The organism is Bradyrhizobium sp. 40 (assembly GCF_023100925.1).
Lineage (GTDB): Bacteria > Pseudomonadota > Alphaproteobacteria > Rhizobiales > Xanthobacteraceae > Bradyrhizobium.
Window position 1 is genome coordinate 5770070 of the sequence record NZ_CP064688.1, and the last position, 115343, is coordinate 5885412.

A 115343-nucleotide genomic window follows, 5' to 3' on the forward strand; every position below is an offset into this window, starting at 1 on the left:
CAAAGCGCAGCCGCGGAGTCGTGCTGACCTCGCTGGCATATCAACCCGACGGGCACGCCCTGCGCACAGTCGTCCCGCTGGTCGACCGAACAATCTATCCGGCTGACCAATATCCGGATGGCCAGTGGGATTACTACCGTTACTACACCACGCACTTCGAGGCGGCAGTCGCCGACCTCGATGCAGACTTGGCAGCATCGCTGGCGTCGATCTTTCGGCCAGGCGACCCCGCCGGCATCGGCAAGGTTTCGCCGAATGCGATGGTCACGCGCAATGGAGGGCGCTTTGGCGCCGCGCACCGCGCTCCGCCGACTGAGCCCGATCCCGCTCTCTGGCCGCCGGCGGATTTCGACGTGCTGGTGCAGACGGTCAAGACTCATGGCTTCCGCCCATCCTGCGCGTGGTACCTGAACGACGACGCCAACATCGCCTATGCGCGCAAAGCACCCAGTGGCGGCCGCCTGTCGCAGCCGGTGCTGTTCGTTAACGGCGACTTTGATCAGATCTGCAGCATCATCGGAAATCGCCAAGGTGACCCGATGCGCGCGGCCTGCCCGGACCTGACCGTGACGAGCATGCCAGCAGGGCATTGGCTGCCGCTGGAGCGCAAGGCAGAACACATCGAGGCCATCCGCACCTGGCTCCAGAGCAAAAACCTCTGATGCCGCCTCCTCGCGCTGGCACTGAGTCAATCAATTGCGTCCCCGTAGCCATTCGTTAGGTCCTCAGCCTAGATCTTTCAGTTGCCCGCACGACACGGCGAGGAGCCGGCCCGCGCGGGTCGGCTCGACAGCGGTTGACATCCGCTGACTGATCGGGCGATGTTACATTATAACATCGCGGAACGCCGAGGGGATTGGCACCTGGCGATGTGGGGTGACGTTTCCAGATGAAGTGGTTCCGGTCGAATATCAGGCACGGCGCCCGGCTCGCGATCTTCGCGATGCTGGTGCAGTTCGCGCTGACGTTCGGCCACAGCCATTGGTTCGCCCAGGCGGCTCCCCTCACTCAGTCCTCGCTTCAGCAGACCGACAGCCCCCAAAGCCTTGCCTCGATCGACCGCGCGGCGGTCGCGAGGCAATCGCCGTTGGCTCCCGACCGGGAGCACCCGGGCGAGGACAATTGCGCGATCTGCGCATTGGTCGCGATGGCCGGCACCGTCATGTTCGCGGCGCCGCCTGTGTTGTTGCTGCCGCAGGCGATCGACCTGCTCTACCGCACCACCGATGCCGAATTCGTCCATCTGAAATCGGCCGGCACGGCATTCCAGCCGCGCGCTCCTCCCGCTTCCTGACTTCCAACAACGCTTGATCATGCTCGGGCTCGCCGCAAATCGGCGCATGCCCGGGAGCAGTTGAAGTCGAATTCCGTCGCCCAGCGACGGCAGGCCGCCTCCGATCAGCAGACGAACATTGCGGACGGCGCCTGACTGGAATCAGGACCATGTCATTCAAATTGCGGCGCGCGCAGCGTCTTGGTGGAGCAAGCCTGCTTCTGCTCGGCGCCGCCACCTCGGCGCTGGCCGAGGATAAATCATCGACCGAGATCCCCGCCGTCACCGTGACGGCCCCGAGTCCCATCGTGCGCAGGGCGGTGGTGCCGACCCGCAACTCGGGCCGACCCACGCGAACCGCGCGGGCACGTAGCCAGCAACGCACGGCGGACGCCACGCCGGCAGCCGCGGCGCCGGCCGCACCTCAGCAGGGCGTGCTGCCCATCGTGACCAACCAGTTCGCGACGGTCACGGTGGTGCCGAACGAAGAGATCCGCCGCGAGGGCGGCGGCCAGCTCGGCGATCTCCTGTTCTCCAAGCCCGGCATCACCGGCTCGAGCTTCGCGCCCGGTGCCTCCAGCCGGCCGATCATCCGGGGGCTCGACGTCAACCGCGTCGGCATCGTCGAGAACGGCACCAATGCCGGCGGCGCCTCCGATCTCGGCGAGGACCACTTCGTCCCGATCGATCCGCTCGCGACCAACCAGGTCGAGGTGGTGCGCGGACCGGCCGCGCTGCGCTACGGCTCGACCTCGATCGGCGGCGTCGTCAGCGCCACCAACAACCGGATTCCGGATGCGCTGCCGAACTGCGGTGCCCAGCCGTTCCAGAGTTTCGGCCTGCCGGTCAAGGCGCCGCTCGCGAGCACCGCGACTTCGCCTTGCATCACCGCCGAGACGCGCAGCGCGTTCAGTTCGGTCGACCGCGGCGTCGAAAGCGGCGTGCTGCTCGACACCGGCGGCGGCAATTTTGCCTTCCATGCCGACGTCTACGGGCGCAACACCACCGACTACAGCATCCCGAGCTACCCATACCTCACCGACCAGACCCGGCCCGTCGCCAACGGACGCCAGCCCAACTCGGCGACACGCTCGGACGGGGCCTCGATCGGCGGCTCCTACTTTTTCCAAGGCGGCTATATCGGTGCGGCGATCACGCAGAACGACGCGCTCTACCACATCCCCGGGATCGACGGCGCTGACCACAACACGCGGATCGACGGCCATCAGACCAAGATCAACGTCAAGGGCGAGTACCATCCCGACGCTGCGGCGATCGATGTCGTTCGCTTCTGGGCCGGCGCGACCGACTACCGGCACAACGAGATCGGGCTTGCCGATCCCGCCGATCCCAATAGCGACGCCGTGCGGCAGACCTTCACCAACAAGGAGCAGGAGATCCGCACCGAGGTGCAGCTGATGCCGTTCAACGCGCGCTTCGCCGAGGTGACGACGGCGTTGGGCTTCCAGGTCGGCCATCAGGAATTGAGCGCACCGAGCTCGGACAATCCGGGCACGCTGTTCAACGGCCTGTGGGACCCGAACAACAGCACGCGCGTCGCCGGTTACGCCTTCAACGAGTTCAAGTTCACGGACGCGACGCGGGCGCAGATCGCCGGGCGCATCGAGCATGTCGAGCTGCACGGCACGACGCCGGATTTTCCCGCGGACTTCCTGCCCGACGGCACACCGCAGGCGGCGATTTCGCGCAATCCGGCGTTCACGCCGAAGAGCGGCAGCGTCGGCCTGTTGCAGGACCTGCCGGGCGGCCTGGTCGGCAGCATCACCGCGCAATATGTCGAGCGCGCGCCTAAGGCGGCGGAGCTGTTCTCGCGCGGTGCGCATGATGCGACCGCGACCTTCGACATCGGAAACCCCAACCTCGGCATCGAGACCGCGAAGTCCGTCGAGATTGGCCTGCGCAAGGCGACCGGACCGTTCCGGTTCGAAGCGACCGTCTACTACACGCACTTCAACAATTTCATCTATCGCCGTCTCACCGGCGTGATGTGCGACGACGATTTTGCCTCGTGCGGCGCACCCGGCGCCGAGGTGAACCAGGCGGTCTATTCGCAGCGGGACGCGAATTTCCGCGGCGGCGAATTCCAGTCGCAGCTCGACGTCGGTGCATTCCGGGGCGGCATCTGGGGCATCGAGAACCAGTTCGACGTGGTCCGTGCCACCTTCACCGACGGCACCAACGTGCCGCGCATTCCGCCGCTGAGACTGGGCGCCGGCGTGTTCTGGCGCGACGACAACTGGCTGATGCGCGTCAATCTGTTGCACGCCTTCGCTCAGAACAACGTCGCCGTGATCGCGGAAACGCCGACATCGGGTTACAACCTCTTGAAGGCCGAGGTCAGCTACAAGACCAAGCTCGACCCAAATGCATTCGGCGCGCGCGAGATGCTGCTCGGCCTCGTCGGCAACAATCTGTTGAACGAAAACATCCGCAACTCGGTGTCCTACACCAAGGACGAGGTGTTGATGCCCGGCATCGGGGTGCGGGCGTTCGCGAACTTCAAGTTCTGAAAGCGCGACAGCTAGCCGGACTTCATCGTGCTGTGGCTGAGGCGGCCGCTTCGGGGGCCCCCTCTGCCGCCTCCCGAAACAGCACGGCAAACAGCAGGGTCCACAATGTCAGGAGAGAAATGGGGATCGTGTAGTATGGGGTCGCAATCGGATAGGTGAAGAAGAAGGCGAGGTTGAGCGCCAGATTGGCCAACGTGAGCAGCGCGACGCGGCGAATGCCGTTCGCCTGCCGCAACAGCCAGATCGAGCCTGCGATTCCGATGACGATCAGCAAGGTCTGGAGCGGATCGGCGAGATAGTCCCGGACCACCGCGAACGAAAAATCCAGCGGCCTGACATCGGGGTTGTTGCCGTAGGTCGACGCGAACGGACTGCCGGCGTTGACGGCGTAAGAGACGATGGTCGGGATCACGCCGGCCAGCAACGCGACGCCGAACACAGCCCCCTGCAAGAACCGGGACAACGTCCGCTCCGCAAGGAACGCGACGAGGAGAAACACGCCATAGCCGGACGCCAGGAAGAGATTGGCCAACCGAAAATCGACGGTTAATCCGAGCAGGAAACCGATGGGCGCCAGCAGCCAGATCCCCGGTTGGGATCGCGGGCCCGCCAGCCATCGCGCCGTGAGACATCCGGCGAGCGCGCACACGACGACGGTCGGGGCCATCGAATAGCTCGCCTTGACCGGATTGACCATCAGGTAGATCGCAAGACAGGCGAACGTCCCGGCCATCAGGACCGACCTCATGCTGCGCGCGAGAGAAAGGGCAAACAGCGCGAAGCCGAGCACGATAATGGTCGCCAGCATGTACATGGGCACGACCTGGTGACCCGGCGGAAACAACGCCAACACGAGGCCGACACCCGGCGGGTATTGAATGACGACCTTCCCCGTGGCCGGCATCAGATTGTGACAGGGCGCAGCGGTCGTATCGTTCCAGTCCGGGTAGCCGATCTCCTTCAGCTTTGCTTTCTGATAGCCATCGTCGTCGCGGGCGAGGTTGGTGTCGAAGCCCTCCACCAGCCCGAACCTCTGGAATAGATGCGCCTGCCTGAGGTAGCAGATGTCGTCATAGACGCCGCGCGCCTCGCTCCATCGCATCATGGTCCAGAAATGGCCGACCAGCACCGCGAGAAACAACACGGCGAAGACGGCTTTGCTGGTGCGGATTTTGTTCATCGGGATCATGCTGCGGGGGAGGCGGCGCTGCGTTAGCGGAATGCGAGATAGAGATTGGACGATAGCGGGCCGAGCGACAAACCGGTGTAGCCCACGGCGGCGGACTTGGGGGTGGAGGACTTGGCGGCGAGCCCCAGCAGCCGTTTTCGCGTCATCAGGATCAGGTTCTGCTCGTCGGTCCATTCCGACTTGCCGGCGACCCTGCAGGCGATCCTGAAAGTGCCATCCAGATAGTGCGCCAAGGGGATGGCGGTGTGGTGCTCGACCGGAAAGAACCTGTTGGGCACCGTGATGAACACCCGCCGCGCAACGCGGCAAAGCTCCTGGACAAGGAGCACCTGATTTCCATGGCTGCCGGCATGCTCGAGCACGGCATTGGACGTCGCGACATCGAACGCATTGTCGTCAAAGGGCAGCCGTGTATTCGGTTCGATCTGCACGTAACGGCAAAGTGGAAAAGCCGTCTTGAACCCTAATCCTTCGCCGAGCCCGCAGGCCGTGATCTTGTGCTGATGCGGGTAGCTTCGTTCCAGCACGTTGGCGCCGTCGTTGATCACGTCGGACACGCCGACATCCAGTATTTCGTCCGAGGCAGACGGCTGCATCCGGGCGAGGAAATCCTGAAAGATGCGGTCGCGCGCCGCGATCAGCAGCTTTTCCGCCGTGCTCCCGGACGCCACTTCCCGGTAATATTGCTGATCGACCGGCACTGCCCTACCTTCATGTGAGCTTCGAAGCGATGACGCGTCAGGTTCGCGTCTTGCTCCAGTCGGGACCGACCGGACCCGATACGCCTTCGAACGCGCCTTCGACCAGCTCGATGACGAGGAGCCGGCTGTAATCGACCGGGCCCGGCATGGTGACGCGTCCCTTGGCGACCTGCTTGAAGCCGACGCGGCTGTAATAGGGCTCGTCGCCGACTAGAAGCACCAGGCGATGGCCCTGCGCCTTCGCATCCTTCAGCGCGCGCTCGAGCAGCAGCCGGCCGACGCCGCGGCTGCGGAACGGAGGCTCGACCGTCAGGGGCCCGAGCAGCAGTGCCGGCGTGTCGCCGACGCAGATCGGCAATTGCCGGACGGATCCGATCAGCAACGTACCGACGCGGGCGGTGAAGGATAGTTCGAGCACATGATCCACATGCTCGCGGATGCGGTACGCGCTGAGCACGAAGCGGCCGGGTCCGAAGGTGCGTTCGTGCAGCCGCTCGATGGCCTGAGCATCGCCGGCGGCTTCCGACCGGATGGTGAGGGAGAGATCGTTCATCGCGTCGGCGGGATATCACCTTGGAGGGCAGCGGTCCATACGATTGCGCCCGGCTCCGGAGGCAATTTCAGGTCCGCCCGAGCGGCGGTTGGGACAGGTAGGCGAGCATCTTCATTTCCCGCCGGCCGCGCGTCACGGTGTCGAGCACGAGCCCCGAAGAAGCCGAAAGCAGCGCCATGATCATCAGGCCCATGGAGAGCACGGCGGTCGGCAGGCGCGGGACGAGGCCGGTTTCGAGGAAGGTGATCACGACGGGCAATCCGAAAGCGATCGACAGCAGCGCGAAGACGATGCCGATCGCCGAAAAGAAGCGCAGCGGCCGCTCCGACCGATTGAGCTTCAACATCGTGTTGAAGATGCGCAACCCGTCCTGCCAGGTATTGAGCTTGGAGAAGGAGCCCTCCGGGCGCGCGTAGTAGGGCGTCTCGACCTCCGCGACCGGCAGCGACAATTCCAGCGCATAGACCGCGAACTCGGTCTCGATCTCGAAACCGCCGGACAGGACCGGGAAGGATTTGACGAAGCGGCGCGAGAACACGCGGTAACCGGACAGGATGTCCTTGAAGGCGTGACCGAAGGTCGATGCCAGGAAACCGGTGAACAGCCGGTTGCCGATGCGATGACCGCGCCGGTAGGCCGCTTGCGATTGATCGACGCGCAGACCGACAACCATATCCAGATGCTCATCGAGGAGCTGGTCGATCATGCGCGACGCGCTCGGCGCGTCGTAGGTCGCGTCGCCATCGACGAGCACGTAGATGTCGGCCTCGATATCCGCGAACATGCGGCGCACAACGTGACCCTTGCCCTGGCGCCGTTCGCTGCGCACGATCGCGCCGGCCTCGCGCGCGACCGCCGCGGTGCGGTCGGTCGAATTGTTGTCGTACACGAAGACCTCGGCCGCGGGCAGTGCCTTGCGGAAATCGGCGACGACCGTCGCGACGGCGGCTTCCTCATTGTAGCAGGGCACCAGCACGGCGACCCGAAACGGCCATGACCTCGTCGATTCAGACAATCTTCATCCCTCGTCCATGCGCCGACACCGCAGGTGCGGCGATTTACTAGCACAGGGAGCCATCATCGCCACGTCGCAATCCGCGGCCTGTCGTGCAGGACTTCCGCGATCCGCAGCCGCGTGCCGGGCGTGGTCCCCTCGGGCAGCGCGGTGACCGCGAAGAATCCGCACTCGGCGATCTCGCGGTTGGGCGCGGGCAGGCGATCCTGCTTGAACTGCCTGACGACGTAGACCGCGACGTGGTCGCGGCGGGAGACGTGGCTGTTGAGGAAGATGCCGTGCAGCACGGCATCGCCGGTGAGATCGATATCCCCCTCCTCCTTGAGCTCGCGCCGCATCGCCTGCTCCATGGTCTCGCCGAGATCGACGCCGCCGCCGGGCAGGTACCAGCCCGTGATGTAGCTGTGCCTGACCAGGAACACCCTGGTGTCGGCATCCAGCACCACGGCGCGGACGCCGAGCGTCATGCCGCGGATCAGCAGAAAATAGGCGTGGAAAATTCGCCGCAACAGCGGCTCGAATCTCCGTCGGACACTGTTCAGACGTTCTCCCATCGGGCTCCCTCGATGCCCCGCTTGCACGTAGCCTGCGACCTTGCCATTACAGCGGGCGAATAGCGAGGCAATCGCCCCCATGGCCCCCTTCACGCTCGCCCATCTGTCCGACCCGCATCTGCCGCCGCTGCCGAAGCCGCGGTTGATCGAGCTCGCCGGCAAGCGCGCGCTTGGCTATGTCAACTGGACGCGCAACCGTCACAAGTACCAGCGCCGCGAGGTGCTCGACGCACTCGTCGCCGACGTGAAGGCGCAAGGTCCCGATCACATCGCGGTCACGGGCGATCTCGTCAATCTGGCGCTGGAGGCGGAGTTCGCGCCGGCGCGCGCCTGGCTCGACGGCGTCGGTCCGCCCGACCGCGTCACCACGATTCCCGGCAATCACGACGCCTATGTCCGCGCCACCTTTCATCGCTTCGGCGAAACCTTCGCGCCCTATCTTGCGGGTGACGATGGCCGTATCGGCTTTCCGAGCCTGCGCCGACGCGGGCCGCTCGCGCTGATCAGCCTGTCCACGGCGGTGCCCACCTTGCCGTTGATGGCGACAGGCACGCTCGGACGCGATCAGCTCGCGTCCCTCGAAGAGGTGCTCCAACGGCTCGCGGCCGAGGACGTCTTTCGCGTGCTGCTGGTGCATCATCCGCTGAAGTCCGGCGCGCGCCACAAGCGGATGACCGACTCCGCCGGGCTCCTGACGCTTTTGAAACGCCGCGGCGTCGAGCTGATCCTGCACGGGCACGACCACATTCATTCGACGATGTGGTTCGAAGGCCCCAACGGCAACATTCCCGCAATCGGCGTGCCCTCGGCCTCCGCGCTCGCGCACGGGCGCACTCCGGCTGCCGCGTACAATCTGTTCACGATCGAGAAGGACAACACCGGCTGGCGTTGCGAGCAGACGGTGCGGAGCCTGGGGGCTGGATTTCAGATCGGGCAGATCAAGCATGTCAGATTGATCTAGTCCCACGCCGTCATTGCGAGCGAAGCGAAGCAATCCAGAGTCCCTCCGCAGAGGCAGCCTGGATTGCTTCGTCGCCAGCGCAAAATTGCTTCGCAATTTTGTCGCGGGCTCCTCGCAATGACGACGCCTCACCAGCTCCGCAGGGCCGCGAGCACGGCAACCCCGAACAGCGCGGCGGCGCCGAGCACGAACCCCAGCACGAATGGCCAGAGGCGCGAGCGGCGCCGCGGCTGCGCGGCCTCGGGCTTCGGCTCGGGCGGGACCACCATCGCATGCTCGCGCTCGATCATGCGGCGGGCGACATAGTCCGTGACGGCCTCGACGATCACAGCGGTGTCGTGCGATTCGGCGAGCACGATGCGGCCGAAGCGAGTGTCCTGCACGAAGCGGTACATCCGCTTGTCGCGCCCCATCGAGATGTGCGCGACGACGTCGATCCAGAGCCTGGGCGTATCGCCCTGGCTGATGCCGCGGTCGAACAGGTCGATCTTGTCAGGCACCTGCGCGAACAGGGGATCGAGCGAATCGTTGAGGATCTCGAGCCGCGCCACCTCGGCATCGCGCAAATCGACGACGACGCCGGTCCGGTCGGCGGCCTCGATCCGCGCGCGCAACAGCGCATCGCGCAGCCGGACCGGGCGCGGCTGGCTGGGATGGATCCCGCTGGTCTCGGGCTCTGACATTGGCGGCCTCGTCCTCACTTGGCCGGATTAACCTATCAGCAACCAAAGTGTCCGCAAAGGCCCTACAATTCCAGTTACTTACGGTGCCCACAGGTCGTTCACCTGTGCCAAAAACAGACGATCCCACCCGGCTTGCGCCGGATGGGACCCTCCGTCCTTGGACGTCTTCTTATTCAGATTGTCATGTTAGTTCACATTGTCAGGCCGAGACCCGCGACGGCTCTTCCACGATCGAGAAGCGGACGCCGGCCTTGTGGCGGTTCTCTTCCGAGACCGAGCGCCAGGCGTCCTCGGCCTCCTTGCGGGTCTTGAACGGACCCTGCACCTGGGCCGAGCCTTCCACGAGCTTGTGGAAGTTCATCGAACCGAACTCGCCGCCGATCACCCAGAAATTGCTGTTGGTCATTGTCAGTCTCCTGTCGATTAGCGTGATGCGTTAGCCGAACTGGTTCATCGTGTTGTGGGCGCCGCCCGCCTTCAGGGCAGCCTCGCCGGCGAAGTACTCCTTGTGGTCGTCGCCGATGTCGGAGCCGGCCATGTTCTGATGCTTGGCGCAGGCGATACCCTGACGGATCTCGGCGCGCTGGACGTTCTTGACGTAGCCGAGCATGCCCTGGTCCCCGAAATATTCCTTTGCCAGATTGTCGGTCGAGAGCGCCGCCGTGTGATAGGTCGGCAACGTGATCAGGTGGTGGAAGATGCCGGCACGCTTGGCCGAATCCGCCTGGAAGGTACGGATGCGCTCGTCGGCTTCCTTCGCCAGCGGCGTATCGTCGTATTCCACCTTCATCAGCTCGGCGCGATTGTACTTGCTGACGTCCTGGCCCGCTTCCTTCATCGCGTCGTAGACCTGCCAACGGAAGTTGAGGGTCCAGTTGAACGAGGGCGAGTTGTTATAGGCCAGCTTCGCGTTCGGAACCACCTTGCGGATCCGGTCGACCATCTTGGCGATCTGCTCGATATGCGGCTTCTCGGTTTCGATCCAGAGCAGGTCGGCGCCGTTCTGCAGCGAGGTGATGCTGTCGAGGACGCAGCGGTCTTCGCCGGTGCCCGGGCGGAACTGATAGAGATTGGAGGGCAGCCGCTTCGGACGCATCATCTTGCCGTTGCGGTTGATGATGACGTCGCCGTTGCGGGCGTTCTCCGCCGTCACTTCCTCGCAATCCAGGAAGCTGTTGTACTGGTCGCCGAGGTCGCCGGGCTTGTGGCTGACCGCGATCTGCTGGGTCAGGCCGGCACCGAGCGAGTCGGTGCGGGTCACGACGACGCCGTCTTCGACGCCGAGTTCGAGGAAGGCGTGGCGGCAGGCCCGGATCTTGGCCAGGAACACCTCGTGCGGCACGGTGACCTTGCCGTCCTGGTGGCCGCACTGCTTCTCGTCCGAAACCTGGTTCTCGATCTGGAGCGCGCAGGCACCCGCCTCGATCATCTTCTTGGCGAGCAGATAGGTCGCCTCCGCATTGCCGAAGCCGGCGTCGATGTCGGCGATGACAGGCACGACATGGGTCTGGAAGTTGTCGATCTTCTCGATCAACTCCTTCTCTCGGGTCTTGTCGCCTTCTTTGCGGGCCTTATCGAGGTTGCGGAAGATGTCGTTCAGCTCGCGCGAGTCGGCCTGACGCAGGAAGGTGTAGAGCTCTTCGATCAGCGCCGGCACCGAGGTCTTCTCGTGCATCGACTGGTCCGGCAGCGGGCCGAACTCGGAGCGCAGCGCCGCGATCATCCAGCCGGACAGGTACAAATAGGTGCGATCGGTCTTGCCAAAGTGCTTCTTGACCGAGATCAGCTTCTGCTGGGCGATGAAGCCGTGCCAGCAGCCCAGGGACTGCGTGTACTTGGTGGGATCGCCGTCATAGGCGGCCATGTCGGCTCGCATCAGCGCCGCAGTATAGCGGGCGATATCCAGGCCGGTCTTGAAGCGATTCTGCAGGCGCATGCGGGCGACGGCCTCGGCCGACACCCCGTTCCAGGTCGGCTGGGTCTCCAGAAGCGACCGGGCCGCCTCGACCTCACTCTGGTACGAGGCGGGGGCTTGGAGGGTGCTGATACCGCGGGGCTGGTAATTCATGTGCCTGATCCTTTCGCTGACGATGGCAACCGCCATCGACATTCTTGACAATGCATTGCGAGATGCGTGCAGAAGCTAAACGCGAGAACGCTCAGCTCGTACAGTAGGCTTGTATTTGAATGGTGATGTCATGTAACATCGGTACTTGTATTAGATGTCACTTTGTAAATCTTGTAAATTAATTAGGTCAATAAGCCTGCCCTTTGATACCCCTCCGGAGACCTGAGAATGCCCGCCGGTTCCAGCAAGAAGCTCTTCGTCGGCCCGCGCTTCCGGCGGATCCGGCAGCAACTGGGGCTGTCGCAGACCCAGATCGCCGAGGGGCTCGGGATCTCGCCGAGCTATGTCAATCTGATCGAGCGTAACCAGCGTCCGGTGACCGCCCAGATCCTGCTGCGGCTGGCCGAAACCTACGACCTCGACCTGCGCGACCTCGCGAGCGCCGACGAGGATCGCTTCTTCGCCGAACTCAACGAGATCTTCTCCGACCCGCTGTTCCGCCAGATCGACGTTCCCAAGCAGGAATTGCGCGATCTCGCGGAGCTTTGCCCCGGCGTCACCCATGCGCTGCAACGGCTCTATGCCGCCTATACCGAGGCCCGCCAGGGCGAGACGCTCGCCGCGGCACAAATGGCCGACCGCGACGTCGGCACCCGCTATGAGGCCAATCCGGTCGAGCGCGTCCGCGAGCTGATCGAGGCCAACCGCAACTACTTTCCGGAACTCGAGCAGGCCGCGGAGACTCTGCGCGACGAGCTGAACGTGCCGGCCGAAGAGCTTTATGCGGCGCTGGCGGCGCGGCTGCGCGAAAAGCATTCGATCCAGACCCGCATCATGCCGGTGGACGTGATGCGCGAGACGCTGAGGCGCTTCGACCGCCACCGGCGCCAGCTCCTGATTTCCGAGCTGGTCGACCCGCCCGGTCGCGCGTTCCAGCTCGCCTTCCAGCTCGGCCTCATTGAATGCGCGCAGCATCTGGAGACCATCATCGGCCGCGCCGGCCCGCTCGACGACACACCGCGCCGCCTGTTCCGCATCACGCTCGGCAACTATTTCGCGGCCGCCGTGATGATGCCCTACCCGGCTTTCCTGGCTGCGGCGGAAGCGTTGAATTACGACATCCATCTGCTCGCGCAGCGCTTCAATTCCGGTTTCGAGCAGGTCTGCCATCGGCTCACCACCCTGCAGCGGCCGAACGCGCGCGGCATCCCGTTCTTCCTGCTTCGTGTCGACAATGCCGGCAACGTCTCGAAGCGATTTTCATCGGGCACGTTCCCGTTCTCGAAATTCGGCGGCACTTGTCCGTTGTGGAACGTGCACTCGACCTTCGACACGCCTGACCGCCTGCTGAAGCAGGTGATCGAGCTCTCCGACGGCACGCGCTATTTCTCGATCGCGCAGATGGTGCGCCGCCCCGTCGCGCCGCACCCGCTGCCGCAGCCACGCTTCGCCATCGGCCTCGGCTGTGAGATCCGTCACGCCGCGCGCCTCGTCTACGCTGCCGGCATCGATCTGGAGAAAACGGAGGGCACACCGATCGGCGTCAACTGCCGTCTCTGCGAGCGCGAAAACTGCGCCCAGCGCGCCGAGCCGCCGATCACGCGCACGCTGATCCTGGACGAGACGACGCGGCGGGTGAGCTCGTTTGCGTTTTCGAATGCAAGGGAATTGTAAAGCACACCGCTGTCATGCCCCGCGAAGGCGGGGCATCCAGTACGCGGCGGCTTATCGGTTCAATCCCTGCCGTCTCGGAGTACTGGATCGCCCGGTCAAGCCGGGCGATGACAGTTGAATGCGCGGCTGCACCCAATCCCTACGCCAGCGTATGCACGATCACCGGTCCCGCGGCGGCGCGCGCGTCACCTGCAAGCAGCGCGCCGAGATCCTTCTCGATCCAGGCGATCGCACGCCGGTTCGCCTCCTCCGCCTGCTCGAACTTGTCGAAGATCGAAATCGCCGTGACCGTGTCGTCGCCGGCATAGACGACGTAATAGGCGCGGAAGCCGTCGACGTCGCTGATGATCGGAACGGCGCCTTCCTTGATACGGCGCGCCAGCTCTTCGGCGCTCCCGCTTTTCGCCTTGGCCTGACGGATGGCGGCATACATGGCATCCTCCCTTCCGGCTATCTGGTTTGAGGGCTTGGTGCCCGGACCGCATGCTACGCCGAAGCGCGCGAGCAATCCACGCTTGGTTAACCCGGCGCTAATTCAGTTCCGCGATCCGCAACCATCGATTAAGCACGCCTCAACATCGCTGCCTTAGTCTCGCCCCACTCACTTTTCGCAAACAACGGCGGCTTATCCTGCCGCGTGAAGTGACATCAGGGGGTTCATCATGCGCATTGCGTTGCTGCTGACCGCGACCATTGTCGGCGCGCTCTTTGCCAATCCGTCCCATGCCGGACCGCTGGATGCGTCCGCCGGCGCAGCGCAGGCGTTACCGCCGGGCTTCCAGAGCTACCGCGGCTACATGTTCGACCTGTCGGAGAATTCCGACCGCAAGGATGTCGACAAGCTCACCGACAATGTGAAGAGCCAGATCGACGTGGTCGAGGCTGCCGGCCTTTCGCCGCGCGTGCTGCGCTTCTTCCGCACCGTCCCGATCATCGCCAGCGAGCTCGCCTGCCTCGACGAGGGCGCCGCGACCGCCTGCTACGGCCGGGTCACGCCCGACATCCAGCGCACCGCTCCCCGCACGCTGACGGTCTGGGACCCCAACAAGCAGCGCTGGAGCAATCCGAACGCCGTCGACCTCGCGGTCGATTCCGGCCTCGGCGTGATCATGCTACGGCCGGACATGATGCGGTACGAAAAGGAAGCCGTGCTGCTGCACGAGCTCCTGCACGCCTACCACGCGCGGCTGTTGCCGGACGGCTACGCCAACAAGGGCGTGATCGGCTACTACGCCTACGCCAAGTCCAAGGATCTCCTGCCCAAGGAATCCTACGCGCTGAAGAATCACATGGAATTCTTTGCCGTGACCGCCAGCATCTTCCTGGCCGGGAAGAGCGAATTCCACGACCCGAAGTCGCGCGAGGCGCTCAAGGAGAAGCTGCCGGACTATTACAAATATCTGGTGGGCGTGTTCGGCTTCGACCCCGATCCGGCAGCGACAAGCGGCCCGGTCGCCTCGCTGAAGTAAGGCAAAAAACGCCAAACCAAGCCAGAGAGCCGCGCGCGTAGCGCGGCTTTTTTGTTTTGGTCACCGGAAGCTGCGGATGACGCGCGGCCGGGAATTGCCAAGGGAGGGCCCGATCTGCATAGTCCGCCCGCATCGATATTGTTTTCGAAGAGGATAGAACAACATGGCGGACGCCGACCTGGATGTCGTGATCCGGCAACTGGCCAGACAGCTGCATACGGGCCTGATGTCCCGCGCCAAGGAGCGGCGGGATCGATTCAACGGCCTTGCGGCCAAGGCCAAGAGCAAGGAGACCGGCGACCGCTTCAAGATGATGGCCAAGGCCACCATGGAGCAGGCCATCGCCGCCGCCAAGCGCCTGCAGATGTCCGCCGACAACGTCGCCGACAGCTACGCGCGGTCGATGCGGATTGCCGCCAGCACACCGGTCGCGGTGAAGGTGGAGAACAAGCCCGCCAAGGAGAAGCCGGTGAAGAAGGCGAAGAAGGCCAAAGCCAAGAAGTAGGCGCGCACTTTCTTCCTTCTCCCCTTGTGGGAGAAGGTGGCGCGAAGCGCCGGATGAGGGGTTGTTTCCGCGAATTCAACTGCAGCAGGCTCACGCGCGGAGAGATACCCCTCACCCGTCTCGCCGCTTCGCGGCGAGCCACCCTCTCCCACAAGGGGAGAGGGTTGCAGCGGCGCACGCAGCTCTAGATATCTCTACCGCAATGGCGCGGCGAGCCGGGTCGGCTCGGCGCTCGCCAGTTCGGCGAGTTTTGCGCGCGCTGCATCGCGGGTACGGGCATCCTTGCCGGCGGGTAGCGCCAGCGCGGCCTCGAAATCGGCGCGCGCCTCATTTGCCTGGCCGCGGGCGAGGAAGGCGAGGCCGCGGTCGAGCCGAGGCTGCGCATCCGAGGGGTCGAGGCGGACCGCCGTGTTGTAGCTCAGAATCGCGCGATCGAGATCGCCGGCGGCCGCGAGCGCGAGACCGCGCTGGTGATAGGGCGCGGCGTGCCTGGGATCATGCGCGATCGCCTCGTCGTAATCCTCGATGGCAAGTTCGAGATCGCCATTCTGCCGGCGCGCCAGTGCCCGATCGCGATAGAGCGAGGCGCGGTTGGGATTGAGGTGGATGGCCTCGTCGAAATCCGCGATCGCCCGCCGCCAGTCGCTGTGGCGCAGCGCGATCCGTCCGCGCCCCTCATAGGCGAAAGCGATCAGCGAGCCGCGCAGCGGCGAGAAGCCGATCACCGCCGAACAGATGTCGGGCTCGTCCTCGTCTCCGCAATTGACGACGGTGTGCGTGGAGAGGCCAATCAGCGCACCCACGACAATCAACAATGGTACTGCAGCTTTGGTCATCTTCGACGGTGGCAGGCGGAGGGCCGGCCACGCATCCCCTTTCGCAGGAACTGTCACGGCAGGGTGTTAACACCGGCCGGGACCGTCCTGTGTGCGACAGGTCACAAAGCGCGCAAATTAGAGCCGCTGCTGCGTCAGCCCCAAGGCCCGCGCGAGGACGAGCGGCCCCACGGGCTCCGCGGCGGATAGTTCTCATTGGCGCCGACCGACGGCGACGCCTGCGCGCCAAGCTCGGCTGCGAGCTGCTGAAGCGCCGCGATGCGATTCTGCGTCGAGGGATGGGTGGCGAACAAATTGCCGACGCCGTGGCCCGACAGCGGGTTGATGATGAACATGTGCGCGGTGGCGGGATTTCGCTCCGCCTCGACATTCGGGACCTGATGCGCAGCGCCTTCGATCTTCACCAGCGCCGATGCCAGCCACATCGGCTGACCGGCGATGCGTGCGCCGAGATTGTCCGCGGCGTATTCGCGCGTGCGACTGATCGCCATCTGCACAAGCATGGCGCCGATCGGGGCGAGGATCATCATCAGGATCGAACCGACGATGCCCGGACCATTGTTGTCGCGGTTGCCTCCGAAGAACATGCCGAACTGCGCCAGCATCGAGATCGCACCCGCAATGGTCGCGGTCACGGTCATCAGCAGCGTGTCGTGGTGCTTGATGTGGGCAAGCTCGTGCGCGATCACGCCGGCGAGCTCCTCGCGGCTGAGCTGGCGCATCAACCCGGTGGTGACCGCGACCGCGGCATTCTCCGGATTGCGCCCGGTGGCAAAGGCGTTGGGCTGCGGCTCGTCCATCAGGAACACGCGCGGCATCGGCAAGTGGGCGCGGCCCGCAAGCTCGGCCACGAGCCCGACCAGCTCCGGCGCGCTGCCGCGGTCGACCTCATGGGCGCCATACATGGACAGCACCATCCGGTCGGAGTTCCAGTAGGTGAAGAGATTGGTCGCCGCGGCAACGATGAGCGCAATCATGGCGCCGCTAGCACCGCCGATCAGATAGCCGACGCCCATGAACAGGGCGGTGAGGCCTGTGAGCAGCATTGCGGTACGAAAATAGTTCATGGCCGTCTCCCGGGGCCGGCCGTGGCCGCTGGAGGGATTGCGGGCCGGCAAGCATGAGGTAGGGATGACCCCGGCCCGCCCGCAAGGTTTCCGGGTGCGTCGCGGAGCCGCGGCACTGGTTTGAAGTCAATCGTTCCATTAAGCTTGGCCAAGAATCCAAGCGTCTCCTCCCCTTGCGGAAACCTCATGCTCCAGACCCGATTTGCGATCGCGGCCGCCGCCCTGCTCACGCTCGCCCTTCCCGCCTCTGCCCAGTTCGCTCCGCCACCCGCAAAGCCGGCGGCCGCCAGGGCCACCGCGCCGTCGCCGCGCGCGGCGTCGTGCCACAACGGGGCGAACTTCGATCGCTTCCTGGCCGACGTGAAACAGCAGGCCGTTGTCGCCGGCGTGTCGCAGCGGACGATCGCGGCGGCCTCGCCTTACCTCGTCTACGACCAGGGCATCGTCAATCGCGACCGCGGCCAGCGCGTGTTCGGCCAGCTCTTCACCGAATTTGCCGGCCGCATGGCCGCGCCCTATCGCATGCAGAACGGCCAGCAGCACATCAAGCAACATGCGGCCGCGTTCGCGCGCGCGGAGAAAGAATACGGCGTGCCGCCGGCGGTGATCGCCGCGTTCTGGGGACTGGAGAGCGACTTCGGCGTCAACATGGGCAATTTGCCGACGCTGAAGTCGCTGGTGTCGCTGGCCTATGATTGCCGCCGCTCGGAGATGTTCGTGAACGAGACCATCGCCGCGCTGAAGATCATCGACCGCGGTGATTTGCATCCCGACGAGATGGTCGGCTCCTGGGCCGGCGAGCTCGGACAGACCCAGTTCCTGCCCGTGCATTACGTCAACTATGCCGTCGACTACGACGGCGACGGACGTCGCGATCTCCTCCGCAGCGAGGACGACGTGATCGGCTCGACCGCGAACTACATTGCCAACGGATTGAAGTGGCGGCGCGGTGAGCCGTGGCTGGAAGAGATCAAGGTGCCGCAAAACCTGCCCTGGGATCAGACCGACCTCACGGTGCAGCTGCCGCGCTCGAAATGGGCGCAGCTCGGGGTGACCTATCCCGACGGGAGGCCGCTGCCGACCGACAATCTTGCGGCGTCGGTGCTGCTGCCGATGGGTCGGAACGGGCCGGCCTTCATGGCGTACCCGAATTTCGCGGCATACACCGAGTGGAATAACTCGCTGATCTATTCGACCACCGCAGGTTATCTCGCCACCCGCATCGCGGGCGCGGCTCCGATGCGAAAGCCGTCCACACCGGTCGCGCAGCTGCCGTTCAACGAGCTCAAGCAATTGCAGCAGCTTCTGGTCCAGGCCGGCTTCAATGTAGGCAAGGTCGACGGCGTGCTGGGCCAGCAGAGCCGCGCCGCAGTGAAGGCGATGCAGATCAAATACGGTCTGCCGGCCGATTCCTGGCCGACCGCGGAGCTTTTGGCCCGGATGCGCGGTGGCACGGCGCAGGCGCAGCCTGCGGCGACGATCCGCTAAGCACTAGAATCGCAGTCATGCCCCGCGAAAGCGGGGCATCCAGTACGCCGCGGCCTATCCATTCAATCACAGCTGCCCCGGAGTACTGGATCGTCCGGTCAAGCCGGACGATGACAGCGAGGTATGGCGCCGACAGCACCACAAGCCCGCTCGGTAGAATTTTCGCACTGCACAAGCCGCTTTTGCAATTGTATTTTTCCATGAGGTTCCCATGTGAGTGGCTCAGGTTTCTCCTGAGATTTCCCACCACAAGAGCGAGCATCACATGTCCTTCCACGACGCCGTCGTTCCCGCCTATTTGCAAATGCTGAACAGCCTGACCGGCCTGCTCACGAAAGCCGAGGCGCATTGTGCGGCCAAGAAGGTCGATCCCGCCGTCCTGCTCGGCTCCCGCTTGTTTCCGGACATGCTGCCGCTTTCGAAGCAGATCCAGCTGGTCACCGATTTCGCAGCCAAAGGGTGCGCCCGGCTGACCCATAGCGACGTGCCGTCCACACCGGACACCGAGACCAGCTTTGCGGAGCTGAAGCAGCGCCTGGCGAAGACCATCGATTATGTGAAATCATTCAAACCGGAGCAGTTCGAGGGCGCCGACACCAAGGACGTCACCTTCCCGGCCGGCCCCGACAAGTCCATCACCATGAAGGGCCAGCAATTCCTGAGCGCGTTCTCGCTGCCGAACTTCTATTTCCACGCCGCGACCGCCCACGGCCTTCTGCGCCACGCCGGCGTCGAGATCGGCAAGCGCGATTTCCTCGGCGCGAACTAGTACCCGATTATTCAGGCGGCCGCGGCGGGAGATCGAATCTGCTGCCGCGGCTGAAATTGCACATGCTTTATGCTGCGCGGCTCCGCTGCGCATCTCGCCTGCAGTTTCGGTATGGCTCCTCCCTTGCGCTGATTGCCGCGATGCACAAGTGTTCCGGATCTCTCACCGCCTGGAAGCATTCTCATGAGCCGTTCGACCAAATTGTTTGAGACCTACAAGCTCGGCCCGATCACGCTGGCCAACCGCCTGGTGATGGCGCCGCTGACGCGCAACCGCGCCGTTCCCGGCACCTTCGTACCGAGCCCGCTTGCGGCGGATTATTACGGCCAGCGCGCTTCCGCGGGCCTTCTGATCACCGAAGCGAGCCAGGTCTCGCAGCAGGGCCAGGGCTACCAGGACACGCCCGGCATCTACTCCAAGGAGCAGGTTGCCGGCTGGCGCAAGGTCACCGATCAGGTGCACCAGCGCGGCGGCAAGATCTTCATCCAGCTCTGGCATGTCGGCCGCATCTCGCATGTCGACCTTCAGGCCAATGGCGCAGCCCCGGTGGCGCCGAGCGCAATCCGCGCCAAGGGCAAGACTTTCGTCAACGGCGGCTTCGCCGACGTCTCCGAGCCCCGTGCGCTCGAACTCTCCGAAATTCCAGGGATCATCGACGATTTCAAGCGCGCCACGAAGAACGCGCTCGAGGCCGGCTTCGACGGCGTCGAGATCCACGGCGCCAACGGCTATCTGCTCGAGCAGTTCGCCAAGGACGGCACCAACAAGCGTACCGACGCCTATGGCGGCTCGCTCGAGAACCGCGCGCGGCTGATGCTGGAAGTCTCCAAGGCTGTCGTCGCCGAGGCCGGCGCCGAGCGCACCGGCATCCGCATCTCGCCCGTGACGCCGGCCAACGACATTTCGGAGTCGAACCCGCAAGCCCTCTACAACCATATCGTCGACGGTCTCGCCGCGCTGAAGCTCGTCTATCTCCACGTCGTCGAAGGCGCCACCGGCGGTCCGCGCGACATCGCGCCATTCGACTATGCGGGCCTGCGCAAGCGCTTCCCCGGCGCCTACATCGCCAACAACGGCTATGATTTCGATCTCGCCAGCAAGGTGCTGGACGCCAACGCGGCCGATCTCATCGCCTTCGGCAAGCCGTTCATCTCCAACCCCGATCTCGTCGAGCGGCTGAAGACGGGCGCGACGCTGAACGACTGGGACAAGAATACCTTCTACGGTGGTGGCGCGAAGGGATACACGGACTACCCCGCGCTGGCGGCCGAACCGGCGGAGTAAGGCGTCGTCGTCGCTCCATCCTCCGTCATTGCGAGGAGCGAAGCGACGAAGCAATCCAGACTACGTCCGTGGAAAGACTCTGGATTGCTTCGCTTCGCTCGCAATGACGGTGGAAGCAAAATCCCCGACAATAAAAAGAAAAAAGGCCGGGATTGCTCCCGGCCTTTCGTCGTTATGTTGATATGCCTTACTGCAGCGAAGCGCGCTTCGGGGGCTGGGCCGGCCACGACTTGATCAGGGTGTCGTAGTCGACCGTCTCGCCCTTCGGCTTCTCGTTGGCGAGCTTGCGCTGGGGAGCAATCGTGCCGTCCTTCTGGGCCTTGGCGAACCAGTACTCGGCCGTCTCCTTCTTGTGCAGCTTCGGACCGCAGGCGCCCTGCACGCCGGACTTCTCCAGACGCTCCATCACGGAGTCCTGAGCAGCGGCGAGCGAGTCCATCGCGGCTTGCGGCGTCTTCGCACCGGACGACGCATCGCCGATGTTCTGCCACCACAGCTGCGCCAGCTTCGGATAGTCGGGCACGTTGTTGCCGGTCGGGGTCCACTGCACGCGCGCGGGCGAGCGGTAGAACTCGATCAGGCCGCCGAGCTTCGGCGCACGCTCCGTGAACGACTTGTCCCAGATGTCGGATTCACGGATGAACGTGAGACCGACATGGCTCTTCTTCAGCGAAACCGTCTTGGAGACGATGAACTGGAGGTAGAGCCAGGCCGCCTTGCGGCGATCCGCCGGGGTCGACTTCAGCAGCGTCACCGAGCCGGCGTCCTGGTAGCCGAGCTTCATGCCTTCCTTCCAGTACGAACCGTGCGGCGAGGGGGCCATACGCCACTTCGGCGTACCGTCCGCGTTCATCACGGCAATGCCCGGCTTCACCATGTCGGCGGTGAAAGCGGTGTACCAGAACATCTGCTGGGCGATGTTGCCCTGCGCCGGCACCGGACCCGACTCGGAGAAGGTCATGCCCTGCGCCTGCGGCGGAGCATACTTCTTCATCCACTCGAGGTACTTGGTGATCGAGTAGACCGCGGCCGGACCGTTGGTGTCGCCGCCACGCTCGACCGATGAGCCGACCGGACGGCAGCCTTCCATGCGGATGCCCCATTCGTCGACCGGCAGACCGTTCGGGATGCCCTTGTCGCCGTTACCGGCCATCGACAGCCAGGCGTCGGTGAAACGCCAACCGAGCGACGGGTCCTTCTTGCCATAGTCCATATGGCCATAGACCTTGACGCCGTTGATCTCCTTGATGTCGTTGGTGAAGAACTCGGCGATGTCTTCATAGGCTGACCAGTTCACGGGCACGCCGAGCTCGTAGCCATACTTGGCCTTGAACTTGGCCTTGTAATCGGCGTTGGTGAACCAGTCGTAGCGGAACCAGTACAGGTTCGCGAACTGCTGGTCGGGCAGCTGATAGAGCTTGCCGTCCGGCGCCGTGCCGAATGACTTGCCGATGAAGTCGTTGACGTCGAGCATGGGGTCGGTGACGTCCTTGCCCTCGCCGGTCATGTAGTCCGACAGCGCGATGGTCTGGCCGTAGCGGAAATGCGTGCCGATCAGGTCGGAATCGTTGATCCAGCCGTCGTACACGTTCTTGCCGGACTGCATCTGGGTCTGCAGCTTCTCGACGACGTCACCTTCCTGGATGATGTCGTGCTTGAGCTTGATGCCGGTGAGCTCGGAGAACGCCTTGGCCAGCGTCTGCGACTCGTATTCGTGGGTCGTGATGGTTTCGGAGACCACGTTGATCTCCATGCCCTTGAAGGGCTCGGCAGCCTTGGCGAACCACTCCAGCTCCTTCTTCTGGTCTTCCTTCGACAGCGTCGAGGGCTGGAATTCCGCGATCCACTTCTGGATCGCGGCGTCGTCGGCGGCGCGCACCGGCGCCGAGACGGCCAGCGACACCGCGACGATGGCGGCGACGCTGGACATCGTCAGAAAGCTATTCTTGGTCAATGGACGTTCCCTTCTCCTAAACTGCCGCATGTTATTCCTCCGTTGCAGCGACAAACTTTTTACAGGCCCGGGTTGGTCCCGGATCTGGCCGTTCCTTCGCGGGCTAGACCGTGCGGAAAATGAGTACGGCCGTGGCCAGCGAAATTCCTGATGCGATCCAAAGGCGCGAAATTTCAAGTCCGTCCTCGCCGATCGGCAGCGTGGCGAGGGCGTCGGTGCCGGCGAAGGCGATCCACAGCAAGTGGATGACCGCTGCCGTGATGAGGGAGATGAACAGGCGGTCGCCGCGCGTGGTGGGGATGCGCAGCACGCCGACGCGCTCGGCTTCGGGATAGGCCACCCCAAGCCAAGTCATCACGGCGAGCGTGCAGGCGAGCGCAACAAAGAAGATTGCCGTCGGCGGCGTCCAGGCCATCCATGCAATAGCTTCCATGCTCTTACTCCTTGCGCATGATCTGGTCCGAAAACCGGTTTCCACTTTTCGGGATCATGCGCATCTCCTAGACCCGACCGAGCGCGAAACCGCTCGCGATGTAATTGCGGACGAACCAGATCACGAGTGCGCCCGGGATGATCGTCAGCACGCCGGCCGCAGCCAGCAGTCCCCAGTCCATGCCCGCGGCCGACACCGTGCGCGTCATGATCGCCGCGATCGGCTTGGCCGAGACCGAGGTCAGCGTGCGCGCGAGCAGCAGCTCGACCCAGGAGAACATGAAGCAGAAGAAGGCGGCGACGCCAATGCCGCTCGCAATCAACGGCACCAGGATCTTGATGAAGAAGCGCGGAAAGGAATAGCCGTCGAGGAAAGCGGTCTCGTCGATCTCGCGCGGCACGCCGGAGACGAAGCCTTCCAGGATCCACACCGCCAGCGGGACGTTGAAGATGCAGTGCGCGAGCGCGACCGCCCAGGGCGTATCGAACAGCCCGATCGCCGAATAGAGGTTGAAGAACGGCAGTGCATAAACCGCGGCCGGCGCCATGCGGTTCGACAGCAGCCAGAAGAACAGATGCTTGTCGCCGAGGAAGCGGTAGCGCGAGAACGCGTAGGCCGCCGGCAGCGCCACCGAGATCGAGATGATGGTGTTGAGGACGACATATTCCAGCGAGTTGATATAGCCGGAATACCAGCTCTCGTCGGTGAAGATGCGCTTGTAATGCTGGAGCGTCGGGGCGTGCGGCCACAGCGTCATCGTCGAGACGATCTCGGCGTTGGTCTTGAAGCTCATGTTGACGAGCCAGTAGATCGGCAACAGCAGGAAGATCAAAAACAGCGCCATGATGAGACGGCGGCCGGGGATCGAATGCATCACACGGCTCCTTCATGCGATTTCCGGTCGGCGCCGGCATTGGTCATGACGGTGTAGAAGATCCAGCAGACGATCAGGATGATGAGATTGTAGACCAGCGACAGCGCGGCGGCCTTGCCGAGGTCGAACTGGCCGAGCGCGATCTTGACCAGCTCGATCGACACGAAGGTCGTCGAGTTGCCGGGCCCGCCGCCCGTCACCACGAACGGCTCGGTGTAGATCATGAAACTGTCCATGAAGCGCAGCAGCACCGCGATCAGCAGCACGCGGTTCATCTTCGGCAGCTGGATCGCCTTGAACACCGCCCAGCGCGAGGCGCCGTCGATCTGCGCCGCCTGGTAATACGCTTCCGGAATCGATTTCAGGCCGGCGTAGCAGAGCAGCGCGACCAGGCTGGTCCAGTGCCAGACGTCCATCACGATGACGGTGACCCAGGCGTCGATGTCGTTGGAGACGTAATTGTAGTCGATGCCGATGGCATTGAGGACATAACCGAGCAGGCCGATGTCGGGCCGGCCGAAGATCTGCCAGATCGTGCCGACCACGTTCCACGGGATCAGCAACGGCAGCGCGAGGATGACGAGGCAGGCTGCAACCGTCCAGCCCTGGCGCGGCATCGACAGCGCGACGACGATGCCGAGCGGTACCTCGATCGCGAGGATCACCAGGGAGAAGAACAGATTGCGGCCGAGCGAAGCGAGGAAGCGGCCGCCGAGGTCGGTGGAAGGATCGAGCAGCTCCTTGAACCAGCCGACACCGTTCCAGAAGAACTGGTTGTTGCCGAAGGTGTCCTGCATCGAATAGTTCACCACCGTCATCAGCGGCAGCACTGCCGAGAAGGCGACGACCAGGAACACCGGCAGCACCAGGAACCAGGCTTTTTGGTTGACGGTCTTGTCCATCAGGCGGCTCCCTCCACCAGAAGGCTGTCGGCATAGACGTGGACGTGCGACGGATCGAATTTCAGGCCGGCCGTGCCGTCCGGGCTGGTGAAGCCGGCCGGTGCGCGGGCCGCGAGTTTTGCATCACCGAGCCGCGCACGCGCGAAGCGAATGCGGCCGAGGTCGTCGACGCGTTCGATCTTCGCACTGAGCAGGCCGGGCGCAGGCGCGACGGCCTCAACGAATTCCGGACGGACGCCGATCTCGATCTTCGCGCCATCAGGCAGCTTGTCGTAGCTGCGGTTGAGCGCGATCACGTGACCGCCGATCCTGGCCTCACGGCCCCTCACCTCGGCCGGCAGAATGTTCATGCCGGGCGAGCCGATGAAATAGCCGACGAAGGTGTGCGCCGGCTTGTCGAACAGCTCGGCCGGCGTGCCGCTCTGCACCACGCGGCCGTCATGCATGACCACCACGGTGTCGGCGAAGGTCAGCGCCTCGGTCTGGTCGTGGGTGACGTAGATCATCGTCAGGTCGAGCTCGCGATGCAGCGCCTTCAGCTTGGAGCGGAGCTGCCATTTCAGCTCGGGGTCGATCACGGTGAGCGGCTCGTCGAACAGCACGGCGGCGACGTCGGAGCGGACGAGGCCGCGGCCGAGCGATATCTTCTGCTTGGCATCGGCCGTGAGCCGCGTCGCCTTGCGGTTCAGATAGGGCTCGAGGTCGAGCAGGCGGCCGATCTCGGCGACGCGCTTGTCGATCTCGGCCTTCGGCACGCCGCGGTTCTTCAGAGGGAACGCCAAATTCTGCCCCACAGTCATGGTGTCGTAGATCACCGGAAACTGGAACACCTGGGCGATGTTGCGCTTCTGGGTTGACAGCGGTGTGATGTCCTCGCCGTCGAACAGGATTTTGCCTCGCGACGGCGTGATAATGCCGGAGATGACGTTGAGCAGCGTGGTCTTGCCGCAGCCGGACGGCCCAAGAAGCGCATAGGCTCCGCCCTGCCGCCAAGTCATGGTGACGGGCTTCAGCGCAAAACTGTCCTGCGGCGCATCATTGCCGCCGTAGGAGTGCGCGAGATCGACGAGGTCAATGCGGGCCATGTCGCATCCCCCTCAGGCTTTTTTCTTTGACGCGTTTTCTTCACGCGAACCGCTCGGCACTTCGCTTGAAAACGCTATGGGACCGGGCGCTGCGACCAGGCGGTCGCCAGCGTCGAACACGAAAACGTCGTTGGGATCGAGCACGGCATCAATGGTCTGGCCGGGCTCGAACTCGTGCACGCCGTGCAGCACCGCCACCCAATTCGATCCGTCGCGGGTCAGATGCACGAAACTCTCCGAACCGGTGATCTCTGTCACCGTTACCGTGGCATGGAAGGCGTGGCGGTCAGTCTCGCCATTGGCAAGTGCGAGCTGATGGGCGCGAAATCCGACGCGATAGGCGCCGTCCGCGAGCGAGGAATAGAGACCGGACGCCGGCGCGGCAATGCCGCCCGCATATTGCACGGAACCGTTCTTCTTCTCGATGCCGACGAGGTTGAGCGGCGGATCGGAGAACACCTGCGCGACGCGCAAGGTCTGCGGGCGGCGGTAGACCTTCGGCGTCTCGCCGATCTGGAGCGCCTCTCCCTGCCACATGCACACCGTGTTGCCGCCAAGCAGCAGCGCCTCGGTCGGCTCGGTGGTGGCATAGACGAAGATCGCGCCGGATGCCTCGAAGATGCGCGGCAGCTCGGTGCGTAGCTCCTCGCGCAGCTTGTAGTCGAGATTGGCGAGCGGCTCGTCGAGCAGCACGAGGTCGGCGCCCTTCACCAGCGCGCGCGCCATCGCGGTTCGCTGCTGCTGGCCGCCGGAAAGCTGGAGCGGCGTGCGCTTCAGGAACGGCTCGAGCCTGAGCAGCCGGGCGGCTTCCGCGACGCGCGCCTCGATCTCGGCGCGCGGCTTGCCCTGCACGCGCAAAGGCGAGGCGATGTTCTCGTAGACCGTGAGCGAAGGATAATTGATGAACTGCTGATAGACCATGGCGACCGAGCGCTGGCGCACGTCGACACCGGTGACGTCCTTGCCATTGACCAGCAGCTTGCCCGATGTCGGCTTGTCCAGGCCTGCGAGCAGCCGCATGATCGAAGTCTTGCCCGACAGCGTCGGCCCGAGCAGCACGTTGAGCGTGCCGCTCTCGAGCGTCAGCGAGACGTCGCGGATATGTGGGATACCGTCGACAGTCCGGGTCACGTGATCGAGTGTGACGGTCATGAGCGTCCTCCGGCTTCCAGCAGGGGACTTTGCTGTACGGCGTGGGTCCTGATCCAGTCGTCCAGCGCCGCGATCTCGTCGGCACTTAGTCGCAGGCCGAGCTTGGAACGGCGCCAGACGACGTCGTCGGCGGTAACGGCCCATTCGTTGGCCATGAGATAGCGGACTTCGCGCTCGGTCAGCGTCGCGCCGAAGGCCTGGCCGAGATCGGCCGCCGATTTCGCATCCCCAAGCAGCTTGATCGCCCTCGTGCCATAGGCGCGCGCAAGGCGCCGCGCATGCTCGTGGCTGAGGAAGGGATAGCCGCGCTGAAGCTCGGCGATCAGGCCGTCGACATCGGAGACGCCCATGTCGCCGCCGGGCAGCGGCCATTTGCCGGTCCAACCTTCGCGCGCTTTCGCACTGCGAAGATAGGGCGCGAGCCGTTCCAGCGCCTCCTCGGCGAGACGGCGGTAGGTCGTGATCTTGCCGCCATAGATCGACAGCAGCGGCACGCCCCCGGGCGTGTCGAGCTCGAACACATAATCGCGCGTCGCGGCCTTGGCTTCGCTGGCGCCGTCGTCGTAGAGCGGACGCACGCCGGAATAGGTCCAGACCACGTCGTCAGGCGTGACAGGCTTGGCCAGATACTCGCTTGCCGCCGTGCAGAGATACTGGATCTCCTCGGCCGTCGCCTTCACCTTGGCGGGATCGCCGTCATAGTCGCGGTCGGTGGTGCCGATCAGCGTAAAATCGTCCTGATAGGGAATGACGAAGATGATGCGGCCGTCGGCATTCTGGAACATGTAGGCGCGGTCGTGGTCGTAGAGCTTCTTGACCACGATGTGCGAGCCTTGCACCAGGCGCACCTTGGCTTTGGCGTTGACGCCGGCGCCGCGGCCGAGCACATCCTCGACCCAGGGACCGCCGGCATTGACCAGCGCACGGGCCTGGATCGACGAACGCGCGCCGATCAGCGTGTCGATCATGCTGACGGTCCAGATGCCGTCGGACTGTTTGATATCCGTTGCGCGCGTACGGGTGCGGATCTCGGCGCCCTTGTCCGCGGCGTCGCGCGCATTGAGCACGACGAGACGGGCGTCATCGACGAAGCAGTCGGAATATTCGAAAGCGCGGCTGTAGCGGTTCGGGATCAGCGGGCGGCCGACCTCGTCACGCCCAAGATCGACCGAGCGGGTCGCCGGCAACAGATGGCGGCCGCCGATGTGGTCGTAGAGAAAGAGGCCGAGCCGCAGCAGCCAGGCCGGCCGCAGGCCCGCATGGTGCGGCAAAACGAAACGCAGGGGGCGAATGATATGGGGCGCGATGCCCCAGAGAATCTCGCGCTCGATCAGCGCCTCGCGGACCAGCCGGAACTCGTAATATTCGAGATAGCGCAGGCCGCCATGCACCAGCTTGGTCGACCAGGACGACGTCCCGCTCGCCAGATCGTTCATTTCGCACAGGAAAACCGTGTTGCCACGGCCCACCGCGTCGCGCGCGATGCCGCAGCCGTTAACACCGCCTCCGATAATGGCGAGGTCGAAAATACGCTCCAACAGACGCATCCCCCGGCGACCGCCCGTTCAATCGAGCGGTTACTTTCGCTTTTGATTAGATCACACCGGAAAACGAAAGCAAGATGAAAGAGAGGAGGAAGGAAATGAAAGCGGAACTTCTAAGCGGGCACAGGGGCGTGGAAATGGTCAGTTCAAGAGAGCATTGGAACAGCATTATTGCTCTTGAATAGTCGTCGCCGGCCATTATTAGTTACAATAGTCATATTGGTCATTATCTGCATGACAGGCCACAGCACTGCACCAGACTCACCAGCGACTGACTCGTGGACGCTTGCCAACGCCAAGGCCCGGCTATCCGAGGTGATCGACCGTGCTCAAGCCGGCCCGCAAATCATCACTCGACACGGCAAGCCCAATGCGGTGATCGTTTCCGCCGAGGAATGGGCGCGCAAGACGGCGCGCAAAGGTACCTTGGCCGAATTCCTGCTGGCTTCGCCGCTGCGCAGCGCCGACCTCGAGCTTGAACGCGTGCACGACGAGCTGCCGTGAATCTACTGCTCGACACCAACGTGTTGTCGGAGGTCCAGAGGCCGGCCCCTTCGCCGAAAGTCCTGTCATGGCTTGATACGATCGACGAGGATCGTGCGTTCATCAGCGTGGCATCGATCGCCGAGCTTCGCCGCGGCATCGCATTGCTGGAGGACGGCCGTCGGCGCGCAGCACTGGCCGCCTGGCTTGCCCACGATCTGCCGGAGCGTTTTGCCGGGCGTACCCTGTCGATCGACCACGCGGTGGCCGAACGCTGGGGTGACCTGATGGCTCAGAGCCGCAGAAGCGGCGTCGCATTGTCTGTCATGGACGGCTTCTTTGCCGCGACCGCTCTCGCGAACAACCTCATGCTCGTCACGCACAATGTGACGGATTTCGCGGTGTTCGGCGTCCCGCTGCTGAACCCGTGGGACGACCCATAGTCCTACCTCAGCCGCACCACCGGCGCGGCCTCGGGCGCTTCTTGTATCTCGCCTTGGGCCTCATCGACATCGGCCCCCTTCGGCATCGCCGCCATCACCTCGATGCCCTTGCCGTGGCAGATGGTGGCGAGGCGCTCGGGCAATTCCTGGTCGGTGACGAAGGTCTGGATCTGGCTGATATGTGCGATGCGCACCGGCGCGCTGCGGCGGAGCTTGGTCGAGTCCGCGACCAGCATGACGCTGCGGGCGTTGGCGATGATGGCCTGCGCCACCTGCACCTCGCGATAGTCGAAGTCGAGCAGCGCGCCCTCCTCGTCGATCGCGGACGCCCCGATGATGGCGTAGTCGACCTTGAACTGGCCGATCAGCTGCGTCGCGGTCGAGCCGACCACCGCACCGTCGGCGCGTCGTACCGTGCCGCCGGCGACCACCACCTCGATGCGGGGATGGCGGTAGAGCAGCATGGCGACGTTCAGATTGTTGGTGATGACGAGGAGGTCCTCGTGCGAGGTCAGCGCGCTCGCGACCTCCTCGGTTGTGGTGCCGATGTTGATGAAGAGCGAGCAGCCGTTCGGGATCAGGGAGGCGGCCGCAGCTCCGATCGCCTTCTTCTCGTCCGCGGCGACGAAGCGCCGCGCCTCATAGGCGAGGTTTTCGACGCCGGAGGCGATGATGGCGCCGCCATGGATACGGGTCAGTGAGCGGCGCTCGCAGAGATCGTTGAGATCCTTGCGGATGGTCTGCGCCGAAACCTCGAACCGGCGCGCCAGCTCATCGACCATGACGCGGCCCGAGGCCCGCGCAATGTTGAGGATTTCGGCTTGGCGATGAGTCAGTCCGGTCACGGCGATGGCCTCAAGTCAGGAAGTTGCATGGTGCGGCGGTTCGCGCGTTCGGTCAATGCGCGCGCCGATCACGGTTAACGGACGAAGGTCCTCACCACGCCATCGCAGCGTCGAGACGCGTCAGCAGGTCCGGATCGTCGAAGGCGCTGGCGGAGGCGATAGCCCCGGCGGCGACGAGATCAGCATGGCTGAGGCTGGTCCGGATGCCGATCGTCGGAATGCCGGCCGCCGCGGCCGACTGCACGCCGGTGCGGGAGTCCTCGAACGCGATCGAGGCCATCGCGCTGGCGCCGGCAAAGCGCAACCCTTCCTGATAAGGCAGCGGATGCGGCTTGCCGTGCAACAGCTCGGCGCCGATCACGAGCGCCTTGAAGCGGTCCGTGATGCCGAGGCCGGACAGCAGCAGCTCCGCATTCAGCCGCGGGGCGTTGGTCACCGCAACCATGGGAATACCGGCCGCATCCGCCCTGTCGAGCAGCGCCATCAGGCCCGGCAGCGGTTCGATCTGCCCGGCGACGAGTTCGCGGAAGACTTTCTCCTTCTCATCGAGGATCAAGGCACGCCGTTCCGGCGCCTCGTCGGGCAGAAAGCGTTCGCCGATCGATACATTCGCGAAGCCCTGCAGCTCCCTGGAGAAGCGCGCGTGATCGAAGACATGGCCGCGAGGGCCGAGCACCTGGTTGAAGGCCTTCAGGTGCAGCGGATCGGTGTTGGCGAGCGTACCGTCGATGTCGAACAGCAACGCCCTGCCGATAGCCTCGATCATGTCCGTACTTTCCCGAATAGATGACGCATCAATACGAAAGCCGTATCAATACAGCGCCAATCGCGCAATGACGCACGTGCATGACCACTACGCGACACTCGACAAAGTCGCGCGCGGCTGCAACACTCCGTGCAAGATCAAAAAGGAGGAAACAATGACGATCAACCGACGCGATCTGGCTCTCTCGACTCTTGCCGTCCCAGCTCTTGCCGTCTCCACGCTTGCAGTTTCAGCGCTCACGACACCGGTGCTGGCGGCCTCGGCGGACGAGGAAGCCGTAGCGAAGAAGGTCGAGGCGTTCCGTCTCGCCCAGATCGCGGCCGATCCCAAGGCGCTCGGCGCACTCTGCGCCGACGAGGTGAGCTACAGCCATTCCAGCGGCAAGGTCGAGGACAAGGCGACCTTCGTCGCCAACGCTACCGACGGCAAATCCAAATTCCTGTCGATCGAATACAAGGAGCCGACCATCAAGGTCGTCGGCCCCGCTGCGATCGTGCGTTTCCACTGGGTGGCGGAACAGGAGATGGCGGCCGATGGGAAAAAAGTGCCGACCAACCTTCACATCCTGATGAACTGGCAGAAGCAAGGCGACGACTGGAAGCTGCTCTCGCGGGCAGCAACGAAGTTGTGATCGCGGCTTATCCCTCTCCCCTTGTGGGAGAGGGTGGCTCGCCGCAGAGCGGCGAGACGGGTGAGGGGTATGCTTCCGCGAGCGCACCTCTCACAATTGAATTCGGCGAAACAACCCCTCATCCGGCGCCAGAGCCGAAGCCTCGCTTCGGCGTCTTCTTAAGAACGACCGCTGGAGGCGGCCTACGCCACCTTCTCCAACAAGGGAAGGAAAGTGCAGGAGCACCAAGGACTGCAAAAAATTCCGACCACGCTTTGCGCGTCAGAAATCGCTCCGCTTGGCGCAATGCAGCGTATTGCGACCTGATGCTCGACAAAATCAAGTGCGGCTGCAACAGTGGACGCAAGATCAAGGACGAAGGATATGACGACATTGAATCGCGATCATGCTGCCACGACAGACCACGAGGCGGTGGCAAAGAACGTCGAGGCATTTCGCCTCGCCCAAATCGCGGCCGATCCGAAGGCGCTCAGCGCGCTGTGCTCGGACGATCTGAGCTACAGCCATTCCAGCGGTTTCCTTGAGGATAAGGCGGCCTTCGTCGCCAACGCTACCGACGACAAAACGGAATTCCTGTCGATTACCTACAAGGATCCGACCATCAAGATCGTCGGCCCCGCCGCGATCGTTCGCTTCCACTGGCTGGCCGAGATGATGACCGGCGGACAGAAAGTAACAAACAGCCTTTACATCCTGATGAACTGGCAGAAGCAGGGCGACGACTGGAAGCTGTTGTCGCGGGCAGCAACCAAGTTGTGATTGCGGCTTATCCCTCTCCCCTTGTAGGAGAGGGTGGCTCGCCGCAGAGCGGCGAGACGGGTGAGGGGTATGCTTCCGCGAGCGCACCTCTCACAATTGAATTCGGCGAAACAACCCCTCATCCGGCGCTTCGCGCCACCTCCTCCCACAAGGGGAGAAGGAAGGACAGTTGTCGGCAAAAGATTCCGACCACGCTTAGCGCGCCCCGAAATGACAGGCGGAAAATTATGCCGCTTCCTTCACATCACCGTTAACCAGCTTGCGCGCGGCGCGCTCGGCTTCGCGGGCGTTGCGGAAGAGCTGGCCTTCGAGACGATTGAAGCGGTTGGATGAGGCGAAAAAGCAGTAGCCTCCCTGGGAACGAACGACGATACCTGCGGTCTGCGAATCGACTTCGATGATGTAGCTGTCCGGCATGGTCCGTGGATTCCTCAGTGCGGGCAAATAACGGCAGTTCCGCCCAAAGGTTCCTGGGCATTTTGACGCCGTTTCCGCCCCGGATCGACACGCGATTGAGTAAGCCGGGACCTCATCCGTTTTATGACTGGTTCTTGGCAAAGCCGCGGCGGCGGGACTCAGTCGCGCCGCGTTTGGCGGCGCCGCACTGAGATGAGGCGCAACGCCGCGTGCGATTACGTCGCGATGGTGGTGTCGGCCGGGCGAACCGGCTGCGGGCGGCCGTGCTCGTCGATCGACACGTAGGTGAAGTTGCCGTCGGTGACGAGGAACGGTTGCTGCTCGCCGCGGCGTAGCGCCCACGCTTCCAGATGCACGGTGATGGACGTGCGCCCGACGCGAACGAGGTGGGCGTGGACCGAAACGAGATCGCCGACATAGACGGCCTTGCGAAAATTCATCGCCTCGATGGCGACGGTCACCGTGCGCGACTTTGCGACCTTTGACGCAAACACGCCGCCGCCGACGTCCATCTGGCTGAGCAGCCAGCCGCCGAAGATGTCGCCGTTTGCGTTGGTGTCGGCAGGCATTGCCAGCGTGCGGATGCAGAGATCGCCGCCCGGCCCGGCATTGGCTTGCTCGTTCATGCCGCGCTCACTTGAAGATTGCTCACTTGAGGATTGCTCACGTGAAATTGTCCCAGCCCGGATCCGGCGCAAAGCGCTCGCCGAATCTCCCGGCCAGTGCGCGCAAGGTGGATACGATATGATCCACGCCACGCGTGCGCGCATAGTTCAACGGACCACCACGGAACGGTGCATAACCGGTGCCGAAGATCATGGCGCCATCGACCATGTCGGCATCATCGACGATCCCCTCGCGAAGCGCCGCAACGCAGACGTTGGACATCGGCAGCACCAGACGGTCGATCATCTGGTCGGTGACGCGCGGACCAGTCTCGGGCAACGGCGCCTTCTCGGCCTTGCCGTCGCGCCAGACGTAAAAGCCCTTGCCGGTCTTGCGGCCGAGCTCGCCCTTGGCGACCTTCTCGCGCAGCCACGCCGGCGTCGGCGGCAGCAGATCGCCGAACTTGCTGCGCAGCATGTCACCGACGTCGAGACAAATGTCGAGCCCGACCTGGTCTGCGAGTTCGATCGGCCCCATCGGCATGCCGAACTGCTCCGCGGCGGCGTCGATCAGGCGCTGGTCGATCTTCTCGTCCAGCATCACCATCGCTTCCAGCATGTAGGGCGTCAGCGCGCGGTTGACGAGGAAGCCCGGCGAGCTCTTCACCGACAACGGCAGCCGATCGATCACGCCGACGAAAGCAAGTGCCTCCTTCAGCACCTGCGTATCGTTACCGTCATGGCTGACGACTTCCACCAGCTGCAACCGCGACACCGGATTGAAGAAGTGGAGGCCGACCAGCCGCTCCGGCCGCGCCAGCGTGGTGCGCAAATCCTGGAGCGGAATGCTCGACGTGTTGGTCGCGAGAATCGCGCCCGGCTTCATCCGCGGCTCGAGCCCGGCATAGACCTTCTGCTTCAGCTCGAGCTTCTCCGGGACCGCCTCGATGATAAGATCCGCGTTGCGGACGCTCTCCCCATCCATGTCGGGGATCAGGCGATCGAGCGCGTCGCGCACCTCGGTCGGCTTGCGAATGATCTTGCCGTAGAGCTCGGCGGCGCGCTTGACCGCGCCCGCGATCGGCTCCGCCTTCATGTCGGCGAGCGAGACGCGCAGCCCCTGCCCCGCGCACCAGGCCGCGATGTCGCCACCCATGGCGCCAGCGCCGATGACGTGGACATGTTTGATCGTGTTGCCGGAGCCTGCCGCCTTCTTCATCTGCTCGCGCAGGAAGAACACGCGGATCAAATTCTGCGCGGTCGGCGTCACCATCAACTTGGCGAACGAGGCCTGCTCTGCCCTGAGCATCGCGGCCTTGCTGCCGCCATGGGTCTCCCAGAGATCGATCAAGGCATAGGGTGCTGGATAATGCTCGCGGGACGCGGCCTTCGCCGCCTCCGATCGCATCCGCCTGGCCATCAGCCCGCGCACCGGGCCGAAATTGGCTGCACGCGTCAGAAAGCCCGGCCGCGCCCGCTTGAGGCGGCCGAACAGCGCATCCTTGACGGCATTGCGAACGTGGCGCTCCTGCGTCACGGTGTCGACGAGGCCGAGCGATTTGGCGCGGCGGGCATCGATGGTGCGGCCGGTCAGCATCAGGGCCATCGACTGGGTCGGATTGACCAGCGCGGTGAAACGCGCGGTGCCGCCGAGCCCGGGATGCAGGCCCAGCATCACCTCCGGGAAGCCGAAGCGCGCGCCGTCGATGGCGATGCGCGATTGGCAGGCGAGCGCGACTTCGAGCCCGCCGCCGAGGCAGAAGCCGTGGATCACCGCGACTGTCGGCAGCTTCAGCGCTTCCAGGTGGTCGACCACCGCGTGGGCGGCGCGGATCCGCGTCTCCACCATCCCGGCATCATCGGCACCGCGAAATTCGTTGACGTCGGCGCCCGCGATGAAGCCGGACGGTTTTGCGGAGCGGATCACGAGGCCGGCCGGACGCTCGGTCTCAATCGCCGCCAACACGGCGTCGAACTCCTCCATCACGTCCGGGGACAGCGTATTGGCGCTGGCGTCAGTGCGATCGAACAGCAGCCAGGCGACGCCGTCGGCGTCGCGCGTCAGCTTGAAGTGCTTGTAGGGACTATCGGCAGCGGGCTTGGGCCCGAGCTCCAGCACGCGGTCGCCGAGCGCGGTCATGATCTTGGAATCCATGTCACACCGCCTCGATCAGCATGGCGCCGCCGAGCCCGCCGCCGATGCATTCGGTGGCAACGCCGCGCCGCGTGCCGAGCCGCTTCATGGTGTTGACGAGATGCAGCACGATGCGGTTTCCGGAGGTGCCGACGGGATGCCCGAGCGAGATAGCGCCGCCATCGACATTGATTTTTTCGCGGTCGATCTCGCCGGCAGCGCCATCGAGTCCCAAAATCTCGCGGCAGAACTTGTCGTCATTCCAGGCGGCGAGGCAGCCGAGCACTTGGGTGGCAAACGCCTCGTTGAGCTCCCAGGTCTGGACGTCCTGGATGGTGAGATCGTTGCGCTTCAGCAGCGGCGTCGCCGACATCACGGGACCGAGACCCATGATGCTTGGATCAAGTGCGGCCCAGTTGCTGTCGACGATGACCGCCTTCGGCGTCAGCCTGTGCTTGGCGACTGCTTCGTCGGACGCCAGGATCACCCAGGACGCGCCGTCGGTGATCTGCGAGGAATTGCCGGCCGTGACCTGGCCCCAGGGACGCTCGAACACCGGCCTCAGCTTGGCAAGCTTCTCGGCCGTCGAGTCCGGACGCACGCCATCATCATGGTCGAAGAATTTTCCGTCGCGGGAGAACGCGGTTTCGACTTCGCCCTTGAGAAAACCTTCCGCCTGCGCATGCGCGAGCCGGCGATGGCTCTCGGCGGCATAGGCATCGGACTGCGCGCGGGTGATGCCGAAGAGATGGCCGACGACTTCGGCCGTCTGGCCCATGTTCAAATCGGTAATGGGATCGGTCAGCCCGCGTTCCAGGCCGATGATCGGCTTGAGATAGCGCGGCCGCAGCTTGAAGGCTGCGGCAAGCTTCGCGGCGACGCCCTTGGCGGTGGCGAGGCCGGCAAACCAGCGCACGCCCGAATTGGGCCAGACCAGCGGCGCGTGGCTCAAAGCCTCGGTGCCGCCGGCGAGGATCATGTCGGCATGGCCCTCGCGGATGTAGCGGTAGGCGGTGTCGATCGACTGCATGCCGGATCCGCAATTGATCTGCACGGTGAAGGCGACCATGTCTTCGCCCATGCCGAGCCGGAGCGCGGCGACGCGCGCCGGGTTCATTTCGTCCGCAATCACGTTGACGCAGCCGAGGATGACCTGGTCGAATGTATCAGGCGAAAACGGCTGGCGCGCCAGCAGCGGCCGGCCGCATTGCACGGCGAGATCGACCGGCGTGAACGGACCGGGCCCCGAACGCGCTTTGAGAAACGGCGTCCGGCTGCCGTCGACGATGAAAACCGGTCGTGCCATCAGCTCGCCGCCCTCTGTTCACCGAGTTCCTGGAAGAACTGATGCACGTCGCCGGTTTTCTTGTAAATCGGCGACAGCGCCTCCGGCGCAAAATCGTCGACCTCTATCACCTTTGCGACCGCTTCGCGGGCCGCAGCCAGCTGCTCGCCCTCGGCTTGCGTGATCACGCCCTTGGCCACCGCATCCTTCCAGTCGCTCATATGAGCCGCGCGCATGCGCCTGGCGATGGCGTCCGTGCCTGCGACCAGGTTGAAAGCGCGCTCCAGCCGGGCGAAGCCGCCATCGTCATCGACATAAGCGAGGTCGGGCGTGAGGCGGTCGCGCGCGGCCGACGGCTCCAGCACGAGGCTTGCGCATTGATGCACCACTCGGTCGGAGGGACCCAGCACGCGGGCGCCGAACGGCTGGACCACGAATTTGAGAATGCTTGCGACGAAACGGTTCGGCAGATTGGCGAGAATCTCGGCAAGCCGGTTCTCGATGGTCCGAAAGCCCGTCGCCATGCACCATTCGAGCGCTGCAAAATCATCCTTCTGCCGCCCCTCGTCCTGCCAGCGTTTCAGCGCGGCAGACAGCAGATACAGCTCGGACAGGATGTCGCCGAAACGCGCCGACAGCATCTCCTTGCGCTTGAGCGCGCCGCCGAGCGTCAGCAGCGCCATATCGGCGCAGAGGGCGAACGCCGCGGAGTAGCGCGAGAGCTGACGATAGAATGGCCTGGCGTCACCCGCGTCGGGTGCAAGCGCGAAGACGCCAAAGCTCCAGCTCCGGCCGAACGCGCGCAACAGTGTCTCGAAGCTGTGGCCGACATGCTTCCAGAACGCCTTGTCGAAGGCGGCGAGCCCACGCTCGCGATCGGTATCCGCGAGCGCATTCATCTCGTCGAGCAGATAAGGATGGGCGCGGATGGCGCCCTGTCCGAACACGATGAGATTGCGGGTGAGGATATTGGCGCCCTCGACGGTGATGCCGACAGGGACGGCGCGGTGGAGATTGCCGAGATAGTTTTGCGGGCCGTCGATCACGGCCTTGCCGCCATGGATGTCCATGGCGTCGTCGACCGCGGTGCGCATCCGCTCGGTCGCGTGCAGCTTCATGATGCCCGAGATGACGGCGGGATGGATCCCGGCATTCAGTGCCGCGCAGGTCAGCCGTCGCGCCGCATCGAGCTGATAAGCGGTCGCGACGATGCGCGCGAGCGGCTCCTCGACACCCTCGAATTTGGAGATGGAGATACCGAACTGCTCGCGGATGCGGGCATAGGCGCCGGTGGTGCGGGCGGCATAGGCGGCGCCGGCGGCGGAGAGCGAGGGCAACGAGATGCCGCGGCCGGCGGCGAGCGCCGTCATCAGCATCTTCCAGCCCTGCCCCAGCCGCGCCTGGCCGCCGATGACGTAGTCGAGCGGAATGAAAACGTCGCGGCCCCAATTCGGGCCGTTCTGGAACACCTGCATCGACGGCAGATGGCGTTTGCCGATTTCGACGCCGGGAAGGTTGGTCGGGATCAGCGCCACGCTGATGCCGAGCTCTTCCTGGCTCCCCACGAGATGATCGGGGTCATAGGCCTTGAAGGCGAGGCCAAGCAGCGTCGCGACGGGACCGAGCGTGATGTAGCGCTTGTGCCAGTTGAGCTTCAGACCCAGCACCTCCTGGCCCTCGAAGCTGCCCTTGCAGATGATGCCGGTGTCGACCATCGAGGCGGCATCGGAGCCGGCCTCGGGGCTGGTGAGGCCGAAGCAGGGAATGTCGCGACCATCGGCAAGACGCGGCAACCAGCGCTCCTGCTGCTCCTTCGTGCCGAAGTGCATCAGGAGCTCGCCGGGGCCCAACGAGTTCGGCACCATCACCGTCACCGCGGCGGCGATCGAGCGGGTCGAGATCTTGCGCACCACTTCCGAATGCGCATAGGGCGAGAAGCCGAGGCCGCCGAACTCCTTCGGAATGATCATGCCGAAGAATTTTTCGCGTTTGATGAAGTGCCAGACATCGGGCGGCAGGTCGCGCCATTCCCAAAAGATCTTCCACTCGTCGAGCATGGCGCAGAGCTCGTCGACGGGGCCGTTGAGGAAGGCCCGCTCCTCGTCGGTCAGCGTTGCCTGCGGGACCTTCAGCAGCTTCGACCAATCGGGGTTGCCGGTGAAGAGATCGGCGTCCCACCAGACGTCGCCGGCCTCCAGCGCCTCGCGCTCGGTGTCCGACATCGCCGGCAGCACGCCACGCGCCCAGGAGAAAATCGGCTTTGTCAAAGTGTCGCGGCGGAAGCTCATGGCGGACCTCATGCATCGGCGCGGGGATCGGGCATTTTAGCGGAAAGTGGCCGGCGGCGGTGAACACTTCGCCTGCGAAAAGACGCGAATTGACGCGGCCGGGCAGCCGCCCAGAGCCATAACGGCCGAGGCGTGGTGGCAGTTCCGGGAGGCGAGCGCTGTGAAAAGCGGTCACTCGGATGGAGCGAAGCGCAATCCGGGCTATGAGAGCGACCAGATCAGTCCGGCCGGACCATCTCGAACATGTTTTCCGGCTTGATCTCGAAATAATCCCCGCTGCGGCCGGCCCGGACGATCGGGCGGGCGGCGGCGGTCTGGTAGACGCCATCCTTGATCATGGCCTTGTCGATATGGACGGCGACGACTTCGCCGAGCGTCAGCCAGGCATTGGCTTCCTTGCCGTCGGCGCCCTTGAGGCGGACGATATCGGACACCTTGCATTCGAAGGCGACCGGACTTTCGCCCACGCGCGGCACGTTGACGAGCCTGCCGGGCACGGCGGTGAGGCCGGCGACCTCGAACTCGTCGACCTCAGGGCCAACATGCGCCGCGGTCGCGTTCATGTGCCTGGCCAGGTCCATGGTGGCGAGATTCCAGACGAATTCGCCGGTCTGCTGGATGTTCTCCACCGTGTCCTTCCAGTTTGTGGAGGAGAAACCGATGATCGGGGGGACATAGCAGAACGCATTGAAGAAGCTATACGGCGCGAGGTTGACATGGCCTTTGGTGTCGCGCGACGAGATCCAGCCGATCGGCCGCGGCGCGACGATGGCGTTGAAGGGATCGTGCTTGAGGCCGTGGCCCTTGGCGGGCTCGTAGAAGTGCAGGTCTTTGTCGGTCACGCGCTTTTCCTTCTCGTCATAGCGAGCGCAGCGAAGCAATCCAGAATCCCTCCGCAGAGACAGTCTGGATTGCTTCGCTACGCTCGCAATGACGGAGTTTGTTGATCCGTCCTTGCCCGCCACCAGCCGTCATGCCGGGGCGGTCGGCCTGCTTATAGGAGGAAATTCGCCGGCCCGTCAGTGCCGCGGGGACAATCCCGCGATGACGAAATCGATCATCTGGTCGATGGTTGGGCCCGGCTTGGTGGCACACTGGGCGATCATCTGGGGGTGGAAAAAGCGCATCATCGCGGTGCAGGCGCAGAGCGCGGCCAGTTGCAGGTCCGGCGCCTCGAACTCTCCGGAGGCCACGCCTTGCGCGATCATCTGGCCGATGACCCCGGCAATGCACTCCATGTGGTTGACGCAGACGTCCCAGTCCTCCTGCATCGCGATCTCGACCATCTCGTGCAGCTTATTGTCGCCGACATAGCGCTCGGTGTTCATGCGATTGATGGTGGTGAGCAGTTCGCGGAAGCGCGGCAGTACCGGACCGGGCCTCGCCACGATCCGCTGCGCTTCCAGCTCGACCTCGCCCATCAGCGAACGGGCCACCGCCTGATGAATCGCCTTTTTCGATTCGAAGAAGCGATAGACGTTGGCGGGGCTCATCTTGAGCTCCTTGGCGATGTCCCCGACCGTGGTCTTGAGATAACCGATCTGGCGGAACAGCCGCTCGGCCACCTCAAGAATACGATCCCGGGTGTCCCCTTCGATATGTTCCGAAACCAGTGTCATCTGTCAGGACTCGTCAATCAGCAGTTCATCTTCACTTATTCAGCCGCCTCAGCAAGCGGAATTGCGTTCTGGTCATCGCTCCCATGCTGCGGCGCGGCAGGCTCCTCGGGCGTACCCGCCTCATCCAGGCTCTTGCGGAACCAGAGGGCGTAGAGGCCCGGCAGGTACAGCAGCGTCAGGAAGGTCGCGACGAACAATCCGCCCATGATGGTGATCGCCATCGGCCCCCAGAACGCCGAGCGCGACAGCGGGATCATAGCAAGGATGGCGGCGAGCGCCGTCAGCACCACCGGACGGGCGCGCCGGACGGTGGCCTCCACAATCGCCTCCCGGCGGGTCAGGCCGTGCGAAACGTCGGTCTCGATCTGATCCACCAGAATGACCGCGTTGCGCATGATCATGCCGGCGAGCGCGATCAGGCCGAGCAGGGCCACGAAGCCGAACGGGGCATTGGCGATGTTGAGTCCGAACGAGGCGCCGACAATGCCGAGCGGCGCGGTCAGGAACACCAGGATCAGGCGCGAGAAGCTCTGCAGCTGGAACATCAGCAGCGTCAGCATCACCATGACCATCAGCGGGAAGAGAATGAAGATCGAGGCGTTGCCCTTGGCGGATTCCTCGAACGCGCCGCCCGCCTCGATGCGGTAGGCCGGCTCGAGATTGTCCTTGATTGCCTTCAGCTTCGGCGCGATCTGGCCGGTGACGTCGGGCGCCTGCACGCCGTCGACGACGTCGGAACGCACGGTAATCGCCATGTCGCGGTTACGCCGCCACATGATCGGCTCCTCGTGGGCATACTCGATCTTGGCGATCTGCTGCAGCGGCACGGCCACGCCGTTGCGCGAGGTGATGGTGAGATCGCCGACTGCGCCGAGGTCGAGCCGTTCGGACGAGACGGCACGCGCGACCACGCCGACCTTTTCGATGCCGTCGCGCACGGTGGTCACCTGTGAGCCCGAGATCAGCATCGACAGCGCCTGCGACACGTCCTGCGGGGTTAGGCCCATGGCGCGGGCGCGATCCTGGTCGACGACGAGCTTGAGGTAAGGCGACTGCTCGTTCCAGTCGAGCTGGACGTCCTTGACGCTCTTGTTCTGCCGCATGACGTCGCGGACCTGGTAGGCGATCTCGCGCACCTTGTTGGCGTCGGGGCCGATGACGCGAAACTGCACGGGAAAACCAACGGGGGGACCGAAATTGAAACGATCGACGCGCACGCGGGCCTCGTTGAGCGCGCCGTCGGCAACGGCGTTTTCAAGCTTGGCCTTGATGCGCTCGCGCGCCTCGACGCCCTTTGCGACGATGACGATTTCGGCAAAAGCCTCGTTCGGAAGCTGCGGATTGAGCCCGAGCCAGAAGCGCGGCGAGCCCTGCCCGACATAGGCCGTGTAGGTCTCGATGTCCTTGTCGTCCTTGAGCATGGTCTCGGCCTTCTTCACCGCCTTTTCCGTGACGTTGAAGGCGGTGCCCTCGGGCAGGCGAAGCTGGAGGAACAGCTCGGGCCGCTCGGACAGCGGGAAGAACTGCTGCTGGACGTGGCCGAATCCGACGATCGAGGCGATGAAGACGCCGACGGTCGCGGCCACCACGGTGATGCGGTGATTGACGCACCACTGCACGATGGCGCGCAGGCCCCGATACATGCGGGTCTCGTAGACCGCGTGCGGATCGTGATTGTGGTGCACCTTGATGTTGGGCAGAAGCATGACGCCGATATAGGGCGTGAAGATCACCGCCACGAACCAGGACGCCACCAGCGCGATCGCCACGATCCAGAAGATGCTGCCGGCATATTCGCCGACCGCGGAATTGGCAAAGCCGATGGGGAGGAAGCCAGCGGCCGTGACCAGCGTTCCCGTGAGCATCGGAAACGCGGTGGATTCCCAGGCAAAGGACGCTGCACGCATGCGGTCCCAGCCCTGCTCCATCTTCACCACCATCATCTCGACCGCGATGATGGCGTCATCCACCAGCAGGCCGAGCGCGATGATCAGCGCACCCAGCGTGATGCGGTGCAGATCGAGCGACATCGTGTTCATGACGACGAAGACGATGCCGAGCACCAGGGGAACCGACAGCGCGACCACGATGCCGGTGCGCCAGCCGAGCGCCAGGAACGACACGAACAGCACGATGACGAGGGCTTCCATGAAGGAGTGCACGAATTCGCTGACGGCGTGCTCGACCACCTTGGGCTGGTCGGCGATCAGCTTGATGTCGACGCCCTGCGGCACCGCCTTCATGAATTCAGCCGTCGCCTTCTCGACCTCCTTGCCGAGATCGAGGATGTTGGCGCCCTTTGCGGTGACGACGCCGATGCCGATCGCGGCCTTGCCTTCCTGGCGCACGATGAAGCTCGGCGGGTCGACGTAACCATGGGTGACGGTGGCGATGTCGCCGAGGCGGAACACGCGGCCGTTGCTCTCGACCGGGGTTTCGGCGACGGCCTTGGCGCCGTCGAGCGCACCGGTGACGCGCAGCGGCACGCGTTGAGAAGAGGTCTCGACCGTGCCGGCCGGCGTCACGTTGTTCTGCTTTGCGAGCGAATCGAACAGCGCCTGCGGCGTGATGCCGAGAGTGGCGAGCTTGGCATGGCTGAACTCGACGAAGATGCGCTCATCCTGGTTGCCGTAGACGTCGACCTTGGTCACGCCCGGCACCTTCAGGAGGCGCTGACGGAAACCCTCCGAGACCTTCTTGAGCTGGGCGTAGTCGGCGCCGTCGCCGGTCATCATGTAGAGGATCGAATCGACGTCGGAGAATTCGTCGTTGACGACGGGTCCCAAAATCCCCGAGGGCAGCTGGCCCTGTACGTCGGCGAGCTTCTTGCGCAGCAGATAAAAGAGATACGGCACATCCTTCGGCGGCGTGGAATCGCGGAAGGTGACCTGGAGCGCGGTAAAGCCGGGCTTGGAATAGGTCTGCACCTTCTCGAAGTAAGGCAGCTCCTGGATCTTCTTCTCGATGGGATCGGCGACCTGCGCCTGCATTTCCTGCGCGGTCGCGCCCGGCCAGAGCACGGAGACGTTGACCACCTTGACCGTGAAGAACGGATCCTCGGCACGGCCGAGCTTCTGATAGGAGAAGAATCCGGCGACGCCGAGAATGAGCATCAGGAACAGGATCAGCGTCGGATGGCTGACGGCCCAGGCCGAAAGATTGAAGCGCTTCATCGCACTCTCCAAAGATGATCCGGTTGCAAAAAAACGACAGCCACCCTGTTCAAGGCGTCGTCGCGAGGCAGCGAAGCAATCCAGGGGGCTGGGCAGGTTCTGGATCGCTTCGCCGCTTCAGCCAAAGCATTTGCGCTCGGGCCGAAACTCACCTCACACGACGTAACTCGTAAGCGAGACTTAAAAGGACAGTGACGAGACGATCCGCACCCTCTGGCCCGGATCGAGCTTCTGCACACCGAGGGCGACGATCTTGGCGCCCTCTTCGACACCGCCGGTGATGACGACGTCGTTGCTCTCGTAGGACTTCACCGCGACCGGCTTCAGCGTGACCGCGCCGTTGTCGTCGACGACGTAGAAGGACGGCTTGCCGCCTTCGTTGAACAGCGCCGACAGCGGCAGCCGCGCGACGCGCTCGGTGGCGGCGTCCGACAGCGTCAGCGTCGCGGTCATGCCGAGCGAAACCTTGTCGTCGGCCTCGGGCAGCGAAAATTTGGCGAGATAGGTGCGCGTAGCGGGATCCGCGGTGGGCGCGATCTCGCGCAGCCTGGCCGTATATTTTTTGCCCGGCTCCGACCAAAGAGTGACGCTGGCGGCGCCCGATTTGGCACGTCCGACCAGCGTCTCAGGGATCGCGACGACCGCTTCCTTTTCGGCAAAGCGGGCGACACGGATCGAGGTCTGGCCTGCGGCAACCACCTGGCCAGGCTCGATCAGCGTTGCGGTGACGACGCCACGGGCGTCGGCGTTGAGCGTCGCGTAGGAAAGGGAATTGTTGGTCAGCTCGACCGAGCGCTCGGCCCGGTTCAGGCGGGCACGCGCCTCGTCGGCGGCGGCGCGGCTCGAATCCAGCTGCGCATCGGTGGTCCAGCCCTTGGCCTTCAAATCCTTGGCGCGCTGCTCGGCCGCGGCGGCCTGGGCCAGGACGCCGGTCGCAGCGGTCTGTTCGGCGACGGCTTGCTCGGCCTGGAGCTTCAGATCGACCTCATCGAGGACCGCGAGCGGCTGGCCGATTTCGACGGTCTGGCCGACTTCGACCAGACGCTTGGCGACCTTGCCGGCGACCCGAAAGCCCAGATCGCTCTCGATCCGCGGCCTGATCGTGCCGACGAAGCTGCGCTCGGGCTTTTCGGCATCGTAGTGCGCGGTGGCGACCAGGACCGGCCGCGGCGGCTCGGCCTTTTCAGCAACGCTATCATTGCACCCAGCGAGGGCGGCAGCCATCAGCGCCAACGAAACACCCGCCAAGAGCTTCGAATAGCTGGATAAAACGGTTCGGACGAACATCGGAGGACACTCCCTCGGCTGCAATGAGAGGAATGTCGACTAATCACTGACGAAAGTCAATATTCGTCAGTCATCAGGAAAGCGTGATCGTTAAGAGGTGGTAACCTCCGCGGTTGCCCTGGCGGAAGTCTGGGCTGTTAGAAGAAAGCGTCGCGCCGCGGGCCCTCCGGAGGGCCAGGCGGAAATGGGCCCTGGCTTTCGCCAAGGCGATATTTCGAGGCTACCGCCCCTGTTCGGCGAACTCGTGCTTGCTGTCGTGGCCGCCGATGAAGACCAGGATGCCGGCGATCAGCGGCAGCACCGCGAGCACGAGCAGTCCGCTCGAGGTCTGGCCGGTGGCTTCCTTGACCCAGCCGATCAGATACGGACCACCGAAGCCGGCGAGATTGCCGATCGAGTTGATCAGGGCGATGGCGCCGGCCGCCGCCGTGCCGGAGAGCCAGGCGGTCGGCAGGGTCCAGAACACGCCGAAGCAGCAGAACACGCCGATCGCGGCGACCGTCAGCACGATCATCGTCAGGGTGGGGTCGGTGAGATAGCTGGAGACGCCGAGCGCGATGGCGGTGAGCAGCAACGGCGCGCCGACATGCATCACGCGCTCGCGCGTGGCATCGGAATGCCGTGCCCACAGGATCATCGCGATGGTGCCGAACAAATAGGGGATCGCGGTGACGAAGCCGGTCTGGGCGTTGGTGAGGCCGAACGCCTTGACGATCTGCGGCAGCCAGAACTGCATGCCGTAGAGCGCGCCGACGAAGCCGAAATAGACCAGGCTCAGCATGATCACCTTCGGTGAGGACAGCGCCTCGCCGAGCGACAAATGCTTCACCGCCTGCTTGGCCGCGATCTCGGCATCGAGCTTGGTCTTGAGCCAGGCCTTCTGCTCGGCCGAGAGCCAATCCGCCTTCTCCGGCCTGTCGGTGAGATAGAACCAGGTGACGATGCCGAGCAGCACCGAAGGGATGCCCTCGATGATGAAAAGCCACTGCCAACCCTTCAGGCCCATCGCGCCGTCGAGCCCGAGCAGCAGGCCCGAGACCGGGGCGCCGATCACGGTGGAGACCGGCACGGCGATGGCGAAGGCCGCAAGGAAGCGGGCGCGATATTCGGCCGGATACCAATAGGTGAGATAGAGGATGATGCCGGGGAAGAAGCCGGCTTCGGCCACGCCGAGCAGGAAGCGCAGCACGTAGAAACTCGTGACGCCGCTCGTGAGCGCCATCAGCGCCGAGATGATGCCCCAGGTCACCATGATCCGGGCGATCCAGCGGCTGGCGCCGAACTTCTCCAGCGCCAGATTGCTCGGCACCTCGAAGATGAAATAGCCGATGAAGAAAATGCCGGCGCCCCAGGAGAAGATCAGCGGCGTGAATTTCAGCTCGGCATTCATGGTCAGCGCGGCGAAACCGAGATTGACGCGGTCGAGATAGGAGAAGAAGTAGGCCAGCACCAGGAACGGGATCAGGCGCCAGGAGATGGCGCGGATCGTCGAGGTCTCGATTTCCGACTTGGCTGCGCCGGTCGAACCGGCATAGGTCGTGGTCTGGCTCATGGCTTCCCCCGGGGTTGTTGCTTTTATGGGCTGATCCGGGGTTTTGAGCATCGCCGCAAAAGAGTCAATGGAGCAAGCAATGCAGCAGGCGCAACCGGTCAAAGCCATTGCGCCGCTTCGGACATCGCTGATCCGCGCCGGTCTGGCGCTGGCGGTTATTGCCTGCGGACTCTCGCTGCGCTGGTACGGCTTTCCGCTCGGCCTGCCCGCCTTCGTGGTGAAGTACGGCGGCTCGCTGCTATCGGCAACGATGGTCTTTCTGCTGGTCGGCGTTTTGCTGCCAAGGCTGTCACGGGCGCGGATCGCGGCCATTGCGATGGCGATCGCGGTCGTGGTCGAGTTCTCCCGGCTGGTACATATGCCTTGGCTCGACGCGTTCCGGCTGACCACGGCCGGGGCGCTGCTGCTCGGACGCATCTTCTCGCTGTGGAATCTGGCGGCTTATGCGATCGGGATTGCGTTCGGCGTTTGGATCGATCGTTTGGCGGGGATGCGTAGGGTGGATTAGCGAAGCGTAATCCATCCTACGATCAGTCGGCCAGTTGAAACCGCTCAAAACGATCGAGCTCCTCCTCGATCTTCCGTTTCAGCTCCTTGCGTCCCGCGGTCTTCTTCCCCTCGCCGACCCAGGTCCATTTCTGCATCAGCAGCTTCTTTGCCTGCCGGTCGGTCTTCAGATCGAGCGCGGCGACGATCTCGTCGCCGACCAGCACGGGCAGCGCGAAATAGCCGAGCTTGCGTTTGGCCTTCGGCACATAGGCCTCGAACAAATGATTGTAGCCGAAGATGAGATTGGTGCGCTTGCGCTGGATGATCAGCGGATCGAACGGCGAGAGGATATGGACGAGATCCGGCGGCGCGCGCTCGCCCGGCTCGAGCGCAGAAGGCAGCGCCCAGTGCTCCTGCTTGCCGGCATTGTCGATGGCGACAGGCACGAGCTCGCCACGGCGGACGCGCGAGGCGATCAGGGCAGCCACCGCCGGCTTGCGCGGCGCGTCGAGATGGCAGACCGAATCGAGGCTCACGACACCTTGCGATCGCAGCGCGCGATCGAGCAGATAGGCCGTAATGTCCTTCGCCGACGCCGGCTTCGGCAGCTTGTCCCAGCCGAAATGGCGCGTCATCAGCTCATAGGTCTTGAGCATGCCCTGGCGCTCGCTGACGGTCACGGCACCGGTATAGAAGGCGAGCTGCAACGCCCGCTTCGAGGGTTTTCGGCTTTGCCAGAGATGTTCCTTCTCGGTGAGCACGTCGTCCTCGATGTCGCGGATCGTCAGCGGACCGGCACGCACCAGCCGCATCACCTTGCGCATGTCGGCAGGCTTCACCGAGGCGAACCATTTGTGCCCCTCGCGGCGGTGCTCGCGCATCGCCGGCAGGAAGAAGCGGAAATCGCCGGCCGGCACGTAGGACAGCGCATGCGTCCAATATTCAAACACGCTCTTGTCGACGCTCTGGGCGTGGCGCAGGTCGGCGCGGCGGTAGGACGGGATCCGGCTGAACAGGATGTGGTGATGGCAGCGCTCGATCACGTTGATGGTGTCGATCTGCACATAGCCGAGATGGGCGACCGCGTCGGAGACGGCTTGCGCGCCGTCACCGAACGGCGCGCGCTCGTCCAGCCGCTGGGCATGAAGCCAGATTTGCCGGGCCTGTGTCGTGGTGAGTGGAATCGGTTTGGGCGCGCGGGACATTGCAGGAGGGAATGTAGCGGGATTCGCGCCGGGAGAAAGAAGCGGACTGGACGCAGCAAAAGAAAAGCCGCGCTGTCATCTGCTGACAGCGCGGCCGCTTGGCGTGGCCGAGGCCCTATTTCATCATCATGGCCTTCTGCGCCTTCATGTAATGCATGCAGCCGCCCTTCATCTTGCCATTGCTCATATCGGTGTTGGCCATAGCCATTTCCTTGTTGGCCGCGACCTTGGCCGGGGTATCGGCCGTGCCCATCATCATGGCTGTCGATTTCATCATGTTATCGCCGGTGCACGCCATCATGGCGGCGGATGCCGGCGAAAGGGAAAGGGTGAGCGCGACAAAAGCGGCGGCTGTGAGCAAGATCTTCATCGAAAAGTCTCCTCCGTAAAACGAAACCGGCGTCATGCCGGCCTTCGCAATACGTATTCTCCGGCGAAGACGTTTCGTAGAGAAGACAATTTTCTTGCTGCGGTGCGAAGACGGAGGGCTCAACGGCCAGCTTTCGGGGCTTTGGACCGGTCGCCAACGCTGCCTGTTGCGACATCGGGTTCGCACGAGGCCTTGCCGCGCTCCTCCGCCTGGCAGCGATAGACACTGCCGGTGAGACGATCGAGCAGCCACATGTTCTCGTCGGTCGGCGCTTGAAGCCCGACATAGCGGGAGGTCAGCCCCGTGATCAGGGTCGACAGCAGGATCGCCACCGCGATCATCGCCGCGCCGACGTAGATGGGCATGGAGCTCAGGGACACGGTCCGATCCGGCGGGCCACTGCGATAGAACTGGTAATCACTCGGCCTCGGCACTGGATGGAACTCGGCTCCCTTCGTTGCGCTTATGGGAGGCTCCACCCTAGGCGTCCATCTGGCCGAAAAATTGTCCGCGGACAGGCCATCGCGCGACGGCTTTGCGACAATCGGTCAGCACAGGTTTCCCCGAGTGAACCGGGCCCCGGCCCCCGAGCGGCACCGGGGCGCGGCGGTCCTCAGTGATGCGGATCACGACAGGACTGCGACGGCTCGAACGCTCGCCGGGCAGCGTGCGACCACTCTCTTCACGCGTTAGCGTCCGTCCTCGGAGTGGACCGCGAGTCGGCCCTCCACGAACCCGAAACCGCTCGAAATTCGCTACCATGGCCCCGGAGGGCCCCGTTTCCAAAGTGACCAAGATCACACCGGGGGTTTTGAACCTGCCCTATGCTTGCAGCATCAAATAGCCATCAGGCGTCACAACGAGGATACGACAATGACCCGTTTCAATAAGTCTTTTGCACTGAAGGCGATTACCCTCTCGGCACTTCTGTCGATGACGGCCGGCTTGGCCATGGCCGGCGACGGCAATGTCTCGACCAACCAGATCCTGGATGCATTGAAGCCGAAGTCGACGACCCGCGGCCTGTCCGCAGGTCCGCAGGTCGATCCGGCGGTGCAGGCCAAGGAATCGACGTTCCTGAACACCGTGCGCAACCGCTCGACGCGGTCGTTGTCGACGGGCGAGCGCGAGCAGATTGCCGAGCTCGCCGCGACCAAGCCGAAGATCGATCTGGAGATCCAGTTCGACTACAACTCGGCCGACATCGCCAAGACGTCGGTGCCGTCGGTGCAGGCGCTCGGCAAGGCGCTGTCCGATCCCTCGCTGAAGGGCTCGACCTTCGTGGTCGCCGGCCACACCGATGCGGTCGGCACGGAGGGATACAATCAGGGGCTCTCCGAGCGGCGAGCCGACACCATCAAGAAATATTTGGTGCAGAACTACGGCCTCACCGGCACCGATCTCGTCACCGTCGGCTACGGCAAGACCAAGCTGAAGGACACCGCCAACGGCGCCGACCCGATCAACCGCCGCGTCCAGGTCGTGAACATGGACACCAAGACCGCGTCGAAGTAATTCCCAGGTCATGGCCCATAAAAACGCCGCCTGCCGTTCCCCCCGGCAGGCGGCGATGTCATATCCAGCTTTGGAAAAGCATCAGCCGGTTGAAGGTCTGCATCGACGTGCCGACGAAGGCCGCCGAGATCGGCAGCATGGCGGCAAAGCCTGCTGCCGCGACCGCGACGTAGGCCCACAACAGCCAGCGTGGCAGACCGTCCCGGCGCAGCACGTAGACCAGCGCGAGCGACGCCACCGTCGCGGCCGGCAGATAGTAATAGATGAAGGCGAGCGTGCGCGGCAGCAACGCCCAGGCGAGCCAGGATCCGAAATAGAAGACCGCGATCAGGAACGCATCCCGGCGACGCGCGACGGCGAAGTCGCGCAGCACGACGGCGAGCGCGAGCAGCGCCGGCCACAGCACCAGGGGGTTACCGAGGAAAACGACCGCGGAGACATTGTCGTCCGCGCCCTTGTCGAACAGGAACCACACCGGGCGCGCGAGCAGCGGCCATGACGGCCACGCGCTCATATAAGTGTGGCCGGCGATGGCAGTGGTGGTGTTGTCGGCGAAGATCCGGCGCTGCGCCTCGACCAGATTCGGCAGCGACGCGCCATAGAGCGGGACGAAGGCCGCAAGATATGTCGCCGCGGGCAGGACGATGAAGCAGAGCACGACGTGATGTAATCTGAAGTCGGGCCAGAGATCGGGCCGGTACCAATCCCCCGGCTTCGCGTCGGCAAACATAGTGTGCCAGCCTTGCATCAGGCGGATCACCGCGACGATGACGATGCAGATTCCGAGCGGAAACAGGCCACTCCATTTGCAGGCCGCAGCGCAGCCGAACAAGCTGCCGGCAGCCGCGAACAATGCGTGAGGCCGGTCCTTTCGAAACCCGTGCATGAAGGCGGCAATCGCGAGCAGGCTGAAGCCGAGTGCAAAAATGTCGAGCATCGCGATGCGCGCCTGCACGTACAGCATCTGGTTGCAGCCGGCGATCAGTGCAGCGGCGATCGCAGGCCCTTGCGCGGCGAACAGTGCGAGGCCGCACAGATAGATCGCGACGATCGCGAGCGCGCCGAACAAGGTCGCCGGATAGCGCCAGCCCAGCGCGGTGTCGCCGAAGACCGCGATCGATAGCGCGATAAGCTCTTTCGCCAATGGTGGATGCATCGGATTGAGCATCGGTTGCGACATCGCTGGCGCCAGCATCTGCCGCGCCGCCGGCACGTAGTGCACTTCGTCGAAGACGAACTTCTCCGGCGTCGTGAGGCCTATCAGCAGTGCGAGATGCGCGACCAGGAAAATCGCGACAGCAATCACTGCGCTCCGCGACACCTTCGGAACCGCCGGCAACTCGAGTCGCATTTGTGGGGATGTTTTGCGTGGCAAATTTGCGTCACCGCGGAGAATAATAGAGATCGCGGTTTTCATTGAACGCATTCTGCCGCAACTGTCACTAAGCATAACGCAGGTCTCGCGCTGCTTGTGATAATTCCGCCACATCACAAGCGCGCCTGATCCGGTACGATCAGGGACACATCGATCGGTTGCGAAATGAATTTGCGTTTCTGGCTTTTCTCCACGCTCTTCTCGACCGCCTTGTGCGTGGCCCCTTGCGCGCAGGCGCAGACGCGCGTCGGTGAAGCCGTCGTGATCCAGAATGAAGTCGTTCGCGTCGCCGCGACAACGATGCCGATCAGCGTCGGCGACAGCATGCTGCGGGACGAGACCGTGCGCACCGGCGCCGGCAGCGCGGCGCGCTTCGTGATGGCCGACAGCACCAATCTGTCGCTCGGTCCGAGCGCGACGCTCAAGCTCGACCGCACCGTCTTCAACGACGAGCACAGCTATCGCGACGTCGCAATCCGCATGACGACTGGCGCATTCCGTTTCGTCACCGGGCATTCCGAGAAGACCGCCTACAAGATCACGACCCCGCTCGCGACCATCGGCGTGCGCGGAACCACACTCGATATCCTGTCCCAGCGCGGCCGCTCGGTCGTCGTGCTGCAGGACGGCGCCGCCAGTGTCTGCACGACGAGCCAACAATGCGTGCAGCTCACCCAGCCCGGCGACACCGCAATCATCACCTCGACCGGCGGCAAGGTCTCTATCAGCAAAACCAACACGCCGCCCTGGACCTTTGCCGCGACCTGCGCCGCGAGCGCGGGACTGTGCGCGGTCAACCAATATGCAGACGCATCGCCGACCATCACGCCCGCCGTCCATGACGACGGCATGCTGTGCGGACGCTGAAGATGGCGATATCCACCAACGTCATGCGCTTCACGCTCGCGAGCGTGCTGACCGCCGTGGCTGCGTTTGCGTTTGTCGCGGTCGATACCCGTCCGGCGGCAGCCGTTACGATTTGCGAATCCGAGTGCGGAGGGCCGACGCCAACCCCGGCGCCGAGCTATTCCCCCTCGCCGACGCCGACCTACAGCCCCTCGCCCTCGCCCAGCCCCTACCCGTCATCGTCGCCGAGCCCGACGCCGACACCGACCGGCGCGGATTCCAGCGGCGGCTCGATCGGCGGCCTTGCCAATCAGCGCTTCAACCAGATGATCACCAACCGGGTGCTCGGCACGGTGCTGCTCGGCGTCAACGAGCAGGTCAATTGCAGCAACTGCGTCAGCGCGTTCGGCTCCGCCGGCTCGTTCTCGGCCGGCATCCACGGCCGCAAGGAGCTGACCAACAATCTGTCGCTGCTCGCCGGCATCGCCTACACGCAATACAGCGAAGGCGGCTACAACATCACCAGCGCGCCGATCGGCGCATTTGCGCTGCGCTATGACTTCACCGACTGGGGCTCGTCGCGCCCGTTCTTCGACGTCGGCACGATCCTGACGCCGTGGGAGAAGGCGCGCTACACCCGCAGCTACAACACCAGCCTCGGCCCGGTGAGCGTCACGAGTTCGACCAACGCCGCGAACTACGCCGTCTACGGCCGCGCCGGCTGGATAAGTCGCGTGTCGCCCCGCGACGAGGTCGCCGCCTCGATCGAGGTCTGGCAGCTCTGGCAGCGCGTCTCGGGCTACACCGACAGCGCAGTGGCGTTCAATCCGTTCGACGCCAGCATCGCGACCGGCACCGACCGCACCAGCCTGGTCAAGATCGGGGGCCAGTGGACGCATCTCTACGGCAGCAACATCGAGGCCAACATCAACGGCGGCTGGGTGCAGTCATTCGCTGCCCATAGCGGCATCGTCGCCACCGTGACCGGCGACGGTGTGGTGGTGCCGACCATGGGCAACCAGGGCTGGTTCGAATATGGCGGCCGGCTCGGCTTCCGCGTGCAGAAGGGCTGGATCGTGGACCTGTTCGCCAACGGCACGCTCGGCCCGCAGCCGGTCGGCAACACCATCCATGGCGGCGTGGGGCTGCGGATCAATTATTAGCGGCGGGCCTTCGCCTCAAATTCCGCTGTCATGCCCCCGCTCGACCGGGGCATGCAGTACGCCGCGGCCTATCGATTGACCAACGGCCGTCTCGGCGTACTGGATCGCCCGGTCAAGCCGGGCGATGACAGTGAGTATGTGGCAAGGGCACGCCCTTCACGCCGCCGACTTGCCCTCGAACGCGCGGCGCAGGGTTTCCACGTCCAGCTTGACCATCTTCATCATGGCCTGCATTGCGCGTGCGGCAGCCGCCTTGTCGGGGCTCGAGAGGAATTCAAACATCACCTTCGGCACGACCTGCCAGGCCACGCCCCAGCGATCCCTGAGCCAGCCGCACTGCTCTTCCTTGCCGCCATGGGCCAGGAACGCATTCCAGACGCTGTCGACCTGGGCCTGATCGTCGCAATGGATCATCAGCGAGATCGCGTGGGTGTATTCCATTTTCATGCCGCCGTTGAGCGCGACCAGGGACTGTCCCGCCACCGAGAACTCGACGACGAGCACGGAGCCTTCCTTGCCGGACGGGCCATCTGAAACGTTGCGCTGAACATGCGTGATCGCCGAATTCGGCACGAGCGAGACGTAGAACTTCGCGGCTTCCTCGGCATCGCCGTTGAACCACATGCAGGGCACGAGCTTGGACATCGTGAATGCTCCTCTTCAGATTCTTGGTGTCGTGGGCTTAGATCAGGCGTTCGCCATGTCGGACTGCGCCGCGAAGGCTGCCATGTCCATCCAGTTCACGCCCCACATGTGGCCGTCCGGATCCTCGAAGCTGCGGCCGTACATGAAACTGTATTCGTCCTTCGGGCTGGGATCGGCGACCCCGCCTGCAGCCCCGGCCCTGCTGACGATATCGTCGACCTCGGTCCGGCTGTCCGCGGACAGGCAGAACAACGCTTGGTTTGAGATCTTTGCATCCGAGATCGGCTTCGGCGTGAACTGACGGAATTTTTCGTGGGTCGTCAGCATCGCGTAGATGGTCTCGGAAAAGACCATGCAGCTCGCCGTGTCGTCGCTGAATTGCGGGTTCCTGGTCGCACCGACCGCCTCGTAAAAGGCAGTGGCGCGCTTGAGGTCGGTCACGGGCAGATTGAGCAAAATCATCCTGGGCATCGGAGCTCCTTGGGCGGGGTTCTGCCCAAGGACGGACGGCCAAGCGGCGATCCGACACGGCTTCCGGATCTTTTTTTGGACCCTTACCTGCGAGGTTCTGTCGCACAGAACCCGCTGGCTTTCAGGCGCTCCTCACTTCTTCTCGTTCGGGTCGCGGTGAATGGGATCGACCCACAGCACGGTCTCGGGCTTCTCGACCGGCTCGATGTCGAGGTTGACCGCGACCGCCTCGCCATCGCTGCGCACCAGGACGCATTCCAACACCTCGTCCGGGCTGGCGTTGATCTCCTGATGCGGCACATAGGGCGGGACGAAAATGAAGTCGCCGGGGCCGGCTTCCGCGGTGAATTGCAGGCTCTCGCCCCAGCGCATCCGCGCCTTGCCCTTCACCACGTAGATGACGCTTTCGAGATGGCCATGGTGATGCGCGCCGGTCTTGGCGTCGGGCTTGATGCTGACCGTGCCCGCCCACAATTTCTGCGCACCGACGCGCGCGAAATTGATCGCGGCCGCGCGGTCCATGCCCGCCGTCGACGGCACATTGGTATCGAGCTGGTTGCCGGGAATGACGCGCACGCCGTCATGTTTCCAGCGATCGTCGTGATCGTGGTCATGGTGGGAATGCGAATGGTCATGGCCGGTCATGAGACTTGCTTTCTGTTGGTTCCGTGTGCGGCAAACTAACCCAAAGCCGCGACATCGAGCCATAACAAAATCGGAACCCTCATAGCCGTCGGACGTTGTCCTAGCGAGCAAAACGCGAGGAGAGTTTCATGGGTAGCACGACCGACAAGATCAAGGGCACCGCAAACGAGGCAATGGGCAAGGCCAAGCAGGGCGTCGGTGAAGCCACCGGGTCCGAGCGCCTGAAAGGTGAAGGTGCGGTCCAGGAAGTGAAGGGCAAGGGCCAGCAGGCCATGGGCGACGCCAAGGATGCCGCGAAGGACGCGGTCGATCGCGCCGCGGCCGCAGCCAAGCGAGCGACGGAATAAGACGAGATGACACCGTCGCATTGAAAGCGAAAAGACCGGCCTCTCGGCCGGTCTTTTTGTTTGCGGGCTTACTTCACCCCGAGCAATTCCACGTCGAACATCAGCGTCGCGTTCGGCGGGATCACGCCGCCTGCGCCGCGGGCGCCATAGCCGAGCTGCGGCGGAATGATCAGCGTGCGCTTGCCGCCGACCTTCATGGAGGCAACGCCCTCGTCCCAGCCGGCGATGACGCGCCCCTTGCCGATCGGAAATTCGAACGGCTCGTTGCGGTCGACTGACGAGTCGAATTTCTTGCCCTTCTGGCCGTTCTCGTAGAGCCAGCCGGTGTAGTGCATCACGCAGATCTGGCCGGGCTTGGGCGAAGCGCCGGTGCCGGCGACGCTGTCGGTGATCTGCAAACCTGAAGCTGTGGTCATGGTCTTCCCTGCGGTCTGGGCCGAGGCCGTGGTGGAAACGAAATCGGACACGCCGGCGATCACGGTGATCGCGAGTGCCGACATGATGGCGAGGAGCACGCGCTGTAAACGCTGCATAAGAGACCTTCCGTTTGAGGCGCAAGGTGTCTAGCGCAACGCCGACGCCGTTTCCACCCCTCACACCTCGATATTTTCGAGCCGCACGGGCAGCTTGCGAATGCGCTGGCCCGTGGCGTGATAGATCGCATTGCAGATCGCCGCATTGGTGCCGACATTGGCGAGCTCGCCGAGGCCCTTCACGCCTGCCGGGTTGATGTGATCGTCCTGCTCGGAGAGCAGAATCACCTCGACACCGGGCACGTCGGCATTCACGGGCACCAGATAGTCGGCAAGATTGTCGTTGACGTAGCGTGCATTGCGCTCGTCGATCTCGGTGGCCTCCAGCAGTGCCGAGGACATGCCCCAGATCAGGCCGCCCATGAGCTGGCTGCGCGCCGTGCGCGGATTCATGATGCGGCCCGCCGCGAACGCTCCGACCAGCCGGGGGCAGCGGATTTCATGGGTAAAGCGGTTGATGCGGACTTCGACGAACTCGGCACCGAAGGCATAGGCGATCTTGTCCTTCATCTGATGGCCACCGACGAGCCGCGCGTGCCCGCTGTGCATCGCCGTGAAGGAATCCAGCGGCGCGCCTTCGGGCTTCCACTCGCCATATTCCTCGACGATACCGACGCCGAGCGCGTCGAAGGCCTTCTCGAGATCGAGTGGACGATCGCTCTGCGCGGCCTGCGTGCTCGGCGCCTGGCTGATACCGACAGTCTCCTTGGCCTTGTCGGCGAGACTGTCGCTCGGCATCACGGCCTTGAACAGCCTTTGGCGAATCCGGTCGCACACCATCATCACCGCCGAGCAGGTGCTGGCAGTCGAGTTCGAACCGCCGGCAACAGGCGCCGGCGGCAGATCGCTGTCACCCAGAAAGACCGCGACCTTCTCCAGGGGTACGCCGAGCCGCTCGGCCGCGGTCTGGGCGATGACGGTATACGCACCGGTGCCGATCTCGTGACCGGCGATCTCGACCCGGGTACGGCCGTCACGCTGGAGGCGAACGCGCGCGGCAGAGGGCGCCATCTGCGTCGGATAGCAGGTGGCGGCACAGCCATAGCCGACCAGCCAGTCGCCGTCCGACATCGATTTCGGCTGCGGCGAACGCTGCGACCAGCCGAACGCCTTCGCGGCCTCGTCGAAGCACGCCATCAATGACCGCGATGTATAGGGCTTGCCGCCGATCGGCTCGACGGTGGTGTCGTTGATGCGGCGGAGCTCGACGGGGTCCATGTTCAGCTTCACCGCGAGCTCGTCCATCGCGCTCTCCAGCGCGAAGAGATACGGCACCTCGGGCGGTGAACGCATGAAGCCCGGCGTGTTGCGGTCGGCGCGCACGATCGAGACCAGACTGGCGACGTTCGGGCAGGCATAGAGCCGCGTCGTGGTCTTGGTGCCGCCGACGCAATAGGCATCCGGACGCGACGAAACCTCCGCGCCGTCGTGCCTCAAGGCCACCAGCTTGCCGTCCCGTCCCGCACCAAGCTTGATCGCATGGCGCGTCTCGGCGCGATGGGTGGCGATGGTGAAACCCTGGTCGCGGGTCGGCACCAGCTTGATCGGCCGGTTCAGGCGTTTGGCAATGCTGGCGATGATGGCGGTCCGCGGCGTCATCGAGCCGCGCGAACCAAAGCCGCCGCCGACATAGGGATTGACGACACGGACCTTGTCGGCGTCGATGCCGAGCTGCTCGGCGACACCGTTCTTCAGGCCATAGACATACTGGCTGCCCTCGTAGATGACGAGCTCGTCGCCCATCCAGGCGCAGCTCGTCGTAAACAGCTCCATCGGATTGTGGTGCTGGGTCGGCGTTTCATAGGAGCCGGTGAGCTTGACCTCGGCCGCGTCGTACGCCTTGGCGAAATCGCCGACCTCCGGGTCTTCCTTGAACTGTGCGTTCTGTCCTTTTGCCGCTGCCGTGGTGGTCCCCGGCGAGTCGAAGCTCGCACTCGGCATTACGGCCGTGTAGCTGACCTTGACGCGATTGGCGGCCTCGCGCGCCGCCTCGTAACTCTCGGCGATGACGACGGCGATGATCTGGCCGTCATGGGCGATGTCGGCCGATTTCAGCGGCTGGATCGTGGTGCCGGCATAGCCGCCATTGCTGAACAGTTTCGATTCCTTCAGCTTCGGGGCGTTCTCGTGCGTGACGATGTCGATCACGCCGCGGATCCACCTGGCATCATCGAGATCGAAACTGTCGATGTGGCCCTTGGCGATGGCGCTCGTGACCAGGAATGCGTAGGCAGGATTGTCGAGCGGCATGTCGGATGCATATGTCGCCCGGCCCGTGACCTTTGCGGCCGCATCGTAGCGCGGCACGGGCCGGCCCATGTTTGCCTTCGGCTCGGGAGCTGCAGCGGTCATGATCAGATCTCCATCGTTACGGCCTGCTGGAGCGCGCGCGCCACCACGCGCTTGCCGAGCGCGATCTTGAAGCTGTTGTGCCGGCGGCCCCTGGCGTCCGCAAACGCGGCATCGGCCACACGCTGCGCCAGACCGTCGTCGAATTTCTGTCCCTTCAGCAGCGCCTCCGCCTCGCGGGCCCGCCACGGCACGGTGGCGACGCCGCCGAGCGCGACACGCGCATCCCTGATCGTGCCGTCCTGCACGTCGAGCGCGACCGCAGCCGACGACAGCGCGAACTCGTAGGACTGCCGGTCGCGCGCCTTGAGATATACCGAGCGCGGCCAGCGGCCGTGAATGGAGAACGCAGAGATCAGCTCACCGGGCCGAAGCGTGGTCTCGATGTCGGGCGTGTTGCCGGGCGCCTTGTGCAAATCTGCGAACGGCAGGCTGCGCGCACCGGACCTGCCGGTGATCTCGACCATCGCATCCAGCGCGATCAACGCCTGGGCGAAATCACCGGGATAGGTCGCGATGCAATGATCGGACGTACCCAGCACCGCATGCATGCGATTGACGCCATCCATGGCGGCACAGCCCGAGCCAGGATTGCGCTTGTTGCAATTCTCATAGGAGACATCACGGAAATAGCTGCAACGCGTTCGCTGCATCACATTGCCGCCGAGGGTCGCCATGTTGCGCAGCTGGGCGCTGGCGGCGAGCTGCAGGGAATTCGCGATCACCGGATAGTGGCGCTGGATCTCGGCATGCGCGGCCACGTCGGACATCTTGGCGAGCGCGCCCAGCCGTAAGCCATCACTGCCGGGCTCGATCGCCGACCAGCCCCGCGCCAGCGGGCTGATATCGACAATCGCCGCGGGCCGCATCACGTCCAGCTTCATCAGGTCGATCAGCGTGGTGCCGCCCGCGAGCGGCTGCGCCGTAGCCTTGGTCAGCGGATTGTTCGCGGCCACGGCAGCGCTGAGCACCTGCACGGCCATGTCGGGGTCTGTTGCCCTTTGATACGAAAACGGTCGCATGCGCCTAGCCTTTCATGATCTCGGGCGCGGCCTGCTTCACGGCGGCGACGATATTGGGGTAGGCGGCGCAGCGGCAGATGTTGCCGCTCATGTATTCGCGGATGTCGGCCTCGCTGCCCGCATGCCCCTCCTTGACGCAGGCCACGGCGGACATGATCTGGCCCGGCGTACAATAGCCGCATTGAAACGCGTCGTTGTCGACGAAGGCCTGCTGCATCGGATGCAGATGATCGTCGGTGGCAAGGCCTTCGATCGTGGTGATCTCCTGCCCCTCGGCCGCCAGCGCGAGCGTCAGGCACGACACCACGCGTCGATCGTCGATCAGGACCGTGCAGGCACCACATTGGCCGTGGTCGCAGCCCTTTTTGCTGCCGGTGAGCTTGAGATGCTCCCGCAGCGCGTCGAGCACCGTCGTGCGCGCGTCGATGTGCAGGCGCTTGTCCTTGCCATTGACCCGCAGCGTGACATCGACAGGAAGCACCGGATCCTGGGCGGTCAACGCGCTCGCATCCTGCGCGGCCGCGCGCGCCGTCATGGGGACCAGCGCAGTGCCGGCGGCGCCGGCCATGAACGCGCGCCGATCGAATCCGGACGGTCCGGAACCTGGTTTTTCCGACATGGGAGGGCCTCCGCCGCTTGGAGCAAAAGCAGCGCACGCCTGCACCGCTCATCGGCCCTTAACCTGAAGCAATGAACTCCGTTCCGAACGAGAAAGGGCGACGCAGCAAATGCCGCGTCGCCCCTGCGTCAACTTTTCCTGATCTTGCGCGGGGAACTGCGTCCCGCGGGGGTCAATATCCGAGCGCGCAACCATCCTTGCGCGGATCGGAACCGCCGGTGAGCGTGCCCTTGTCCCAGTCGATCCAGATCGCCTGCGCGCCGCCGAGCGGACTGACGACGCTGGTGGTCTTGTGGCCGAGCTTCTTCAGGCCTTCGACGATATTGGCCGGCACGCTGTCCTCGAGCTGGTATTGGCCTTCGTAGTGCAGGCCGCGCGGCATATCGATCGCCTCCTGCACGTCGCAGCCATAATCGAGGATGTTGGTCACCACATGGGTCTGGCCAACCGGCTGATACTGTCCGCCCATCACCGCGAACGGCATCACGGAACGGCCGCCCTTGGTGAGTAGGCTCGGCATGATCGTGTGCAGCGGGCGCTTGCCGCCGGCGATGCAATTCGGATGGCCGGGCTGGATGCGGAAGCCGCCCGCGCGGTTCTGGAGCAGAACCCCGGTCTTACTCGAGACGATCGCCGAGCCGAAGGAATGCGCGACCGAGTTGATGAACGAGCAGACGTTGCGGTCCTTGTCCACGACGGTGATGTAGATGGTCGAGGGATTCATCGGCGGCGCGACGTTCGGCAGGTCGAGCATGCCGTCCATGCGGATCTTGTCGATGTGCTCGTTGCAGTATTCCTTGGCGAGGATCTTGGCGACCTCGACCTGCATATGCTCGGGATCGGCGACATGCAGCTCGCGGTGCATGTAGGCGATGCGCGCGGCCTCGGCTTCGAGGTGGAAGCGCTCGATGCTGAGCGGCGCGTATTTCGTCAGGTCGAACCGCGACAGGATGTTCAACATCAGCAGCATGGTGAGGCCGGGTCCGTTCGGCGGGCACTGCCAGACGTCGTAGCCCTTGTACATGGTGCCGATCGGCGTCGTCGTCTCGGTGGTGTGCGCGGCGAAATCGTCGAGCGTGTGCAGGCCGCCGATTCCGCGCAGGGTCTCCACCATGTCTTCCGCGATCGGGCCCTTGTAGAAGGCGTCGCGGCCGACCTTGGCGATCGCCCGCAGCGTCTTGCCGAGCTCGGCCTGGCGGATGACGTCGCCGGCCACCGGCGGCTTGCCGTGCGGCAGCAGATAACGCTCGGTGTTGGTGCCACCCTTCAACTTCTCGAACTGGTTCTTCCAGTCGAAGGCGATGCGAGGGGCGACGACGTAGCCTTCCTCGGCCGCCTTGATCGCGGGCTGCAGCAGCCGGTCGAAGCCGAACTTGCCGTGATCGCGCAAAACGGTCGCAAAGGCGTCTATCACGCCGGGGATCGAGACCGCATGCGCCGAGGTCAGCGGCACGGAGTTGATCTTGCGCTCGAGATACCAGTCGGCGTTCGCCGCCTTCGGCGCGCGCCCCGAGCCGTTATAGGCGATGATCTTGCCCTCGCCGCGCGGCTGGATCAGCGCAAAGCAGTCGCCGCCGATGCCGGTCGATTGCGGCTCGATCACGCCGAGAATGGCCGAACCCGCGACGGCCGCGTCCACCGCCGTGCCGCCCTCGCGCAGCACCTCGATCGCGGCGAGCGACGCCTGCGGATGCGAGGTCGCCACCATCGCGTTGGTGGCGTGGACCGTGGACCTGCCGGGGAAATGGAAGTTTCTCATCGAATTCTTTGCTCTCATTGGGCGGATGGCGCGGATGGCGCGCCGGCTCGGAAAACCGGGCCTACATGACACATTCCGGCCGGCCGGGGCAATGCTGGCATGCCAGGGAAATGGCTGCCATCCGCTGGGAATAGAGCTGCTCGTTGCGGGTTTTCCGGGCTGGCTCCGCCTGCTAAACGGGCGCCATGATTTGCAAGGTCGCCGCCTTCTACCAATTCGCTGCCCTGCCCGATTACCGCGAGCTGCGGGAGCCGCTGCGCGCGTTCTGCGCAGGCCTGGCGCTGAAGGGCAGCGTGCTACTCGCGCAGGAGGGTATCAACGGCACCGTCGCGGGCCCGGGCGAGGCGATCGACGCCCTCGCCCATGAGCTCGCGCACGGCGACATGTTCGGTGGCAGGTTGAACAATCTCGAACTGAAATTCTCGACCGCCGAGACGATGCCGTTCGGCCGGCTCAAGGTGCGGCTGAAAAAGGAGATCGTCACGCTGGGTGACGAAACCGCCGATCCGACGCGGCAGGTCGGCACCTATGTCGATGCGAGCGAATGGAACGCGCTCATCGCGGCGCCCGATACGCTGGTGCTCGACACCAGGAACGCCTTCGAGGTGGCGATGGGGACGTTCGACGGCGCGCTCGACCCGGGCATCAGGAGTTTCGGCCAGTTCAAGGATTTTGCGGCTGAGCAGCTCGATCCCGCCAAACACCGCAAAATCGCGATGTTCTGCACCGGCGGCATCCGCTGCGAGAAGGCGAGCGCGCATCTGCTCGCGCGCGGCTTTGCCGAGGTCTATCACCTCAAGGGCGGCATTCTCAAATATCTGGAAGAGGTGCCGGAGGCCGAGAGCCGCTGGCGCGGCGAATGCTTCGTGTTCGACGAGCGCGTCGCGCTCGGCCATGGTTTGCAGCAACTTGGTTTGCAACAACTTGATTTGCAGGAATGTGGATTACGCGAACGGGACAAGGACGCGGCACGTGACGAATGAGATCAAGACGCTCGGCGAGCGCATCGACACGTTGGAGACGCGCCTCGCCTATCAGGACGACGCGATCGAGACGCTGAACCAGACCATCACCGCGCAGTGGAAGCAGATCGACGCGCTGACGCGGAGGATCGCGGAGCTCGGCGAGCGGCTGCAGGAGGCCGAGGCGAATGCGCCGGGAGCGGCCAATGAGCGTCCGCCGCATTATTGAGCGGGGTTACTGACCGGACGCCTTGAGCAGGAGGTTGCTCACCTCGCCCGACATCATCAGCCGGTTGCGCCCGGCCTCCTTGGCGGCATAGAGCGCCTGGTCGGCGGCCTCGATCAGCGACACTACGCCGGCCGTGCGCTCCAACGCCGGCCGGCAGGCAGCACCGCCGAGCGAAGCGGTGACGCAGCCAGCCACATGGTTGCTGGTGTGAACCAAGCCCGCATCGCGGATCGCCCGTCGAATCCGGTCGCCGATCAGGGCGCAGCCCGCAGCGTCGGTGTTCGGCAGCAGCATGGCGAACTCCTCGCCGCCATAGCGCGCCGCCAGATCGCCGGAACGATGCATCTCGGCGGCGATGATCTGCGCCACCTGCCGGAGGCAGGCATCGCCGGCTGGATGGCCGTATTCGTCGTTGTAAGACTTGAAGTGGTCGACGTCGATCATCAGCAAAGAGAGGCTGGAGCGCTCGCGATAGGCACGCGCCCACTCCTCCTTCAATCGTTCATCGAAGCGGCGGCGATTGGCGAGCCCGGTGAGGCTGTCCTCGATCGCGAGCGTTTCCAGCCGGGTCTCGAGCTTCTTCTGCTCGGTGATGTCGCGCGAGATCGCGACCACGCCGTCCACGCGGCCATTCTCCTTGCGGGTCACCCGCATGGTCGATTCGAGCCAGACTTCGGCGTTCTGCCGGTGCGCGTTGCGATAGGTGACGCGCACCTCCTCCTTCTCGCCGCGTTTCATGGCGTCGACGAGAGCCTGCACCTGCGGCCGGTCGTCCGCGTGAATGCCGGCGAGCGCGAGGGTACCGATCAGCTGATTGGCGCGCCAGCCGACGACGCCAATCGACGATGGCGAGACATAGCGCAACCGCTCGTCGAGGCCGATCCGCGTGACCATGTCGCTGGAGCCTTCGGCAAGAAGTCGGAAATGCGCTTCTTTCTCGACCAGCGCGGCCGCCATGCTCTGGCCCCGTTGCAACTGCCGCACCAGCACCGCACCGATGATCGCGATCAGCATGACCAGCGCGAGCACGTAGAGCATGCGAGAGGTCGCCGCAGAGCGCCAGGGCGCCAGCAGTTCGGCCTTATCGACGGTGGCGAGCAGGACCAGCGGATAGCGGCCAGAGCGCTTGAAGAAGCTGACCCGGTCGGCGCCGTCGAGCGGCGACTTGAAATGATAGGCGCCGCCCGGCCGCTGCAGGCTGGCGTCGCGGAACAGCGGCGTGTCGGCAACGCTGCGACCGACGAACCTGTCGTTGCTCGGGTTGCGCGCGATGATCAGGCCGTCGCCGTGCGTCAACGCCACCGAGCTGTTGCGGCCGATCTCGAACTGTTCGTAGAAATGCGAGAGATATCCCGAGCTGATGGTCGCGAGCACCACGCCACCGAAGCTGCCGTCGGGCTTGTTGAAACGGCGCGACAAGGTGACGACCCATTCGCCGTCGAGCAGGCTCTTCACGGGCCGGCCGACATGGGGCTCCCGTTTCGGCGAGAGCTGGTGATACCGGAAGAACGCGTCGTCGTTGAGGGTCGAGCCGATCGTGCCGGGCGAGGTCAACCAGTTGCCGCGGTCGTCGATGATGGCGAGGCTGTGGATGCGCTCTATCGCCTTCTTGCGCGCCTCCAGCAGGGTTCTGAGCTTGGCGATCGTGGCCGGCTCGGCGCCGTCCATCTCCAGCCGGCTGACGACACCGACGACGCCTGAATCCAGCAGATCGAGGCTGTCCTCGGCATGCTGCGTCAGCGAGCGAGCAACATTCGCCATCTCGGTCTCGGCACCCTTGAGCACCGCGTCGCGCGCCGCCCATTCCCGCCAGCCGCTGACGCCGAGGATGGCCACGCAGGTCAGCGCGACGAACGCAGCTGCCCGCAGCGGCAGGCGGCTCCATCCGGCTCTTTGGGTCACAGCGCTCATGCAGCAGAAATCTCCGATCGCCGGAACTTCTGCCGCTTCTGTTATTGAACTCTGAAACGTCGGGATAAATATGCAGTGATGTCCCCGGTTTTCCGTAGTCGTACGGACGCCGGACTCAGCGCATCGCTAACAAGGCATTAGCAAACCTATCGGAATCCGGCGCACCCGCCGCTAGCTGAAGATGGCCTTAACCTTGTCCCAGAGCGAGGGATTGTCGGCCTCCGCATCGGCCTTCGAGGGCGTCGGCTGGGCGGCGCTCACGGGATCGGATGCCGGGAAGGTATCCTTCAGCCCGGCGTCGAGCTTGGCGTGGCGGTCGGCGGCGAGGGCTTCGTGCAGATCGTCGGCGTGCTTGTCATGCGGCGCGGGGTTGAATGTCTCAGCCATGGTCTCGTCCTCCGTTGGCTGGTCAACGCGGCCCAATTGCGCTTGGTTCCACTGTTCCGCTTCGGGCCGTGGCGGTGTATCAGGAGCCGTAACCATCTTCAGGACCGTTCGTGCCCCAGTCTGCGACAAAACCCTTCATCGACGTCCTCTCCGGCCAGCGGCAGGTCGTTCCGCCGGTCTGGATGATGCGGCAGGCCGGCCGTTACTTGCCGGAATATCGCGAGGTGCGCGCCAGGGCCGGCGGCTTCCTCGACCTCTGCTTCAACCCGGAGCTTGCCGCCGAGGTGACGCTGCAACCGATCCGGAGGTTCGGCTTCGATGCGGCGATCATCTTCTCCGACATCCTGGTGATCCCCTATGCGCTCGGTCGTTCCGTGCGCTTCGAGGTCGGCGAGGGTCCGCGGCTCGAGCCGCTGGATGATCCCGCCAAGGTCGCGACACTGGCGACGCAAGCCGATTTCGGCAAGCTCGCGCCGGTGTTCGAGGCCCTCAAGATCGTGCGCGGCGCGCTCGATCCCAGGATCGCGCTGATCGGCTTCTGCGGCGCCCCGTGGACGGTGGCGACCTACATGGTCGCCGGCCAGGGCACGCCCGACCAGGCGCCGGCGCGGATGATGGCCTACCGGCATCCGGAGGCGTTCGCAGCTATCATCGACGTGCTGGTCGAGAACTCGATCGAATATCTGCTGGCGCAGCTTGCGGCCGGCGCCAACGCCTTGCAGATCTTCGACACCTGGGCCGGCGTGCTGCCACCCGCCGAGTTCGCGCGCTGGTCGATTGAGCCGACCCGGCGCATCGTCGAAGGCGTGCGCGCCAAGATGCCGGACGCGAAGATCATCGGCTTTCCGCGCGGCGCCGGCGCGCAACTGCCCTGTTACGTCGAGGCGACCGGCGTCAACGCGGTCAGCATCGACTGGACCGCGGAGCCGGCCTTCATCCGCGAGCGCGTGCAGAGCAAGGTTGCGGTTCAGGGAAATCTCGATCCGCTGGTGCTGATCACAGGCGGCGCCGCGCTCGACCGCGCGGTCGACAACACGCTGGCGAATTTCGCGCAAGGGCGGTTCATCTTCAATCTCGGCCACGGCATCCAGCCGGAAACACCGATCGCCCATGTCGAGCAGATGCTGAAGCGGGTGCGGGGCTGATTTATTTTGCGCCTGGGGAGCGGGAAAACACAAAAGTGCGAAAACAACCCCATGCACAGTAGAGAGATCACGCCCGATCAATGACTTAGGGCGGACCGAAATCAGATGCTTCGTCATCGCATCAGGTCGCGCCAACATTTGACCCGTCGGGCAAAACAGGCGCATGATGCCATCATCGCAGCGCTGTCCCCCCTCGTCATTGCGAACCTGCGGGAAAACTTACCGCGGCCGGCTGCGCTCGATGATCTCGGCGGCGCCCCTGGCCAGCAGATCCAGTCCCACCGCACGGCCGAGTTCGCGGGGACGATTGGCGGGACCCGAACGCAAGGCTTCGATGATGGTATTGCCGGAGAGATCGAGCACGGACGCGGTGAGCGACATCTGATCGCCCGCAACGGTCGAAAAGCCCGCCACCGGCGAATTGCAATGGCCGTTCAGCACCCACAGCACTTCGCGCTCGGCATCGGCGCAGGCGTGAGCAGCGGGATCGTCGATCGATGCAAGAATGCGACGCGTCTGCCAGTCCTGTGCCGCGCATTCGACCGCGACGATGCCCTGCCCCGCTGCCGGCAGCATTTCCGCCGCGGAGAATTCGTAGCCGATGCGATGGGAAAGGCCGACGCGGTCGAGGCCGGACCGCGCCATGATCAGCGCGTCCGCGGGCCCCACCGCGTCGCCATCCGGCAGGCGCTGCTTCTCGCCATTGTCCAGTTTTCGCACGCGCGTGTCGGCGGCGCCGCGGAAGTGGATGATCTCGACGTCGGGAAACAATCGCCGCGCGTAGGCGGCGCGGCGGACCGCGTTGGTGCCGATCTTGAAACCCTTGCCACGCGACTGGCGCAATGCCTCCAGCGTCACGCCGTTGCGCAGGACCAGCGCGTCATTGGGAGGATCGCGCGAGAGCGTGGCGCCGATCACGAGGCCGGGCGTGTCTTCGTTGCCGGGCATGTCCTTCAGCGAATGCATCGCCGCATGGAGCTCGCCCGACAGCACGGCGGCGCGGATCTGCGCCACGAAGGCACCGCCCTTGCCGCCATGGGGCAGCAGCTTGCTGGTCTGGTCGAGATCGCCCGTGGTGTCGAACTTGACGATCTCGACGTCGAGATCGGGCATGGCAGCGGTCAGGCGGCGCGCGATCTCTTCCGTCTGTGCCAGCGCCATCGCGCTCTTGCGTGTGCCGATCTTGAATCGCGTAGCCAAGCCCAAATCCTCTCAATACGCGAGTTTACCGCGCATCCTCCAATATCATGTCGGAGGCCTTTTCGGCGATCATGATGATCGGCGCGTTGGTGTTCCCCGACACGAGATCGGGCATGATCGAGCCGTCGACGATTCGGAGTCCTTCGAGGCCCCTCACCTTCAGCCGCTGATCGACCACCGCGAGCGCATCATTGCCCATACGACAGGTTGAGGTCGGATGGTAGATGGTGCTGCCCCGCTCACGGCAATAATCCAGCAGCTCGGCATCCGTGGACACCTTCGCTCCGGGATCGTATTCGTCGACCACGAACGGCTTCAGCGCCGGTGCATGCAATATGTTGCGCAGGATCTTCAGGCCTTCCACGTTGGTGGTGCGGTCGGTCTCGGTCGACATATAGTTGATGCGGATCTCCGGCGGCACTGTCGGGTCGGCGCTCTTGATGCGCAAGGACCCGCGGCTTTCGGGACGGAGCTGGCACACCGACGCCGTGAAGCCGGAGAAACCATGAAGCTTCTCACCCATCTTGTCGGTCGAGAACGGCAGGAAATGGACCTGGATGTCCGGCGAGGCCAGCCGCGGACTGGTCTTGAAGAACGCGCCCGCCGTGCCGGCCGCGATCGTCAGCCAGCCTTTGCGGAACAGCGCATAGCGCGCACCGGCCATCGTGCGGCGGAGCGGATGATTGACGGTGTCGTTCAGCGTGATCTTCTGCGAGCAGCGCATCACGATGCGCACCTGCATGTGGTCCTGGAGATCGTGCCCGACGCCCGGCGCGTCCAGCACGACATCGATGCCGTGCTTGCGCAGGAGGTCGCCGGGGCCGACCCCGGAGAGCTGGAGCAGCTGCGGCGAGTTGTAGGCGCCGCTCGACAGCACGACCTCCTTGCGCGCGCGGGCGCGGCGCAAATTGGCGCCCTGACGGTATTCAACGCCGGCCGCGCGGCGGCCCTCGAACAGCACGCGCTGGCCGAGCGCGCCAGTTTCGATCTTGAGATTGCCGCGGGCCTTGGCGGGGCCGAGATAGGCCACCGCCGTCGAGGCGCGGCGGCCATTGCGGGTCGTGGTCTGGAACAGGCCGACACCTTCCTGCGTGGCGCCGTTGAAATCAGGATTGTAGGGCAGGCCGGTCTCGACCGCGGCGTCGATGAAGGCCTTCGACAGCGGATCGGTCACGACCATGTTGGACACCGGCAGCGGGCCGCCGCTGCCGTGATATTGATCGGCGCCGCGCGACTGGTTCTCGGCTTTCTTGAAATAGGGCAGCACGTCGTCATAGCCCCAGCCGGCGTTGCCGCGCTGACGCCATCTGTCGTAATCCTCGTGCTGACCGCGGACATAGAGCAGACCGTTGATCGAGCTCGATCCGCCCAGCGTCTTGCCGCGCGGCTGGAACACCTGGCGGCCCTTCAGCTCGGGCTCCGGCTCGGTCTGGTACATCCAGTTGACGGTCTTTTCCTTGAACAGCTTGCCGTAGCCGAGCGGCACGTGGATCCAGATGTTGGAATCCTTCGGGCCTGCCTCGAGCAGCAGCACGCTGTGCTTGCCGTTCGCCGACAGCCGGTTGGCGAGCACGCAGCCCGCAGAGCCGGCACCGACGATGATGTAGTCGAATTCCGGATCGGAGGGCGTCAGGGAGGAAGTTGCGATCATGCGCTACTGTTCTTTTTGTTGGTGTGGGCGTTTCCAATCATCACTTAGCACGATCATGCAGCGACGCGCAGCGCCTCGAACAGCGACCTGAACGCACGGGCATATTCCGCACCCGCCCTTGCGATATCGGCGCGTCCGGCGCAGGCGACGGCGGCCTCCGTCACCGCGCCGAGCAGCAGCCGGGCCAGCGGCTCGACCGGCTGCCGCGCGATCAGGCCGGCCTCCATCGCCGCCGCGATCGCGCGCGGCAGCTTGCCCCCGAAATGTTTGGCGTCGATCTCGCGCCAGCGCTCCCAGCCGAGCACGGCCGGACCATCGCGCAGGATGATCTGACCGGTCGGGCCCTTGGCGGTCGCGGCGAAATAATGCTGGGTGCCTGCGACCATCGCGGCGAGCACGTCCTTCTCGGCACGGGCCGTGCTGTCGATCTCCACGACGAGGTCGCGCGAGACCTGTTCGAACACCGCTTCGAACACCGCCTCCTTGGTCTTGAAGTGATGATAGACCGCGCCCTTGGCGACGTGGGCGGCTTCGGCGATCTCGTCCATCGTCGTCGCGGCAAAGCCTTGCGTCCCGAACAGGCGGCGCGCCGCCGTCAGGATTGCCTCCGATGTCGCAGCCCGCCGCTCCGCCTGTTTTGCCATGGGTCTGCTGTAGTCGAAATGGACCAGGACAGCCAGTTGACTTTTCGACCGTCGGTCGGTATTTACCGACTAATAGTCGGTTTTACTCCTGAGGTGTGCCATGCCGAGCCGTGATGTCGTCGAAGCTTTCGCCAAACGATTGGTGGACGGGGATTTCGTCGGCGCGATCCTCGACTATTACACGCCGGACGGCGCCACCTATGAAAACCAGGCCGAACCCCTGGTCGGACGCGACAAGCTCGCGGCCAAGGAGCGCGGCGTGCTGGCAGCCTTCAAGGAGGTCAGGGCCGTGCGCATCGGGCCAAGCCTGATCGAAGGCGACCATGTCGCTACGCGCTGGAGATTCAACTTCACCAATGCCGAAGGCATCATCCGAACGTTGGATGAGATCGCATGGCAGACGTGGCGGGGCGATCAGTTGATCGAAGAACGGTTCTATTACGATCCGAAGCAGATGGGGCGGTGATCTGGAAGCCATCGCTGCTGCAGCCTTCCTTGCAGCCATCCTTCGAGACGCCCGCCTTTGGCGGGCTCCTCAGGATGAGGTCTCGTTGCGAGACGACCTCCTAGACCCTCATGGTGAGGAGCGCCGCTGGCGGCGCGTCTCGAACCATGCAGGCCGAGCGCGCCCTCCGTTACAGCCGTAACGCGGGGTGCCGCATTTGTATCGATTTGTTATCGATACAATATCGCGAACACGCAGAAGTGGTCAGAGCAATCATCACAAGCTCGGATAATTCATAGTTCGTCAAAGGTTTGCAGCGAAGTCTCCGGACCGGGCCGGACAAGCGGCCCATGCTGCTAGGCTCTGGAATGCGGACTCAAACGACCAGCTATTTCGCGCGGCTGTTCGCCGGCGATCTGTCGGCCTTTGGCGGTCCCGTAACCGACGAAGCCGTCGCCGGCCATATCCGCGCCGAACAGATGTCGCTGGTGCTCGGCTATTCGGTCGGCATCATGCTGGCCAATGCCTGCAACGCCGGGGTGCTCGTCGTCGCGCTGTGGCATTCGCCGGACTTGAAGCTGGCCTTGATCTGGGCCGCCATCGTGGCGGGCGCCGCGATCGCGTTCGGCCTGCAATCCCATGCCGCGCGCCGCATCACCAAACCGCAATTCGTCTCGCGCCGGGCCATGCATCGGCTGGTGCGCAACGCTTTCATCCTCGGCGCCGCCTGGGGCACCGTTCCGGTCGCATTCTTCGCCAATGCCTCAACCGGCGGGCAGCTCGTCATCACCTGCCTTTGTTCGGGGATGCTGGCGGGGGGCGCGCTGGCCTTCGCCACGATCCCGATCGCCGCGATCGCATTCACGGCCCCGATCTTCGCTGGCATCGCGATCTGCCTCGGCAGGAATGGCGATCCGGCGTTTCTGCTGATCGCCTTCCTGGTGGTGGTCTACGGATCGGTGCTGCTGCGCAGCGTGTTCGTCAATTCGATCTCGTTCGCACGGCGCGTGATGCGGCAGATCGAGGCTGAGCGTACGGTGCGGCAGGACCCGCTGACCCATCTGCCCAATCGCGTCGCCTTCAACGAAACGCTGGATGCAGCCTTGAAGCGGCTCGCTCTGTCCGGCGAGGAATTCGCGGTCCTTTTGCTCGATCTCGATCGTTTCAAGGAGGTCAACGACAAGTTCGGCCATCCCGCCGGTGACGAGTTTCTGGTCCAGATCGCGAGCCGCCTGCAACGCTGCACCCGCGCGGCAGAGCATGTCGCACGCATCGGCGGAGACGAGTTCGCGCTGGTGATGGCCAATCTGGCGCGGCCGGAGGATGCGCTCGAGATCGCCGACCGCTTCGTCGCGGCCTTCAACGAACCGTTCCAGATCGAGGGCCGCCAGATCGTCGGCGCGACCAGCGTCGGCATCGTGCTGGCGCCGCGTGACGGCAGCACGCAACTCGACATCATGAAGAACGCCGACACCGCACTCTACCGCGCCAAGAACGCCGGACCCGGCACGGTGTGTTTCTTCGAGGAAGCCGACGACCGCTCGTCACGCGACCGCAAGGCGCTGCAATCGGATCTGGAAGGCGCCATCGCCAGGGACGAGCTGTTCCTGGTGTTCCAGCCCTTTCTCGACCTCAACGGCAACCGCATCACCGGGTTCGAGGCGCTGCTGCGTTGGCAGCATCCCCAGCGCGGACTGGTGCCGCCGAGCGAGTTCATTCCGATCGCCGAGGAAACCGGGCTGATCCACGAGATCGGCGAATGGGTCGTCCGCCGCGCCTGCGCGACGGTTGCCGAGTGGCCCGAAGAGATCAAGGTCGCCGTGAATTTCTCGGCCGCGCAGTTTCACAACAACGGCCTCCTCCAGATCATCGTGCAGGCACTTGCGGACGCGAAGATCGCCCCGCACCGGCTCGAGATCGAGATCACGGAATCGATGCTGCTGTCGAAATACGCCTCCGCCGCGTCGGTCCTCAACGCGCTGCTGGAGCTCGGCGTCACCGTGGCGCTCGACGATTTCGGCACCGGCTTCTCCTCGCTGACCTATCTGCGCAAGCTCCCGTTCAGCCGCATCAAGATCGACCAGTCCTTCATCCGCGACATGCTGGTGCAGCCGGACTGCGCGGCGATCGTGAAATCGGTGATTGGGCTCGCGCGCGACCTGCGCATCGGCGTGGTCGCGGAAGGCGTCGAGACCGCCGACCAGCTCGAATATCTGCGCCAGATCGGTTGCGACGAAGTTCAGGGTTATCTCATCAGCCGGCCGGTGTCGGCGGATCAGGTTCTGCCGCTGCTGGATCCGAAGAAGCTTCGGGCGACTTACGCGGCGTAGCCTAGACCATCATGTGTGCTTGATGCCTCAGGTGCTCTCGCAGCGCGTGAGCTGCACGGTGCGGCACACCGAATGCGCGCGATCTGCCCTTAACCTATGTGAAAGAGCGCCGCACGAAGCACTCGACATAATCCGCGCAATGCGGAATCAGGAACGATGCGGCATCCTTGAAGTTGATGGGACACCCCTAACCCATTGAGGTCCAAAGTGAACAGAGCGCCGGACGGGAGAGTGGCCCCGAACGACACCCCCCGTCAGGTCGTGATGGTTGTCGAAGACGACATCTGGATACGCCTGATGATCTCCGACGAGCTGCGCGGTGCAGGTTTCGAGGTGATCGAATGCGGCAGTGCCGACGAAGCCATTGACCTGTTGCGCGGTGGAACACGGGTTTCGACTGTTTTCAGCGATATCAGGCTTCCCGGCTCAATCAACGGCCTTGGTTTGGCAAAAACGGTGAGGCAAGAATTTCCCGACTTGCCGATGCTGTTGGCATCCAGCGATCTGCCGCGGGACGACAGCACGCTGCATGATGGCTTCTTTGCGAAGCCCTACGATCCTCGCACCATAGTCGAGGCGATCCGATCTGTCGTCGCCAGGAACGGGTCGGGTGCCAGCCCGTTACCGCTCCATGACCGATTTAAGCAGCGCTCCGGCGACCCGTACGATCCTGCTGGCCGAGGATGAAGTTTTCATCCGAATGCCGATCGCGAAGCATTTGCGCGAATGTGGGTATCGGGTGATTGAAGCCGTGACGGCCCATGAGGCGATCGACGTTCTCGATCACGCAGATTTCGCGATCAATGCCGTGATCACCAATTTAGCATTGGCGGGCGACGGCTTCGGTATCGCGAAGTGGGTCCGAGAGCACAGGCCGGAGCTGACGGTGTTACTTACTGGTACACCCGAGCGATCCGTCGATGTAGCCGCCGGACTTTGCAGAGAGAGCTCAGGACGTGGAGCCGTTGACCCGCAGCTGCTGCTGAGAAGAATTCGCTGGCTGCTCGCCAACCGAAATCGACCCGTGCCGGGCCGAGGCGCACAGCGAGCGGTGTGAATGAGCGCGCATCGACTCTATTCGGCAGCAGCGTTGGGCGATTGTTCGGCGCAGAGCTCGCGGACGTGATCCGAAAGCTTTGCGACGTCGTAAGGTTTCTCCCATCGGGGCACGTGCTCGAAGCGGTGCGGAATGGCGGCGGCCCCATAGCCCGTCGCGAAGACAAAAGGTTTGCCGGCGCGCGTGAGCTTGTCGGCCATCGGATAAGCCGAATCTCCTCGCAGATTGATGTCAATCACCACGACGTCGAAAGCAGGATGCTGAATAGCCATCGCGTCCGGCAGCTCGGAAACGGGACCGATTACCTGGAACCCGAGCGACCGTAGCGACCGCGCCAGATCATCCCCGAGGAAGTACTCATCCTCGACGATGAGAACGCGGCAAACAGTTGGCTGCCCGTGGCTGGTCATTGGCTTCACTCGCGGCACAGAGCCGCGGCGGATCAACACTCATGAGGCAGACGGGTTCCTGCAGTCCCTGTCGGAGATCGTGAACCGGTCAGATCGCATCCGCCCGGAGCAGCGTGTCTACGGTGATGGTGCCGCGGGCGCGCGAAACGCAGGCGCAGATCTTCTGGTTACTTTGCTTCTGATGGTCGCTGAAGAAGACATCGCGATGATCGATCTCGCCATCGACGGCGACCACGTCGATGGCGCACAGGCCGCATTCGCCGCGTTTGCAATCGTACATGACATCGTGGCCGCTGGCGTTGAGCACATCCAGCATCGAGCGCTCGCGCGGGATCTCCAGCTCGACATCTGAGCCCTTCAGACGCACGCGAAAAGTCTCGGTCGGCAACGTGCCGCTCGAACCGAACGTCTCGTAGCGGAGATCGGGGAGCGGATGGCCGGCGCCGATCCAGGCATGGCGCGCAGCATCCAGCATCCGCATCGGGCCGCAGAACAGCGCCAGCGCATCCTTGGGCACCGAGGCGAACAGGGCGTCGAGATCGAGCCGCTTGCCCTCATCGCTGGCGTGAACGACCAGGCGATCACCGAGCGTTGCGGCGAGATCGTCGAGATAGGCGGCCTCGGTGCGCGAGCGCACCGCGTAATGCAGCGTGACATCGGCGCCGCGCCGCGACAGCGCCTGTGCGGCACCGAGGATCGGGGTGATGCCGATGCCGCCGGCGATCAGGCAGTAGTTCTGGCGTGCCCAGTCAACGGCGAGCAGCGACGCCGGCGTCGTGATGTCGAGCCGCGCGCCCGGCTGCAACGACCACATATAACGCGAGCCGCCACGCGAATCCTCAGCACGGCGCACCGCGATCCTTAAACCCCGCGACGAAGCTTCCCCGACCAGCGAATAGGACCGCGTCTCCGGCTGCCCGTCGATGGTGACGCTGATATTGATGTGGCTGCCGACCGGATAGGCGGCGCCCTCGTACTGGTCCGGCCGGATCAGGAATTCGCGGATACCCGGCGCGAGATCGCGCGTCGACACAAGCGTCGCCGGACTCCAGGTTTCGATGAAGCGCATGGCACTCCCCTCTCAATCGGTTGCGGACTTGATCAGCGCGAGCGCCGGCAGCAGGTCGAGATGGGTCCGGTTGCGCAGTGCAAGCCGCAGATTGCGCACCGCGAGCCGCGCATGCTCGCGCATGACCGCTTCGGCGCGAGCGCCTTCGCGGTTCTCGATCGCGTCGATCACGACGCGGTGGTGCTCCTGCCCGATGATCAGGATCTGCTGCGCCTCGGGCAGCGCCGACTGCGCCATCACGAAACCGCTTGGGGATGCAAACGGCAGCGACGAGGCGCGGTCGATCTGCCGGATCAGCGGTGGGCTGCGCGACAATTCCGTGAGCAGCGCGTGGAAGCGCGCGTTCAGCGTGACATAGGACGAGAACGCATCGACCGAGATCGGGACCTGGCGCAACAAGTCGTCGATCGCCGCGAGGCACTCCTTCAGCGGCTCGAGCTCGCGCGCGGAAACGCCGCGCTCGGCGGCAAAGCGCGCGGCGAGCCCTTCCAGCGTGCCGCGCAGCTCGATGGAGTCGGAGATGTCGCGCTCGGAGAACGCCTTCACCATGAAGCCGCCGGAGGGAATCGCCTCGAGCAGGCCCTCCTCCTCCAGCCGCACCAGCGCCATGCGCACCGGGGTGCGCGAGGCGCCGGTGGTCTCCACCGCCTGGAGCTCGGAGATGCGCTCGCCCGGGCGCAACGAGCCCGACAGGAGCTGGTCGCGCAGCGCGAGCTGCGCCTTCACGGTCTGCGAGACGGAGCGGTCGACCTCACGCTCGGCCATGTCGGCTTACTCCGCAGCCTGAAGGTGCTGCGGCGGGTTTTCCTTTGCCACCATCTTGTCGATCAGCTTGCGCGTCCACATCGCGCCGGCGTCGATATTGAGATTGTAGAAGATGCGATCGGGGTTCTCGTCCATCGCGCGCTGCTGCGCCTCGAGGATCAGCTCGTCCTCGTGGAAGATGCCGGAGACGCCCTCGCGGATCTCGGAGGTGATGCGCTGCTCGCCGAGCTGATAATTGCGCACGAAGGCCCAGAAATAGTGGCAGGTCTTCTCGGTCTCCGGCGTGATGGTGTTGAGCACGAAGCCGTTGACGCCCTGCGAGCGGTCGCCTTCGGGCGCGCCGGTGCCGGTCGGCGCCACGCCGACGTCGATGGCAATGGTGCACGGCGCTTCGAAACGGATGATCTGCCAGCGGTCGACGAGACCGGATTTGCCGAGCTGCTTGGCCCAGAAAGGCGGCGCCTCGATGCCGCGCATCCAGCGCGTCACCGTGACAGTCTTCTCACCATGGGTGACGTCGAACGGCGCCTCTGCGACCGCCTCGTTGCCGATGGACGAGCCGTGCACGAACGTCTCGTGTGTGAGGTCCATGAGATTGTCGAGCACGAGGCGATAGTCGCAATTGACGTGGATGGTCTTGCCGTCGCCGGCCCAGGCCGGGTCGTGATTCCAGTGCAGGTCGGGCACCAGCGCGGGATCGGCCAGCGCGGGATCGCCCATCCAGAGCCAGATGTAGCGGTGACGCTCGACCACGGGATAGGCGCGCACGCAGGCCGACGGGTTGATGGTCTCCTGCGAGGGCATGAAGGTGCAGCGCCCTTGCGCATTGTACTTCAGGCCGTGATAGCCGCAGACGACGGTGTCGCCTTCGAGCCGGCCCTTGGACAGCGGCACCAGGCGGTGCCAGCAGGCGTCCTCCAGCGCAGCCACCGAGCCATCGGCCTTGCGGTACATCACCACGTGCTTGCCGCAGATCGTCCGCGGCAGCAGTGCCGGCTTCACATCGGCGTCCCAGGCGGCGGCATACCAGGCGTTCATCGGGAAGGGTTTTGTCACCGGTCTCACTCCCAAGGCTTGTGGATACGTTATGTATACAATAGCGGAGGGGCGAAATCGTTCAAGGGCAGATTTGGCGTATTATAATACCATCCTCTCGTATCGTGTATACAAACCGTTGTCATTCCCCGCGAAAGCGGGGAATCCAGTATTCCGCGGCGGTCGTTGGTTCACTCAACTGGCGCCACGGCGTACTGGATCACCCGCTCTCGCGGGTGATGACACCTGTTGATGCGGCGAGTCTCCCTCCAGGAGGAGCAGTGGCAGCGGCGCTTTGGCTCGACGACTACGCCCCGAACACCTTCGCCAACCCTGCCTGAGCCTCCTGCTGAATCGCCTTCAGGTGCTCGGGGCTGCGGAAGCTTTCTGCATAGATCTTGTAGACGTCCTCGGTGCCTGACGGCCTGGCGGCGAACCAGCCGAAATCGGTTTCGACCTTGATGCCGCCGAACGGCTGGCCATTGCCCGGCGCCTTGCTCAGCGTGGCGCGGACGGGATCGCCGGCGAGATCCTTCAGGCCGAGCTGCTCCGGCGTAACGGACTTCAGGATGTTCTTCTGCGGCGTGGTGGCGGCGACGTCGATGCGCGCGTAATGGGGCACGCCGAACTCGGCAGTGAGGTCGTTGAAGAGCTGGCTCGGATCGCGGCCGGTCTTCGCCATGATCTCGGCCGCAAGCAGGCCGAGGATGATGCCGTCCTTGTCGGTCGTCCACACCGTGCCGTCGCGGCGCAGGAACGAGGCGCCTGCACTCTCCTCGCCGCCGAAGCCGAAGCCGCCCGTGAGGAGACCGTCGACAAACCATTTGAAGCCGACCGGGGTCTCGACCAGCTTGCGGCCGAGTTTTTTCGCGACGCGGTCGATGATCGAGCTCGACACCACGGTCTTGCCGATCGCGGCGTCCTTGCCCCAGTTCGGGCGGTGCGCGAACAGATAGAAGATCGCGGTCGCGAGATAATGGTTCGGATTCATGAGGCCGCCGGTGCGTGTCACGATGCCGTGGCGGTCCGCGTCGGTGTCGTTGGCAAAAGCGACGTCGAAGCGGTCGCGCATCGCGATCAGGCTCGCCATCGCGTAAGGCGAGGAGCAGTCCATGCGGATCTTGCCGTCCCAATCCACCGTCATGAAGCGGAACGTCGGGTCGATCGCCTCGTTCACCACGGTCGCCTTCAGGCCGTAGCGCTCGATGATCGGATGCCAGTAGTGCACGGCGGCGCCGCCGAGCGGATCGATGCCGATATTGACGCCGACGGATTTGACCAGGTCGAGATCGACGACGTTGCCGAGATCGGCGACATAGGGTGTGACGTAGTCATAGGCGTGGACGTTCGCGGCTTTGCGTGCCCTGGCGTAGTCGATGCGCTTCACGCCCTTGAGGCCGTCGGCGAGATAGGCGTTGGCGCGCCTCTCGATCACGGAGGTCGCATCGGTGTCGGCCGGTCCGCCATGCGGCGGATTGTATTTGTAGCCGCCGTCCTCGGGCGGATTGTGCGAGGGCGTGACGACGACGCCGTCGGCAAGGCCCGAGGTGCGGCCCTTGTTGTAGGTCAGGATCGCATGCGAGATCACCGGCGTCGGCGTGTAGCCGCCGTCCTTGTCGATCATGATGTCGACGCCGTTGGCCGCGAACACCTCGACGGCGCTGACCAGCGCGGGCTCGGCCAGCGCATGGGTGTCGATGCCGATAAAGAGCGGACCGGTCAGCCCCTTTTCACGTCGGTAATCACAGATTGCCTGCGTCGTCGCGAGGATGTGGCCCTCGTTGAAGCTGGTCTTGAACGAGGTGCCGCGATGGCCGGAGGTGCCGAACGCCACCCGCTGCGCGGGATCGGCGACATCGGGCTTGCCGGCGAAATAGGCCGTCACCAGCCGCGGAACGTTGGTGAGCGCGTCCGGCGAGGCCTGCTTGCCCGCCGCGGGATGAACATCAGCCACTGAATATACCTCGTCCTGTCGTAGAATTGCGCGATACCATAGCATCGGCCAAGCCCCCGCCAAGAGCACAACACCCGCAATGGGGCGGCCGTTCCTGAGATCATGCTATGGTCTTTCGATCGGGGCTTTTCGAGTCGGGGCATGACGCTGTTTCAGAGGCTTCTGGTTGTTCTGATGGCCTGGCTTGCGATGGCCGGCATCGTGCCCGATGCGACGGCCGCGGAGTTCTACACCGAGGATTTGCGTATCCCGATGGCCGAGGCCGGACCGCAGGGGCTGGAGGCGTTCCTGGTCCGGCCGGCCGGGACCAGGCGCTATCCGCTGGCGCTGCTCAGCCACGGCTCACCGCGCAGTTTCGACGATCGCGCGACGATGTCCGCGCACAAATATTACGGCATCGCTCTCGAATATGCCCGGCGCGGCTTCGCCGCGCTGATCGTGATGCGGCGCGGCTACGGCACCTCGCCCGGCGGGCGCGTCGACAGCGTCGGGGGCTGCGCGAATGCCGCTTATCTGCCGGCCGCGGCGGTCGCGGTGGCGGATTTGCGCGCGGCGATCGAGGCGATGGTGCGCAGGGCCGACGTCACCACCTCTGGCATGATCGCGGCCGGCCATTCCGCCGGCGGGTTCGCCACTGTCGCGTTGACCGCGCAGGCGCCAGCGGGTCTCGTCGCCGCGATCAGCTTTGCCGGTGGGCGCGGCTCGCGCGACGATGACGACGTCTGCAATCCCAACGGGCTGGTGCAGGCCTTCGCGACGTTCGGCAAAACCTCGCGCGCGCCGATGCTGTGGGTCTACGCCGCCAACGATTCCTACTTCGGTCCCGACCTCGCGCGGCGCCTCCATGACGGATTTCGCGCCAGCGGCGGCAACGCGAAATTCGTCGCAGCGCCGCCTTACGGCGACGATGGCCACTATCTCTATTCGGTGGTGAGCCGTCCGCAATGGACGCCATATCTCGACGCCTTCCTGCGCGAGCGAGGTCTCGGCCACGACGTCCTGAGCCCGCCCGATCCGCTGCCGCCGCCGGGCCAGCTCAGCGAGGCCGCGCGCGCCGAGTTCGCGCGGTATCTCGCCAGCACGATGCCGCACAAGGCTTTTGCGGTGTCGCCGAACGGCGGTTACGGCTGGCGTTCGGGGCGCGCGACCGCCGACGACGCCCAGCGCGATTCACTTGGCGCCTGCACAAAATGGTCGCCCACCTGCACGCTCTATGCGGTCGACGACAAATTGGCCGGGGCTGCGCCAAGCACATCAACCGACCAGAGCTCGCGGTCGCGATAGCTTCAATGCGCCGCTGGCCGCCCGAGCCGGACCGCGCCCCGGGGCCGCCAGAAAATCGGTTGTTAACTCGAAAGATATAATACGTGGTCGATGCTGCGGGATCGAACACACATCAATGCCCGCGCGACGTGGACACACGTTGCGATAGCCGTGCTTTGGTTGGCATCCACCTCCGTGCGCGCTCAGGACGGCGCTCTAAACGACGTGGGACCGGCGTTGGCGGCCGGCGGTCACAATGCAGATCTCGGCGCCGGAGAGACGCCGGCATCGCGGGCAGCGATTCGAAAAATTATCGAAAGAGAAACGGCCAAGACCAATCTGCCCGCGGACATTGCGGAGGCCGTCGTCTTCGTTGAAAGCGGTTACAATCCGGGCACCATTGGCACCGTCGGCGAGATCGGCCTCATGCAGGTTCGGCCCGAAACGGCAGCGATGCTCGGATTTCGGGGAAATAACGCAGAGCTCGCAGAGCCTGATATCAACATCCACTACGGCGTTCTCTACCTCAGTCGCGCATGGCGCCTGGCAGGCGGGGACCTTTGCCGCGCCCTGATGAAATATCGAGCAGGTCATGGCGAGGAGTCCATGACTTCGCGCTCCCAGGTCTATTGTCATCGCGCCCGCAATCGTCTTGTCTCCATGAACTCGACGAATGTGGGAAGCCAGGCCGCGGCCGTCCCAGATGTAGCACCGGCGCCAACTCCGGCACCCACCGACTCGAAGTCAGCGCACAATCAGAAATCGGCACACAGTCAAAAGACACCGGCACAGCCGAAGGACGTTTACGCGCGTTACCGTCAAGGCACGGCGGTCGCGAGCAGGGCGTATTGGGCAGCACAGGAAGCCCGGGTCCGCCTCATCAAGGCTCGCGTCGAAGCCAAGTGGAAACGGGTGGCATCACGCCAATAGAATTAGAGTTGCTGCCTTGAGACGAGCAGCGGTTGGACGAACGACATTTTTGAAACCGAACTTTGAAACCGAACCTGAATAGAGATCATGCACAATAGTTTGAGAGTTTTGTTTGCAATCGTCGCGACCGGCGCCGTGGCCTTGTCGGCCTTTCTCGCGATTCGGTTCCTTGTCGGTTTCAGTGGCTGAACCCGATGGCGCCACCGGCACCATGTCGTGCTGCGCCCGGGTCTAGAGCCGCTCGCTCAACGCGAGCTTGTAGCCGACGCCGGTGACGGTGGTGATGACGGGCGTACCGCTGCCGACCAGCTTGCGCCGCAGTCTCGCCACCAGGGCATCGACAGTGCGGATGTCGACCTCGGCCTGGCGGTTGCTGACGACCTCGATCAGATAGTCGCGGCTGAGCGGCCTGCCGTCGGCTCCGACGAGCGCCGCGAGCAGGTCGAATTCGGCGCGCGTCAGCGCCACCGGCTTGCCGTCGCTGCCGAGCAGCTCGCGCCGCGTCAGGTCGATGATCCAGTCGCCAAAGGCGATCGAATTGTGGGTGCGCGCCGCCTTGCGGTCGATCGAGCGCCGCCGCAGCACGCTTCGCGCGCGCGCGAGCAGATCGCGCAAATTGATCGGCTTGGTGACGTAGTGGTCGCCCGCGATCTCGAGGCCGAGGATGCGATCGACGTCGGTGTCGCGGCGGGTCACGAAGATGATACCCGCATTGCTGGTCGCCTGGATCTCCTTGGCGAGATCGAAGCCGTCGCCGTCGGGCAGCTGCAGGTCGAGGAAGACGAGATCGGTCCGCGTCCGCAGCGCCTGGCGGCATTCCGCGCAGGAGCCGGCACCGACCACGTCGAAATTGTTCTCGCTGAAATAACCGACCAGCATCGTCCGCGTCACCGGATCGTCCTCGACGACGATCAGTCGCTCCCGGCCAGCGACACGCAATTCCTGACCTGAGGAATCAGCCACGATGTTGGATGTCCTGTGTGCTTGTGGGCCGACCTGGAAGCTCAGGTCGCCGAGCGCGCCGCCCTGTGAACGTACATTCACGACTTGTTCGAGCCCCCTCGAATTGCCTGCTGCAATACTAGGCGCGTTAGCGCGCCCAAACAACATTGGTCACGATCCAGCTGGATTAAGTATGAATTGGCCCACACTTCTCATCTCGCGCAGCATGTTCGGGAGCCCGTACGAGCGGCTGTTGTGCGGGCTGAAGCCCATCCCGCGGCCGCTTGCCACGCCAGGAGCTTCAAATCTACTGTGCGCCCCGAAAATTCTGCCCCAGGAGGTGGCGCCATGGAAGTCATCCTGCTCGGCACCGGCGGCCCGCGCCCGGACCCGCGCCGCATGGCGACGACCACGCTGATCAGGCTCGGCGAGGAAAACATCCTGATCGACGCAGGCCGCGGCGTCATGGTGCAGCTCAGCAAGGCTGGCGTGCCGCTCGGCTCCATCAACACGGTCTTTCTCACCCATCACCATTTCGACCACATCGGCGACCTCTACGACGTGATGCTCAATTCATGGTTGCATGGGCGCAAGGACGATCTGCGCATCTATGGACCGCCGGATACCGAACGGCTCGTCAATACGCTGGTCACGCAGGTCTACGACAAGGACATCGCCTGGCGCGATCAGGGTGAGCCGAGCTTCGGCGGCTGGAAACCAGTCGTCGCGACCGACATTATACCCGGCCCCGTTCTCGACACCGGCCGCTGGAAGATCAGCGCCGAACTCGTCTCGCATGGCGACGGCCTCGACATGTCGCCGGCCTTCCTCGCACGCTGGATGTGTCTCGGGTACCGCTTCGAGGCCGAAGGCAAGGTCATCGCAATTTCGGGCGACACGGTGCCCTGCCCCGGTCTCGAGCGACTGGCTGAGGGGGCCGACCTGCTGGTCCAGTGCTGCTTCCTCGCCACGCCGGAGATCGACAACGAACACCTGCGCCGGCTTGCGAAATTCACGATCGCCTGCGGCGATACAGTCGGCAAGGTCGCGGCCAACGCCGGCGTCAAGAAGCTCGCGCTGACCCATCACCGGCCTCGCACCGACGATTCCATGCTCAATGCGCTGCTTGCGGATGTCAGGCGGGACTATTCGGGTCCTGTCGTGCTCGGCGAGGACCTCACGCGGATCGAGGTCTGAGAACTTCAGATGCGCGCAGACCGTCCCACCTCAGGACGATCCAACCTCAACCCGAAATGACAATTGCTCTTCCGTCCCGGGCGCGATGTGCATCAGGCCCGGCTTGTCAGTGAATTCGCCGTCGAAGCCGGCCGGACTGGCATAGCCGCGCCAGGGCTCGATGCAGAGGAACGGCGCGCCCGATGGTTTCGACCAGACGCCAAGCTCGCGAAAGCCGCGCCATGACATTTTCAACCACGGCCCGGTGGAGGCGCCCTGCTCCACGGCATAGCGGACCGAATTGCTCGCGATCCGATCGAAGATGATTGCGTCGTCGACGAACAGGGATTCGGACAGAGGCAACACGGAGCCTTCGACCGGGCTCGGCTCGGTTGCCGGGCGCAGCAAGCCGCCATCGAGACGGCGGACGGGCGATGGCTCTGCGTTTGCGAAGCTCAGCGCGTAGCTCTCCTTCGCCAGCCCCGGTTGGAGCGGCCAGTTGAAAGCGGGATGGCCGCCGAGCGAGGCCGGCAATATCTCCTTGCCGGTGTTCGCGATCACGAGTGAAAGATCGAGACCGGATTCGTCGAGCGCATAGGTTGCCGTCAGGCGGAACGCGAAGGGGTAGAGCGCGCGCGTCGTCTCGCTGTCTTCGAGCACCAGGACACAGCGTCTTTCGCCTCGTTCCACCCACGCAAAGCGGCTGTCACGCGCGAAGCCGTGCTGGGTCATCCGGTAGGTCCTGCCCCGGTGCCGTAATTCGTCATTGGCGAGGCGCCCGACGATCGGAAACAGCAGCGGCGCATGGCGCGGCCAGGCCGGCTCCGCCTGCCAGACGAACTCGATGCCGGCATCGGTCGCCAGCGAACACATCTCCGCGCCTTGCGCCTTGATGGTCGCGGTGAGTCCGCCGCTGCGGATCGTGTGCGTGGCGTCGGTCATAACAGCCTGTTCCGATCATCGCAGTTCGCAGGACAACTTCTAAACGTTCGCGGCATGTTGGAGCGACACTCTGCTCAAGACCGCTGATAGTCGTCTTCAATCCGGATGATGTCGTCTTCCCCGAGATAGCTTCCCGTCTGGACCTCGATCAGCTCCAGCATGATTTTACCGGGGTTCTCCATCCGGTGCACCGCGCCCATCGGAATGTAGATCGACTCGTTCTCGTGCACGCTTTTGACGGTCTCGTTGACGGTGACGCGGGCTGTGCCGCGGACCACGATCCAGTGCTCGGCGCGATGATGGTGCTTCTGCAGCGACAGACGCCCGCCGGGCTTGACCACGATGCGCTTGACCTGATGGCGCTCGCCATTGTCGACAGACTGGTAGCTGCCCCAGGGCCGATGCACCTTAAGATGCTCCTCGGTGACTTTCGGCGCGACCGCCTTGAGTTTTGTGACCAGCCGCTTGAGCCCGTTGGCATCCTTCTGGCGCGAGACGAGCACCGCGTCCGCAGTCGCAACCACGATGAGATCGTCGACGCCTTCGAGCGCGACCAGCGCGGCATCGGTGGTGACGTTGCAGTTGCGGCTATCTTCGAACACGGCGGCGCCATGCGAAGCATTGCCTTGCGCGTCCTTGTCCGACAATTCCCACACCGCGTGCCAGGAGCCGACATCGGACCAGCCGCAGGACACCGGCACCACAGCGGCGCGCGCGGTCTTCTCCATCACCGCATAGTCGATGGAGATCGCCTTGGCCGCGCCGAACGCCTCGGGCTCCAGCGTCACGAAGCCGAGATCGCGACCGGCATTGGTCACGGCACTGGAAATCGCCTCCACGCTCGCCGCATCGACCTTGCGGTATTCGTCGAGCAACACAGTGGCGGGGAACATGAAGTTGCCGCTGTTCCAGAGATAGCCGGAATTGACGTAGTCGGCGGCCTTCACCGCATCCGGCTTCTCGACGAAGCGCGCGACCGCGTGCACCTCGCCGGAGATGACCTCGCCCGGGCTGATATAGCCGTATTCGGTCGCCGGCCGTTCCGGCTTGACGCCGAAGGTGACGATGCGCCCGGCACTCGCGGCGGTGAGGCCCTGGCGGCACGCCGCGACGAAGGCCGCATTGTCCTGCACGACGTGGTCGGCGGCGAGCGCGAGCACGATGGCTTCACTCGAGCGGTTCTGCGCGAACACCGCGCCGGCGGCAATCGCCGGGCCGGAATCGCGCCGCATCGGCTCGAGGATCACGTCGGCCTCGATGCCGATTTCCGCGAGCTGCTCCAGCACCATGAAGCGGTAGGACGCGTTGGTGATGACGATCGGGCGATCGAACAGCGAGGCTTCCGAGACACGCAACAGCGTGTCCTGGAAGGTCGAGCGGGTGCCGAACAGCGGCAGGAACTGCTTGGGGCGCACCTCGCGCGAAGCCGGCCACAGCCGCGTTCCGGCACCGCCGCACATGATCAGGGGGATAATTCTTTGGGACACGTGTGAGCTACTCAAGAGAGGGGGTTATACGCGGTGATAATTTCGATACCATTCGACAAAGCGACCCAAGCCATCCGCCAGCGGCGTCGAGGGCGTGAAGCCGACGTCGCGTTGCAGGGCCGAAATGTCGGCACGCGTCTCGAGGACGTCGCCAGCCTGCATCGGCAAAAGCGTGCGGATCGCAGGCTTGCCGATGATGTTCTCCAGTGTCTCGACGAACTCGATCAAGTTGACCGAGCAATTGTTGCCGATGTTGTAGACGCGATACGGCGCATAGCTCGACGAGTTTTCCGGCTGCTCGGCGTTCCACGCGGGATTCGGCGTCGCGGGGCGATCGAGGGTGCGGATCACGCCCTCGACGATGTCGTCGACATAGGTGAAATCGCGCCACATATTTCCATGATTGAAAAGCTTGATCGGCTCACCCGCAAAGATCGCGCGCGTGAAGAGCCAGGCGGCCATATCAGGCCGGCCCCATGGACCATAGACAGTGAAGAAGCGAAGACCGGTCACCGGCAGCTTGTGAACATGTGCGAACGTGTGCGCCATCAGCTCGTTGGCCTTCTTGCTCGCGGCGTAGAGGCTGACCGGATGATTGACCGAATGCTCGGTCGAGTAGGGCAAGGTGCGATTGGCGCCGTACACTGAGCTCGAGGAGGCGTAGACGAGATGCGCCAGGCCGTGGCGCCGGCCGGCCTCGAGCACCGTGATGAAGCCATCACAATTGGCGCGGATGCTGGTGATGGGATCGTCGATCGACGCGCGCACGCCGGGCTGCGCCGCAAGGTGCACCACGCGGTCGGGCGAGACCTCGTCGAACACGCGCGTCACCGCAGCGAAATCGGCAAGATCGATCTCGTGGAATGTGAAGGCATCATGCTTGAGCGTCTCGAGGCGAGCGCGCTTGAGCGCCGGATCATAGTAAGGGGTTACTGCGTCGATGCCGACAACTCGTTCCCCGCGCGCAAGCAAGCGCTCACAGACATGCATGCCGATGAAGCCGGCAGCGCCGGTAACCACCACGGGGGCCAAAATAAACTCCGTTGTTCGTCCTCATATACCGCATTGCCAGACTGAACCGGTAGAGGCAAGGGTTCAGCATTGGAGAACATCCCCCTCGCATCGGCAAGCTTAATGCCAGGCGCTTCGGATGTCAGCCATCCCAAGTTAACCAGACGGGGACGTCCCTTGCCGGTCGACGCAACATCAGACGCGCGTCCACAAAGGCTCCCGCCTGCCCGCCAAGTCTTTCAACAAGTGTTCCTGGGAGCATCAAACGAACAGCGCGATCATGCGATCGATGTCGTCATAATTCCGTGCCTTCAGGCTGCTTCTTTCCGTGCTCACATTTGGTTCGAAAGCACACATCGCGATCACGCTTTGTGGCATCGGCAACCCGAACGGCACACAATTGAAACTTTTCATCAACGGCCGCTTTCTCTCGCAAAAACTGACCGGCGTTCAGCGTTATGCCGCCGAACTGGTCAAAGCGATCGATGTCTTGCTTGCGTCCGACCAATTGCCCGCTGCCCTCAGAGGAGCAGAGTGGCAATTGCTCGTGCCGAGCGAGACGAGCGAAACGATCAATCTCACTCGCATCAAGATTCGCAAGATAGGACGGTTGAGCGGACATGCCTGGGATCAGATTGAACTTGCGCGCGCCGCCGCTGGAGGTCGCCTGATCAGTCTGGCCAATGCCGGACCTGTGTTTCATCGCGATCATATCGTCGTCATCCACGACGCACAGGTCTTCCGCCGGCCCGATTTCTTCAATTGGCGCTATCTGGCCGTCCACCGAACGATGGGTCGGCTGCTTGCACGCCGGGCCACGATCGCGACCGTATCGGCCTTTTCTCGCAATGAACTGGCTGCAATGCTTGGCCTGTCGAAAACGGACATTCCGATATTCCCCAACAGCGCGGAGCATTTCGCGTCCACAACGCGTAATCCCGGTATTCTCGACCGACTAGGGCTTCAGCCGGGAAAATATTTTCTCTTTGTCGGCTCCAGAACCAAGAACAAGAATCTTGCCGTTGCAATTGAGGCCGCGCGGCTACTCGAACGAAAAGACGTTCCGCTCGTCATTGTCGGCGGAGATAACAGCAAGGTATTTCAAGACAATCTGGGCGAGAGCGAATCGGGCCTGCTTCTGGCAGGACGCCTGGCGGACGGGGAGATTGCAGCTCTGTATGCACACGCCCTGGCGTTTGTCTTTCCCTCTCTATACGAGGGCTTTGGTGTCCCGCCACTGGAAGCCATGATCTTCGGCTGTCCGGTCATAGCCTCCACGGCTGACGCGGTGATGGAAACGTGCGGCGAAGCAGCTGCTTATTTTTGCGCCAACGACGCTCAAGCGCTGAAGCAGCTTATGCTCGAAAGGCTGGCAGTTGGCGCAATCTCTGATCAGGAGCGCAGAAAGCAACAGGATCGTCTTGCATTATATTCGTGGCAAGAGTCGGCGCGAGCATTGTTGGGTTTTCTCGCGTCGCGCGAATAGCGACTAACAACGGCTCGGCATCCAGCGAGTTCCATGCGCACGTTCGACTTCGAAGGAAGCGAGCTTCAACATCGCGGCGCAACAACACCACACCGCTGCCTAAATCTCGCTATGGATTGGATGGAATGTGATCGCATCCGTTGATGCTCAATTAAGGATGCGCCATGTCGATCTTCCCAACTCAATCCTCCGCAAGGCAGGCGGTGAAGGTGCTGCATGTCGCGGAAACCATCCGGGGTGGGATAGCGAGCTACCTGAACGAATTGCATCCGCAGCAGCAAGCGAGCTTCGGCGCGGAGAACGTGCACTATGTTGTGCCATCGGATCATCGCCACGACCTCGTTGGAATCGATGACAGCCAGATCACAACCTTCGACAGATCGGGCCGCAGCATCGCCGGACTGTTTCAGATGCTGCGGGCGAGCATGCAGGCGCTCGACGCCTTCAAGCCTGACGTCATGCATCTCCATTCGTCGTTTGCCGGACTCGTTCTCAGGCCCGCGTTGGCTGCTCGTTCTGAAGGTCCTCGCGTCGTCTATTGCCCGCATGGCTGGGCATTCTCGCGAGAGACCGGCCGCCTGAGCCATCTGGCGGCAAAAGCTGCAGAGACTCTTCTGGCCCGCACGTCGGATCGTATCATCTGCATTTCCGGCGATGAATTCAATGAAGCGGTCCGGGCGGGAATTCCGACTGACCGTCTGACCCTGGTGCACAATGGCATCTCCAAGAGCCGCCCGCTGCCGCACGGCGTTGCGACGAATTGGACTTCAAAGAAGGCCAAGGTCCTTTTCATCGGTCGCCTTGATCGACAGAAGGGCTTCGATCTCCTGATCGAGGCCGCACGATCCCTCGAAGACGTCCTGGATGTCCGCATTGTAGGCGCCTCCGTCGTCAACAAATTCGACGGAGCTGCGGTTCCCGCCAACGTCTCGCTGCTAGGCTGGCTGGATCGTCAGCAAATCGAGACTCAGCTGGAGGCGGCCGATCTCGTCGTCATCCCGTCACGATGGGAGGCCTTCGGCCTCGTCGCTCTGGAGGCGATGCGCGCGGCCAAGCCCATCCTGGCCTTCCACAGCGGAGCGCTCCCTGAAATCGTCGTTGACGGCGTCACCGGCGTGCTTTGCGAACCTGTCGCCGTTCAACCTCTCATCGACGGCTTCCGACGGATGCTCGATCTGGATCTCAAGGTCCTGGGTCAACGCGGCTACGATCGCTTCAAGCAGTTTTACGACGTCCAGAAGACACACCGCCAGTTGCATCAGGTCTATGTCGAACTCCTCGACGACAACAAGAGCGGAGTCGAGCAGAACGTGGCGCTGCAATCGGACCTCTCGAAGCCTTTTTGAGGTGAGTTGCGGCAGGCGAGACATGATGACGAGTATGATCCAGGCGATGGCAGGCCACCGCACCTTGGGTCGCAACGGGCTGCTCTGGATCGCGAGCGTCATCGCGTCTGTTTCTCTGTCGGTCCCGGTATGCGCTCAACAGGCTCAAACGCTTGAGAGCAGATTCCTGTTGGGTATCGGCACCCATCAGGGACTGGGAGGGCCGGTCAGTTCGCGAGGCTACGTGCCCTCCGTGAACGTCGGTCAGATCAAGCAATTGGGCTTTAACGCCTTCCGCGATGATTTTCCCTGGTCTGATTTCGAATTGCCTGGCCGTCGGATGGGCTTCACGCCGCGATTGGGCAGGCTCGACGCGCAGGTTCAGTCCGGCATCGCCCGGCCGCTCCTCATCCTTGCATTCGGTCATCACCTCGTTCCGAACTCGTCACCCCCGACGACGGACGAAGCCCGGCAGCGGTTCGCGGACTATGCGGCAGCGGCAGCGCGATCGGTAGCGCCGCAGCGCCCGATCTTCGAACTCTGGAACGAGTGGAATCTGGCAGCGAAGAAAGACGCTGCATTCTCGGCCGAGAATTACCTGGCCCTCGCCAAGGCAGCACGGCCGGCGGTCAAGCAGGCGGTGCCGAATGCGCCTTTCGTCGTCGGCGCGATCGGCGACGATCCCGGCTGGACGTGGACGGAGAAGATGCTGCAAACCGGTATTCTTCAATACGCCGACGGCGCCTCGATTCATCTTTATAATTTCTGCATGGCGCCGTCGAAGCGCAATTCGACCGAGATTATCGACCGGCTCACTGCGTTCCATCGGCTGGTCGGCCAAGCGAGCGGCAATCCCGACTTCCCCATTTACGTGACCGAAACTGGCTGGACCACGGCTGCGAACAAATGCGGTGTCAGCGAGCAGGCCCAGGCCGACAACACGGCACAGCTCATCCTGTGGGCCTCGACAGCGGCGCGCTGGCTCAAGGGGATGTGGATTTATGAGCTCAAAAACAGTGGCCAGAATCCAGCCGAGCTGGAGGACAATTTTGGCGTCTACGGTTTCGACAATTCGCCCAAACCCGTAGCCTGCGCGGCGCGTGGCGCCTGGGCATTCATCCGCTCCACCCTAACCGCGGAACGTAGGAGCCTTGCCACCGGGGTGATGTCGATCGGAGCATCCTCGACCACCGGCGGCAAAGTCGCGGTCTGGTCCGAAGATCCGGATCGACGCTACGAGGTCCGGATCAGAGGCGATCTGCCGGGTGCGACTTTCGCGGCGCCCTGCGATGCAACCGCAAGGCCTGCCTCCGGGATCTGGCTGCCGGTTTCGAGCACGCCGGTCCTGATCGCCGCCAATAATGACGCCATTCCCGCACTGGATATACGGCCGGCACGGTAATCGGATCGGCACAAAGAGGTTGACGCGATGAAGATCCTTTTGACATCCACACTTTATCCGACCCCGCAGGCACCGAAGATCGTCGGCGGAGCAGAGATCTTCGCGCGGAGATTCGCCGAGGGCCTGGCTCAGCGCGGCGACGAGGTCGAGGTGGTGCGCGCCGCATCCGCACCCGAGCAGGGGCGTGAATTATGCAACGGTATCAACGTCTATTCCGCACCGGTGCAAAACGTCTATGCGCCGTTCACGGAGCAAAAGAACGTCGCGAAACGGAGCATCTGGCATGCGATCGACGATTGGCAGATCCAGGCCCCGATGATCGCGGAGCGCATTCGCGCCTTCAAGCCGGACGTGCTGCATTCCAATAATTTATCGGGCCTGACCACGGCGATCTGGCGGGTAGCCGCCAAGCTCGGAGTTCCGGTCCTGCACACGCTTCATGACTACTATCTGACGTGTCCACGCTGCTCCCGCTTCGACAAGGGCCACTCCTGCGAACGCACCTGTACGAGCTGCGGAATCCTGACGTACCACCGCAAGCGGGCGACGCATTGGCTCGATGCCGTGGTCGGCGTCAGCGAGCGCGTCCTGTCCATTCACACCGATATGGGCATGTTTGCCGAAACGCCGATCCGCACCGTCATCCGCAATGCCTCGACCGAGCCGCCGCGCTCACCCTACCCGCGGCCGGTCTGCACGACGGAAGTGACGTTCGGCTTCATCGGACGGATCACTGAGGAGAAGGGCATCGACAATCTCATGCGAGCGCTTGCCATGCTGCCGCCTGATCGGATCCGGATGATGATTGCCGGCCGCTTGAGCGATCAGGAGCAACAGCGCCTGAGAGCACTGGCGCCGCATGCGCGGGTCGAGTTCATGGGATTCGTATCTCCCGATGAATTCTACAGGCAAGTCGACGTCGTGGTCGCGCCGTCCATCTGGCACGACCCCGGCCCGCTCGTCGTCGCGGATGCCAAGGCGGCGGGCAGGCCGCTGCTCGGTACGCACTTTGGCGGCATGCCGGAGGCGATCGAGCATGGCCTGACGGGGTGGTTGACCGAAGCGGATCCACAATCTCTAGCCAGGAGCATGCGCGAAATCGCTGCGGATCCACACAAGATCGACGAGATCAGCCGTCGGCTTATCGCCGACACGAACAAGTGGATCTTTTCCGACGTATTGTCGTCGTACAAGAACCTTTATGAACAACTGCGTCAGCAACGGATGTCGTCGGTGCGTCCAGCAATAGCCGGGGCGCCGCATGCGCATGCGGTGGCAAAGAGTAGCTTCATTCCGAGATGACACGTCTCTTCGCGATCGCCGGCTACGTTTACCAAAGCGCAGCAGCGATCATCCTGATCTTTGTGATCAGTCAACTGTTGCCTGCCGCCGACTACACCAATTATTCTCTCGCAATGGCCTCGAGCCAGTTGCTCTGTGTCCTCATGTTCGAGTGGCTGCAGCTCGCGGGGTTGCGCTTTCTTGCGGCCGCCAAGGAGAGCGAGGCTGCTCGACTGAGATCGTCGCTCTTTGCGGCGGCGCTCATGAGCGCCGGCGCGCTCGTTGCCGTCGGGAGCTGCGCCTCCTTGATCAGCGGCCTCACGCCACGGCTGGTCGTCCTCGGCCTGAGTGTGGCCGTTCTTCAGGGCTCGACCGATTTGTATTTCTTGTCGGTACGTCTGTCGAACCGGCTGGGGACCGCCGCCTGCCTTCTTGCCTTGCGTGCGACGGCTCTTTTGGGCGGGGCTGTCTTGGGCGGAATGATCTCAGGCACGGCCGAAGCGACGCTGCTCGGCATCGCATTGGGTCACCTGCTTGGGCTCCTTGCCGGTCTCATCGCATATCGCACGCCGCTTGATCGCGTGTCGCTGCGAACAATGCTGGCTGACTGGAAGGACTTCTCGCGTTACGGCATGCTTGCGGCCGGCGCGTCCGTGATCCATTTGTCCGTGCCGGTTCTGCTTCGTATCATCGTCGTCGGGCGACTCGGCGCCACAGGAGCCGGTGCGGGATTTTCCATTGCGCTCGACCTGCTGCAACGTCCCTTCTGGGTCCTCAATGCGGCGATCCACACCGTGAGTTATCCTGAAGTGGTCAATGATTTCGAGCACGGGAGCGCCACGACGTCGAGACAATCGGCGCGGCACATGTTCGAGTTCATGATCTGCACGACCCTGGTCCTGCTGGGCGGGCTTGTCGCCTTCATTCCGGACGCGGCGCGCATCCTGGTCCCGCGGGAGAGCGTCGAGGGCTTCCTGGCGACAGGGCCGGCGGTCGCTGCTTTCTACTTCCTCCATACCCACCTGCAGGCGACGATCGCGGTCGTTCCCCACCTGGAAAAGCTCGCGACAAGGCTCGTCCTCGTCGCTGCCGGGCAGCTTGCAATGGTTGCGGCGTTCTCCCTGGTTGCGGTCTGGGCCGGCCTGTCGCCGCAAGCAGCAGTCACCTTCGCCTCGATCGCCACGCTCGCAGCGATCTCGGCCGGGCTTGGCCCTACCCTCAGATTCGAGGCGTTCCCGCGCTGGCCCCTGGTGCTTCAGGCGCTCGCAGCCGCCATCCTGATCGCGTCGTTAAGTCATGCGCCGAGCGAACCGGTGACGTGGCTTGCCGGAAAAATCGTCATCGCCGCAATCGTCACGGCTGCGGTCGGCTGGCGCGGAAACTTTCTCCTCATGGCCCGCCCAAGCTGATCTGTCGACCGGTCCTCTCGCAAATCCTCTTTGGATCTGAGGCGACTGACACTCCGCTCATGTTCGCGAAGTTCCTACCGTGGAACTCTCTGCTTCGCCCCGAAATGCGGCAAAGTGACTGGCAACCAGTACGAGAATACTGAGTGGTTTGCCCGTACCGGCAAAATTCTACCAGCGCATCGGGTCGGCCTGACAGTTTCACCGCATCCACGCCCGAACTCACATGCATTATTGAAGCGCGACATGCGCATATATTCAGCAGTGAAACTCTGCGAATTCTTGGAAGCGCCATGTTCAGGTCATGCTGCGTCGGCACGACATCGTTATTGTCTTGAATCAGAGTCGACCTGTTCCTGCGAGGAACTGCTGATCGCTCTCGATTTGTAGCTCCGATTTTTATCTGAAATTCACACTCGATCGAGAAGGTTGAACGCAAATCCCTGCGAGCAATTTCGTTCGCGTAGAAATTCGAGTGTGAAATGTCGTCAGATCAAACCATCCTCTCCGCAAGCGGCTTCATCAACTCCATCGGCGTCAACACGCATGCCGGCTTCGGGTGGACCGACTACAACAACCTCGCATTGATGGTCGATGACCTGAAGTATCTCGGCGTCACCCACCTGCGCGACGCGATGGGAACCAGCCCCGCCGCACAACCGGTCGTTGAGGGGCTGGCGGCTGCCGGCTACAAGTTCGACTTCCTGGTGTCCTCCGCCCTACCCCAGCTGGGCACGGCCGGCCTTCAGAAGTATATAGTGTCGCTCGAGAAGTTCGTGGCGAGCCATCCGGGCAGCATCAGCGCCATCGAGGGCCTCAACGAGGCCAATCACCAGCCCTTCAGCTACAATGGCAGCTCGAGCCTTGGCGCCGCGGCCCAGTTCCAAAGCGCGCTCTATCAGGCGGTCAAGGCAGACGGCACGCTTTCCAGCATTCCCGTGTTCAATCTGTCGCTCGCCTACAACGATCCCCAGGGCTACAGCCAGCTCGGCAACATGTCGGGCTCGGCCGATTTCGCCAATGCGCATGCCTATGTCAGCACCAGCTTGACGACCAGCAGCTCACTTGCCGCCACGTTGAGCGCCGTCTCGACCGCGGCGCCGGGAAAGCCCGTCGTGATTACGGAGACTGGCTACACCACCCAGGCCAACACCCAATATCTCGGCGTCGACGAGACGGTGCAGGCCAAGTCGATCTTGAACACCCTGGTCGATGCCTACAAGGCTGGCGTGAGTGCGACCTATCTCTACGAGATGTTCGACCGCGACTCGTCTGCCAGCAACACCAATCCCGAAGCCAACTTTGGCTTATTCAACTCCGACGGAACGCCGAAGCTCGCCGCGACGGCAATTCACAACCTGACGAGCATTCTGGCCGATGATGGCAAGGGCGGCCTGCAGCCGACTAATCCATTGAACTACACGCTGAGCAACATGCCGGCCTCGGGCAACAGCATGGTGCTCGGCAAGAGCAATGGCGCCTACGAGCTGGTCGTCTGGGCGGAGCCGAAGCTCTGGAATGATCCGGCCGATGCCGAGATCTCCAATCCCGCCCAGACGGTCACGGTAAATTTGGGTGGCATGCATCATTCGGTCAAGGTGTACGACACGCTGACCGGAACCATCGCGATCGCGAGCTACACCGACGTCAGCACCATTACGATTCCGGTCGGCGATCACCCGCTGATCATCGAGATCGACGCGCCCGCGACCACCCCGATTCCGCCGGACACCCGAACCAGTGTCAGCGGTACGGCTGCCGAGGTCGTGCCGCAACTGTCCGACCTGAGCACGTCGACGGCGCTTAAAACCATCACGCTAACCGACTCGCATGTCCTGCCCGTCGCTTCGAAAGCGACGATGGACTATATGATCGCGCATTACGGCAATGCGCTGTCCAAGATCCAGGGCGGCCATTCCTTCTCGGTCACGAACTCGGCCGCGACCTGGAGCAGCACGAAAACGTATGACGCCAGCGGCACCCTCCTGTCGAAAGCGGACACCGGCCTGAACGCGAGCGGACTGCCTACTTCGACCACGATCGTCTACACCGACGGGTCCAAAGACGCGATCGGCTACACCGGTGGCGTAAAGACCACCTCCGTCCATTTCGCTACCGACGGAACCAAGACCACCGACACCTACAACACGACCGGCACGCTTCTCAGCGAAGTCGTGCAAAAGTCGGACGGCTATTATTCGACGACCATCTACACCAACGGCGTGAAGACCACGGTCTATGTCAAGAACGCCGACCACACCCAGGACAACTATACCTACAACATCAAGGGGCAGAGCTACACGAGCCAGGTCCAGCACCTCGATTCGACTGGCAAGGTCACTTCGGTGGTCCGCAGCCATGCCGACGGCTCGCTCGATTCGACACAGGTCTACAACAGCGACGGCAGTCGCGTGATCACCACCTATAGCGCCACGGGGGTCAAGTTGGTCGAGACCGACTACCATGCCGATCGCAGCAAGGACGTCTGGACCTACAACATCAAGGGCCAGAACTATGCGACCGAGCACGATGTTTACGATACGACCGGCTTTCTCACGACCCTGACGCGCCTCCACACCGATGGCAGCCTGGCGTTCAAGCTGACGCAAACGACGGACGGTACCAAGACGACCGATTGGTACAATGCCACCGGCGGCCTCACCAGCGAAGTCGTCCAAAAGTCCGACGGTTTCAGCTCGACGACGCTCTACAGCAACGGCGTCAAGACCAACGCCTATGTCAAGAATGCCGACGGCAGCCAGGACAATTACGCCTATGGCATCACCGGCCAGAGCTACAGCACACTGATCCAGCACGTCGATCCATCCGGCAAGGTCACGGCCGTGACCCGCAAGCATGCCGACGGCACGCTCGACTATACGCAAGCCATCAACAACGACGGCAGCAGCGTCGTCACCAACTACGACGCGGCGGGAAAGCGGACGAAGGAAACCGACTACAACGCCGATGGCAGCAAGGATATCTGGCTTCTCAACGTATCCGGCCAGACCTACACGACCGAGCACGATATCTACGATGCGGCTGGCTTCCTCACCTCGCTGGTTCGGACGCACGCCGATGGCAGCCTGGCCTTCAAGCTGCAGCAGAGCAGCGACGGCACCAAAGTCTCAGACTGGTACGACGCCAGCGGCATTCTCACCAGTGAGGTCCTGGAGAAGACGAGCGGTTACAGCGCAACGACGATCTACACCAACGGCGTGAAGACCGCCGCCTACATCACCAATGCGGACCAGAGCCACGACAATTACAGCTACAATATAACGGGTCAGAGCTATACCACGCAGTACCAGCACCTCGACCCCTCCGGTGTCACAACCGAAGTCGTCCGCACGCACGCCGACGGGTCGCTCGACTACAGCCAGGTCGTCAATAGCGACGGCAGCAGCGTGGTGAGCAACTACAATGCCTCCGGCGTCAAGATGACGGAGACCGATTACCACGCCAACGGTTCGAAGGACGTCTTCCAGTTCAACATCGTGGGGCAGACCTACACGAACGAGCACGACAGCTACGATTCGACCGGCTTCCTCACCAACATCGTGCGCACCCACGCCGATAGCAGCCTCGCCTTCACGCTTGTCCAGAGCTCAGATGGGACCAAAACCTCGGACTGGTACGACGCCAAGGGCGTTCTGACCAGCGAGGTGACGACGAAGATCGACGGCTATAGCTCCACGACCGCCTACACCAACGGCGTCAAAACCGCCGCGTACATTACCAACGCCGATGGCACGTCGGACAATTGGAGCTACAACATCAAGGGGCAGTCCTACACCACGCAGCATCAGCATCTCGATGCCTCCGGACATATCGTCGAGCTTACCCGGACCCACGCCGATGGCACGCTGGACTATACCCAGGTCATCAACAACGACGGCAGCAAGCTGACCGACATCTACGACGGCTCCGGTTCCAAGACCCAGGAGATCGCCAACAACGTCGACGGTTCGAAGGACGTCTTCCTGTTCAACTTCAACGGACAGGCGGGCACGACGCAACACGAGAACTACAATTCGGCTAACGCACTCCAGTTCTTCGACGCCACCAAAACCGATGGCACGCACAACGTCACGGCGGTTGCCGGCGGCGTGACGATCCAAGGCGGGGCCGGCAATGACCTGTTCTCGGCGGCGCCGAGCTCGACCACGATCGTCTACGATCACGGCCAAGACCAGATCGTCAACTTCCAGGCCGGCAACGCCGCCACTCACGACGTGATCCAGATCTCGAAGCTCCTCGCCCAGGACTATAGCCATCTGCAAATCACGCAGTCCGGCGCGAACGCCCTGGTCACGCTTTCGGCCAGCGACTCGATCCTCCTGAAAAATGTCAACGTCGCCAGCCTGACGAGCCACGATTTCCTGTTCGTCTGACCACGGCGAATTGTCCGCACGATCGCATCAACATCTCAGGCGCCGGGACCAGCTCAGGCAAGTTCCGGCGCCGTTCAATAATTAGGCGGCTGCCTTGTCGCGAGGCATAAACCGCATAACGGCTATTCGCCTACCGTCGAACGCGGCCTAGCGAACTTGCGTCACAATTCACCGCTAAGCAGAAGGTAGCGTCACGCAAGGAATTCGACACACGATGGAAGCCAATGAAGCCAGACGGTTCGTCGTCCTCGACTTCTATCGTTTCGTTGCCGCTCTCGGCGTTTTCATTTTCCATCTGAAGACCATCGACAGCGGCGTTGCACCGGTCTGGAACGGATCTTATGGCCTTTTCGTGGACATGTTCTTCATCTTGTCCGGGTTCGTGATCTCCTATTCCTATCCCTCTGACGCCCGTGGTCTCAAGGCATATTCCCGATTCATGATCCGCCGCATCGCGCGGATCTATCCGCTGCATCTTCTGACTTTACTCGTGTTCGTATTGCTGATCGGGTTCGGTCTGGACCGATCGGCGAGGTCGACGCCGCTGGACTTCCTGTACAACCTCGTGCTGCTTCAAGCCTGGGGCGTTACCGATCATTTGAGCTTCAACTCTCCGTCCTGGTCGATCAGCGCGGAATTCTTCTGCTATCTGATCTTTCCCCTGCTTATGCTGCTTGCACGCAAGGTCCATCCGCTGGTGCTGGCCGCCATCGTCGCGGCGCTCTATCTGGTCCTGGCCCACGGCCATCTGCCGATCTGGCAGGAACGATCGCAGATGTATGGAGCCAATTACGACTACGGGATGCTCCGTGCGCTGCCGAGCTTCCTGAATGGAATCCTGCTCGCCATATTGTTCAGGTTGTCGCGTCCGTATCGGCACAAGCCAGTTCTCTTCGCCGGCGTCGCCCTGTTCGCGATCTCCGTGCTTGTCCTGAACGTCTTCGCCAAGCCGGATCTGGCCATCATTCTGTTCTTCTGCGCGATCCTGCTCACCGCCGTCGGGGAGAGCGCCTTCGTGCAAATTCCCGGTAGCCGCCTCCTCGGGCGACTCGGCAACACCTCATACTCGATCTACATGCTGCACGACGCCGTACTCATCGCCGTATTCAAGCCGTTATGGACCACGCTTGGTCTGCGTCCGGATCAATTTGGCCTCTTCGCACTGGCGTGCTGCGCGATCCTGACCATTATCGCCGATCGCACCTATGCCTATTTCGAGAACCCGGCGCGGCGGCTGATCAATCGTGCGGCCGACATCGGATTTGGATCGCCTCGCAAAGCGCAATCGTCCGCCAAGACGCCTGTCACGAACAAGACGTCTGCCACCAAGACGTCCGTGCGTTTCGACGAGACGGAGCAGGCCGCCAACTGACGTCCGCCCGCTTCCCTCAGGCGACCTTACCGTTGGACGCCGCGTCAACCGACATCAAACCATCGCCCCGCAGCGGAGCGATGTTGGCGCGCGACAGCTCCATGACTGTCGGCAACATATTGCGGACCTGCGCGCCAGCCGTCTCGTAGGCGCCAAGGAACCTCAGCAGAAACTTCTCGAGATTGTCTCCCGCGAGAAGTTGCTCCGGTGAGAGAAGAAGCGATTCGCTCACACCGAAATGAGCGAACAGACCCTGGAACTTGTCCTGGTATGTGATGGCCGCAACCGGCGTTCCCTGTCCGAGAGCCGCAATCGCCAGATGCATGCGGCCGGTGACGACACCGTCCACCAGACCGACGACCGCCTTGATCTCGCTTGCCGACAGAACGTGCTCGACATGATGAATATGGTCGCCCAGCGCCGCGCGCAGGCGACCAGCCAGCGGTCGAAGGCAAATATCGTCAGCGATCCCCGGACGATAGTCGTGCGCGAGCAACACCCAGCTCGCGTTATGCTCTCGAGACATGCGCCCCATTGCGCTCGCCGCGAGTTCGATCATTCGCTGCAATTTGGCCGGCTCGGATTTCCTGAACAACATCGGGTGGATATTGAAGACAAAGACGTTGCGTCCCTGTCTGCGCTGCTCCGCAATCGCGGCCTCGATCTGCGTCACAGCCGCAGTCTCCGGCTGCGGCACCAGCATGAATGCGGAATCGGAGACGAGATGCGCACGATTCGGGGCGAAATCCTTGAAGCGCTGAAGCGATAGTGCATCGCGCAGATTCAAGACCACGCCGGGATCGAGCAGCCGAAACACCTCGCGCAATGCCTTGGCCGGACGGGAGTTGAAGCTGAATCCGAGCACGCTGACCTTGGCGCCGCACGCTGCCATGAGATCAGCGACGAGCAACATGCGAGCGGCGTCCACGGGGGAATAGTAGCCGTCCAGCACATCTGCCCCCAGAACCATTCCGAAATCCGGCCGGGTGAGAGAAAGCTCCTGCGCCACCGTCATATAGGAAAACGGCTGCCTCCAAAATTCGAGCGGCTTGAAGCCCATTGCGCGCACTTCCGCGCTTGCCGCTTTGGTGGCGGTGACAATGTAGACCTCGATGTTCGGATGGGCCTGCTTCATCTCGCCGACGGCCGCCTCGATCATGGCCTCATCGCCGCGCGACTGATGAATGCTCCACGGATCGGACGGGAGCAGGACGAGCCGGCGCGGGTTGTTACGCGGCGCGGCATTGACACCGATAGCCTTCCTGGCAATCTGCCACCTGCGCAGTTCGAGCAGATCGACCGCAAAGGGCGTGTTCTTCGCGCTGTTGAGCCAGCCTCGGAGATGCTTGCGAACAGGTACCGGAATCAATTGCTTCACGACGTCTTCCTTGTCTTCATCAGGCGGTCGCACCACGCTTCACGACGAAAGCGATCAGGGAGAACAGCTGCTTCCGCCAGAACAGCAAGATGCTCATCAGATAGGTCGCCCCGAAGCATGACGAGAGCAGCCCTATCCGCAAATAGGGATTCATGTCCGGGGTGGCTTCGCGGCATAGCGCAACTGCGCCATAGGCCAGAAGGATGGCGCAAAGACAGCCTGCGACGGGCCGCAGAAACTGGTTCCAGCTCAGGCCCAGCAGCCTGAGCGCCAGCGCGAATGTCACGGGCGTCACCACGAGCTGTGCGACGGCGAAGATGGTCGCCAGCTGACCAATGTCGTGCGACGGCAGCAGGAACATTGCGGGTACCACGGTGCCGAATTTGAGAATGTTCAGCAGGAAGACGTAGTTGGGCTTGCCCATGGCGCCGAAATAGGCGCTGTTCACGAACTGCACTGTCTGGATGGCGCCGATGAGCATCAGCGGCCTCATCACGGCTTCGCTGCCGGCCCATTTCGAGCCGAACACCAGCAGGGAGAACTCCGGCGCGATTGCTGCCAGGAGCACAAAGACCGGAGAGCCAATCAATGCTCCGAGGCTGACGCTGCGCAAATACGCGTCTGCAATACGGTGACGCTCATGCGCGATCTTGGACAGTGCGCTCAGCGCGACATCCATAACCGCCTGTGTCAGCAATTGCATCAGGATGATGTAAACTCGCGCGCCCACCGTGTAGATGCCCAAGGCCGCGACGCCATAGAGCGACAGGATGATCATGTCGATCGTACGCACGATGGCGAAGTCCAGCAGCCTGTTCGACACGACGTGGATGCTGTAGCCGGAGAGTTCGCGCAAGCTCTTCAGATCGTAACCGCGCATTGGGAGCCATCTGGGCTGGCTCCAGAGCCACAGGCCGCTGACCGCGCTCTGAACGACCACCTGGATCACGAGGCTGAGAGCGCCGAACCCGGCATAAGCACAGGCGATCCCGACCACTCCGGAGATCGCGGTCGCCACCATGGTCCTGAGCGCAAGCACGCGGAAATCCATCTGGCGCTTGTAGAGCGCCTCCTGGAACAGCGTGGCGGTACCGATCGGAAGCGAGAGGCTCGCAGCCGTCAAGAGCGGGGCAAGTCCCTTCACGCCGAGCCAACGTTCGATATCGGTCGCCAGCAGGGCGATGAGAACCGCAAGGAGGGCCGACGCCGCCAGTGAGCAGAAAAATGGCAGCGTCACGTCCGCAGGCTCGAGCGCGCGTCGCTGGATCAACGCGTCACCGAACCCGAATTCAGAAATGGAGCTCAGGAGCAGCAGGATGAAGCCAACCAGCGCGGCAAGACCGAAATCCGCAGGATTGAGCAGCCGTGCCAATATCAAGAACAGGACAAACGACAGCGCACGGCCGCCCCAATTCTGCGCCAGCGACCACAACAACGCGACCACGACCTGATGTTGTTTGCCCGGAGTGACGTTCATCAAAAAATCGACCCAATTCCGACAGATCCAATCACAATCGCCCGCTAGACAAATAGGCAATCGTTGACCGCGCGTGACGTCGCCATTTTCCACACCGTCCCGATGGCGGCAGCAATCGCGCAGCACTGCGACGACGTTATGGCAATCAGATGAGCGGCATCGATCGTCCGATTTAGCGTGGAAGTGAGTTCAAATCGTGGACTACACTCCAACCGGTTCAGCGATGTGATGCAAAATGGATGCCCTGATGAATTCGCCCGCCACTGCCTTCAAACGTGACTCCAGGCGCTTGCGCGTGGCGATCTATGCGCCGCATTTTGCAGAATATTCCTACCGGCTCGCATCGGGGTTGGCGCGCCATTGCGATGTTCGCCTCGTCCTCAACCGCAAGGATGCGAACCAGCAATGGGAACTGGCCGATATCGCGGCAACGACTCCCTTCGACACAAGGATTCGCGATCTGAGCCTGCGCCGCGCCGGCGCCATCGGCATTCCGGCTTCATTCGTGGACATAATTTCGTTTCGTCCAGACGTGGTTCATTGTCACGAAGTTCCGGAAGTCTATACATCCAAGCTGATCCAGTTCCTGCGACCGCTTGGAATCCCGCTGGTGCTGACCGTTCACGACGCGATCCCCCATTCGGAAGGCGGTTCTGGCACCTCTCCGCGCGAGGATGGCTGGCGCGCGCGCATGCGCGCGGCAGCGTCAGTCGTCACGACGCACGGCGAGAGCTGCATCGCAGATTTTCGCCGTGCGTCGCCGGACTTTAATGGAGAAATCGTCTCCAGCATGCACGGCGTGCTCATGGTGCCGCCGACGCGTGCCGCCGCCATCGAAGCCGAATCTGCACGAATCCTGTTTTTTGGGCGGATGTGGGCTTACAAGGGGCTGGACATCTTCATCGACGCGATCGACCTGCTGGACCGGCGCGGCGTGGCGCACGAAGCGATCGTCGCGGGCCGCGGTCCCGAAATGACGCGGCTTGGCGCGCGCATGGAGGCGATGCCGACGGTCAAAACCATCGACGCCTATATCTCGCCCGAGGATACGGGACACTTGTTTCAGTCGGCGGCCGTAGTCGCCCTACCCTATAAGGATGCGACGCAGAGCGGCGTGCTGGCGTCTGCTTACGGGAATTCCCGTCCCGTCGTCGCCAGCGCCACCGGTGGCATTCCTGACGTTGTGACAGACGGCGTGAACGGACTTCTGGTCCCGCCTGGCAATGCTGCCGCCTTGGCTGATGCGCTCGAACGCGTCCTGACCTCGAAGTCGCTTACCGCGACATTGACCGACGGTGCACGGCAGACAGCGGCCGGTCCGTTGAACTGGGATCGCATCGCCGAGGGTCTGTTGCCATCCTACCGCAAGCTTGCCGGCCGTACCGTGAGTTGATCGTGACGGATATTGCGATCTTCTAGGCGGACTGTTCCAGCTTGCTCAATGACCGAAAGAACATGCCGCGGACCGCACCATCCAACAGTCGTCTCAGCCTGACCTCGATCAGCTCGTAGCTGATCGCGCTTGCAATCAGCGACATCAACGAGCCCAGCAGGATGAATGCTGCCCACAGCAACCAACGGTCGACACCGACAGCGACGAGCTTGAGCCCGATCACCTGCAACGGAAACAGGACAAACGGGTGCACGAGATACAGGCTGTAACTGATCTTGCCGACATACTGCAGGGCCGGCGTGCTGAGCGCCCTGGCGAAGCCGGAGTCCGGAGCCAGCACCATGGCAAACAGCAAAAGGCCCGGAACAAGACCCACGAACGGGTGAAACAGCACCAGGCTCGCGTACATGGCAATCCCGCAAGTCAGGCCCGCCATCAAACCAAGAGGTCCCGGAATGGAGATGCGCCAACCCGTCGCGCTGAGAAGCATGCCAATGCAGAAGAACGCCGTGATCGGCCAATGCAGAAGGCAGGCGACGCCCAGCAAGATCATGGGCGCCGCCAGCATTCTGCCTCCGATGCGCAACATCGAGAATGTCAGCGCGAACCAGATGTAGAACGCCCACTCGTAAGTCAAGGTCCAGGCATTCTGCTGAGCGATGGGCAAGCCGAGAGCATCCTGCACGAAGAACAGATTGGCCGTGAAGATCGCCAGATAGCTGGTCAGATCGATCCCGCGGAAGAATTTGTAGCCCACGATCGGGCCAATCACGAACAGCGCGAGATGCAGCACGACGAACACCGGCATGATGCGCAGGATACGGTCGAAGAAGAACCGTGGCAGCGAGCCGTGCCGCACCAGACTGGCCGGGATCAGGAAGCCGCTGATCATGAAAAACAGCTCGACACCGTGGCCGCCGACATTGATTACCGATTGCAGCCAGAGCCAGAGCGGCGGCAGGAAACCGGGATCCGGAATGTCGTACACGCCTCCCTTTGGCATGTCGTAGAAATGATCCATCAGCACGCTCAGAGCCGCAATGCCACGAAGTCCCTGGACGGAGGGAACGAAAGATCCGTCGTATCCGGCATACGGCTGGCGCGTTGTTTCGATCACTCAGCTGCCCCTTGCGCGCTGAGCGCCGGCTCGAGAACGACCGCCCTCCTGCGCTTCGACCGGAACCTCTGGCCGAACGAGATGCTGGGCTTCTCGACGAACGCATAAGTCGACCAGCTGACCAGGATCGACAGCGCCGCGACCAGCGCCGCGAAGGCGGCCCATCCCAGCGGTCCATCACCGAGCCAGACGAGGCGATGGATCCAGACGATCACGAATGGCGACATCAAATAGACGGAATAGCTGATGGTTCCCACGAACGCCATCGGGCGCCAGGCCAACCTCTCACCGAACGCCGCAAACGCGATGAAGACGAGCGCAGCGCAGACGTAAGCCGCTCCGATCGAATAGCTGTAGAAGAAGTTCTCCTGATAGACGCCGCCGAACCGCCTCTCCGCCAGCGTCATGGCGAAGATCGCATAGAACACCGTACACACGGCGACGTGCGACCATCGCAGCTTCCCGCCGATGACGGTGTCGCGGATGACCTTGCCCAGGAACATCGCCGAAAGGTTCAGCCCAACCTCCATGAGCGACGACACCGTCCTGCTTTCGACCAGAAGTGCTGCGGCTGTCCCGACCAGCGCCGCAGCAATGACAATCGCAACTGCACTAAACCGGCGGTTCAGCAGTCCCATCGCGAAAAGAATGGTGCATCCGACATAGAACAGGAGCTCGATCGCCAACGTCCAGTAGAACACCCAGAGGTTCGGGATGTTCACGAAAGTCTGCAGCATCGTCACGTTCGCGATGACCTGCGACAAGGGATAGGCGTTGGACTCCAGCACCTGCATCGTGACGAGCCCGATCACCATCGACGTCCAGTACGCCGGGTAGAGCCGAAAGAAGCGGCTGATCGTGAAATCGCGCACGGGCGTAGCACTGTCCGGAAAACTGAAGGGGATGACGAATCCGCTGACGAAGAAGAACAGCACGACTCCGAACCGGCCGAAGTTCATGTAGTAGCCGATCGCATCGTGGAAGACCCAATAATACGCGCCGGTGGGGTGCTTCTGGACGATCACCTCGAACACGTGCTGGAACAGCACCGCCAACACGGCAAGGCCGCGCAGCGTATCGATGAATGCAAGCCGTCTATGCATCGTTTATCTCACCTGCTCCCACGCGCTGCCGTCCCTGGCATATCGACGCCGAAACCCTCCAATGAGCGGATCGGCCGCGGCAATTCTATCGGAACGGTATCGGCTGCCCGCGCGGACGTCGCCCGCCGAGAGAATACTTCGCTGAAGCTCAAGGCGATGATCAGGAGTCCTGATGCGGGGCCGTAGTTCAGGACGGTGATCGTAAACAGGTTGACGACGAAGAGCAGCGTCAACTTGTAGACGTCGGTCGCTCCGAAATTTGCCCGGAACACCATCACCATGAATGCGACGAACGGGAGCCCGAACATCAGGTATGTTCCGATGTAGAAGTTGTCGACCGGCACCCAGTACGCTGCGAGCGGCGAGAACAGCTTCTGGGGATAGTTGAAGCAGCCTGCGCCGCAGCCGGTTATCAGGCCGATCGGCATAAGCTGGCTCATGTAGACGAACGGCAGCTGCCAGCTGTTATTGATACGGTCGAGAATGCTGAACAAGGTCGAGTGCGGCACTGCTGCGGTGCCCGATGCGACCACGATCATGAAGAACGGAACGAGGATCGCAGCGAACGACCACAACGCAATCGCGCGGATCGCGGGGAAGCGCGACTTCTCCGGCAGCATTCGCACGATCACCAGCAGCACCAGGTACAGCACAAGAACGATCATGGTCGTCTTGCTGGTGGTCAGACGAATGACGTAAACCGCCAGGGAGCCGTACAGAAGGCACCAGAGCGTGCTCTTGCGGATCGACGTGATCGCAAACGACACGAGGATGAAGAATGCGGCCATGGTGTTGTCGGCGGCAAAGCCCATCAGGCGCTGATCGTCACCGCCATAGGCCCACCACAGCCGGCCCGCCTCACGTACGGCGCCAAAGGATTCATATTTGTAGCCGACCCAGGGCATGAGGTAGAACTTCGTCAACAACACGCCGATGACGGAGAGATAGAAGGTCACGGCGATGACCGACAGCAGCTTTCGGTAGGAACCCAGGCTCGAATCGCAGAAGCAGAATCCGACGAACACCGGCAGCATCATCTTGAAAGCCGAGATCGCGGCCGTCGCAGTGCCCATCATGAAGTAGCCGAGCACCAGCGACAGCATGATCTGCGCGAACACCAGGAGCGCCAGGGTGCTGCGGTTACGCAAAATACAATGCACGAAGAACTGGACCAGACACAGAAGCGCAACGCCGTCGGGCAGGTACCAGAGCGTGTCCAGATGAAAGATGCTGGTGTAGTAGCGGATCACGCCGCCGAAGGCGTCCCGGACCAGATAAACCCCGAGCGCGATCGCCTCGATGTTGAGGCTGACCAGCGTGATCTGCGGGCGCTGCAGCGCGAGGGCCGTCATGCTCGCCTCAGTTCGTCAGCCGCGCCGATGGCGCGGGAGATGGCGAAAAATCGGGCCGGCTTCCAAGAACATTCCGAAGCAGCTTGCCACCAAGAATCTCAACGTAGAGATAGCTGAAGTGCGAAACCGCCAGCACAGCTGCCAGGGAGATCACGAGATTCAGCGTTGCCGGTAGCCCCGCCCAGATCGAATCGAGTGCCGCGATCGGCCGCGGCCCGAGTGCCCGCACGAAGTACTCCGCGAAAAGCACCACGAGCGCATGCACCATATAGATCGAGTAGGATCTGCGCCCGAGCCACACCAGCGGCCGCGCCACCAGAATCTTCGGCACCAGCAACGCATCCGGAAACGCCAGCAGGCTGCCGAGGAAGGCTGCGAACACAAGCGGCGCCAGGAAGGTGGCCGCCGGATTGGTCTCGGCGAGGCTGACCAGGACGATACTGGCAATCATGGCGATCAGCTGCAGCCCTCCCTGCACGGCAGGGCTCGGCTTACCTGGCAGGCGACGAACGATCCTGACGGTCAAGACACCGAGAAAGAAGCTCACAAAACAGCGAAGAATGCCGAAATCGGTCTGGAGTCCCAGGCTCCTCTTGTCGAGCACGAAGACGATGATGACCAGACTTGCGACCGCGACCAGCCCGGAGACGGCGTAGAACCACGACAGCGAACGCATGCGCTGGGCCAGCAGGACGATCAGGCCGAACACCAGGTAGGTGTAGAATTCGACACTTATGCTCCAGCTCGGAGCGTTCCAGCTGAGATAGTCGATCAGCCCCATCGAATGCAGGAGAAAGACGTTGAGCAGGAAGGAATAGGCATTGTTCACCTCGAAAGCGGCTGGCGCGGCAACCACGACGCCTGCGGCGACCAAGCCGATACGCAGGAGGCGGAACAGCAGGTTTGCGATCAGCATGACGATGTGAAGCGGATAGACCCGCGCCAGACGCCGCACCATGAATTCGCGCAACGAGAAGCGCCCGAAGTCGCCCTCGACATAGCTCAACGACATCACGATGCCACTGAGGACGAAGAACAAGTCGACCAATAGCCACGCGCTTCTGAAGAACGAGCAGTTGATCCATGCATTGTGTGGGAATGCCGCGAGAAAGGTCGGCATCAGCAGGAGATGGTGGATCACCACGGATGTCGCGGCGATACCCCGGATGCTGTCGAGCGGCAGGACATGCGCTTTCTCCCGATGAACCAACTCCGTCACATCGACATTCCGTAGCTGTTGCACCGCAGCAGTCTGTATCAGGTCTTTGCGTGCTTTCAATCGTCACGATTGAGGATTCGCGTCACGCATGACGACCGGCGATAAATTCATCGCTCTCTGTCATTCGAACATGCGCGCGACAACTTTGCGCCATTTTTGCCGATCGAGAAGCATCGCGACGAACGAACTGACTCCCACGGCGAATGGTTGCGAGCCTTTGCGAGCGAAGTATGCGCGAAATCCGGCGGTGTTGCGATTTGGCCTTTATAGAAGATGTTTCTTCCTCCGCGCGCTGCTGTCGCTGGAACAATTTCCGTGTGTCAATTTCGCGACGAGATTATTTCGATCGCCTCATAAATCTTCAAACTGCAAAATTCGCAGGCGGCATTGTGCTGATCTCGCGAGCATTGCAAATCGTAGTTGCACAACCGACGAGAGGTAAGGCACTGTTTGGCAATCGGTGGCACGCGCGACCGAATGAAACCCGCTTTTGCGTCGCACAAAAATTGACACAGTTGACTGCCACTCTTCGTATGTACTGGTTTTGCAGCAACGACGAAGGGACACGGATGAGCTGCGAAGTGACGCGTCGTGCGAAGCCGACATGGCTATCCATCATCTTGACGGGATTTGCTCTGATCGCATCGGGCGTCGGTCCCACCCGAGCTCAATGCGTCGGATTCTCAGACCGCGCCTCACAAACCGAACTCGACGCCTTCGTGAAGGCGCCGTCTTCGCTTCTGGAACGGCTACGCAACGACAAAGAGAAGCTGAGGTCTCGCCTCTCCTCGTATATCGCGACCAATCCATCGGTGTTGCCGTCGGTGCAGACGCTCATCTCCGAATCGGCTTCCCCCGACCGCTCGACCATCGGCGCGGCGCTGCGGCTCGCAGAAGCGCTGTGTACGTCAACGAAACCGGACGCTGCGCGCAAGATCAGGGATTTCACGCAGCGGGTCGGCGACCTCGCCGTGCAAGCAGGCTATTCCGCGGCGGGAGAAGATGGCTCCAGCGCCCAGTTGCAGCCGAGAGACAACAAGCCGACGCAGTCTCGGGGCGGAGCGCTCTTGGAAGGCGAATGGAAGACCAAACTGGCCAACCCGTTCAAACCGGTCCCCCTTCCGAATTGATTCCTTGACCATTAAGGCAGCGATTTTCAGATGTATCAGCCTAGAGAACACTTCCAATCGGGACACCGATTCGGCATCGAGTTTGGCGGCGCGGTCCTCAGCTTTGACCGTGTGACCGACGTCCTTCGTCGGCAATGGCCGCTGATCGCTGCGGCAGTTGGCGCCTCGCTGGCTCTGGTGATCGTCTATCTGGTTCTGGCAAAGCCGATGTATACGGCAAACGCCCGTATCATGATGGACACCCGGCAAACCCAGGTTCTGGACAAGGACAGCGGGACCAACAGCGCTCTGATCGACACCGGCTATGTCGACAGCCAGGTCGAAGTCATCAATTCTGACGACCTTATCCTGTCAATCGTTCGCCGTCTGCGGCTCACCGAGGATCCGGAATTCAACGGATCCAATCCAGGACTTCTCGCCGTCGTCACCGGCAAGATCATGTCGGTGTTCGGATCCGGCGAACCGCCCACCCAGGAGCGGATTGAACATGCCGTGGTCGAATCGATTCAAAAGAGTCTCAGGGTCGAGCGCGTCCTGACCACATATGTCTTGTCGCTCAGTTATCGCGCACACAGCCCGGACAAGGCAGTCAAGATCGTAAATGCCATCGCCGATGCCTACATCGTGGGCGCACTGGAAGCAAAATACCAGTCCACGAAACGGGCGACCGAATGGCTCCAGCAGCGGAGCGTCGAGCTCAGCGAGCAGGCGACGGCGAGCGACCGCGCGGTGCAAACCTTCAAGGCGGAGCACAATATCGTCGGAACCAGCCGCGGCCTCATGTCCGAGCAGCAATTGTCGGACTTGAATACACAGCTGGTTCAGGCGCGGGCGGCCACGGCCGAAGCCAAGGCGCGCCTCGATCGGATCGAAGCGATTTCCGACCAGGATCTCGCCCAGCCGACCGTGACGGACGCCCTCAACAACTCGGTCATTACGCGCCTGCGCGCCCAGTACCTCGATTTGCAGGCCCAATATGCCGATTGGTCAAGGCGTTACGGCAAGACTCATCTTGCGGCGGTCAATTTGGCCAACAAGATGGAGGAGCTTCGCAAGAATATCGCCGATGAGCTTCATCGGATTGGCGACGCTTATCGCAGCGACTACGAGATCGCAAAAAGTCGAGAGGCATCTCTCGATAAGAACGTGAAAGAGCTGGTCGCCCAAGCGGGTCACACCGGCCAGGCGGAAGTCAAGCTGCGCGATCTCGAAAGCGCGGCCGACACCTATCGCAATCTCTACAACAACTTTCTGGAGAAGCTGCAAAGCGCCACCCAGAACCAGAGCTTCCCGCTCAGCGAGGCACGCCTGATCAGCACCGCGACCAAGCCTGATCGCAAAAGTTCGCCGCGGACGGTTTTGGCCCTGGTGGGGGGCTTGGTAGGCGGCCTCTGTCTCGGCTTCGGCGCCGCCTTTGCGCGCGAGCTCCTCAACGACGTCTTGCGGACTCCCGGAGAGGTCGAGGACGAACTCGGCGTGAAGTGCCTTGGTGTCCTGCCAGATATTCGCCCGCCGACAAAGACGCGCACGTTGCTTTCGGCATCCGCGAAAGCCGACGAAGCGGGGCTATCCCGCTACGTCGTCGATCACCCGTTCTCGCGGTTTGCCGAAACGTTGCGCAACATCAAGGTTTCGATCGACGTTGCGCGCATGACCCGAGAGATCAAGGTCATTGGCATTGTATCGTCGCTGCCAAAGGAAGGAAAAACGACGGTCGCGGCCAATTTCGCTCAATTGATCGCCATGACAGGTCACCGCACCATCCTCATCGACGGCGACTTGCATACGCGCTCACTCACGCGGGAACTCGCACCTAACGCCAACAGCGGACTGGTCGAGGCCCTCAGTGATCCCACGGGCTTCAGCTATCATGTGCAACGAAGCAAGGAGACCGGTCTCGATTTCCTGCCCTCCATCGTTGCTTCGCGCATGGTCAATTCGGCCGACGTCATCGCATCGAGGCCAATGGCCGACCTGCTCGCGATGCTACGGGAACACTACGAATATATCATTATCGACCTTGCCCCGGTGATGCCGGTGGCGGACTCCAAGGCGTTCAGCCCCCTCATCGATGCAATGGTCTATGTGATCGAATGGGGAGCAACCACGCGAGCTGCGCTTCAGGAATCAATCTCGGGATCGGAGATCCTTCAGAAGAAGCTGCTGGGTGCCGTCCTCAATCGCGCCAACCCGAAGATGCTTGGGCGCATCGAGGCGTATAAGGGTAAGCACCGCAACAGCTATTACGTCGAACATTCCTAGGGCGAAGGAGGCGCAAGCCGCACAGTCTGCGGCCGCGCCCCTCGCCCCGACCTGCTGACGACCGTCGCGGGGTTTTCCCAAGATAGGCTGCAGAGGGCACTTTTCGGTCCCGCCGTCTGACGGACGGAAGCGGCCGTCCGAAATTCGCAGCCGTGGCGGGACGCCCGGCGGGGCGAAGATGCGTCAGCGGGCTCTATTGAGTTCCGGGATGACGAGACGTCGGAACCAACCCGCCAAGTGACATTATCGTCGGCTCCGATACGCGTTCCATCTCCGTATTCATCCGGAATCCACAAATGGCGATCTCTGCCATAGCCCAAGGCATGGATTGACGACGGCAATCCGGACGAAAGATAGTAGATAGTGACGTGTTGCCTGCACAAACTTGCCCCCGGCACGAAGGGCTATTGATCGTGACCGCAGCCTGGACTGCCGAATTCTTGAGCACCTTTCCTTCCGAGGTTCAGGAGGCTAACGTGCGCTCATACTCTTTGTACTTTTTCGGCAGGTTCGGATGGTGATTGCTCTTATTGTCTTGAGCATCTGGGTGTTGCTCAATATTCTTTTCGTGTTGATCGTGGTTCCCCCGCGCAAGGCCCGCCGGGACTCCCGGCCGATGGCGACCACACTCGCGCCTGCCCCGCTCGATCCGAATCGCCGGGAACTCGAGCATGACGAGCCTTTTTCGCTGCGCCACGTCGTCGTCTCAGTCGCCATGGGAGCGTTCTTCGTCCTTGTCCCGCCAATGCTTGCGCTGCGGGACGCCGTCCTTCGCCTCTTCAAGAAGCCCCCCCGCAACGGAAGCTAACGGCTCATAGGTGCCGCTGGTCCCCTAGGCGGGTCCTATTAGTAGGCCTCCTGGAACAGCACCGTCGAGGCCGTACGCGCCATGATCTTCAGATCCAGCCAGATACTCCAATTGCTGACGTACCAGACGTCGTATTCCACCCTTTTTTCCATCAGATCGATGGTCGGGGTTTCCCCCCGGAAGCCGTTGACCTGAGCCCAGCCTGTCAGGCCCGGTTTCATGTGGTGGCGGTAGACGTATTTGCTGATGAGCTCGTCATAGTAATTGTCGTGGGCGAGCGCATGCGGGCGCGGCCCGACCAGGGACATGTCGCCGCGCAAGACATTCCAAAGCTGCGGCAACTCGTCGATGCTCGTCATCCGAAGGAAACGCCCGATCTTGGTGACCCGAGCATCCCGCTTGGTGGCCTGGGTAATCGTCTGCCCGTCCTCGCAGACCGTCATGGTCCGAAATTTCCATATCTCGAACGGCTTGCCGTTGAACCCTCTACGCGACTGGCGGAAGATGGCAGCTCCCGGCGATCCGACCTTGATCAGAACGGCGACAGTCAGCAGCAGCGGTGTAAGTATGACGAGCGCCAACAGGGCTACTCCCACATCTAGACAGCGCTTTTGGAGACGCTCGAAAACGCTGAGCGGCGGCCGCTGAATCTCGACCGCCACGGTCCCACTGACCGGCAGGAATGGGCGCGACACGAGGTCGGCGATTGAATCGTCCGGCAGAAGGCGTACCGGTTGGGGCACCGCGCGCAGGAAGGGCCCGATCTTTCGAAGCATCGGCAATTCGTTCCAATCGATCGCTAGAAGATATTCGTCGACGTCCGCCTGGCGAGACTGCCGAATGACATCGCGAATCTGCCGCTCCCAATGGCCATCGCCGCTGTCGATCCCAAGCACGAAATGACGCATGACGTCGAAACCGTTCCTGCGCAAATCCTTGAAGCGGCTTGAGGTGAAATCGAGCGGCTTCAGGCTCAACAGGATCACCTTGCGATCGACCAGCCGGCTTCTGGCATAGTTTGTCGCGAGTACGAACTGCCAGACAAAGCGCAGGCTGATCAATCCGGCGCCGCCGATTGCAGCAAAAATGATCACTGTGCCGCGAGACAGATTGTCCGTCGATTTCAGCAAAAAGGCCGCGACAGCGAGGATCGTCAGCGACGCCAACCAGATGAAGACGGCCTTGCGCAGCTGCCAGACCAGATTCAGCAAGCGGTGCGTGGCGTAGACATCCTGGGAATATGCGACTGCGACGAACACAACGCCGACAATCAATCCAGCCCCCATCGATGCGCCGTCGCCAATGGAGGCAAGCGCGACATTGTAGAGCGCCGCCCCTGCAGCGTAACTGAGCAGGATGAGCAGCAGATCAGCAGCGATTATGACGATCTGAAAAGGCCGCTGAAGAGCCGTGCCGCGCGCCGACGACAGTGCACCAGCGCTTTCAGAACCATAAGTTGCAACAGCCATTCGAACCTCTGCTATCGAGAATGCTTGACGCTGATCCGTGATGCTGAAGATCCGTCACTTCCCCGAACGCAAACTGTGAAGTGAACACAGCGATATTGTGGCGCTGCACGCGAAACTTTTGCGATGCATGAATGCATCGCGTTTTGTTGAGATGTCATCGCGCGCGGAAGATTTGCGTCACAGTGCTGACACACGATCGAAACTCGCTGCCCTATTTTGAATCAAGTTCCACTTCGAATTCGGTCGGGCGCTTGCATGAAGCGCTAGCAGCTCATCTTTGATGCGCCTGTTGCCCGCATTGAGTCACTCCGCAAGCGATATAATTCGATTATTAGAAATTCGAGGAAGTGCGATCTAAAGCTGTATCCCCCCAAACGTCTTCAGCGAGGCATGCATCATCCCGCTGCCGGTCGCGATGCACCCCAGGGCGGGATTGCCTGATTTGCTCAGCGCGCGCTGACAAGCTAAGCAAGCGAATATCCTCCTTTCTTTCGGCGCAATCGGGCCGTCTGAGAGGCGGCTCCCTTCAATAGGGGTCCGGCCGTGGACTGACTTGGCGAAATGATCCCCACCACCTCACCGAGTGTGCGCGCCATGACATCTCTTGCCCGGTCACACCCGCCAATTCACAGGCCGCAACTGCCCGACGGCGTTCGCATTTACGCGATCTCGGATATTCATGGCTGCTCGCATTTGCTGCAGCCCATGCTGCGGGTCATCGACGCCGACTTGGCCCACAGTCGGCCACGCTATGCGATCGAGGTGTTCATGGGCGATTACGTCGATCGCGGACCGGACACGCGCGCCACCCTTGACCTCC

At 63.2% G+C, this 115343-nt stretch carries 104 protein-coding genes (2 of these 104 running past the window's edge); 41 read left to right on the plus strand and 63 right to left on the minus strand.

What is annotated here, in order from left to right; translation table 11 throughout:
* From IVB40_RS27730 to IVB40_RS27740, 3 genes are all read left to right on the plus strand, one after another.
* Window positions 1-662, plus strand: partial view of an alpha/beta hydrolase gene (locus IVB40_RS27730; RefSeq protein ID WP_247816890.1) — the 3' portion only. The gene continues 352 nt to the left of window position 1, outside the view; only the last 662 of its 1014 coding nucleotides appear in the window; its start codon lies beyond the left edge, outside the window; it ends in the stop codon at window positions 660-662.
* Between the two features lie 227 nt (window positions 663-889).
* On the plus strand, window positions 890-1294 hold the full coding sequence (locus tag IVB40_RS27735; protein ID WP_247816891.1) for a DUF2946 family protein: 405 nt from the start codon (window positions 890-892) through the stop codon (window positions 1292-1294).
* A 149-nt stretch (window positions 1295-1443) separates the two neighbouring features.
* On the plus strand, window positions 1444-3804 hold the full coding sequence (locus tag IVB40_RS27740) for a TonB-dependent receptor (protein ID WP_247816892.1): 2361 nt from the start codon (window positions 1444-1446) through the stop codon (window positions 3802-3804).
* 22 nt (window positions 3805-3826) lie between these two features.
* Here IVB40_RS27740 and IVB40_RS27745 read toward each other — a convergent pair whose 3' ends face one another.
* The 5 genes from IVB40_RS27745 to IVB40_RS27765 form a co-directional block, all read right to left on the minus strand.
* The gene (locus IVB40_RS27745; RefSeq protein ID WP_247816893.1) at window positions 3827-4984 is read right to left on the minus strand and encodes a hypothetical protein; all 1158 of its coding nucleotides are present in this window, start codon (window positions 4982-4984) and stop codon (window positions 3827-3829) included.
* 32 nt (window positions 4985-5016) lie between these two features.
* On the minus strand, window positions 5017-5694 hold the full coding sequence (locus IVB40_RS27750) for a methyltransferase domain-containing protein (protein ID WP_247816894.1): 678 nt from the start codon (window positions 5692-5694) through the stop codon (window positions 5017-5019).
* Window positions 5695-5731: 37 nt separating this feature from the next.
* The gene (locus IVB40_RS27755) at window positions 5732-6247 is read right to left on the minus strand and encodes an N-acetyltransferase (protein WP_247816895.1); all 516 of its coding nucleotides are present in this window, start codon (window positions 6245-6247) and stop codon (window positions 5732-5734) included.
* Between the two features lie 67 nt (window positions 6248-6314).
* Entirely contained in the window at window positions 6315-7262 is a 948-nt protein-coding gene (locus IVB40_RS27760) for a glycosyltransferase family 2 protein (RefSeq protein ID WP_247816896.1), read from the minus strand.
* A 62-nt stretch (window positions 7263-7324) separates the two neighbouring features.
* Window positions 7325-7816 (minus strand): NUDIX domain-containing protein, encoded by a 492-nt coding sequence (locus IVB40_RS27765; protein WP_247816897.1) that lies wholly within the window; start codon window positions 7814-7816, stop codon window positions 7325-7327.
* A 79-nt stretch (window positions 7817-7895) separates the two neighbouring features.
* Between IVB40_RS27765 and IVB40_RS27770 the strand changes: the two genes are divergently transcribed.
* On the plus strand, window positions 7896-8777 hold the full coding sequence (locus IVB40_RS27770) for a metallophosphoesterase (RefSeq protein ID WP_247816898.1): 882 nt from the start codon (window positions 7896-7898) through the stop codon (window positions 8775-8777).
* 128 nt (window positions 8778-8905) lie between these two features.
* Here the strand turns inward: IVB40_RS27770 and IVB40_RS27775 are convergent, their stop codons facing one another.
* From IVB40_RS27775 to IVB40_RS27785, 3 genes are all read right to left on the minus strand, one after another.
* Window positions 8906-9460, minus strand: coding sequence for a hypothetical protein (locus IVB40_RS27775; protein WP_027568551.1), 555 nt, complete (start codon window positions 9458-9460; stop codon window positions 8906-8908).
* A gap of 199 nt (window positions 9461-9659) precedes the next feature.
* Entirely contained in the window at window positions 9660-9866 is a 207-nt protein-coding gene (locus IVB40_RS27780) for a hypothetical protein (RefSeq protein ID WP_007595122.1), read from the minus strand.
* Between the two features lie 30 nt (window positions 9867-9896).
* Window positions 9897-11528, minus strand: a complete 1632-nt coding sequence (locus IVB40_RS27785) for an isocitrate lyase (protein ID WP_247291313.1) — start codon at window positions 11526-11528, stop codon at window positions 9897-9899.
* Window positions 11529-11756: 228 nt separating this feature from the next.
* Between IVB40_RS27785 and IVB40_RS27790 the strand changes: the two genes are divergently transcribed.
* On the plus strand, window positions 11757-13202 hold the full coding sequence (locus IVB40_RS27790) for a short-chain fatty acyl-CoA regulator family protein (protein WP_247357049.1): 1446 nt from the start codon (window positions 11757-11759) through the stop codon (window positions 13200-13202).
* 139 nt (window positions 13203-13341) lie between these two features.
* Here the strand turns inward: IVB40_RS27790 and IVB40_RS27795 are convergent, their stop codons facing one another.
* A complete protein-coding gene (locus IVB40_RS27795; RefSeq protein WP_007607017.1) occupies window positions 13342-13635 on the minus strand; it encodes an antibiotic biosynthesis monooxygenase in 294 nt (97 codons plus the stop codon).
* A gap of 229 nt (window positions 13636-13864) precedes the next feature.
* Between IVB40_RS27795 and IVB40_RS27800 the strand changes: the two genes are divergently transcribed.
* Together IVB40_RS27800 and IVB40_RS27805 are read left to right on the plus strand one after the other, a co-directional pair.
* The gene (locus IVB40_RS27800; RefSeq protein WP_247291315.1) at window positions 13865-14671 is read left to right on the plus strand and encodes a hypothetical protein; all 807 of its coding nucleotides are present in this window, start codon (window positions 13865-13867) and stop codon (window positions 14669-14671) included.
* A 163-nt stretch (window positions 14672-14834) separates the two neighbouring features.
* Window positions 14835-15176, plus strand: a complete 342-nt coding sequence (locus IVB40_RS27805; protein ID WP_247816899.1) for a hypothetical protein — start codon at window positions 14835-14837, stop codon at window positions 15174-15176.
* A 194-nt stretch (window positions 15177-15370) separates the two neighbouring features.
* Here the strand turns inward: IVB40_RS27805 and IVB40_RS27810 are convergent, their stop codons facing one another.
* Window positions 15371-16012 carry a tetratricopeptide repeat protein gene (locus IVB40_RS27810; RefSeq protein WP_247816900.1) on the minus strand — a complete coding sequence of 214 codons (642 nt, stop codon included), beginning with the start codon at window positions 16010-16012 and terminating at the stop codon, window positions 15371-15373.
* A gap of 134 nt (window positions 16013-16146) precedes the next feature.
* On the minus strand, window positions 16147-17079 hold the full coding sequence (htpX, locus tag IVB40_RS27815; RefSeq protein WP_247816901.1) for a zinc metalloprotease HtpX: 933 nt from the start codon (window positions 17077-17079) through the stop codon (window positions 16147-16149).
* A gap of 186 nt (window positions 17080-17265) precedes the next feature.
* On the opposite strand from htpX, the gene IVB40_RS27820 reads away from it, so the two are divergent.
* The 3 genes from IVB40_RS27820 to IVB40_RS27830 all read left to right on the plus strand — a co-directional run bounded on the left by IVB40_RS27820 (window position 17266) and on the right by IVB40_RS27830 (window position 20620).
* Window positions 17266-18567, plus strand: a complete 1302-nt coding sequence (locus IVB40_RS27820; protein WP_247816902.1) for a lytic murein transglycosylase — start codon at window positions 17266-17268, stop codon at window positions 18565-18567.
* 265 nt (window positions 18568-18832) lie between these two features.
* Complete coding sequence (locus tag IVB40_RS27825; protein WP_247816903.1) at window positions 18833-19336, plus strand: DUF1993 domain-containing protein; 504 nt, start codon at window positions 18833-18835, stop codon at window positions 19334-19336.
* A gap of 183 nt (window positions 19337-19519) precedes the next feature.
* Window positions 19520-20620 (plus strand): alkene reductase, encoded by a 1101-nt coding sequence (locus IVB40_RS27830; RefSeq protein WP_247816904.1) that lies wholly within the window; start codon window positions 19520-19522, stop codon window positions 20618-20620.
* A 187-nt stretch (window positions 20621-20807) separates the two neighbouring features.
* On the opposite strand, the gene IVB40_RS27835 is transcribed toward IVB40_RS27830, so the two are convergent.
* The 7 genes from IVB40_RS27835 to glpD all read right to left on the minus strand — a co-directional run bounded on the left by IVB40_RS27835 (window position 20808) and on the right by glpD (window position 28567).
* Window positions 20808-22550: an ABC transporter substrate-binding protein gene (locus IVB40_RS27835; protein ID WP_035962951.1), complete on the minus strand. Its 1743-nt coding sequence runs from the start codon at window positions 22548-22550 to the stop codon at window positions 20808-20810.
* Window positions 22551-22677: 127 nt separating this feature from the next.
* Window positions 22678-23007 carry a DUF2160 domain-containing protein gene (locus IVB40_RS27840; protein WP_027568539.1) on the minus strand — a complete coding sequence of 110 codons (330 nt, stop codon included), beginning with the start codon at window positions 23005-23007 and terminating at the stop codon, window positions 22678-22680.
* 67 nt (window positions 23008-23074) lie between these two features.
* Window positions 23075-23881, minus strand: a complete 807-nt coding sequence (locus IVB40_RS27845) for a carbohydrate ABC transporter permease (protein ID WP_018454979.1) — start codon at window positions 23879-23881, stop codon at window positions 23075-23077.
* Window positions 23881-24783: a sugar ABC transporter permease gene (locus IVB40_RS27850; protein WP_007595151.1), complete on the minus strand. Its 903-nt coding sequence runs from the start codon at window positions 24781-24783 to the stop codon at window positions 23881-23883. Before IVB40_RS27850 ends, IVB40_RS27845 begins: the two co-directional genes overlap by 1 nt.
* Window positions 24783-25868, minus strand: a complete 1086-nt coding sequence (locus tag IVB40_RS27855; protein ID WP_027568538.1) for an ABC transporter ATP-binding protein — start codon at window positions 25866-25868, stop codon at window positions 24783-24785. The genes IVB40_RS27850 and IVB40_RS27855 overlap by 1 nt, the downstream gene beginning before the upstream one ends.
* A gap of 12 nt (window positions 25869-25880) precedes the next feature.
* Complete coding sequence (locus tag IVB40_RS27860) at window positions 25881-27020, minus strand: ABC transporter ATP-binding protein (RefSeq protein ID WP_247291327.1); 1140 nt, start codon at window positions 27018-27020, stop codon at window positions 25881-25883.
* Window positions 27017-28567, minus strand: coding sequence for a glycerol-3-phosphate dehydrogenase (gene glpD, locus IVB40_RS27865; RefSeq protein ID WP_247816905.1), 1551 nt, complete (start codon window positions 28565-28567; stop codon window positions 27017-27019). The genes IVB40_RS27860 and glpD overlap by 4 nt, the downstream gene beginning before the upstream one ends.
* A gap of 231 nt (window positions 28568-28798) precedes the next feature.
* Between glpD and IVB40_RS27870 the strand changes: the two genes are divergently transcribed.
* On the plus strand, window positions 28799-29068 hold the full coding sequence (locus IVB40_RS27870) for a type II toxin-antitoxin system Phd/YefM family antitoxin (protein WP_247816906.1): 270 nt from the start codon (window positions 28799-28801) through the stop codon (window positions 29066-29068).
* The gene (locus tag IVB40_RS27875; protein WP_247816907.1) at window positions 29065-29490 is read left to right on the plus strand and encodes a type II toxin-antitoxin system VapC family toxin; all 426 of its coding nucleotides are present in this window, start codon (window positions 29065-29067) and stop codon (window positions 29488-29490) included. The genes IVB40_RS27870 and IVB40_RS27875 overlap by 4 nt, the downstream gene beginning before the upstream one ends.
* A gap of 2 nt (window positions 29491-29492) precedes the next feature.
* Here IVB40_RS27875 and IVB40_RS27880 read toward each other — a convergent pair whose 3' ends face one another.
* Together IVB40_RS27880 and IVB40_RS27885 are read right to left on the minus strand one after the other, a co-directional pair.
* The gene (locus tag IVB40_RS27880) at window positions 29493-30335 is read right to left on the minus strand and encodes a DeoR/GlpR family DNA-binding transcription regulator (RefSeq protein ID WP_247291332.1); all 843 of its coding nucleotides are present in this window, start codon (window positions 30333-30335) and stop codon (window positions 29493-29495) included.
* Window positions 30336-30426: 91 nt separating this feature from the next.
* Window positions 30427-31101, minus strand: a complete 675-nt coding sequence (locus IVB40_RS27885; protein ID WP_247816908.1) for an HAD-IA family hydrolase — start codon at window positions 31099-31101, stop codon at window positions 30427-30429.
* A gap of 154 nt (window positions 31102-31255) precedes the next feature.
* On the opposite strand from IVB40_RS27885, the gene IVB40_RS27890 reads away from it, so the two are divergent.
* Together IVB40_RS27890 and IVB40_RS27895 are read left to right on the plus strand one after the other, a co-directional pair.
* Window positions 31256-31732 carry a nuclear transport factor 2 family protein gene (locus IVB40_RS27890; protein WP_247357061.1) on the plus strand — a complete coding sequence of 159 codons (477 nt, stop codon included), beginning with the start codon at window positions 31256-31258 and terminating at the stop codon, window positions 31730-31732.
* A 363-nt stretch (window positions 31733-32095) separates the two neighbouring features.
* Window positions 32096-32491 carry a nuclear transport factor 2 family protein gene (locus IVB40_RS27895; protein ID WP_247816909.1) on the plus strand — a complete coding sequence of 132 codons (396 nt, stop codon included), beginning with the start codon at window positions 32096-32098 and terminating at the stop codon, window positions 32489-32491.
* Window positions 32492-32716: 225 nt separating this feature from the next.
* Here the strand turns inward: IVB40_RS27895 and IVB40_RS27900 are convergent, their stop codons facing one another.
* The 10 genes from IVB40_RS27900 to IVB40_RS27945 all read right to left on the minus strand — a co-directional run bounded on the left by IVB40_RS27900 (window position 32717) and on the right by IVB40_RS27945 (window position 46851).
* Window positions 32717-32908, minus strand: a complete 192-nt coding sequence (locus IVB40_RS27900; protein ID WP_007595173.1) for a hypothetical protein — start codon at window positions 32906-32908, stop codon at window positions 32717-32719.
* Between the two features lie 215 nt (window positions 32909-33123).
* Window positions 33124-33534: an acyl-CoA thioesterase gene (locus tag IVB40_RS27905; RefSeq protein WP_027568529.1), complete on the minus strand. Its 411-nt coding sequence runs from the start codon at window positions 33532-33534 to the stop codon at window positions 33124-33126.
* A 37-nt stretch (window positions 33535-33571) separates the two neighbouring features.
* Entirely contained in the window at window positions 33572-35668 is a 2097-nt protein-coding gene (locus IVB40_RS27910; protein ID WP_247816910.1) for a 3-hydroxyacyl-CoA dehydrogenase NAD-binding domain-containing protein, read from the minus strand.
* Window position 35669: 1 nt separating this feature from the next.
* The gene (locus tag IVB40_RS27915; protein ID WP_247816911.1) at window positions 35670-36953 is read right to left on the minus strand and encodes an acetyl-CoA C-acetyltransferase; all 1284 of its coding nucleotides are present in this window, start codon (window positions 36951-36953) and stop codon (window positions 35670-35672) included.
* Window positions 36953-39220 carry an acyl-CoA dehydrogenase gene (locus IVB40_RS27920; RefSeq protein ID WP_247291338.1) on the minus strand — a complete coding sequence of 756 codons (2268 nt, stop codon included), beginning with the start codon at window positions 39218-39220 and terminating at the stop codon, window positions 36953-36955. The genes IVB40_RS27915 and IVB40_RS27920 overlap by 1 nt, the downstream gene beginning before the upstream one ends.
* A gap of 218 nt (window positions 39221-39438) precedes the next feature.
* The gene (locus IVB40_RS27925) at window positions 39439-40062 is read right to left on the minus strand and encodes a flavin reductase family protein (protein WP_027516354.1); all 624 of its coding nucleotides are present in this window, start codon (window positions 40060-40062) and stop codon (window positions 39439-39441) included.
* Between the two features lie 177 nt (window positions 40063-40239).
* Window positions 40240-40839, minus strand: coding sequence for a TetR family transcriptional regulator (locus IVB40_RS27930; protein ID WP_247291342.1), 600 nt, complete (start codon window positions 40837-40839; stop codon window positions 40240-40242).
* A 35-nt stretch (window positions 40840-40874) separates the two neighbouring features.
* Complete coding sequence (locus tag IVB40_RS27935) at window positions 40875-44012, minus strand: efflux RND transporter permease subunit (RefSeq protein WP_247816912.1); 3138 nt, start codon at window positions 44010-44012, stop codon at window positions 40875-40877.
* Window positions 44013-44192: 180 nt separating this feature from the next.
* Window positions 44193-45299, minus strand: a complete 1107-nt coding sequence (locus IVB40_RS27940; protein ID WP_247816913.1) for an efflux RND transporter periplasmic adaptor subunit — start codon at window positions 45297-45299, stop codon at window positions 44193-44195.
* Window positions 45300-45519: 220 nt separating this feature from the next.
* Window positions 45520-46851, minus strand: a complete 1332-nt coding sequence (locus IVB40_RS27945) for an MFS transporter (RefSeq protein ID WP_247816914.1) — start codon at window positions 46849-46851, stop codon at window positions 45520-45522.
* Window positions 46852-46930: 79 nt separating this feature from the next.
* Here IVB40_RS27945 and IVB40_RS27950 point away from each other — a divergent pair, with 79 nt between their 5' ends.
* A complete protein-coding gene (locus tag IVB40_RS27950; RefSeq protein WP_247816915.1) occupies window positions 46931-47359 on the plus strand; it encodes a DUF2809 domain-containing protein in 429 nt (142 codons plus the stop codon).
* Window positions 47360-47381: 22 nt separating this feature from the next.
* Here the strand turns inward: IVB40_RS27950 and IVB40_RS27955 are convergent, their stop codons facing one another.
* From IVB40_RS27955 to IVB40_RS27965, 3 genes are all read right to left on the minus strand, one after another.
* A complete protein-coding gene (locus IVB40_RS27955) occupies window positions 47382-48545 on the minus strand; it encodes a crosslink repair DNA glycosylase YcaQ family protein (protein ID WP_247816916.1) in 1164 nt (387 codons plus the stop codon).
* A 115-nt stretch (window positions 48546-48660) separates the two neighbouring features.
* On the minus strand, window positions 48661-48915 hold the full coding sequence (locus tag IVB40_RS27960; protein ID WP_027568519.1) for a hypothetical protein: 255 nt from the start codon (window positions 48913-48915) through the stop codon (window positions 48661-48663).
* Between the two features lie 119 nt (window positions 48916-49034).
* Complete coding sequence (locus IVB40_RS27965; protein WP_027568518.1) at window positions 49035-49280, minus strand: hypothetical protein; 246 nt, start codon at window positions 49278-49280, stop codon at window positions 49035-49037.
* A 508-nt stretch (window positions 49281-49788) separates the two neighbouring features.
* Between IVB40_RS27965 and IVB40_RS27970 the strand changes: the two genes are divergently transcribed.
* Entirely contained in the window at window positions 49789-50430 is a 642-nt protein-coding gene (locus IVB40_RS27970; RefSeq protein ID WP_247438733.1) for an OmpA family protein, read from the plus strand.
* A 58-nt stretch (window positions 50431-50488) separates the two neighbouring features.
* Here the strand turns inward: IVB40_RS27970 and IVB40_RS27975 are convergent, their stop codons facing one another.
* On the minus strand, window positions 50489-51919 hold the full coding sequence (locus IVB40_RS27975; RefSeq protein WP_247816917.1) for a phospholipid carrier-dependent glycosyltransferase: 1431 nt from the start codon (window positions 51917-51919) through the stop codon (window positions 50489-50491).
* Window positions 51920-51970: 51 nt separating this feature from the next.
* Here IVB40_RS27975 and IVB40_RS27980 point away from each other — a divergent pair, with 51 nt between their 5' ends.
* On the plus strand, window positions 51971-52672 hold the full coding sequence (locus IVB40_RS27980) for a FecR family protein (RefSeq protein WP_247816918.1): 702 nt from the start codon (window positions 51971-51973) through the stop codon (window positions 52670-52672).
* 2 nt (window positions 52673-52674) lie between these two features.
* The gene (locus IVB40_RS27985) at window positions 52675-53814 is read left to right on the plus strand and encodes a hypothetical protein (protein ID WP_247816919.1); all 1140 of its coding nucleotides are present in this window, start codon (window positions 52675-52677) and stop codon (window positions 53812-53814) included.
* Between the two features lie 156 nt (window positions 53815-53970).
* On the opposite strand, the gene IVB40_RS27990 is transcribed toward IVB40_RS27985, so the two are convergent.
* The 3 genes from IVB40_RS27990 to IVB40_RS28000 form a co-directional block, all read right to left on the minus strand.
* A complete protein-coding gene (locus tag IVB40_RS27990) occupies window positions 53971-54459 on the minus strand; it encodes a VOC family protein (protein ID WP_027568513.1) in 489 nt (162 codons plus the stop codon).
* Between the two features lie 42 nt (window positions 54460-54501).
* Window positions 54502-54930, minus strand: a complete 429-nt coding sequence (locus tag IVB40_RS27995) for a VOC family protein (protein WP_247816920.1) — start codon at window positions 54928-54930, stop codon at window positions 54502-54504.
* A gap of 132 nt (window positions 54931-55062) precedes the next feature.
* Window positions 55063-55575, minus strand: a complete 513-nt coding sequence (locus tag IVB40_RS28000; RefSeq protein WP_027568511.1) for a cupin domain-containing protein — start codon at window positions 55573-55575, stop codon at window positions 55063-55065.
* A 128-nt stretch (window positions 55576-55703) separates the two neighbouring features.
* Between IVB40_RS28000 and IVB40_RS28005 the strand changes: the two genes are divergently transcribed.
* Window positions 55704-55922, plus strand: coding sequence for a CsbD family protein (locus IVB40_RS28005; protein WP_007606928.1), 219 nt, complete (start codon window positions 55704-55706; stop codon window positions 55920-55922).
* A gap of 68 nt (window positions 55923-55990) precedes the next feature.
* On the opposite strand, the gene IVB40_RS28010 is transcribed toward IVB40_RS28005, so the two are convergent.
* The 5 genes from IVB40_RS28010 to ggt form a co-directional block, all read right to left on the minus strand.
* Window positions 55991-56455, minus strand: coding sequence for an FKBP-type peptidyl-prolyl cis-trans isomerase (locus tag IVB40_RS28010; RefSeq protein WP_007606926.1), 465 nt, complete (start codon window positions 56453-56455; stop codon window positions 55991-55993).
* 60 nt (window positions 56456-56515) lie between these two features.
* Window positions 56516-58807 (minus strand): xanthine dehydrogenase family protein molybdopterin-binding subunit, encoded by a 2292-nt coding sequence (locus IVB40_RS28015; protein WP_247816921.1) that lies wholly within the window; start codon window positions 58805-58807, stop codon window positions 56516-56518.
* Window positions 58808-58809: 2 nt separating this feature from the next.
* On the minus strand, window positions 58810-59826 hold the full coding sequence (locus IVB40_RS28020) for a xanthine dehydrogenase family protein subunit M (RefSeq protein ID WP_247816922.1): 1017 nt from the start codon (window positions 59824-59826) through the stop codon (window positions 58810-58812).
* A gap of 4 nt (window positions 59827-59830) precedes the next feature.
* Window positions 59831-60445: a (2Fe-2S)-binding protein gene (locus tag IVB40_RS28025; RefSeq protein WP_247816923.1), complete on the minus strand. Its 615-nt coding sequence runs from the start codon at window positions 60443-60445 to the stop codon at window positions 59831-59833.
* Window positions 60446-60617: 172 nt separating this feature from the next.
* On the minus strand, window positions 60618-62204 hold the full coding sequence (gene ggt / locus IVB40_RS28030) for a gamma-glutamyltransferase (protein ID WP_247816924.1): 1587 nt from the start codon (window positions 62202-62204) through the stop codon (window positions 60618-60620).
* Between the two features lie 185 nt (window positions 62205-62389).
* Here ggt and IVB40_RS28035 point away from each other — a divergent pair, with 185 nt between their 5' ends.
* On the plus strand, window positions 62390-63187 hold the full coding sequence (locus IVB40_RS28035; protein ID WP_247816925.1) for a rhodanese-related sulfurtransferase: 798 nt from the start codon (window positions 62390-62392) through the stop codon (window positions 63185-63187).
* On the plus strand, window positions 63177-63395 hold the full coding sequence (locus IVB40_RS28040; protein WP_007606917.1) for a SlyX family protein: 219 nt from the start codon (window positions 63177-63179) through the stop codon (window positions 63393-63395). Before IVB40_RS28035 ends, IVB40_RS28040 begins: the two co-directional genes overlap by 11 nt.
* A 6-nt stretch (window positions 63396-63401) precedes the next feature.
* Here the strand turns inward: IVB40_RS28040 and IVB40_RS28045 are convergent, their stop codons facing one another.
* The gene (locus tag IVB40_RS28045; RefSeq protein ID WP_247816926.1) at window positions 63402-65306 is read right to left on the minus strand and encodes a diguanylate cyclase; all 1905 of its coding nucleotides are present in this window, start codon (window positions 65304-65306) and stop codon (window positions 63402-63404) included.
* 171 nt (window positions 65307-65477) lie between these two features.
* Window positions 65478-65693: a hypothetical protein gene (locus tag IVB40_RS28050; RefSeq protein ID WP_007595236.1), complete on the minus strand. Its 216-nt coding sequence runs from the start codon at window positions 65691-65693 to the stop codon at window positions 65478-65480.
* Window positions 65694-65803: 110 nt separating this feature from the next.
* Between IVB40_RS28050 and hemE the strand changes: the two genes are divergently transcribed.
* On the plus strand, window positions 65804-66838 hold the full coding sequence (gene hemE, locus IVB40_RS28055) for a uroporphyrinogen decarboxylase (RefSeq protein WP_247816927.1): 1035 nt from the start codon (window positions 65804-65806) through the stop codon (window positions 66836-66838).
* Between the two features lie 219 nt (window positions 66839-67057).
* On the opposite strand, the gene hemC is transcribed toward hemE, so the two are convergent.
* The 3 genes from hemC to IVB40_RS28070 are packed head-to-tail and all read right to left on the minus strand — an operon-like array spanning window position 67058 to window position 70333.
* Window positions 67058-68038, minus strand: a complete 981-nt coding sequence (hemC, locus tag IVB40_RS28060; RefSeq protein WP_247816928.1) for a hydroxymethylbilane synthase — start codon at window positions 68036-68038, stop codon at window positions 67058-67060.
* A gap of 25 nt (window positions 68039-68063) precedes the next feature.
* Complete coding sequence (locus tag IVB40_RS28065; RefSeq protein ID WP_247816929.1) at window positions 68064-69689, minus strand: choline dehydrogenase; 1626 nt, start codon at window positions 69687-69689, stop codon at window positions 68064-68066.
* Window positions 69690-69742: 53 nt separating this feature from the next.
* Window positions 69743-70333 carry a TetR/AcrR family transcriptional regulator gene (locus tag IVB40_RS28070; protein WP_247816930.1) on the minus strand — a complete coding sequence of 197 codons (591 nt, stop codon included), beginning with the start codon at window positions 70331-70333 and terminating at the stop codon, window positions 69743-69745.
* A 100-nt stretch (window positions 70334-70433) separates the two neighbouring features.
* Here IVB40_RS28070 and IVB40_RS28075 point away from each other — a divergent pair, with 100 nt between their 5' ends.
* The 4 genes from IVB40_RS28075 (at window position 70434) to IVB40_RS28090 (ending at window position 74165) form a co-directional block, all read left to right on the plus strand.
* A complete protein-coding gene (locus tag IVB40_RS28075) occupies window positions 70434-70799 on the plus strand; it encodes a nuclear transport factor 2 family protein (protein ID WP_247816931.1) in 366 nt (121 codons plus the stop codon).
* 347 nt (window positions 70800-71146) lie between these two features.
* Window positions 71147-73108 carry an EAL domain-containing protein gene (locus IVB40_RS28080; RefSeq protein WP_247816932.1) on the plus strand — a complete coding sequence of 654 codons (1962 nt, stop codon included), beginning with the start codon at window positions 71147-71149 and terminating at the stop codon, window positions 73106-73108.
* Window positions 73109-73339: 231 nt separating this feature from the next.
* Complete coding sequence (locus IVB40_RS28085; RefSeq protein WP_247816933.1) at window positions 73340-73795, plus strand: response regulator; 456 nt, start codon at window positions 73340-73342, stop codon at window positions 73793-73795.
* Complete coding sequence (locus tag IVB40_RS28090) at window positions 73740-74165, plus strand: response regulator (RefSeq protein WP_247466355.1); 426 nt, start codon at window positions 73740-73742, stop codon at window positions 74163-74165. The genes IVB40_RS28085 and IVB40_RS28090 overlap by 56 nt, the downstream gene beginning before the upstream one ends.
* 17 nt (window positions 74166-74182) lie before the next feature.
* On the opposite strand, the gene IVB40_RS28095 is transcribed toward IVB40_RS28090, so the two are convergent.
* From IVB40_RS28095 to pgm, 5 genes are all read right to left on the minus strand, one after another.
* Window positions 74183-74575, minus strand: coding sequence for a response regulator (locus IVB40_RS28095; RefSeq protein WP_247816934.1), 393 nt, complete (start codon window positions 74573-74575; stop codon window positions 74183-74185).
* Window positions 74576-74663: 88 nt separating this feature from the next.
* Window positions 74664-75644, minus strand: a complete 981-nt coding sequence (locus IVB40_RS28100) for a PDR/VanB family oxidoreductase (RefSeq protein ID WP_247816935.1) — start codon at window positions 75642-75644, stop codon at window positions 74664-74666.
* Between the two features lie 12 nt (window positions 75645-75656).
* On the minus strand, window positions 75657-76409 hold the full coding sequence (locus IVB40_RS28105) for a GntR family transcriptional regulator (protein ID WP_027568497.1): 753 nt from the start codon (window positions 76407-76409) through the stop codon (window positions 75657-75659).
* A 6-nt stretch (window positions 76410-76415) separates the two neighbouring features.
* A complete protein-coding gene (locus IVB40_RS28110) occupies window positions 76416-77465 on the minus strand; it encodes an aromatic ring-hydroxylating dioxygenase subunit alpha (RefSeq protein ID WP_247816936.1) in 1050 nt (349 codons plus the stop codon).
* 286 nt (window positions 77466-77751) lie between these two features.
* A complete protein-coding gene (gene pgm, locus IVB40_RS28115; RefSeq protein WP_247291408.1) occupies window positions 77752-79398 on the minus strand; it encodes a phosphoglucomutase (alpha-D-glucose-1,6-bisphosphate-dependent) in 1647 nt (548 codons plus the stop codon).
* 141 nt (window positions 79399-79539) lie between these two features.
* Here pgm and IVB40_RS28120 point away from each other — a divergent pair, with 141 nt between their 5' ends.
* Together IVB40_RS28120 and IVB40_RS28125 are read left to right on the plus strand one after the other, a co-directional pair.
* Entirely contained in the window at window positions 79540-80682 is a 1143-nt protein-coding gene (locus IVB40_RS28120; RefSeq protein WP_247816937.1) for an alpha/beta hydrolase, read from the plus strand.
* Between the two features lie 90 nt (window positions 80683-80772).
* On the plus strand, window positions 80773-81591 hold the full coding sequence (locus IVB40_RS28125) for a transglycosylase SLT domain-containing protein (protein ID WP_247816938.1): 819 nt from the start codon (window positions 80773-80775) through the stop codon (window positions 81589-81591).
* Between the two features lie 231 nt (window positions 81592-81822).
* Here IVB40_RS28125 and IVB40_RS28130 read toward each other — a convergent pair whose 3' ends face one another.
* Window positions 81823-82635 carry a response regulator transcription factor gene (locus IVB40_RS28130; RefSeq protein WP_247291416.1) on the minus strand — a complete coding sequence of 271 codons (813 nt, stop codon included), beginning with the start codon at window positions 82633-82635 and terminating at the stop codon, window positions 81823-81825.
* A 246-nt stretch (window positions 82636-82881) separates the two neighbouring features.
* On the opposite strand from IVB40_RS28130, the gene IVB40_RS28135 reads away from it, so the two are divergent.
* The gene (locus tag IVB40_RS28135) at window positions 82882-83730 is read left to right on the plus strand and encodes an MBL fold metallo-hydrolase (RefSeq protein ID WP_247291418.1); all 849 of its coding nucleotides are present in this window, start codon (window positions 82882-82884) and stop codon (window positions 83728-83730) included.
* Between the two features lie 30 nt (window positions 83731-83760).
* On the opposite strand, the gene IVB40_RS28140 is transcribed toward IVB40_RS28135, so the two are convergent.
* The 3 genes from IVB40_RS28140 to IVB40_RS28150 form a co-directional block, all read right to left on the minus strand.
* Entirely contained in the window at window positions 83761-84651 is an 891-nt protein-coding gene (locus IVB40_RS28140; RefSeq protein ID WP_247816939.1) for an aldose 1-epimerase family protein, read from the minus strand.
* Between the two features lie 74 nt (window positions 84652-84725).
* Entirely contained in the window at window positions 84726-86138 is a 1413-nt protein-coding gene (locus tag IVB40_RS28145) for a mannose-1-phosphate guanylyltransferase/mannose-6-phosphate isomerase (protein WP_247816940.1), read from the minus strand.
* Window positions 86139-86162: 24 nt separating this feature from the next.
* On the minus strand, window positions 86163-87170 hold the full coding sequence (locus IVB40_RS28150) for an NAD-dependent epimerase/dehydratase family protein (protein ID WP_247816941.1): 1008 nt from the start codon (window positions 87168-87170) through the stop codon (window positions 86163-86165).
* 379 nt (window positions 87171-87549) lie between these two features.
* Here IVB40_RS28150 and IVB40_RS28155 point away from each other — a divergent pair, with 379 nt between their 5' ends.
* The 7 genes from IVB40_RS28155 (at window position 87550) to IVB40_RS28185 (ending at window position 99815) form a co-directional block, all read left to right on the plus strand.
* Window positions 87550-88635: a glycosyltransferase family 1 protein gene (locus IVB40_RS28155; RefSeq protein ID WP_247819604.1), complete on the plus strand. Its 1086-nt coding sequence runs from the start codon at window positions 87550-87552 to the stop codon at window positions 88633-88635.
* 164 nt (window positions 88636-88799) lie between these two features.
* Complete coding sequence (locus tag IVB40_RS28160; RefSeq protein ID WP_247466380.1) at window positions 88800-89981, plus strand: glycosyltransferase; 1182 nt, start codon at window positions 88800-88802, stop codon at window positions 89979-89981.
* Between the two features lie 34 nt (window positions 89982-90015).
* Window positions 90016-91362 carry a glycoside hydrolase family 5 protein gene (locus IVB40_RS28165; RefSeq protein WP_247282724.1) on the plus strand — a complete coding sequence of 449 codons (1347 nt, stop codon included), beginning with the start codon at window positions 90016-90018 and terminating at the stop codon, window positions 91360-91362.
* A gap of 27 nt (window positions 91363-91389) precedes the next feature.
* The gene (locus tag IVB40_RS28170) at window positions 91390-92664 is read left to right on the plus strand and encodes a glycosyltransferase family 4 protein (RefSeq protein WP_247816942.1); all 1275 of its coding nucleotides are present in this window, start codon (window positions 91390-91392) and stop codon (window positions 92662-92664) included.
* The gene (locus IVB40_RS28175; RefSeq protein WP_247816943.1) at window positions 92661-94052 is read left to right on the plus strand and encodes a hypothetical protein; all 1392 of its coding nucleotides are present in this window, start codon (window positions 92661-92663) and stop codon (window positions 94050-94052) included. Before IVB40_RS28170 ends, IVB40_RS28175 begins: the two co-directional genes overlap by 4 nt.
* Window positions 94053-94531: 479 nt before the next feature.
* The gene (locus IVB40_RS28180; RefSeq protein WP_247816944.1) at window positions 94532-98443 is read left to right on the plus strand and encodes an MSCRAMM family adhesin SdrC; all 3912 of its coding nucleotides are present in this window, start codon (window positions 94532-94534) and stop codon (window positions 98441-98443) included.
* Window positions 98444-98657: 214 nt separating this feature from the next.
* Complete coding sequence (locus IVB40_RS28185) at window positions 98658-99815, plus strand: acyltransferase (RefSeq protein ID WP_247816945.1); 1158 nt, start codon at window positions 98658-98660, stop codon at window positions 99813-99815.
* 16 nt (window positions 99816-99831) lie between these two features.
* On the opposite strand, the gene IVB40_RS28190 is transcribed toward IVB40_RS28185, so the two are convergent.
* Entirely contained in the window at window positions 99832-101193 is a 1362-nt protein-coding gene (locus IVB40_RS28190; protein ID WP_247816946.1) for a polysaccharide pyruvyl transferase family protein, read from the minus strand.
* A gap of 19 nt (window positions 101194-101212) precedes the next feature.
* Window positions 101213-102670: a lipopolysaccharide biosynthesis protein gene (locus tag IVB40_RS28195; protein WP_247816947.1), complete on the minus strand. Its 1458-nt coding sequence runs from the start codon at window positions 102668-102670 to the stop codon at window positions 101213-101215.
* 247 nt (window positions 102671-102917) lie between these two features.
* Between IVB40_RS28195 and IVB40_RS28200 the strand changes: the two genes are divergently transcribed.
* Window positions 102918-104063: a glycosyltransferase gene (locus IVB40_RS28200; protein ID WP_247816948.1), complete on the plus strand. Its 1146-nt coding sequence runs from the start codon at window positions 102918-102920 to the stop codon at window positions 104061-104063.
* Window positions 104064-104085: 22 nt separating this feature from the next.
* On the opposite strand, the gene IVB40_RS28205 is transcribed toward IVB40_RS28200, so the two are convergent.
* Genes IVB40_RS28205 through IVB40_RS28220 form a run of 4 tightly spaced genes read right to left on the minus strand, consistent with a single transcriptional unit; the run spans window position 104086 to window position 108854 of the window.
* Window positions 104086-105180, minus strand: a complete 1095-nt coding sequence (locus IVB40_RS28205) for an acyltransferase (protein ID WP_247816949.1) — start codon at window positions 105178-105180, stop codon at window positions 104086-104088.
* Window positions 105177-106283, minus strand: a complete 1107-nt coding sequence (locus IVB40_RS28210; RefSeq protein WP_247816950.1) for an acyltransferase — start codon at window positions 106281-106283, stop codon at window positions 105177-105179. Before IVB40_RS28210 ends, IVB40_RS28205 begins: the two co-directional genes overlap by 4 nt.
* A gap of 8 nt (window positions 106284-106291) precedes the next feature.
* Window positions 106292-107635, minus strand: a complete 1344-nt coding sequence (locus IVB40_RS28215) for a hypothetical protein (RefSeq protein ID WP_247357111.1) — start codon at window positions 107633-107635, stop codon at window positions 106292-106294.
* A gap of 7 nt (window positions 107636-107642) precedes the next feature.
* The gene (locus IVB40_RS28220) at window positions 107643-108854 is read right to left on the minus strand and encodes an acyltransferase (RefSeq protein ID WP_247282713.1); all 1212 of its coding nucleotides are present in this window, start codon (window positions 108852-108854) and stop codon (window positions 107643-107645) included.
* 230 nt (window positions 108855-109084) lie between these two features.
* Here IVB40_RS28220 and IVB40_RS28225 point away from each other — a divergent pair, with 230 nt between their 5' ends.
* The 3 genes from IVB40_RS28225 (at window position 109085) to IVB40_RS28235 (ending at window position 113054) form a co-directional block, all read left to right on the plus strand.
* Window positions 109085-109984 (plus strand): hypothetical protein, encoded by a 900-nt coding sequence (locus tag IVB40_RS28225; RefSeq protein WP_247816951.1) that lies wholly within the window; start codon window positions 109085-109087, stop codon window positions 109982-109984.
* Window positions 109985-110014: 30 nt separating this feature from the next.
* Window positions 110015-112246: an AAA family ATPase gene (locus IVB40_RS28230; RefSeq protein ID WP_247816952.1), complete on the plus strand. Its 2232-nt coding sequence runs from the start codon at window positions 110015-110017 to the stop codon at window positions 112244-112246.
* A 514-nt stretch (window positions 112247-112760) separates the two neighbouring features.
* A complete protein-coding gene (locus IVB40_RS28235) occupies window positions 112761-113054 on the plus strand; it encodes a hypothetical protein (RefSeq protein WP_247816953.1) in 294 nt (97 codons plus the stop codon).
* 38 nt (window positions 113055-113092) lie between these two features.
* Here the strand turns inward: IVB40_RS28235 and IVB40_RS28240 are convergent, their stop codons facing one another.
* Window positions 113093-114523: an undecaprenyl-phosphate glucose phosphotransferase gene (locus IVB40_RS28240; RefSeq protein WP_247816954.1), complete on the minus strand. Its 1431-nt coding sequence runs from the start codon at window positions 114521-114523 to the stop codon at window positions 113093-113095.
* A 594-nt stretch (window positions 114524-115117) separates the two neighbouring features.
* Between IVB40_RS28240 and IVB40_RS28245 the strand changes: the two genes are divergently transcribed.
* A protein-coding gene (locus tag IVB40_RS28245) for a metallophosphoesterase family protein (RefSeq protein WP_247357259.1) crosses the window boundary here: on the plus strand, window positions 115118-115343 show its beginning. 512 nt of this gene lie beyond the right edge of the window; 226 of the gene's 738 nt are visible here — the first part of the coding sequence; its start codon is at window positions 115118-115120; its stop codon lies beyond the right edge, outside the window.

Coding starts and splice junctions, on each gene's coding strand:
- IVB40_RS27735 (WP_247816891.1), top strand. CDS start 890: ATGAAGTGGTTCCGGTCGAATATCAGGCACGGCGCCCGGCTCGCGATC.
- IVB40_RS27740 (WP_247816892.1), top strand. CDS start 1,444: ATGTCATTCAAATTGCGGCGCGCGCAGCGTCTTGGTGGAGCAAGCCTG.
- IVB40_RS27745 (WP_247816893.1), bottom strand. CDS start 4,984: ATGAACAAAATCCGCACCAGCAAAGCCGTCTTCGCCGTGTTGTTTCTC.
- IVB40_RS27755 (WP_247816895.1), bottom strand. CDS start 6,247: ATGAACGATCTCTCCCTCACCATCCGGTCGGAAGCCGCCGGCGATGCT.
- IVB40_RS27765 (WP_247816897.1), bottom strand. CDS start 7,816: ATGGGAGAACGTCTGAACAGTGTCCGACGGAGATTCGAGCCGCTGTTG.
- IVB40_RS27770 (WP_247816898.1), top strand. CDS start 7,896: ATGGCCCCCTTCACGCTCGCCCATCTGTCCGACCCGCATCTGCCGCCG.
- IVB40_RS27775 (WP_027568551.1), bottom strand. CDS start 9,460: ATGTCAGAGCCCGAGACCAGCGGGATCCATCCCAGCCAGCCGCGCCCG.
- IVB40_RS27780 (WP_007595122.1), bottom strand. CDS start 9,866: ATGACCAACAGCAATTTCTGGGTGATCGGCGGCGAGTTCGGTTCGATG.
- IVB40_RS27785 (WP_247291313.1), bottom strand. CDS start 11,528: ATGAATTACCAGCCCCGCGGTATCAGCACCCTCCAAGCCCCCGCCTCG.
- IVB40_RS27790 (WP_247357049.1), top strand. CDS start 11,757: ATGCCCGCCGGTTCCAGCAAGAAGCTCTTCGTCGGCCCGCGCTTCCGG.
- IVB40_RS27795 (WP_007607017.1), bottom strand. CDS start 13,635: ATGTATGCCGCCATCCGTCAGGCCAAGGCGAAAAGCGGGAGCGCCGAA.
- IVB40_RS27800 (WP_247291315.1), top strand. CDS start 13,865: ATGCGCATTGCGTTGCTGCTGACCGCGACCATTGTCGGCGCGCTCTTT.
- IVB40_RS27805 (WP_247816899.1), top strand. CDS start 14,835: ATGGCGGACGCCGACCTGGATGTCGTGATCCGGCAACTGGCCAGACAG.
- IVB40_RS27810 (WP_247816900.1), bottom strand. CDS start 16,012: ATGACCAAAGCTGCAGTACCATTGTTGATTGTCGTGGGTGCGCTGATT.
- htpX (WP_247816901.1), bottom strand. CDS start 17,079: ATGAACTATTTTCGTACCGCAATGCTGCTCACAGGCCTCACCGCCCTG.
- IVB40_RS27820 (WP_247816902.1), top strand. CDS start 17,266: ATGCTCCAGACCCGATTTGCGATCGCGGCCGCCGCCCTGCTCACGCTC.
- IVB40_RS27825 (WP_247816903.1), top strand. CDS start 18,833: ATGTCCTTCCACGACGCCGTCGTTCCCGCCTATTTGCAAATGCTGAAC.
- IVB40_RS27830 (WP_247816904.1), top strand. CDS start 19,520: ATGAGCCGTTCGACCAAATTGTTTGAGACCTACAAGCTCGGCCCGATC.
- IVB40_RS27835 (WP_035962951.1), bottom strand. CDS start 22,550: ATGTCCAGCGTCGCCGCCATCGTCGCGGTGTCGCTGGCCGTCTCGGCG.
- IVB40_RS27840 (WP_027568539.1), bottom strand. CDS start 23,007: ATGGAAGCTATTGCATGGATGGCCTGGACGCCGCCGACGGCAATCTTC.
- IVB40_RS27845 (WP_018454979.1), bottom strand. CDS start 23,881: ATGCATTCGATCCCCGGCCGCCGTCTCATCATGGCGCTGTTTTTGATC.
- IVB40_RS27850 (WP_007595151.1), bottom strand. CDS start 24,783: ATGGACAAGACCGTCAACCAAAAAGCCTGGTTCCTGGTGCTGCCGGTG.
- IVB40_RS27855 (WP_027568538.1), bottom strand. CDS start 25,868: ATGGCCCGCATTGACCTCGTCGATCTCGCGCACTCCTACGGCGGCAAT.
- IVB40_RS27860 (WP_247291327.1), bottom strand. CDS start 27,020: ATGACCGTCACACTCGATCACGTGACCCGGACTGTCGACGGTATCCCA.
- glpD (WP_247816905.1), bottom strand. CDS start 28,567: ATGCGTCTGTTGGAGCGTATTTTCGACCTCGCCATTATCGGAGGCGGT.
- IVB40_RS27870 (WP_247816906.1), top strand. CDS start 28,799: ATGACAGGCCACAGCACTGCACCAGACTCACCAGCGACTGACTCGTGG.
- IVB40_RS27885 (WP_247816908.1), bottom strand. CDS start 31,101: ATGATCGAGGCTATCGGCAGGGCGTTGCTGTTCGACATCGACGGTACG.
- IVB40_RS27890 (WP_247357061.1), top strand. CDS start 31,256: ATGACGATCAACCGACGCGATCTGGCTCTCTCGACTCTTGCCGTCCCA.
- IVB40_RS27895 (WP_247816909.1), top strand. CDS start 32,096: ATGACGACATTGAATCGCGATCATGCTGCCACGACAGACCACGAGGCG.
- IVB40_RS27900 (WP_007595173.1), bottom strand. CDS start 32,908: ATGCCGGACAGCTACATCATCGAAGTCGATTCGCAGACCGCAGGTATC.
- IVB40_RS27905 (WP_027568529.1), bottom strand. CDS start 33,534: ATGAACGAGCAAGCCAATGCCGGGCCGGGCGGCGATCTCTGCATCCGC.
- IVB40_RS27910 (WP_247816910.1), bottom strand. CDS start 35,668: ATGGATTCCAAGATCATGACCGCGCTCGGCGACCGCGTGCTGGAGCTC.
- IVB40_RS27915 (WP_247816911.1), bottom strand. CDS start 36,953: ATGGCACGACCGGTTTTCATCGTCGACGGCAGCCGGACGCCGTTTCTC.
- IVB40_RS27920 (WP_247291338.1), bottom strand. CDS start 39,220: ATGAGCTTCCGCCGCGACACTTTGACAAAGCCGATTTTCTCCTGGGCG.
- IVB40_RS27930 (WP_247291342.1), bottom strand. CDS start 40,839: ATGACACTGGTTTCGGAACATATCGAAGGGGACACCCGGGATCGTATT.
- IVB40_RS27935 (WP_247816912.1), bottom strand. CDS start 44,012: ATGAAGCGCTTCAATCTTTCGGCCTGGGCCGTCAGCCATCCGACGCTG.
- IVB40_RS27940 (WP_247816913.1), bottom strand. CDS start 45,299: ATGTTCGTCCGAACCGTTTTATCCAGCTATTCGAAGCTCTTGGCGGGT.
- IVB40_RS27945 (WP_247816914.1), bottom strand. CDS start 46,851: ATGAGCCAGACCACGACCTATGCCGGTTCGACCGGCGCAGCCAAGTCG.
- IVB40_RS27950 (WP_247816915.1), top strand. CDS start 46,931: ATGCAGCAGGCGCAACCGGTCAAAGCCATTGCGCCGCTTCGGACATCG.
- IVB40_RS27955 (WP_247816916.1), bottom strand. CDS start 48,545: ATGTCCCGCGCGCCCAAACCGATTCCACTCACCACGACACAGGCCCGG.
- IVB40_RS27960 (WP_027568519.1), bottom strand. CDS start 48,915: ATGAAGATCTTGCTCACAGCCGCCGCTTTTGTCGCGCTCACCCTTTCC.
- IVB40_RS27965 (WP_027568518.1), bottom strand. CDS start 49,280: ATGCCCATCTACGTCGGCGCGGCGATGATCGCGGTGGCGATCCTGCTG.
- IVB40_RS27970 (WP_247438733.1), top strand. CDS start 49,789: ATGACCCGTTTCAATAAGTCTTTTGCACTGAAGGCGATTACCCTCTCG.
- IVB40_RS27975 (WP_247816917.1), bottom strand. CDS start 51,919: ATGTGGCGGAATTATCACAAGCAGCGCGAGACCTGCGTTATGCTTAGT.
- IVB40_RS27980 (WP_247816918.1), top strand. CDS start 51,971: ATGAATTTGCGTTTCTGGCTTTTCTCCACGCTCTTCTCGACCGCCTTG.
- IVB40_RS27985 (WP_247816919.1), top strand. CDS start 52,675: ATGGCGATATCCACCAACGTCATGCGCTTCACGCTCGCGAGCGTGCTG.
- IVB40_RS27990 (WP_027568513.1), bottom strand. CDS start 54,459: ATGTCCAAGCTCGTGCCCTGCATGTGGTTCAACGGCGATGCCGAGGAA.
- IVB40_RS27995 (WP_247816920.1), bottom strand. CDS start 54,930: ATGCCCAGGATGATTTTGCTCAATCTGCCCGTGACCGACCTCAAGCGC.
- IVB40_RS28000 (WP_027568511.1), bottom strand. CDS start 55,575: ATGACCGGCCATGACCATTCGCATTCCCACCATGACCACGATCACGAC.
- IVB40_RS28005 (WP_007606928.1), top strand. CDS start 55,704: ATGGGTAGCACGACCGACAAGATCAAGGGCACCGCAAACGAGGCAATG.
- IVB40_RS28010 (WP_007606926.1), bottom strand. CDS start 56,455: ATGCAGCGTTTACAGCGCGTGCTCCTCGCCATCATGTCGGCACTCGCG.
- IVB40_RS28015 (WP_247816921.1), bottom strand. CDS start 58,807: ATGACCGCTGCAGCTCCCGAGCCGAAGGCAAACATGGGCCGGCCCGTG.
- IVB40_RS28020 (WP_247816922.1), bottom strand. CDS start 59,826: ATGCGACCGTTTTCGTATCAAAGGGCAACAGACCCCGACATGGCCGTG.
- IVB40_RS28025 (WP_247816923.1), bottom strand. CDS start 60,445: ATGTCGGAAAAACCAGGTTCCGGACCGTCCGGATTCGATCGGCGCGCG.
- ggt (WP_247816924.1), bottom strand. CDS start 62,204: ATGAGAAACTTCCATTTCCCCGGCAGGTCCACGGTCCACGCCACCAAC.
- IVB40_RS28035 (WP_247816925.1), top strand. CDS start 62,390: ATGATTTGCAAGGTCGCCGCCTTCTACCAATTCGCTGCCCTGCCCGAT.
- IVB40_RS28045 (WP_247816926.1), bottom strand. CDS start 65,306: ATGAGCGCTGTGACCCAAAGAGCCGGATGGAGCCGCCTGCCGCTGCGG.
- IVB40_RS28050 (WP_007595236.1), bottom strand. CDS start 65,693: ATGGCTGAGACATTCAACCCCGCGCCGCATGACAAGCACGCCGACGAT.
- IVB40_RS28065 (WP_247816929.1), bottom strand. CDS start 69,689: ATGATCGCAACTTCCTCCCTGACGCCCTCCGATCCGGAATTCGACTAC.
- IVB40_RS28070 (WP_247816930.1), bottom strand. CDS start 70,333: ATGGCAAAACAGGCGGAGCGGCGGGCTGCGACATCGGAGGCAATCCTG.
- IVB40_RS28075 (WP_247816931.1), top strand. CDS start 70,434: ATGCCGAGCCGTGATGTCGTCGAAGCTTTCGCCAAACGATTGGTGGAC.
- IVB40_RS28080 (WP_247816932.1), top strand. CDS start 71,147: ATGCGGACTCAAACGACCAGCTATTTCGCGCGGCTGTTCGCCGGCGAT.
- IVB40_RS28090 (WP_247466355.1), top strand. CDS start 73,740: ATGACCGATTTAAGCAGCGCTCCGGCGACCCGTACGATCCTGCTGGCC.
- IVB40_RS28095 (WP_247816934.1), bottom strand. CDS start 74,575: ATGACCAGCCACGGGCAGCCAACTGTTTGCCGCGTTCTCATCGTCGAG.
- IVB40_RS28100 (WP_247816935.1), bottom strand. CDS start 75,644: ATGCGCTTCATCGAAACCTGGAGTCCGGCGACGCTTGTGTCGACGCGC.
- IVB40_RS28105 (WP_027568497.1), bottom strand. CDS start 76,409: ATGGCCGAGCGTGAGGTCGACCGCTCCGTCTCGCAGACCGTGAAGGCG.
- IVB40_RS28120 (WP_247816937.1), top strand. CDS start 79,540: ATGACGCTGTTTCAGAGGCTTCTGGTTGTTCTGATGGCCTGGCTTGCG.
- IVB40_RS28125 (WP_247816938.1), top strand. CDS start 80,773: ATGCTGCGGGATCGAACACACATCAATGCCCGCGCGACGTGGACACAC.
- IVB40_RS28135 (WP_247291418.1), top strand. CDS start 82,882: ATGGAAGTCATCCTGCTCGGCACCGGCGGCCCGCGCCCGGACCCGCGC.
- IVB40_RS28140 (WP_247816939.1), bottom strand. CDS start 84,651: ATGACCGACGCCACGCACACGATCCGCAGCGGCGGACTCACCGCGACC.
- IVB40_RS28160 (WP_247466380.1), top strand. CDS start 88,800: ATGTCGATCTTCCCAACTCAATCCTCCGCAAGGCAGGCGGTGAAGGTG.
- IVB40_RS28165 (WP_247282724.1), top strand. CDS start 90,016: ATGATCCAGGCGATGGCAGGCCACCGCACCTTGGGTCGCAACGGGCTG.
- IVB40_RS28170 (WP_247816942.1), top strand. CDS start 91,390: ATGAAGATCCTTTTGACATCCACACTTTATCCGACCCCGCAGGCACCG.
- IVB40_RS28175 (WP_247816943.1), top strand. CDS start 92,661: ATGACACGTCTCTTCGCGATCGCCGGCTACGTTTACCAAAGCGCAGCA.
- IVB40_RS28180 (WP_247816944.1), top strand. CDS start 94,532: ATGTCGTCAGATCAAACCATCCTCTCCGCAAGCGGCTTCATCAACTCC.
- IVB40_RS28185 (WP_247816945.1), top strand. CDS start 98,658: ATGGAAGCCAATGAAGCCAGACGGTTCGTCGTCCTCGACTTCTATCGT.
- IVB40_RS28195 (WP_247816947.1), bottom strand. CDS start 102,670: ATGAACGTCACTCCGGGCAAACAACATCAGGTCGTGGTCGCGTTGTTG.
- IVB40_RS28200 (WP_247816948.1), top strand. CDS start 102,918: ATGAATTCGCCCGCCACTGCCTTCAAACGTGACTCCAGGCGCTTGCGC.
- IVB40_RS28210 (WP_247816950.1), bottom strand. CDS start 106,283: ATGCATAGACGGCTTGCATTCATCGATACGCTGCGCGGCCTTGCCGTG.
- IVB40_RS28215 (WP_247357111.1), bottom strand. CDS start 107,635: ATGACGGCCCTCGCGCTGCAGCGCCCGCAGATCACGCTGGTCAGCCTC.
- IVB40_RS28225 (WP_247816951.1), top strand. CDS start 109,085: ATGCGCGAAATCCGGCGGTGTTGCGATTTGGCCTTTATAGAAGATGTT.
- IVB40_RS28230 (WP_247816952.1), top strand. CDS start 110,015: ATGTATCAGCCTAGAGAACACTTCCAATCGGGACACCGATTCGGCATC.
- IVB40_RS28235 (WP_247816953.1), top strand. CDS start 112,761: ATGGTGATTGCTCTTATTGTCTTGAGCATCTGGGTGTTGCTCAATATT.
- IVB40_RS28240 (WP_247816954.1), bottom strand. CDS start 114,523: ATGGCTGTTGCAACTTATGGTTCTGAAAGCGCTGGTGCACTGTCGTCG.